Source organism: Verrucomicrobiia bacterium (assembly GCA_019634635.1).
Taxonomy (GTDB): domain Bacteria; phylum Verrucomicrobiota; class Verrucomicrobiia; order Limisphaerales; family UBA9464; genus UBA9464.
The window spans coordinates 1-115343 of record JAHCBB010000011.1; the positions used below are offsets into that span (position 1 = coordinate 1).

Consider the following 115343-nt stretch of genomic DNA (forward strand, 5'->3'; position numbering starts at 1 on the left):
TCCCCCCAACCTCCTCAAACCCCTCCCCACCCACATTCCGATACGCCACGTTCGCCGTCGCCAGCGCGGGAAACAGGGTGAGGGACTCCAGCCGATCAAGGGCATCACGGGCCGGCGGACGCCGGTCCAGCGCCGCCAGGGAGTCGGAGTTCGCCAGATCCCTGGAATGCCCGTTTGCGATCAGCAAATCCTCATAGCCATCGAGATCCACATCGAGAAACAGACACCCCCAGCTCCATTCCGAGGCACTCACGCCCGCCAGAAACGCAGCCTCCGCGTAGGTTCCATCCCCCCGCCCCAGGGCGAGCGTGTTCCGCATCACCTGAACCCGCACTTCGGGCATCCCCGGGGTCCATCCCCAGCCCCATGACGGGAGCGGATCAATCTCCAGCAGGCTGTGCTGCACCTGACGCCTCAACGGAATGCGGCTTCGCATTTCGGCGACAAAAATATCGTCCACGCCATCCCGGTTGACGTCCGCGACATCCACCGCCATGGAGGCCCAGCTCGTCTTGCGTAACGACCGCAGGGGCAGCGCCCGAAATACGCCGCCGCCCTGGTTGATCCAGATGCGATCCGGCGTGAAGTAGTCGTTGCAGACGTACAGGTCCGGCAGACCGTCGCCGTTCAGGTCCCGAAATTGTGCCGACAATCCCCAGTCCTTTGGGATCTCGACGAGCGGATGACCTTCTTCATCCAAAAACAGCCCGTCCGTCCAGGAAACTGCGGTGAAACGCCCACGCCCGTCGTTGAGGTAGAGCACATCCGCCTCCCCCATCTCCAAAAGTGCCATGCCGCCGGAGGCGCTTCGCTCCACCCGAAACTGTTCCCGATGCTCCGGCGGCACCTCCCAGCCACTCGTGCCCTGACGAATCCGCACCCGGACCGGCGAGTCCTTGGCGGTGTCGGCCCGATAGTTTGTGACGTACAGGTCCAGGTCTCCATCGCCGTCCACGTCGGCCAGCGCCAGTGAATGGCTGCCACCGCGTGTCTGAAGTCCTGAATTCCGCGACTCGGTGAACCGCCCCCGCCCGTCGTTCATCCACAGCCGGGTGCCGCCCCCCAGGGAATTCACCAGCAGATCAAGGTCGCCATCACCGTCCACATCCACCAACACAGCTCCCGTCGAAAACTGGCCCGGGCAACCCACACCGGCAGCCGCCGTGATGTCCTCGAACCGCCAGCCGCCGCGATTGCGGTACAGGACGTTGTCCGAACCGAGCCCGCACAGATACACGTCGCACCATCCGTCGCCGTCCACGTCGCCCAGGGCCACCCCGGCGCCGTCCTCCAGCAACCGGTTGGTCGCGATCTGCATCGGGGTCAGCCGGTTCACAAAGCGGATTCCGGTGGCTTCAGGTGGCAGGACCGCGAATCCGGCACCGTGCTTCGTGGCGGGATGCGCTGCCGCCGATCCCATATCCGCGGCCAAGAGTTTCGTCGCAAGCCAGGCCGCCCCTGTGCACAGCAGCCACAGCCTGATCGTCATTTCCGCATTCCCGAACCAACGACTCCTCCGAATCGGAGGCCGGTCTGCCTGGCAGGAAATGATGGACACCAGATGAAGTGGACAAGCGTGGTAGATGATGGACCCAGGGATCGCTCCCGGCGCCGGCAGGATTCATAGCAAGCGCCGCATGGAGATTCAATGAACGGGGGCTGCCGATACGGGTCGATGCCTCTGCGTTCACGGAGGATTCCAACCAGCCAGAAAGAAGGACTGGTGGGTTGAGAGGATGCACTTGGACATGGTGACCGAGGCGACAAAGGGACATGTCCTTGGTGTCTTCTCGTAACCCACCAGGCCCATTTCCGGTGGGGCGAAGGTCCTCCCTATACGTCAGCGCGTGGAGTCCCAACCGGCCCGACTGGAAGATTCCGGCACGGTTTATGGGGAGCCTCAATCCCCGGGTCCCCACTGTGGGTTCCCATCCGCCCGACGGGAAACCGGGGGTGCCAATAAAAAGAGGGCCGGGCGCTGCCGCCCGGCCCTGTGAGAATCCTCAGGCGCTCAGTTCGAGGCGCGATAGAAGATCTGCGATGTGCCAGGAGGCACCGTGTACGGGCTGGAAGCACCCGGTACCGCCGTGAAGGCGCCTCCAAGCGTCTCGGCCGCCTCCAGAGTGCCCGTGTACAGGATCTGAACCCCGGTCTCGGAGGTGATGAGCGTGATCGTCGGGACGACGGCATCCGACCGCGGCGCCACGTTGGTGCCGATGCGGATCCGCTGGACGGAGTAGTTGGACGCGTTCTGGTTGCCCTCGAGGTCCGTGCCCTCCATCCCGTTGCCGGCGTAGGCATTGCCCGGAGGCGCCGCGGAGCCGGTGTCATTCATGGACGAGAATCCGAACAGCAACTGGTTGCCCAGCGGCAGATCTGCCGGCTCAGGATCCAACGCTTCCCACACCGTGCCGTCGTAGGATACGTAGAACATGAAGCCCGCGCTGCTTCGGGTCACCCGCAGCCAGCGAGACGACATGGGGGAGCTTTCCGGATCCGGTGTGCCGGCAGCATCCACCGCCCGCTGTTCCAGATAGTATCCCTTGATGCCATTGATCGGCGTGGTCCAGCCGAACCCGGCATTGCCGTTGCCGTAACCGCCACCTTCCTCCTCACGCCAGAGGGGGATGCCCGCGCGGTTGGGAGCGGCGTTCTCGATGTAGGTCGTGTTGGCGACCATTGGGACCAGGGTGCCGCCGGGAGTGAACTCCTGCCCGGGCAGATACACCGACTCACGGAGCATCAGGCCCGAGTTGGCCCAGGCCGCGGTGTTTGCAGGGCGATCATTGCGGCTGACCTCGACCATGACGTCAAAGTCACCCACCAGCGGCGTGGCGTTGCTGACGTAGTGAACGTAGTCGCCAGGATTCCAGGCATTCGATCCGCCGCCCACAATTTCGATCTCCGTCTCGGTGTCACCCGACGACACCGCAACTGCCTGCCCGACCCGGTACGGGTCATCCCCCGGGGTCGGACGGTTCTCGGGGTCCTGGATGAGGCCGATATCCGCAGACGCCCAGTTCGACGCCCTGGCCGTCACCTCGGAATTGGCAGCAATCGGATTGCCCGCCGTGTCCGTGACGCCTCCAAGCACCGTCACCGTGAACGAATCGGCCGTCAGGCCATCCACCGTCAGATACACCGAGTCGCCGCCGATGCCCATGCGGACCGCGGTGATCGTGCCCTGGCTGAGCTTGTAGTTGATGGGAAGCACCGCGGAGGCCGCCTTCACCGGCTCGGAGAACTTCACGCCGACGAGCTTCTTGTCGCCGGTGCCCGCGGAAACGAGGCGCGGCGGGGTGACGTCGGTCACCACGGCATCGCCGTAGTTTGAGAATTGAACCGAGGCGAGATTCTCACCACCGGACGGTCCGAAATCAGGATCGTCCACGTAGCTCGCCGAGAACGCATAGGCGCCGACCAGGAGTGTCGCCGGCCATTGCTGGTAACGCTGGCCCACAAGGGCCCAGTTGACGCCGTCGGTGCCGACGTAAGCCGCAAACCAGTCGCCCACGCGACGCAGGCGCAGCCACTGATTCGGGAGCGTCTCGTCAACTCCCGGATAGCTCCGGCCATAAGCCGTGTAGTTTTGCCCCTCGATGGCTCGGCCCCGAACCGTCACCTGATTGCCACCGGCAGGAACCTCACCTGCGGGGTTCGATGCATTGATCAGGAAGGACGGACTCAGCGGGTCGAGGGTGGCCCGGGCCTGCAGACCGCCGCTGGCGAGGGCATCCACAGGGTCGGTGACCGGTCCACTGGTGATGCTCGTGATCTTCACGATCTTGTCGAAGTCGCCGGTGATGGACTCGTAGGCGAACTCCTGGATGTCGCCTGGCTGGACGGGATTGCTTGCCGAAGGGAACGCCACAAGGCCCGGACCCTCAATGGTGAAGGCATCAGCACCGGTGGCGGTAACGGATCCTTCGGGAATGACGATGGGCAGAACTTCCGGCTGGATCTGCACTGCCGTTAGGCGCAGTGCCTGTCCGGTGACGCCGAGCGTCGCTTCCGTGGTTTGACCCGCGCCCGAGATCGGATTCGTCCAACGCAACTGGTACACTCCGGCATCCTTGGCGGTCGCGCCCAGAATCGTCAGGGCGACCTTGCGGGTTGTCCCCTGATACTGGGGAGCGGCTTGGATCGGCTCGCCGTCCTTGTACCACTGGAAGTGGTTCGGGCTGCCGGTGACGTTCGCCGCCAGCGTCACATCGGTTCCGGCCGCCACAGTCTGATTGCCCGGGCTGGAGACCAGCGATGCCGCCACATTCTCGACGGTGAACACGCCGAACCCGGCGGTGCCGAAGGCTACGAGCACCTCGGATTTGTCGAGATTTGCCGGAGCGGTGGCATCCGGATAGACATCCACCCACCCATCGTACAAGTACGACGCGGTGTTCGGTTCTTCATCCACCTCGGTGAAGTCCAGCTTGAAGGAGCTGTTGCCACTGGCGATGGACCCATCATGCCGGTGAATACCGATCCAGCCCGGCTTCTTGATCTCACCGAACTGGTTGTTCCAGCTCGGGCTTGAGAAGGCGACGATATAGTCGAGGGCGGCATCGGCCGCGAGCGCCATGTTCCAGTTGCCGTCATACCGCTCCACCCCGTCCACTTCATGATTGATTGGCCGACCGTCCTTGCCGGCCGCCTCCCAACTGAACGCCGGCAGGCCACCAAACGCCGACTCGTTGCGAAGGTATATCGCGACGTTGGGCTGATTGTTGTAGGCCGGGCTTGGCGACGGGTTCAACGGATTGGACGTGTAGCGGTTCGGACGCGCCTCCCATCCGGTTCCCGGATAGTGACCCGCGTAGACGACGGAAATCCCCTGGCTTGAACTGCCGCCGTAGTTGCTCGGCAGATCAATGGGGAAGGACGTCAAACCGCCCAGGGCGTAGTCATTGCGACGCGCACCGTTATCACGATTATCCACACGGCCCACCGGGGAAAAGTTCAGCCCGTCGGTGGTCTTGAAAACCTGCGGATGCTGTCCCGCCCGCCAGGTGCCGCCACCAGCGAGAATCACCGTGTTCGCGCCGGAGCCTTTGACATGGATTTCGCGGAAGCGAAATGCGTTGGCACCGTCGCCCACAGTCAACTCATCGCCCACGCCGGAAACCTGCTCCTCGTAGGCCACCGTCGGCGTGGTCTCCCAGCCGCCGCCATCCCTGGGTGCATAGCGCAGGATGATGTGCTTGAAAGTGCTGTACAGGGCGCGCTGGCCCTCGGGACCCTCATCAAGCGCGACACGCCAGAATTGGTTGATGGCATTGCTCATCGCACCGTGGTCCGGAGAAGTGACGTCAATACCGATGTCCGCCGCAGCGGTGAGCGATTCCCTCCAGGCAATGCCGAGCGGCTTGCCGCTTTCCGCATCAATCCAGATCAGCGACCGATCGGGATAGGCCTCCGCCAGTGCAGCATCCGCAGGGGAGATGCTGGGATCCGTTTCATTGATCCCGTTCTCACGAATTCCCAGTAGGAGACGGGCGCTGTCATAACGGATGAGGGTTCCGTAGCTGTCCAGCAGGGACGTCCCGTCGGTGGTGTCCGATTCCGGGCCGAGACCGGTCTGCTTCTTCAGGATCGGCAGCAGGTCCGCTTCAGCGACCCCGAAGCTGCCGTTGATGTGTTGGTACCATTTCGGCGTGATCTCCTGTGCGGAGACCATTTGAGCCGCCGCAGCCAGGGCCGCAGCGGAGATTAAGGTTGGTGCGTGGAATTTCATAATGACTGGAATTTGCAGACGAGGACTGTGCCCGTCAGGCACCCGGACGGCCACCACACCCGGAACATGGCTTGTTTGGAATTCCCCTCGACGGGTGCATTCGGAAACAAGTGACCAGGCGCGAAGGCAAGCCAGATGGGGAATTTCACGAAATTTTTCCCGCGCTGTCGAGAGTTCCGTGGCGAAAACGGGCAGAAGATCACCCATTTGGGGTAGTTGCCACATCCGACGGGGACCCGGTCATCGGATCACGCGGATGCCGGAGGTCGAAATCTCCACCTCGCGCGCGCCGCCGGGCACGGCGTGCACCGACTCCTTAGCATCTGGCCAGCGAACCCAGACTTCGCCGGGCTCCGTGCCCCCTCCCAACATCATCACGGCGCTGTTCTGGGACCAATAGCCCGAGCCGGCCTGAACCTCGCGAATGGGACCTGCCGGACGCCCCCGCACCCTCCCGCGGACCTGCACGCCGACCCCGGTCGGATTCCCGACCGGACCGGCAAAACGAATGCGCAGGCCGGGGACCGCGCGCTCGTTGCGGAAGAGCCGTGTGGCGTCCCCGTTCTGCGTCACCACCAGGTCCACCCGGCCATCGCCGTCAAAATCGCTGGCTGCTGCCCCGCGCTGTTCCCCGTGAATTCGCAGACCGGACGCGATTGGCGTCATTGCCACCAGGGTCCCCGTGCCATCGCCACGCAACAGCAACCCGAGGCCCGCATTGTCCCGTTCGTCCTCGAGACCGTCCTCGGCGGCATTCTGCCCGAGAAACACATCCTCATGACCGTCGCCGTCGAAGTCGGCCGCCACCACGGCAAACGCCGGGGCGAACTGGGCCGGCGACGGTAGCGGACACGCCTCGAAGTGATCCCCGCGGTTCAACAGCACAATCGAATCGGAAACGGCAGCCGTAACCAGGTGGGCCCCGGACCCGCTGGCCCCCAGAATTTCAGACATGGATGCCGCCGCAAGGGCCCTGCGGGTCGGGAACTGCTCTCCGATTTCCGGCCACGCCGCCCCGAGTCGGTCCCGTGAAACCCACGCAACCTCGCGGCCATTTGACCCGTCGGGCCGGGCTTCAATCACCTCATGGGTCCCATTGGTGTCGAAGTCCCCGTGATACGCTCGGACTCCAAAAGCTCCCGCCTCCCGATACCGGGTGTTGCGCCCCCGGTTGGCCGCCACCATGTCCAGCCGCCCATCCTCGTCGAGGTCCACGGCAGCAACCCCCTGCCACCACCCGGTCAGATCCCGAAGCCGTTCCGGCGCGCGGAGATCTCCCAGCCACCGAACCCCGACATCCCGCTCCGTGAGGGTTCCCCCCTCGTTCCAGAACACGCGCAACGGCCCCCAGTCACAGGCCACCACCAGGTCCGGATCTCCATCACCGTCCAGGTCGGCGAACATCGCCGACGTGACCAGACCGAGGTGTTCCCATCGGGCAGACGCTTCCTCATCCAGGTCGAAACCACCCTCGCGCCCCAGCAACAGGACGGACGCCGTGGATTGCGGATAGCGCCCGGGCACCACACGTCCGCCCACGAAAAGGTCCAGCCAACCGTCCCCGTTGACATCGGCAAGCGCCATGGGGCCGATGGCCCCCGGCAGCACCGTGCCTCCCAATCGCATGACCCCGGCCTTCAGGTCGAGGATCCGCAATCCGCCGGTGCCCCCCTCGTAGCGGCTGAGCGCGGCCAGCACATCCGCCGCACCGGTCACCCGCGGCTGGATCAGGATGCCCGCGTGGTCCAAGGGCGTCGGGCGGTCCAAAACGGGAAAGGCCGCGGGCGAGAACCCTCCCCTCCCATCGTTCAGGTAGGCCCCCAGCCGGCCACCACGCCCGCTGCCGATCACCAGGTCGTCATGGCCATCCCCGTTCAGGTCCCCCCAGGCCACCGCGGGACCGAGGCGGTCGAGACTGCGTCGAAGCAACGGTTGCCGGGCCTGCCCGTCGAACGGCGCCTCCACATGCCGGTGCTCCAGCCGATCGCTAACATCGGCAAACAGGGGCACTCCCGGGACGGGTTCCCGCTTCGGCACCTGCGCCCCTTTCGGATGCACTTCAATCTCCGAATTCGCCGGTACGTCCTCCCACGTCGTCTCCCGCCCGTCCGGCCACCGCACGCGCACCAGGAGTTGGTGGGTTGCCGGCCCCGCAGCAAATACCCGCACGGCATCGTCCCCGGACAGGTACCGCCCTCCGGCAGTCATCTCCTGCTGCTGCTGCGGCACCGCTCCCCCCAGCACCTCGATGCGCGCACCGATGCCCGCCCGGTTGGCATCCCCTCCCCGCAGACGGACCGCCAGACGCGGCGCCACGGACTCATTGCGCAACAGGCGCGCCCGGCCGTTGAGATCGTTCACCACCACGTCCAGGTCGCCGTCCCCATCGAGATCCGCGAGCGCCATTCCCTGGGAGATTCCCGTGTGCCCGAAGCCCCACGCGGCCCCCGTCTCCTCGAAGGCGAAATGCCCCAGGTTCCGGAAAGCAAGATTCGGCTGGGACAACGGCGGGAACCGCAGACGCAGTTGCAGGGCCGCCGCATCCGAAAGCCGGTCCCGCTGACGGATCTGCTCGATCGCCTGGGCCACATCCGCATCCTGCACATCCCGCTCAAACCCCGTGCCGATCAACACGTCCTCATACCCGTCGAGATCCACATCGAGGAAAACCGGAGACCACGACCAGTCCGAGGCCGCCATCGCGGCCCACCATGCAATCTCGGCAAAGGTCCCGTCACCGCGCCCCGCAAACAGCGTGTTGCGGGCGACCTGCGGGCGTGCCTCCGCCCCGGTAAACAACTCCGGCTCCGCGGACATCGCCGGCACCGTCACCTGCCGGCGAACCCAGTCGCGGCTCAACATGTCCGTCACCAGGAAGTCGTCATGACCGTCCCGGTCCAGATCCCCAAAGTCCACCCCCATGGAAAACCAGCTCGTCTTGCGCAGGGCCAGGCGCGGAATGGCCCGAAACCGGCCGGAGCCGTCATTGATCCAGATGCGGTCCGGGGATCCGAGATCGTTGCAGACATACAGGTCGGGCGCTCCATCGCCATTGAGATCCCGAAACATCGCCGCCAGGCCCCAGTCAAACGGCGGCGCAAGCAGCGGACGCCCCCGCTCATCCAGGAAGGCCCCGCCGGTGAACGGCACCTGGGAAAAGCGCCCGCGGCCGTCATTCAGCATCAGGCGGTCCGCCTCGCCATGTTCGGTCACGCGTCCCGAGTCATCCACGGAGAACCGGCCCATCAGATCCGGTTCAGTGGTCGGCCGCCCGTTGACGGCAACCACCGTGGGCCTGCCCTCCACCACCTGAATTCGAAACTGCTGCTGAAAGGCGTCCCGCACCGTCGAGGTGCGGTAATGCACGATGTACAGGTCCAGGTCCCCGTCTCCATCCACATCCGCAAGGGCGAATGAGGTGGGGCCCGATGGCGCCTCGAGCCCCGACGACGCCGTGTCATCCCGGAAACGGCCCCGTCCGTCGTTCCTCCAAAGGCGCGTTCCCTGCCCCACGGTATTGATCAGCAACTCCGGCCTGCCGTCGCCATCCAGGTCAGCCAGCACGACCCCGCTGACATCGAGCGCCGCCAGGGCATGCCCCGGAGCCGCGGCGGACTCCGGTAATGCGTCCGCGGTGATGTCTTCAAACTGCCACGCCCCTCGATTGCGGTACAGCGCACTCCGGCCGCCGAGTCCTCCGAGGAAGACGTCGCACCAGCCGTCGCCATCCACATCCCCAAGCGCCACGCCGGAGCCGTTCAGCAGGATGTGATTGGTCAGGGACCGGGCCGTTGCGAGATGGTTGGTAAACTGGACGCCCGTGATCCCGGGCTGCATGTCGGTGAATCCCGGACGGCCCGACGGAGGCACGGCGAGCGGTCGCAGACGCCCGCCAGCCCCGGGCTGCCACTCCGCGGCAGCCATCGGGACCGACACCGGCGACAGGCAGGCCAGAAGCGCGGCCGCTCCGGTCGTCATCCACGCGGTTTGCCGACTCAGGTTCACGCTCAATCCAGCTCCCGGTGCATCCGGACACGACAACTTGCGCGCCCGGAGTGCTCCGCGCCACATGGCGCACACACCTTCCCCCCTGGCCAACCGCCGGGGTCAGTCCTCACTGAACAGGTATTCGAGATCGTCGCGGGTGAGGTTGCTCGCGAAGCCCTCCTCGCCGAGGACATCGGATATGGTCTGGGACTTCTTCTGCTGCAACTCCCAGATCTTCTCCTCGACCGTGCCCGGAGTGATGAGCCGGTAGGCGTTCACGGTCCGGGTCTGCCCGATGCGATGCGAGCGGTCAATCGCCTGCGCCTCGACCGCCGGATTCCACCACGGGTCATAGAGCACCACATAGCTGGCCGTCGTGAGGTTGAGCCCGGTCCCCGCCGCGCGCAGCGACAGCAGGAAGACGCAGGAATCGCTTTCGGCCTGGAAGGCGTTGACCACCTCCTGACGGTCCTTGGTCTCCCCGGTGAGCGTGTGGGTGCGGATGCCCCGCTCGCGGCAGGCGGCCTCGAGCAGCTTGAGCATCTCCACAAACTGCGAGAACAGCAGGACCTTGTTGCCCGACTGAAGAATGGGCTCCAGCAGTTCGAACAACGTGTCGGTCTTGCCACTGGCGCTGTCGTTGCCGACCAGCTTCGGATGACAGCAGATCTGGCGCAGCCGGGTGAGCGCCGCGAGCACGTGCATCTTGGACTTGGCGACCCCCTTCTCCTGCAACGCCTTCATCACCTGCTCACGACTGCGGCGCAACTCGGCCAGGTAGAGTTTGCGCTGCTCCTCGCCCAGATCGCAGTCGCGGCGCTCCTCAATGCGGTCCGGCAGATCCTTGGCAACCTGCTTCTTGAGACGACGGAGCATGAGCGGACGCAGCCGCGCACTGAGCCGGCGCCGGGCGGTTCCGGCCTCCCATTCAGGTCCGTCGCCCTTGGGCTCGTAGGTCTCGTGAAAATGGGTCTGGTTGCCCAGATAGCCGGGCTGGATGAAATCCACGATGGACCAAAGATCGAGCAGCCGGTTCTCCAGCGGCGTGCCGGTGAGGGCCAGGCGCTGTCCGGACCCGATCTCCTTCACGGCCAGGGTCACCTGCGCGTTGGGATTCTTGATGAACTGGGCCTCGTCGAGCACGAGGGCGCGGAACTCGAACTTCTGCAGCTCTTCGAGGTCGCGCCGGAGGATCGCATAATTGGTGACCACGATGTCGTGCTCCGGGATCTGACGCCGCAGGACATGCCGGGCCTGGCCGGACTGGAGCACCAGCACCTTGAAATGGGGCGTGAACTTCTCCGCCTCGCGGCGCCAGTTGTGCAGCACGGACGCCGGACAGAGCACCAGCGAAGGCTTGCGGTCCTTGCGGTGCTGTTCGTGCAACCAGGTCAGCCAGACGAGCGTCTGGAGCGTCTTCCCGAGGCCCATGTCGTCGGCCAGGATGCCGCCAAGCTTGAGACGCGACAGGTTGGCGAGGAAGTTGAATCCCTCGAACTGGTAGGGGCGGAGTTCCGCCTGGATGGCCTCGGGCAGTCGCGTGTCGGGGACCCCCTTGAAGTTCGCCAGCTTTTCGCGTAGCTGCGCCACGGCTTTCTCCGTTCCGAGCTCGGCGATCGTAGCCTCATCGAGCTGGGTGGCATGCAGCAGGGAGGCCTTTTGCGCATCGGCACTGAGGCCCTCGAGCCCCAGGGTTGCGGCGGTTTCGTGGGCCTTGCGATTGGCATCCACATCCACCTCGACCCATCCCCCGTCCGGAAGCTTCACAAACCGGGTGGTCGCGGCGGCCAGCCGCTGCAGGTCCGCATGGCTCAATCGCATCCCCTCGGCCTCCCATTCCGCGCTGACGCTCAACCAGTCAATGCCCGAGCCCTTCAGGACCAGCTTCGGCTTCACGAGGCGGCGGTTGAGGAAAAGCCGCTGGAACCCCGGATTGCCGAGGTACTCGGCCTCCCGCGGTTTGTCCGGCCAGGCCGCGGCCAGCGCACTCAGGAACAATTCGTTGGCATCGCCCACCCACAGTCCGGGATCGGGGGTGAACCAGTCGAGCTGCTGCAGCCAGCCGATCGCCGCGGCAATCCGGGGATCGTCAATCACCTCGGGCCGGTCGGCCTGGCCGTTCTTGTGGGGCGTCACCCGGGCCCACTCGTGGCCGTTCCATTGCCAGTCCGAACCGTCCAGATCGCTCACCGCCATCAGCCGGAGCCGCACCACCTCGTCGGCCAGTTCAAAAACAAACCGGGGACGCGCCGGATGCGTGATGCACAACTGGCTCCAGTCCACCTCCACCGCCGGCACCGACATCTCGGGGCCATGCCCGTTGTGCCCGTTGGTCCCGCGGGCGGGACGATGGGTCTGCGATTTCCTCAACTCGGTGAGGAGCCGGTGCGACAGCTTCTTCACCGGCAGCACCGGCCGCTGGGCCCACGGGCCCAACAGCGAGGGCGGCGGCGCATTGCGCAGGATGTGAAATTCGTTCTCCACCAGCACCAGCACCGGCTGCCCCACGAAGAACCGGCACTCCGACAACGGACGCGTCTGCCCGTCCGGAAGCGCCAGCAGGTGGGTGAAGCTCAGCTCGTCGTCAATGGTCTCCAGATGCGGCTTCAATTCCGCAATCTGGCCGTGGAACTGGAGGCTCGTGGCCTGCCCGGTCAGCTCCAGCCGGGATCCGTGCGCCCACGTGGCCAGCCAGGTCAGCAGGTCCGAGCCTTCCAGCACCAGCAGTTCACCGTCCCCCACGCGGTCCGACCAGTTTGCATGCAGCCAGTCAATGACCGCCCAGTCATCCGCCGGAAACAGCTCCGCCTCGTGCGCAGCCCGGGTCCGCAGCTCGCATAAATCGGCGAGAAACCGCTCCTTCTCCCCCGAGCGCGACCGGAACAGCAGGAACGTGACCCCGAGACGCCATTGGTTGAGCCCGTCGGTCACCCGGCGCGGCTCGCAGAGGATCCGCAGCGCCGCCTTGGGTGCGTCGAGATGGGTGTGCGTCGAGGGCAGCAGCCAGTTTTCCAGCTCCTGGACAAACTGGGTCTCCTTCTCCGACTGCTCGACCTCCTGGAACCGCTCGAAATTCGCAAAGGGCATCAGCTCCGTCGGCAGCGACCGGTTCGCGCGCAAAAAGAGCATCGCCACCTCCTCCAGCCGCGCGCGTCCCGTGGCCGACTGGATCCGGTTCCACCAGTCCGTCACCCCGAAGTCCCCCCGGCGCAACGCAAGCTTTTCCAGGTAGTCGTCAAACAGCAGATAGGACCGCTGCGGATCCGCGCACGCGCCCAGCTGCTTCAGCACGCCCTCGCGCTCGGCAACCTTCTCCTTGGAATCGGACAGCTCACGCCGCAGGTCCGCGAAGGATCCATAGGTCGTGTTGAGCACCTTGTGGTGGGCATCGTACTTCGTGTTGGCAGCGACCGGACGGGTACCGGAGCGGGACAGGCGGGAACCTCTTGGCATGACGGGTAATTTCGGACAGTGCGTGACGCAGTGTCGTATTTTCTCGTCTCACCCCCCGTCCAAGGTCAACAAGGAATTGTTCCTCCGGTCACCTTGCCCGCCCTGAAACGGTCCTCGGACGGACCAACAGGAACCACCGCAAGGCGCCTTCAAGGCACCGCCAGCAGCTCCGCCTCGGTCCAGGCATCCTCGCGCTCGGCATGGGCTTCGCGAACCGCCGTCACCGCACCGACCGATACCGGGGATGCCGCATGGCCCCAGGCGCGCCGGATGTAGGTCAGCAGATCCGCGATCTGGGCGTCCTCCAGCGCCCCGACGAAGGCCGGCATGGCCAGGTTCCAAACCGTTCCGTTCACCGTCATCGCATCCCGGACACCGTGCAGGGCAATGCGGATCAATCGCTGCTCGCTGCCGGTGGTCCACTCCGACGAGGCCAGTGGTGGCGCAAGGCCCTCCTGCCCAAGCCCATGCGGCTGGTGACAGGCCCCGCACACCACCGGGTACAGCTCCCGACCCCGCTCAAAGCTTTCCTGCTCGGCCCCTTCCAGCGATGCCACGGCCACCGGCGCCTCGTACCCGGGTTTCTCCGGCCAGACCAGCAGGACGTCCAGACGCGCCAGCCGGTTGTGGACATCCGGGTCGTCCACGGTGCGCAGCCGGGAAAGGCCCGGCGGTTCCGCTTCAAAGACAATCGGCGTGATCAGCGGGGGGGGATGCCCCGGCCGCGGCGGCGCGGGAAGGGTTGCCACCATTCCGTCCAGCAGCGCCCGCTGCTGCCAGTCGCCCGCGCCGCATCCGGACGTCAACGCCAGCAACCGGGCCACCCGCACCGGGTCGGCCTCATGGGTGATGCAGCGTGCGAGCCCGCTCAGCAGGGCCACATGACCGTCCTTGACCGTGCTGCAGTTGGGATCCGCCAGCAGCGCCGCCAGAAACTCCAGTTCGCGGCCCCCAATGCCGCTCAACGCCGCATGCACCCGCAGCGCGTCGGGCGCCGTGTTCATCAGCAGAGCTCTCAGAATGGCGTCGGCCGTCGGCGTGCCCACCGCGCCCAGGGTCAGCATGAGCTGCAGTTGCTCCTCCGCGGGAATGAAGCCGGCCCGGCGGTAAATCAGGTTCAACGCCGTCTCGCGCTCCGGGCCGTCCAGGAATCGCTCCGTCAACCGCAGCGCCGCCGATCGCACCATCCCATCACCATCCCCCAACGCCACCTCGATCGTCGGCAGGTCCAGGGCGCCCAGCCCTTCGAGGGTCCACAGCGCCGCCAAACGGCCCGGCGCGGAGGTGACATTGGTCCGGATCAACTCCCGGAGCAGGGGCGTCGCCGCCGGATCCGCACGTTCCACCAGCCGCTGCTGGACGGCATCCCTCCAGAAGCCGTTGGGATCCGTGATCCGACCCACGAGCTCCGCCGTGGTGGGCGGGTCGGACAAGGGGCGGACCCTTCCGGGAGGCCGGTTCGTGTTCACGATCCGCCAGATGCGCCCGTGGTCCACCGGCGTCATCAGGTCCCTCGACTCCAGTTGCCGGCGCAGATAGCTCGTCAGGTAGATCCGGTGCTGGATCAGTCCCCGGTGGAGGTCAAGCACATACAAGGCCCCATCGGGGCCGTTGTAGAGGTTGACCGGACGAAACCGCTCATCCGACGAAGAGAGAAACTCCGACGCGTCATAGGCATTCGTGGCCGTCAGCAGGCCGTGATGGTTGAAAATCCGGTTGCGGCGGATGAAGTTGCCTGTCGGCTCGCACAGAAAGACATCGCCAGGAAATTCCGGGCCAAACTGGTCGCCCCGGTACACCACCGGCCCGCAGGCTCCCGTGAACGAGGCCAGGTGCCCCTCGGGCGTGAGCTGCCCCGCCTGGTACCCCCGGTTCACGCCCGGATTCACCCGCGAAGTCCACACCCGCTGGTCCTTGGAAAGAGGCACATTGGCCCCGAACGGGGACCGGAGATTCCGATTGCGGGCGAAATAGGCGTCGGGAACCAGCTCCGCCCGGATCTGGTCGGAATTGGAGTTGAAGTACAGGCGTCCGCGATCGTCCTGGGTCAGGCCCCACTGCCCTCGGAACTGGGTCGGGCCGAAGATCCAGTTCGTCGGGCTGCCGTTCCACCGCATGCGCCCGGTGTGGTTGGCCGAGTACACCCAGTTGTCCCGGGCCCAAAGCAGCCCGTTGCTCGCATGTTCGGGATTGGACTTGTCGCCCAAGGCCGGGTCGTTCTGCGTCGCATAATCCGAGGCAATCTCGACCCGCTCGTCGGCCCGGCCGTCGCCGTCGGTGTCCCGCACGAACCACAGCCGTGGTGGCTCGGCGACCACGACGCCATCCCCGGTGAGCATCAGCGCCCGGGGCATCACCAGGCCGTCGAGGAACACGGTCCGCCGGTCCATCCGGCCATCGCCGTCCACATCCTCCAGGATCACCACCGAACCACTGGGCTCCGACTCCGTCGAACCCTCCGCGTCGTTCATGTATCCCGTCATCTCTACAACCCACAGCCGCCCCCGGAGGTCAAACTGCATCGCCACCGGCGAGCGCACGAGGGGCTCCGCGGCGACCAGTTCAACGCCGAAGCCGGGCGGCAGACGGAAGGCCTGTTGCGCCGCCCACGGATCGAGCACCGGCGCGGCAGGGATGCGGTCCGGCGGGACCACGTCGGCCTGCGCTTCTCCGGCACGGTCGCCGCTCTGCCCGAGGACGTTCCAGGCCATCAACAACAGCAGGCATGACTTGAGAAAATTCATCGGCGCTCAGAACCGGTTCCAGAACTCCGAACACCCGCCCACTTCGGAGGCCGGCAAATTCAGGAGCTCCGCGGGTACGTACCGCGCTTTCGCCCCGGCAACAAGGCCCGGCTCATCTGCAGGCTCGCGGTCGGCCCGGCAGGGACCCGGCCGGATGCGTTGAGCGCGTGCGCGATATCCCCCCTCCGCCACGTCCGGCGTCCTTCGCGTCCGGCGTGACGATTCGATCGTCCGAAAATCGCCGCAGCGGGTTCAGCCGACGCACATCACCGGCCAGAAACCCCGGGCGGCGCCGCCAATCGCCGACGGCACGGCTACGCCGCCAACACCCGGCCCCAGAGAACCTTCAGATAGCGTCCCTCGGGAAAGCTGGACATCACCGGGTGGTCAGCCCCGGGGCCGGTGTGGTCCAGGATCTGCAGCGTGCGGTCCAACCGATGCACCCCGCGGACCACCAGTTGCTCAAAGGCTTCCGCGGACAGCTGGCCGGAGCACGAGCACGTCACCAGCAGGCCGCCCGGCTCCGTGATGGAGGCGCCCAGGATGTTCAGATCCTCATAGCGGCGCAGCCCCTCGGCCTCGTCGAGGTCGGCGCCCAGCAGTTTCGGCGGGTCCAGGATGACGACGTCAAACCGGCGGCCGTCCTTGCGCATCTGCCGCGCATAGCTGAACGCATCGCAATGCACCCAGTCCACCCGCACCCCGTTCAAGTTCGCATTGCGGCGTGCCTGCGCCACCGCCCGCTCGTCAAGATCCACACCCGTCACCGCCGCCGCGCCACCCGCCACCCGTGCCGCCAACGCAAAGCCGCCCGTGTAACAGCACAGGTCCAGCACCCGTCGTCCCGCGGTCAGCGCCGCAAGCCGCCGGCGGTTGTCGCGCTGGTCGCAGAAGAACCCGGTCTTGTGCCCCGTCGAAAAGTCCACCTCGTGCCGGACGCCCTGTTCCTGGATCTTCACCGGAGGGACGGCATCGGAGGGCAGCAGTGACGCCGGGATGCGCTCCTGCCGGGCGATCACCGGATCCACCTCATACACCACGCGGCGCGTCCCCAGCCGCGCGTGCAACCGGGGCACCCAGGAGGCGACCCGCTGGGCGATGCCCAGGCTGTGGACCTGGACGCTCAGCACGTCGGCATACCGGTCCACGATCAGACCCCCAAGGCCGTCGCCGTCCGAGTTGACCACCCGGAAGGCGTCCGTTGCCTCCGGCAGCCGGAGCCACTCCAGGCGCAGATCCACAGCGCGGTCCAGCAACCGCTCCAGCAGGCCCTCGGTCGCGCCGTCCGTTCCCCGGGACACCATGCGCAGCGGCACCCGGGCGTGCGGGTTCCATAACCCCACACCGAATACCGCTCCCATCCGGTCATGGACATGCACGAGCGCACCCGGAGTGGCATCTTCCGACGCCTCCCGGATCATTGCCGGATACACCACGGGACGGAATGCCGGGTTCTTGAGCTGAACCCATGGTCGCCGCCAGCCGGAGCGGTCCACCGGAGGGGGCGGCGACGACGGCGCGCGGAAGCGCGGGCGGGTGGAAAGGCGGCCCGACGACTGTTGAAACTCCGGATGCACGCCCCCCGGCTAGCCCCTCCACCCCTGCAGGGCAATGGCGAACTCCTCAGCCCCCCGCGCCGGCAGCGCCCGCGGAGGGCGTCCGCGGACGCACCTTGGCGAACGCCGCCTCCCGCAGATGAACCGGGGCCAGGGCCTCCGCGGGCGTCGGCGCACGCCCGATGGCAAGCCGGGCAAGGATCGCCGCCGATGGGTGTCGCACCCTGCCGCCCGCAAGCGCCGCCGGCAGATCCGGCCCCGCCACCATGCCCCCGCTGCGAATCCGGTCGGCGAGCGCGTCCACGGGCAGCAACCGGAGGCCTCCGATCAGGACCCCATCCCGCGCCTCGACTACGGTGAACTCGCCGCGCTGGGAATTCACCGCCAGCAGCACGTCGCCCTCCGTCGCCACGCCGCTGGCGAGCACCTCCAGGCTGCCCACGCCAACCACCGGAATGCCGGTCGCCAGTTGCCATCCCTGCGCGACGGAAATGGCCAGACGGACCCCGGTGTGGCTGCCCGGGCCCAACCCCACCGCCAGAGCGTCCACGGAACCCCGCCCGACACCCGCCTGTTCGAGCACCCGCGTGATCAACCCAAACACCGGAGTCCCGCGGGTCCCCTCATGCACGACTTCCGACAGCACGCAGCCCTCCGTCGCAACAGCCACACCGCGACGGTCGGACGAAAATTCAAGCGCCAGGATCGTCATGCACGATCTCCCGGGTGGTTTCATCCAGGGCGAGGAAACGGATCCACCGGACGCCGGACCCGACCGCCGCCGAACCGGTGATCCAACGTTCCACCCATTCCACCACGCTGACGCCGTCGGGCTCGGCGAGGAATTCCTCCAGACCGGCACTCAGCACCTCGGCCGGACCCGACAGCCGGTAGAGGTCGAGATGATGCACGGGCAGGCGTCCTCCGGAGTATTCGTTCACGAGGGAAAACGTCGGGGAATGGACCCGGCCGGTGAACCCCAGGCCCCGGGCAAATCCCCGCACCCACGCCGTCTTGCCCGCACCCAGGTCCCCGCAAAGCCCGTACACCTCACCGGCTCGCGCAAGCCGCCCGAGGCGCTCCCCCAGCGCCTCGGTCTCCCGAACCGTCCGTGTCACCGTCACCGGCATCCGCCGGCAGCGTGGCGGGCCGCCCGGATGGAGGGAAGCATCCATCCCGCCGGGAACCGCCGCCGCACACGGGGCCAGGAGGTCATGATCCATTCACCTGGAAATGTTCGTACCCACGCACGGGCATCGGACGCAGTCCTTGCGGGGTGCGCAGCAATTGTCCGGGGCCCGGGGTCACCTTGCCGATGCAGGTCAGGCGCGTCCCCGGAAAAGCGGCCCTCCAGGCATCCTGCACGCCGACGGCATCCGCGGCGGCGGTGGCGAACAACAGTTCAAAATCCTCGCCGTCGGTGAGGGCCGCCAGCACCGGGGGACGCACCCGATCCCCGGCCCGTGCCCGCAGCCGGGCCGCGCGGCGGATGGGCAGGGACGACTGCCGGATCTCCGCGCCGAGTTCGCCGCTCGCCGCGAGCAGTTTGGCGAGGTCACCTGCCAGGCCGTCACTGACATCCATGAGCGCGTGCACCCGTCCACTGGCCGCCAACCAGCGGCCCTCCTCCAGCCGCGGCTCAAAATCCAGGTGATGGCCTTCGATTGAGCCGCCCAGCTCGCCGGTCACGAACAAGGCATCCCCGGGGCGCGCCCCGGAGCGCAGGAGGGCCCGGCCCCGGGACACCGACCCCACCAACGCCACGTTCACCAGCAATCCCCCGGGATTGGTCGTCGTCTCACCCCCGACGATCGCCACGCGATGACGCACCGCGAGCCGTTGCATGCCGCGGTAAAGGCCAAGCACCCGTTCCGGTTCGAATCCGGATGGCAGCCCGAGGGTGACCACGGCCGCGGTCGCCGTTCCACCCATCGCCGCCACATCGCTCAGACACCGCGCCAGCGCCTTGTGGCCCACACGCTCCGGCTCGGTGCCGGACCGGAAATGGACCCCCTCGACCACCGCATCAGTTTTCAGGAGCGTCTGCGCGTCCGGCGCGCCCAGCTCCAGCACCGCGCAGTCGTCCCCGGCGCCCACCACGACGCCATCGTTCGACGGCAGCATCGGGATGAGCCGTCGGATGAGCTCAAACTCGGTCACGGAACCAGCAGACCAGAACCACCCTCCCGATTCGATTCAGGAATGCCGAAGGTCCGACGCCACTGGGAAGCGAATCCGTCCTCAAGTGCGGAAGATGGTCATGGAACCTCGCAAGGCATCGCCATCGCAGCGGTGCGGGATCCCGTCGCGAAGTGGTCGGCACCGCGCGGATGCCCGCCGCCGCCTCACCGCGGTGGGAAATCAAACTCCACCTTTCCGGTGTCGCCGAGCACCAGATGCGCCGGAAACGGCTTGCCGGACTTGCTCACAAACTCGGTGAGGAGGTCCGAGCGCCCGGTGGCCAGCAGCTTGATCGCCTGTTCGCGCGTCACCGGCTGCTGCAGGATGACCCGCCCGATGTGGAACGTGCACTTCCGTGTCGCGGCCTGGCTCCGTTCGCACAGGTAGCTGTCCGGGCCCTCAAACACCGCTCCGCCGCACTTCGGACATTTTCCCAGGGACTCAAGCCCGGTGAAGTCCACGGGTGGTGCCGCCTCCTTGGTCGTCCCTTTCGCCCCGCGGACCGGCCCCTTCCGCTCCCGCGGCGCAAATTCGAACCCGACCTTGCCATCGGCATACTTCAGGTAGGCCTCGAACTTCCTTCCGGTCTTCTTGGACACGAACCCCTTCAGCAGGTCGGTCCGCCCCTCCGAGAGCAGCTTGGCGGCCTGGACGCGGTCCACCGCCTGCTGAAGGATGATGGCGCCCGTCTTGAAGTCGCACGTCCGGGTGGCGTCCACCAGCTTCTCGCACACGTAGTTCATGCCGTGCTCGAACACCCGGGCGCCGCACTTCGGGCACTTGCCGACCGGCTCCTTCCCGGTGAAGTCCACCGGATCGCCCGACTCCGGACGCGAGTCCTCACCAAAATCGAACTTCGCCTCGAATTCCGGGGTGAGCCGGATCAGGGCGGCGAAGGGGAAACCCTGTTTGCTGCGGAAGCCCTGCAGGGGCCCCACCTGGCGGTCGCGAATCAGCGCCTCGATCTCGGCCGGCTCGAACTGGCGTCCCGCGGTGATCTTCCACAGCGCAAAATCGCACTGCTGGCACTGGAACTTCTTGTAGGTCTCGTGCACCTCCCCGCCGCATTTCGGGCACGGGGTTGCCAGAACCCCGAAATCGCCGGGAATCGTGTCGTGCTCGTACTGCTTGGCCTTGGAAACAATGCTCTCGGTGAGGCGGCGGATCTCCGCCATGAAATCCTCCCGGCGCAACTGGTCGCGCTCCATCTGCTTGAGCTGGTACTCCCAGTTGCCGGTGAGTTCCGGCTTGGTGAGCGTCTCGACACCCAGGCCATTGAGCAGGGTGATCAGCGAGAAGGCCTTGGCCGTCGGCACCAGCTCGCGCTGCTGCCGGTGGAGGTACTGCTCCGAAAGCAACCCCTCGATGATCGCCGCCCGCGTCGCCGGAGTGCCCAGGCCCCGCTCGCTCATCGCCTCGCGCAACTCCTCATCATCCACCAGCTTCCCCGCCCCCTCCATCGCCGACAGCAGGGTCGCCTCGGTGTACCGGGCGGGCGGCTTGGTGACGCTCGCCTTCACCTCGATTCCGGTCGTCGCCACCTGCTCCCCCTGGTCCACCGGCGCCAGCGTGGGCGATTCATCGGTGTCGGCCTCTTTCCCGTACACCTCCAGCCAGCCGGGCTTGACCAACACCTTGCCCGTGCTCTTGAACGGCTCGCCCTCCACCCGCGTGATGCGCACCGTCTCCAGAAACTCGGCCGCCGGGAAAAACACCGCAAGGAAACGCCGCGTCACCAGGTCGTACAGCTTTTGCTCGGGCTCGCTCAGGCCCTTGGGAGTCACTCCCGTGGGAATGATGGCAAAGTGGTCGCTGACCTTCGCGTTGTTGAAAATACGACGGTTCGGGCGCACCCAGCCCTCCGACAGGATCTTCGCAGCAAAAGCCCCGTAGGCGGTGCCCTCCAACGACCCCAACGTCTGGCGCACGGTCGCCACGTAGTCCTCCGGCAGGGCCCGCGAGTCGGTGCGCGGATAGGTCAGCACCTTGTGCTTCTCATACAGGGCCTGGGCCAGCGCGAGCGTGTTCTTGGCGCTGAACCCGAAGCGTCCGTTCGCCTCGCGCTGCAGGCTGGTCAGGTCATACAGCAGCGGGGACAGCGAGGTGCTGGGCTTGCTCTCCTCGGTGACCACCCCCGGCCTCCCAAGGCAGCGGTCCCGGATGGCCTCCGCGCGGGCCCGGTCCCAGAGCCGCTCAGGCTTCAGGTCGGGATCCTTGTCGTCCCCCTTGGCGAATTTCTCGTCAACCCACCGGCCCGTGTATTCGCCACGGGCTCCTTCGAAGGTGCCCACCACCTCCCAAAAATCACGCGGGACAAACCGCCGGATCCGCTCCTCCCGCTCCACGACAATCGCCAGGGTGGGCGTCTGGACCCTTCCCACGGTGGTGAGGTGAAACCCGCCGGTCTTCGAGTTGAAGGCGGTCATCGCCCGGGTGCCATTGATGCCCACCAGCCAGTCGGCCTCCGACCGGCAGACCGACGCGTCGGCCAGCGGACGCATCTGCGCATCGGTCCGCAACTGCCGGAACCCCTCCCGGATGGCGGCTGGAGTCATGGACTGCAGCCACAGCCGCTGCACCGGCTGACGCGCCCCGGTGTAGGCCATGATGTTGCGGAAGATGAGCTCGCCCTCGCGGCCGGCATCGCAGGCGTTGACGACCGCGGTGACATCCTTCCGCTTCAGCAGCCGCGCCAGCACCTTCAGCCGGTTCTCGCTCCGCTCAATCGGCTTCAAGGCAAACCGGGGCGGGATGTGCGGCAGCGTGGCAAAGGACCATTTGCCCTTCCGGATCTCAAACTCCTCCGGGACGATCAGCTCCAGCAGATGGCCCACCGCCGACGACACCACATACGCGTCGCCCTCGAAGAACTCGCCGGATTTGTCCTTCGCGAGACCCCCAAGGGCCTTCGCGATGTCCGAAGCCACAGACGGCTTCTCGGCGATGATCAGGGACTTACCCATAGGCAAGATCGAGCGGACGTGTAGCCGCCGCGTTTCCGCCCGGGCAAGACTTACTTTTCAGTAGCCCATCCCCGGGCGCGGCTCGCGGCGTCTCTCAACCAGTTCTCCATGAGAGGGTTGCACCGCTAGACATTGAACTTGAACAACAGGACGTCGCCGTCCTGCACCACGTACTCCTTGCCCTCCATCCGATACAGCCCCTTCTCCCGGGCCGCCGCCACCGAGCCGCACGCGACGAGGTCGGCGTAGGCCACGGTCTCGGCCTTGATGAAGCCGCGCTCGAAGTCGGTGTGGATGACCCCGGCTGCCTTGGGCGCGGTGTCGCCGGAATGGATGGTCCAAGCACGGACCTCCTTCTCGCCGGCCGTGAAGTAGGTCCGCAGGCCGAGCAGATGATAGGTTGCGCGGATCAGGGCCCCGACACCGGATTCGCGGACCCCCAGTTCGGCCAGGAACGCCGCCGCCTCCTCCGGGGAGAGATCCACCAGGTCGCTCTCGATCTGCGCGGAAATCACAACCGCCTCGCACGCCAGATGGCTCCGGGCGTAGTCGCGCACCCGGCGCACATGCGGGTTGTCGTCGGCCGTGGCCAGGTCGCCCTCCCGGACATTGCAGGCAAAGATCGTGGGCTTGTCCGTCATCAGCCAGAACTGCCGCGACACGGCCTTCTCCTCTGCCGCCAGTTCGAGGGTCAGCGCGGGCCGTCCGGCATCGAGGTGCGGCTGCAGTTTCTGCAGCACCCCCTGCTCCGCCTGTGCCGCCTTGTCCCCACGCTTGGCGTCCTTGGCCACACGCTCCAACCGTTTGTTCACGCTCTCCAGGTCGGCCAGCACCAGTTCCGTGGTGATCGTCTCGATGTCGCGCACCGGGTCCACCGATCCCGCCACATGATGGATGTCTGGATCCTCAAAGCAGCGGACCACCTGGACGATTGCGTCCACCTCCCGGATGTGGCTCAGGAACTTGTTCCCCAACCCCTCGCCCGCGCTGGCCCCCTTCACCAGGCCGGCAATGTCCACAAACTCAATGGCCGCCGGGATGACCACGTTCGTGCGCGCAATCTGCTGCAGCACCACCAACCGGTCGTCCGGCACCGTCACCACCCCCACGTTGGGGTCAATGGTGCAGAACGGATAGTTGGCCGCCTGCGCCTTGCGGGTGCGGGTGACGGCGTTGAAAAGGGTGGACTTGCCCACGTTGGGCAGTCCGACGATGCCGGCTTTAAGCATGACGAGCCGCGGAGAATGGCCACCCCCGGGGTCCGCGCAAGCGGGAACCCTCCGGCACCGCGCGCCAAAAGGACGTGTCGGTTTGCTTGGGAATCGCGGCATCCAGTGGGGAATCTCTCGGGAAGCCCCCCCGCGGGGACGGGCGACCGCACCCCCCGGACAGCCAGCACGTCGCAACACCACGGTCCCGGCAGATCGTCTACAGGCACGGAGAATCCCACGGGCGCATTCGATCGGTTTGAGGAACTGCCGGCAGGCCGGCTCCAACTCGGTCCCGGGCGCCAGCAACTTCTGCTGCGCCCGGAAGGCGTCCCACGCGGCAATCTTGCCGAGATCCGGGCACTGCGGCTGCGTGCGGCGCCGTGACCCCGGGATGCACCGACCGGAACCCTTCGAACCGGCGTGCATCGGGATACCATCGGTGCCGATCCATGGTTCGTTTCGTCAGGAACCTCCAAATGGAGCTTGCCCGGGCCACGCCCCCCCGTTTATTTCCCGGGCGTTTTGCGCAGGCGGGGTAGCCAAGTGGTAAGGCAGGGCTCTGCAAAAGCCCCATTCGTCGGTTCGATTCCGACCCTCGCCTCCAGTTCTAACATGCTCAAAATCAGCGCGTTAGAAAAATTCTGAACCTCCAGTGCCAGCAAAAGTGCCAGCAAAATGGCTACTCAGGAACTCCTAGGGAGTAAGCCCTGAACTACCCCGGCACTCCTTGCCAGAGACGCACTAGGCCGTGCGTTGGGTGTACCAGCGACACCCGCACTGATCCACGGACTGACAGGCTCGAACTCGAAAGAAATCGAGCCATGAAAAATCGTTTCCGCCTCTACCGCCGCACCAAAACCGGCGTGTTCTACCTCCACGATGGAGACACCGGGAAACAGGAGAGCTTGGGCACCCGGGACCGCGCTGAAGCCAAGACGCTTCTGGCCACCCGCAACGAAGCCGTCCGCCAGCCCCATCTCAACCTCCAGATCGCCCGCGCCTACTTGGCGGCCTCCGATCCAGCGTCCACCAAGCGCACTTGGCAGGTGCCCCTGGAGGAACTCGCCAAGACCAAATCCGGAACCACCCACGACCGCTGGATCAGCGTGCTCAAGGACCCGGCCTTTGAAGGGATCCGTGAGCTGCCTCTCCTCGAAACTCGGGCCGAGCATCTGCTCAAGGTGATGGAGACGGGCACCGTCTCGACCAACGTCTTCCTCCGTCGCGTCCACAATTTCGCCTTGGACATGGGATGGCTGCCATGGCCCCTCATTCCCAAGAAGCACTGGCCCAAGATCCAGTTTCGCGACAAGCGGGCGATCACGGCCGAGGAGCACCGGGCCATCCTTGATCATCAGCCCAATCCCACCTGGCGCGCGTTCTACCAACTCTGCTGGCTGCTGGGAGCCTCCCAGACCGACGTCGCCTTCCTCGCCGCGGAAAACGTGGATTGGGGGGCTCGCGTCATCAGCTTTGCACGGCAGAAGAACCGATCCATCTCGATGGTCCACTTCGGGCCTGAGGTCGAGGAGGTGCTGCGGACCCTGCCTGCCACGGGTCCGTTCTTCCCAAAACTGCGCACGATGAACTCAGGGCACCGCGCCACCGAGTTCACCCGAATCTGCCGTCGGGTAGGCGTCAAGGGTGTAACCCTTCATTCCTATCGCTACGCGTGGGCCGAACGGGCCAAGCAATGCGGCTACCCGGAGCGCTTCGCCCAGGAGGCACTAGGGCACAACAGCAAAGCCGTCCACCGGTCGTACTCCCGGAAAGCCAAGGTGAAGCTACCGTCCCTGGAGAGCTTCGAGAAGCAGGCGGCCGAATCGAAGGTCATCGCCTTTCCGTCGCCCCAGCCATCGGAAGTAGCGCCTCAGGATCCAAGCGCCCTGCGGCCGTCGTAGCGACCCCAGGGGATCGTTCACGACGACAATTTCCAACGCGTCGGCGACCATTCCTTTGCCGCCAATAGGCGGCAATGGCATCGGTCGCTCGCGCCAGCCATTTTTCGTCGCGTCGGAGGCTTTGGAGGACTTCGGTAGCGAAGAACTTGGGACTGTTCCGGGCAGGATGGCCGAGCGGCTTGAGCAGCCCGGAGCCCGCAAGAATCCTGACTTCGTGAGATTCGAATCCGAGGAACCAAGCGGTTTGTTGGGCGTCAAGGCGCGCCGGTGCGATCTTCCAACTCAGGAACTCGGTCTGTTCAGAGTTCATGCAGTTCTCAAGATGCTGATTTTTCCAACCCGGCGGTGTCTCTGGTACACATTTTCGACCGCAACGCAAACGGGACCGAATCCCAAGGCCAAGCGGGCAAAGTCTCCGCATCATTTTGCGCATCCTTTTGAAAGTGCTCGCGTCAATCCCAAGGAATGAACGCGATTTCTTCCGATACCGCTCGGGTTGAATGGGTCCGAGACGAGGTCCGCCGACACTATGCCCGCGCGGCCGAGGACGGGAACTGCTGCTCAACCGGTGGTTGCGGCGACCGTGCGTCAGCCACCGAGGTGTCCACGCTCGGCTATTCGGCAGACGAAATTGCCGCGTTGCCGCCAGGCGCCGATCTGGGGCTTGGTTGCGGCAACCCCCAGGCCATCGCGGCCTTGAAGCCAGGCGAGATTGTCCTGGACCTGGGCAGCGGCGCTGGCTTCGACTGCTTCCTGGCCGCTCGGGCTGTGGGCTCGACCGGCCGGGTGATCGGAGTGGACATGACACCTGAGATGCTGTCCCGGGCCTGGGCCAATGCCGCCAAATCAGGCATGACCCAGTTGGACTTCCGTTTCGGACACATCGAAGCGCTTCCCGTCGCTGAGAATTCAGTGGATGTCGTCATCTCCAATTGCGTGATCAATCTCTCCCCCGACCAGCCGGCGGTGTTTCGTGAAGCTTTCCGAGTGCTCAAGCCGGGCGGCCGGCTTGCGGTTGCCGACATTGTCCGCACGGCCGATCTCCCGCCGGAGATCGCGGCCGATCTGGCCGCCCTCTGCGGATGCGTCGCCGGCGCGTCCCGGGTAGATGAATTGGAAATGATGCTGGCTGCGGCGGGTTTCGCGGACATTCGTATCCGGCCCAAGGATGCCAGCCGCGAATTCATCCGAAACTGGGTTCCCGGCCGCAACGCCGAGGATTACGTAGTCTCTGCGACGATTGAAGCCGTGAAGCCGGGAGCTCTAGTCGCGTGTTGCGCGTCTTCCTGCTGCAATTGATGTCGTTGACCGTCGAAGAACTCTGGGACGAGTTCGCGCAAGATCTGCGCGCGTTCCTGCACGTCCGGGTGACGGACCATGGGGCGGCGGATGACCTGCTTCAGGAAGTATTTCTAAAACTGCATCGCCATCTGCCGGATCTGCGCGACACGGAGCGTGTTGAGGCTTGGGTGTACCAAATCGCGCGCCATGCCGTCGCCAGCCACTTCCGCCGCGCACGAGCCACTGGCGCGGAGGTGCCGGACCTGCCCGAACCGGTGATCGAAGTGGAACCGGCTCTGCCGGACCTTCGTCCCGCCGTTCGTCGATTCCTTGACCAACTGTCAACCGACCATCGTGACGCCCTGCTCGCCACTGAATGGGAGGGGCTAACCCAGGCGTCGTACGCCGCGCGATCCGGTCTATCGTTGTCGGCCGCGAAGTCACGCGTGTTGCGCGCCCGGACCGAGCTGAAGCGCCTGCTGGAAGACTGCTGTCGCTTCGAACTCGACGGGCGCGGCACCATCATCGAGGCGATTCCTCGGAGCCCCGCTGCCGCCGCGGACTCCGACTGTGCCTGCGCTCTGCCACCGGTGCGCTCGGCGTCGCATCCATGAAACGCTGGTTCGCTGAGTTTCTTGGCACGTTCGCTCTCGTCTTCGCCGGCACCGGGGCCATCGTGGTCAATGGCGCCACGGACGGGACCATTGGCCACGTTGGGATCGCCCTGACCTTTGGCCTAGTGGTCCTGGCCATGATTTACACTTTCGGGGACGTGTCGGGTGCTCACCTGAATCCCGCGGTCACCATGGCGTTTGCCGCCGCGCGCCGCTTCGCGTGGGGCGAGGTACCGGGTTATGTGGTGGCACAGATTCTTGGTGCATTAGCGGCCAGCGGGCTGCTGCGCCTGCTCTTTCCGTCGGATGCTCGCTTGGGCGCCACGCTGCCGGCCGGTTCTTCGGGCCAGAGCTTCCTGCTCGAACTCGTGCTCACGGCCCTGCTGATGCTAGTCATCTTGAATGTTTCCACCGGCGCGAAGGAAAAGGGCATCACCGCGGGCATCGCCGTCGGCGCGGTGATCGGACTGGAGGCGATGTTCGCCGGACCGATTTGCGGCGCTTCAATGAATCCAGCCCGTTCATTGGCCCCGGCGGTGGTCAGCGGACAGGTGCAACATCTTTGGCTCTACCTCGTTGCACCAATCCTGGGAGCCCTGGTGGCTATTCCACTTTGCACCGGTGTGCGTGAACCTGGCTGTTGCCGCGGACGCTGTGCGACGACGCCTTGAAGCCACCGGCGACCCATTTCTCGAATTCGCAGACATACCGATGAACTCCCAGCCACCCCTCGCACTCATTCTCTGCACCGGCAATTCCTGCCGATCTCATCTTGCGGAAGGCATTCTGAGGGCCGCGGCTGGCGATTTAATCCGAGTGGCCAGTGCCGGATCAAAGCCCGCCGGCTACGTGCATCCGCTCGCGGTGAAGGCCGCCGCCGAGATAGGATTGGATATCTCCGCACACAAGTCTAAGCACATGAACGAGTTCCTTGAGGTGCCCGTGGAAACCGTCATTACGGTCTGCGGGAACGCGGATCAGACTTGCCCGGTGTTCCCGGGCCAGGTGAACCGATACCATTGGCCATTCGACGACCCGGCGCATGCCTTGGGGACAGAGGAGGAGAAGCTCGCGGTCTTCCGCCAGGTGCGCGATGAGATCCGCGTCGTCTTTGAGGCATACGCCGCAGGCAGGCGCGATGAAGCAAAGCGGTGCGCATAGCGCAGGAGCGGAGATCAAGAATTGGCCTTTGCCCAAGGCAGCCGGAGTCCGGTAGCAGTGGCTGAAGGCAACCAATTCGTTCTCACTGATAGAACAGTCCCAGTTCTTTCAACGAGGAATAACCACGAATCCGATCCGGGGCGGGCTGGCCCATGATGATGTGATCCATCACTTGGATCCGGATCAATTGACCTGCGCGAATGAGATCGCGGGTGGTCTTGATGTCTGCATCAGACGGGGATGGGTCGCCGGCAGGATGATTGTGTGCGACGATCACTGCATAGGCACCGGCCACAATGGCCACCCGGAAGACTTCCCGGGGGTGAACCAAGACCGAATCCATGATTCCCATACCCACGATGACGTGTCCCTTGATGCGCATCCGGGTGTTCAAAAGGATCACCACGAAGAATTCGACGTCCGGATTGAAGTATGGGTTGGCCTGAACATGCAGCCGCCAATAGTCAGCCGCCTGTGCCGGTGTAGTGCATTCCTGGATTTCTGTGGGAGTCGGGCAATCCCGAAGCGAGACCAGCTTCCACTCCTGCGGATGATTTCGGGTTCGCAGAGTGCGGTAGGCGTGTGCGGTGGCTGCATCAATGGCTTGGCCCATCGGCGAGGGAAGCGAATGCGGTTGGGTCGGTGCGGTGAGGATGTCTTCGGTAGTGCTCATGTGATGTGTTTCGTGCCGAAGGAGCGGGAGTGCTCTCTTCACCGCGCCCCGAGAGAGCACTCCCGATCCGCCGAAACACTCCCGGGAGCGGTTGCGCCGACGGGCAGCGGAGCCTCAGCAGCGCCGTGCCAGGGACGCGGATGAGCGGCCCTGGCGCGGCGGTGCGCGAAGCAACCAGAGGCGCGACCGCGGACGGGCATGAGCACTACCGAATGACCACCGATCCAATGGCAGTGGTCCCGCGTCCTGCCGGTACCGACTGGCTACAATGGGCATCCTCCAGCGGATTTCAGATACGAATGGCCGCCCTGCGGGTCTGCTTGAAAGATTCCGGGGAGGACTCTGAGATCGTCTCTGCCTGTTGAGTCCCCGAAGCAGCGTCGAGCTGAGTGGCCGCCTGGTTCTTGGTGAGGTCGAGTTGATCGGCAATCGCTGATTGACGCTTCCTCAATTCCTGGAAGTGGTCTTCGTACTCGAAGGCGGCCCCGATTCGATCTGCGAGATCGGTCGCGCGTTGGCGAAGGCTGAGGCCGTCTTGCTCCAACTTCTCGCCCCGCTCCCCCAATCCTTGAACCGTCGCCTCCAAGGAACGAATCGTCCCCAACGCAGTATCGGTGACACGGGCGGCGTAGCAGTTGTGACCGTGGACATGGATTTCAGGCTGCCCGTCGAAGCTCGCGTGCAGCGCAATCCTAAAGCCGGCGAAGCGCCCAATTGGAACATCCTCGAAGGCGCGGCCTTTGAGTTTCTCGGCATGCCGAAGGAGCAATTCGCCGGCGATCCCCCGGTTGGTGAGCGTTTGACCGTCAATCTCCATGGAAAATTGTTCGCCCGAAGTCTCGTGTCGCTGGGCCAGGTCCAGCCGCAAATTGGCCAACCGTCGGGCTGTGCTCTCGGCTTCCTCCTCGGCCCGGCGCCGATCCCCGCGAATGCGATACTGTTCTTCGCTGTGGGCAGATCGGAGCCGAGTGAGACGCATCAATTCGGCGTCTACTTGCGCCTTCTCGATCACCAGCGGATTGCCGGAGGCGATGGCCTTAACCTCGGCGTAGGTGAGGGCGGCGGAGTCCAGGTCTTCGAGCCGACGGACCGTGGTGTCTCCGGACATCACCTGGGCGATGAACTTCGCCTTCGTTTCCAGGGTTTGCCACATGTAGGCATCGAATGAACCGCCCGTGACGTAGCGGTAGATCTGGACGACCGCGTTCTTGTTCCCCTGCCGGAGAATCCGACCCTCGCGTTGTTCGACGTCCGCCGGCCGCCAGGGCGCATCCAGGTGATGCAGGGCAATGAGCCTTTCCTGGACATTGGTCCCGGAACCCATCTTCTGGGTGCTGCCGAAAAGGATTCGGACCTTGCCGCTTCGCACGTCACGGAACAGCCCCAGTTTGGCGGCGTCGGACTCAAAGTCCTGGATGAAGGCGATCTCTTCCGCAGGAATGCCAAGGCCGCCCAGCTTTTGGGCCATGTCGCGATAGACCGAAAAGCCCGCGTCCTGCGGGGTGGAGAGGTCGCAAAACACCAATTGTGCGGACCGCTCGGGGTGGGTCGCCTGCCAGATCCGGCAGATACTCTCGACCGCGAGATTCACCTTGCTTTGAGGATCATCGGCGCAGGGCAAGACCAAGCGCAGATCCAACGCCGCTTTCCGCCCTTCCGAAGTGATCTTGAGCATGTTGTCATCGCGCGGGTCCACTCGCTTGGTCTTCAATTCCTCGGCGCGGACCGCGAGATGCGCCACGAACATCTTGATGGCCGGAGTTGCCGGGGCATTACGAATCTCCGGCTTGTCGTTTTCCAGCTTGGGCCGGGGCAGGTTTAGCATCGCTGCAGTTTGTACGTCGGCCACCTGCCGAAACATCTGCATGAGTTCGGGAACGTTGATGAAACGGGCGAAGCGTGTGTTCAGCCGGTAGCCGGCGCCATCCGGTGACAACTCCATGGCCGTCACGGGCTCGCCAAAGGTGGCTGCCCAGGAATCGAAATGGTCGAGGCCATGCCGCTTGAGCGCTTCGGGCTGAAGATACCGCTGCATGGTGAACATCTCGGCCATGCTGTTGGCGATGGGCGTACCAGTGGCAAATACCACTCCTCCTCCCCGGTTGATCGCCTGCACATGCCGGACCTTGAGCAGCATATCGAAGGCCCGCTCGCTGGCGGTTTGAGGCAGGCCGGCCACGCGGGTCATCTTGGACACGTAGAAGAGATTCTTGAAGTAGTGCGCCTCGTCCACGAACAGGCGATCCACGCCGAGTTCCTCAAAGGTCAAAGTGTTGTCCTTCTTTTGCTCCGCAGCCAGCACCTTCAATCGGACGTGGAGACGTTTCTTTGCCTTCTCGATCTCTTTGACCACGCGACTGCCTCGCGAATCGGGGTGCTGCCGCTTGACCATCTCCAGATCGTGCAACTGTTCTTCCAAGAAATGCTGCTGTGCTTCCTTGGAAACCGGGATCCGCTCGAATCCAGAATGGGTCACGATCACGGCATCCCAGTTTCCGGTGGCGATCCGGCTGAACAGCTTCCGCCGATTCGTCCTCTCGAAATCGGCCTTCCCAGCAACCAAGATGTTCGCGCCCGGATACAAGGCGAGGAGTTCGGTCGAAAACTGGCCGAGCATGTGGTTGGGAACGACGAACATCGGTTTGCGTGACAAACCCATGCGCCGCGCCTCCATTCCGGCAGCCACCATGGTGAAGGTCTTTCCGGCTCCGACGACGTGGGCGAGGAGCGTGTTGGGCGATTGGAGGATTCGCCAGACCGCCGCCTTTTGATGCGCTTGCAGAGTGATGCTGGCACTGGCCCCCGGCAACGTGAGGTGGTCGCCATTGAACGTGCGAACCCGGGTGTGATTGAACGAATCGTTGTACAGCCGGCAGAGGCGATCCCGACGGTCGTCGTCCGCCCAAATCCATTCCTTGAATCGCTCCTTGATGCGCTCCTGCTTTTCCCTGGCCGCCTCGGTGGCCTGGGCGTTCACGGTGGCTTTCTGGTCTGCATCGTAGTCATAGACCGTGGGCGTCTTGAGATTGAGGGCATCTTCGATCAGTTGGACGGCCGAACACCGGTCGGTCCCCCAGTCGGTGGTGTTCGAGGTTGCAAGACGCACTCTCCAGTCAGCATTCAGGAACCATGTGCCAAGCGCAGGAACGTGACCGATCTCCAACCCTTCGTTGACCCCCAACAATTCCCGGCCGAACTGTTCCAAATCCGACGCCGGCAACCAGCACGCCCCCAAGCGCACATCGATCTCGGCGGGCTTGAGATCCACCGGCAGCACTGACTTCAGCGCAGCGACATTCCCGGCAAAACGGGGGTCCGCCAGGGAAGCTGCCTCCGCAATCTCCAGCTTCTCCCGAATGTTGCCGGACAGGTACTGGTCGTCGGTCTCCCATTCGTTGGATTGCGGATTTCGGAAAATGAGGCCTCGGAGATCCGAGGACACTTCTTCCACAGGCCGCTGTAGCAGGTCAGCCATGTGTTCCAAATCCACCCGGCCCTTTTCATTGAGCGAGACCAGCAGGGCCTCCTTGGGCGTTTCGGCGCTCAACGCCGTTGAGCGCCGGTGAATGGTGCGTTCTCGAAATACCGACGCTTTGGTCACCCGTCCGCTCGCGCCGTCGTAGTGTTCCAACGATAGGAGGAGAGGCAGATCGGGATCACCGTCGAAGGCACGTTGGTTTGTGCGGGACCCAAGCTGACCGTGCCGGCCGACAAATCGGTCGTAGGCGAGATTCAAGTTCCGCCGCGCCTCAATGACCTGATCCTCGGGGCTTCCGTCAGCCTGAGTGCGCAGGCAAGTCCGCAGCGCGTCGCGGACTTCGATGAGTCCTCGGAGTCGCGAGCGAGCTTCCGGCGGAAGGTTTGGAAGCTCTCGAAGACCGTTCTCTTCGCGAATGCAGATGGTTCCACCATCGCGGATGCAGAAGGCGTTCGGCTTGACGCCGTCCACGTCCGCATCGAGCCGGATGGTCTCGGGCGGCGGGATGCGCTGGTCACGCGCTTGATAGACGCCCTGCGGCAGCCGAGCGATTGCGGACGCCAACGCGTCGCCCAAATCCCTCCCATCCGGCACCAAGACCGGCTCATTATCCCGATAGAGACCACGCTCCAAACGCATCTCTCCGAGCATCATTTCGGGATGCCTGGCGAAGTACCGGTTGATCGCAAGGGTCTCCCCCGACGAATTCGAGTATTCGTCCAGGGCCGTCCAGGTCGAGTCCGCCGGGCGTTCACCAGGGTGAAGTCGGCGCAACATCACGATGTCGGTCGTGACCTGCGTGCCGGCATTCTTCTTGAAAGCATCGTTGGGCAGACGGATGGCTCCGAGCAGATCCGCTTCGCTCGAGAGGTACTCCCGCAACGTCGAGTCCATCTTGTCCAGGGTCCCCTTGGACGTTACGAACAGCAGCAGGCCGCCGGGACGCACTTTTTCTAGCGACGCCGCGAAGAAGTAGTCGTGGATCGGGAAGCGGAACTGATTCCAGCGCGGGTCATGCACGGGGTAGTCACCAAACGGTACGTTGGAGATGGCCACATCGTAGAAGCCAGGCGCCAGCCGGCTCGCCTCGAAGGCTTCCTGGCGAATATCGGTGTCTGGATAGAGCGCCTTGGCAATGCCGGCGGTCAGGGGGTCAATTTCGATCCCGGTGATTGCCGAACGCCGAAGCACGGATTCCGGCATCAACCCAATGAAGTGGCCGGTGCCGCAGGCCGGCTCAAGAATCCGCCCCCCTTCAAATCCAAACCGCTCCACGGCGGCGTACATCGCCGCGACGACGACGGACGACGTGTAGTGCGCGTTGAGGGTGGTGGAACGAACGCGCTCGAAGTCTTGGTCGGAGAGAATCGCGCGAAGCTTCTCCCGCTCGGGCGCCCAGATGTCGTTGGCGGCGTCGAAAGCCTGCGGAAAAGCGCCCCAGCCGGTGTATTTCACCAGGATGGATTTTTCGGATTCGGTCGCAGGCCGCCCTTCCGTTTGCAGTTGGCGAACCAATTCGATGGCGGCGATGTTCTGGAGAAATTTTTGCTGTGGCCCGCCTGCGCCCAATTCATCCGCCGGGCTGATCCGATGGCATTGGAGATTCCTGGGAGGTTCCTCGCGATGGCCGCTTCTGGGTGGGGCAGACTCAGCAGGCGTCGTCAGGATTCCGGCGGCAGGAACACGTATCTCTCCCGAACCATCTCCCAGGCTTGGCGATGGGCTTGTTCGGGAGGCTGCCCCTGCTGGATCAACTGGCTGCGCACCGTCGCCATCTCGTCCTTGGTCTTCTCCTCCGCCTCCAGCAGCCTCTGCTGCAACTGGCCGCTGGCCTCCAACTCCGCCACCATCTTGGGCAGGAACTCGCGCCAGTGTCTCTCGGCCATCCGGCCGTATTGGGTTAATTCGGACATGGTTTGCAGATTGGAACAGGTCCAGTTGATCCTCGGAATCGCCAACCTTTCGGCGTTGCGCCATACGATATCCTCGCGAGAGTCAAGCGGAAGGCCTGAATCCAGTGGTGCTGTTTCGTCTCCGGGTCGCCGCCTGGGTGCAGATCCCGACTGGCACGCTGTTGGATTTCGGCGACTGGGGCGGAAAAAGTTGTCCCACTTCGACCCCGAAGACCTTGGCCAGAAATTCGATCTGCTTGTCGGTGGCGACAGATCGGCGGGTCTCAATGTTCGCCAAGATGTTCCGACTCATGTCACAACCGATCACCTGAAGCCGGGCGACCAACTCGTCCTGAGTCCAATTGCGCTGGTAGCGAAGGCGGGAGACCGCCTGTCCAATGACGTTGCAGTTGCGGTACATGCGTACCTCCAGATTCAAGGGAGGACACGGCCAGAGGCCGGTTCCGCCGTCCCTGGGTTGTTGAACGGCAGACCGGCAAGGACGCTATCGGAACTGGGAATCGTCGAGCGGGTGGGGCTCCGAATCGGGATCCTGCTTCGCCCGGGTGGTTCCGAGGACGACGGCCACTTGCACTTGACCGGTGGCGGACCGCCTCGGCCGAACCAGAATCCAGATAATCACTGCGAGGCCAACGAAGACCGCAACCAGGAATAGCAGGTGACCATGATCCTCAATAACGCGATCCAAGATCTCCGTTACGCGAATTACAAGTTGTGCCGGCGATTCCATGACGATGCTGTCAACGTTGACACCTAGCTCAGCCGAGAAAGCATACTCATCGCTCCGCAAAATTCACGAAGTTCTCATTCGATAGCCGGAAAATTTCTCTGGCTCGATATCCTCTGGGCGCGCCCGAGGTTCCCGCGTAGCAACATTTAAGTAGCACTGCATAGTCCACCCGGGAGACACACCCAGAGGCTGACCCTTAGACTCCGACAGCCACTCCCTCCGAGCGCTGTTGCCCTTGGGTTCTTGCCACCACTCTCTTGGCCTGACGTGCCAGTTGAGCGATCACCCCTTCCCGCTGCTCTTCCGGCAGGTCCTTGACCAGAGTATCGTACGCCTGCTTTAGCTCAGGACTGCGGTTGATGGATTTGAGAACGCCTTCGCGCATGCGCTGTTGCCGCTCAACTTGGCGCACCTCGGCGAGCACCAGCGTTCGCTCCAGACGTTCGCGAGGCATGCCCTGAACGTAGGCCCAGTATTTTGGGTTCTCGCGGATGTGGGCATCAATCTTGGCATCCACCTCCGGATTGGACCGGTAGGTGGGCTGATCGTTGGGGGCGGCAGCACCGCCAGCGCTGCTGGGCGCAGAGGATTTTAGTTTGCTCATAGTGATTTTGTGTTTGTTGTGTTTTCACGGCTTTCGCCGTCCTTGCCGGTGAGGTCCGGGCTGTCGGCTGCCTTTCAACGACAGCCCGTGGCCCACCGGCAAAATTCGTTGTGGAATCAAGGCACCTCTGATTCCTCGATCTGGAAAACTTGAGAGTTGGTCACCGTTGAAGGCGAGGGTGCGAGAAGCTGTTCAAACTCGTTCTCAATCCGGGCGACCCGCTGATCGATCTGCCCGAAGGCAGCGGTCATGGACGAATGGTTTCGCGCCACGGTCGCCATGTCCTTGATCACCTTCTGCAACTCGTCGTAGGAGCGGGCCAGGCGTGTGGCCTCCCACATTACCGTTTCCGTGGCATTCTTCTGCCGCTTCAGTTCGGCAGTGATCAGGTCATGCGAAGGAGGCGGCGAGTAGGCAGCATCTGTGTAAGGGGCATTCTCCGACACGGCGTCAACGCATCCTGAGGTTGGTCGGAGGTTCCACTGCGCACCGACTTCCAACCGATAGATCGGATGATGTTCATGCATAACGGCCGAATGGTTCGGATCCACATAACGACCGACATGATACTCTCGGACAACTTCTGGGCGGCGGAGAGACTCCACGGCCATCGGGGGCGCTTGCTGGACCTCCACGGACGGGGTGATCCGCACGGAGCGCGACGCGCAGGAAGGCAAAAGAAACAGGCAGAATAGAATGGAGAATTTCATGGTTCAATTGGGGGCTTTGGGGTTCGTCTGATACTGGTCATCGTGGGAGCAGCTTCGAGTTCCTCCGGAAAGGGGACGCCGGATCCACCTACGCCGGCATCGGCACGATCAATGGTTTGAAGGACGTACAGGTAGAACTGTTTGCCGCTCGGCACCCGGACGTAGAAGCCGTCGCGCTCAATCGCATCCAGGATTCGCCTGGCGTACACCTCCAAAACGTCCTGGGCTCCCTTCAGCGGAGCGTTGTTGAGCGAACGGCTGTCGAGATTGCCGAAAATGGTCGGTTGTTGCTCGGTCAGGGCGCTGGCGGCCCCACTGAGCAACGTCGCCGCAAAGAGTTTGATCTCCGCCAGGTCGTCCGTCTTGAGGAGCCGGCCCCGGAGACCGGCGCTTCCATCAGTGATACCCCAACCCTCCTGATCACCGGCGAACTCGCGGTCGAGAGCGATTCCCTTGAGTCGAAGCTCTTCTCCGGTTTGCCAGACCAGCGTCCATGCGTTGCCGCTGGCGATGCGTTCGCGCGCCCGGTCGGTCTGGGCGGTACCATGGAGTTCGGTGCCAGCCGGGATTACCAGTCTGCCCAGGTGATACACGTCTTCGGTGATCAGTCCGATGATCGGTGTTTGAATCGAGGCCGAGTCCACCGTGACGACCGTCTCGCAGGGAATCAGTCGTCCGAACGGCGCATAGATGGCCGGCGGAGCTTTGGGCTCGACCACGCCGGCCGAGGAGTCCCCGAACAAGCTGATCGGTGGAATCGAAGGTTCAGGCTCAGCCTTCGCCACCGTGGGTCCGCCAGTTGAGGGTGCGTTGGCCGGTGGCATCGGCCGTGAGGGTTCAGACTTCGGCGGTGGCGGTCGAAAGACTTCCATCGGTCGTTCCACGGTTTGGACGACTTGGGAGCGGTCGAGGCGGTTCGTTGCGGACTCCAGTCGCAGATCGAGATCGTCATCGCTGCGTTTATCGCGAAGCACTGCGAAGACCATCAATCCACCCCCGAAAACCAGCCCGAAGAGGAGCAATTTTCCCGACTTGGACTTGAAGAACTGGATGAGGGTAGTCGGGTTCATGGGCTTTGGAACGAGGGTTGGCTGTTAGTTGACTCCGGAACTGCCGCAGGCAGTGGTGGTGGAGCGGGCGACAACCGGGACACCAGCACGGTGAACTCGTTTTTCAGGGAGAGTTCGTTGCGACCGCCATCGGGCGTTCCGGTCACCGCGAAGTACACGGTGGTCTCGGAGCGAGCCGGCAGGACTCCTGGCGCATCGCTGATGGACTGAGGGTAGAGCCGGTCCCCGACCCGCACCGCGAACGATCCGGGCTGGTAGCGGATTTCCAGGTCCGACTTGTTCCGGAGTCGGACATGGAAGATCAGGGTGTCTTCCACGTTGAATCGGAAGACTTCGACGATTTGGATCTCGTAGTCCGAAAAGTCGGTCACCGCCTCGGCGTCCGGAAATGTCCGGACGTCAACCTGAGCCACCGCATCCGGGTGCTGCTGCTTGAGAAGCGGAAACGCCTTGGCCTTGTCCAGCATTGCCAGCAACCGCGTGGGAGAAACCATCGGTGCCGGCTCCGGCACCATGGGCAAAACTGGGGCTTCGAGATTCAAGGCCAGGATCGGGACATTGGTCTCCACCAACTCCAGGACGTAGGTACGCCGGTTCCACCGGATGTTCACGTTGCCGGCGCCGTGCCGGGTCATCGCCCGAACTGACAGGAACGACGAGCCCTTGGTGTGAGCCAGTTGAAAGGCTCCGGGCACCTTCGGATCGGCAGAAACACCTGCGGCGTCAATGGCGGCAATGGGGCCGGGAAAGCTGATCGTAGTGACGCGGTTGGTGGCTACGGGAACCCGAATGACGGCTTCGTGATCGAGCTCGGCCCGCCGGATGGCCTCGGACGGATCGGCGAGCGCAACGCTGGCAGCGAGAAAGGCGAGGCTACTTGAGGATCTCATATTTGAAGTCACTGACCGCCATGGGAAACCGGCCATTGGCGGCAAGGTTCGGATTTCGGATCAATCGCAGGCTCAGCTTGAAGCCAAACGCCTCGGAGAAGGCTTTCTCTTGGAAGATACCATTGCGCACCACCTGTCCGGTGACCGTGACCAGAACCTCTTCCTCCCGAGTGGCCAGGATCTCGATCTTCGCGATCTCGGGCTTCTGGTGGAGCTGTTTTGCGCGAAACTCTGCGGCCTCTCGAACGCGGAGTTCTCTGGCCTTGTTGAGCGCCGCTTTAAGAAACACCTGCGCCAGCAACTGAGGTTGATCGAAGTCGCGCGGATTGCGGTTGAGGAAGGCGAGTGTCGCCAACTCGGCTTGCTGGGCATGAAGTTCCTTGGCCTCCTGGAATTCCAATAGCGGACTGATGTAGTAGGTCTGCGCCGGATCGATGATCACCACGCGTTCCCGATGCTTGAACTGCCGGACCAAATGGTAGCGGTCGAAGATGGCCAGCACAGTCACCAGGACGGCGACTAGAAACCAGAACCACGGCAGCCGGTCCCGCTGCGTGAAAAGTTGAGTGGGATCGAACTTCCGCTTGTTGGGTTGGGTCGCTGCTCCCGGCCCAGAAGTGCTCGTCTCCCTGCGGATTGGCTCAATGGTGGTCACGATGGTCAGTAGTATTGACTGCGTCCCTTGGCGATCAGCTCCCGGACGGCCTTGTCTCCCGTTATGTCATCGCCGGGCCGGCCGCGGGCGCTGCGGGGCGGAAGGCCACTGCCAGCGATGATGATGGCACCGGCGCTGCCGTGGCCGGCCGCCGTCGAAAGAGTGCTCAAGACCGCCGCCATTCCGGCGGCTCCCATCGTGACGGCGGGAATTCCTGTGGATGATGCCACTGCCGCGGCGCCGGCGGTCGTCGCGGCGGTCTGGAGGAACCCGCTGAAGGCGCCGGCTACCAACTGGCTGCCGGCCAATGCCCCTGCCGAAAAGACCCTCTGGATGACGATGGGGGCCGAGACAGTGCTGAAGAAAATCCAAAACGCCACCAAACCCAGACCGATGGTTGATTGGAGCGCGTAGAGGGTCGAAGTCGGATCAAAGAATTTGAAAGCCGGGTCCGTCATGAAATCCAGAATCCCTTGGGTCACGATAGCCGCCACGGCCCAGCCCAACGGCCAGAGGAGTACCCCAACCAAGTTTAGAAGAAAGCGGGTCCCGACAGACCGAAGCTCCCTGACTGCCATCAGTCCGATCAGCAGCGGAGAGAGAGCGTAACCCAAGTAGAGGATGACTTTCTGGAACACATAGGCCCAATAAATGAGGAAAGACGCGAATTGAGCCAGCAGCCACAGCAGGCCAGTTACCAATACCTCAATGGTGAAACCGTTCAGGTCGCTCAGAATGTCCCACCACGAGCGCTCTGCCCCGGTATCCCTCTTTACGATCAACAAGGCGTTGTACTGCCGATGCACGTCAGCGGGGTCCACGCCCAGGCCCGACAGGACCGAGTCCTGCAGGAGTTGCTGAATGCGATTGCCCCACTCCGGCAGAAGTACCAGCAGCGCCGTCAGGACCACCAGTCGGACCAGATGCAGCAACAGCGTTTTGGATGAAAATCCGTGAATGACGAACGTGATCGTGCCGACCACGAACAGCAGGAACGCCACCACCTGCAGCAGCGCGTGGAGCTCGATGCACTTCTGCAGGAACGTCGGAAAGATCTGTTCGAAGGTCGCCATGGAATCTACTTGGTTGGGAAGAGCGTCGGTTGGTTCATGAGAGGAAAGACCTCACCGTATCGCCCAATGGCCTCCCGGAACTCCGCGTGTTGCTGTTCCTTCAACGCTTCCATCTGCCGCTGCCTGTCCGCCCGATTGGCGATGTCCTGGACCAATGCCGACGCCATCGCCTCGGTCACTTCTTGACCGGCGCCATCCAGCGCGGTGGCCAGTCCCATCAGGACGCCGGTCAGTTTCTGGACCTCAGCGTCCGTGGTCGCCGCCCGAAGAGCCTCCACCGTGAGCCCAATTTCTTTCTTCAGCTCCACCCTCCGGCCAGCCGCATCCTTTGCCACCGCCAGGTAGTTTGCGGCCGTCTGCTGAATCGCGGCCACCGGGCGATAGGGCTCTGGCCGACGCTGGATCACTGCTCCGCCGGGAGTGGAGAACACCTCCCCGACGGCTCGATAGAGACCGGCACCGTCGCTGAGCATCGCGGCCGTAGCATCGGCCGCCGCTTGGAGTGCCCCAAGATTTTGTCCCAGTTCCGTTTTTGACAATTCTGCGGTCAACGCCCCAATCGCTTCCGGCACGACCGCCCCGGGATCACCGAAGAGATCCACATAGTGATGCAGGGTCGCGACCTGTTCCGTGAGCTGATCGAGCTGGCTGACTTGGTTGTTGATGACCTCGACAAACTTGGCGATCTCCTGCGCCGTGCTGAGGATCTGTTGGCTGTGGACCGCCGGGTCATAGACCGTCCACTGGGCGCGAGCTGCCGGTGCGAGCGCTGTCGCGGCTAGCCAAGCGAGGATGTAGGGCAGAACGTGTTTCATGGCGCCCCCTATTCTTCGATCCGCAACAGCTTGGTGGTGGCCTGGAAGGTCACGCCATCCAGCCGTTGCTCCGGAAGGCGCACCGGATACAGGCGGACGCTTCCCGCCCCGTCGCGCTGCCGTTGTTGCGAGACGTACAGCCAGTACTGCTGTTTGACCGCGTCGCTCTTGCCCTTGTCGTAGCCGGCCGAGTACGCCTTCTGCGTCTCCTTTCCAGCCAGATAGTGGAGGCCTTCGCTCAGGAGGACCCCGCCAGCGGCCCCGGCGGCCGTGGCGATGGGATTTCCATCGGACAGTTCGTGTCCCAAGTACGCACCACCGGCACCAAGCACGGCGTCTCCGAAGGGGCGAGTAGCGGCGCAACCGGGCGCCAACGCGGCGATGAGAGCCAGGCCGATGCAACGACAAAGAGTTTTGGAATTGAGCTTCATAGAAGTTGAGAAGGAGAAGACGCCTGAGGCCGGGCGTGGGAGATGATCCCTTCGACCACGCTTGGACTCTGGCGCAGTTCGCGCGCCCGCTTGTCGAAGTGTTCCCCGCTCGAACTGGAGCAGTAGAGCATCTCGGCGGAGGCGATGTTGTGGACCGTCCCGCATATTGCCCGGGTCGAATCGGTGTGCAGGTAGGTAAATGGGGAATACTTTTGCCCGGTTTGATGGTCGGGAAGCGGGTAGTTCATGATCGCGTGCTGGGTGACTTCCGGCAGCGCGATGTCCCGCCCCATATCGTCCAGGTCGCCACGGTCGTTCTGGCGAAGGATGAAGAACTGTCGGGAATTGCCGAAAACCGCGGACCGAATCCGGCTTTGCTTGAAGCGGGCGTACTGCTGAACAATCGAGATGTTCCAGCAATTGAACTTCCGGAGCTGCGCGTAACTCTCCTGCACGATCTCCTGGCCTCCGGGGATGTCGAGGAAGCGGGCCACTTCCTCGTACACGTTCCGCTTCCGGACCGCCCGCGGGAGCGTCATGATGTGTTTGCGCGCATGGTTGGTGATCAGAAAGCCCGCGGCGGACTTCAGCTCTTTGGCCGATTCCGGGATGTACCCCAGCTCGAAGTGCGCGATCCGGCCGGTCAACGACAGGTTGCTCGTTCCATCGAAGAGGCTGCCGTAGTTGCCGTCCCGGCACCACGGCAGCAGCAACGTGGCAATCTCCACGATCTGGTCCCGCTCAGCTCCCATCGGATCGAGCATCATCAGTTCCTGGAGCATCCGGTGAGTCGGGAACTCCTCTGGCGTGAAGTGCGCGAAAGCCAGGTTGCGGACTTCCTTACTGGTCTTGGGGTCTTTGAGAAACTTCAGCGCGGCCGCTTCTTGGATTTGACGCTGATAGCTCTCCGCCTCGTCGGGGTGGCTCGCCTTCCAGTCTCGGAAGTCCGCAAAAGTCTCCAGGCTCGTCGCCCCAGGCGGCATCCGTTCCTCCCGGAACCGCTGCAAGGCGAGGGCGTGACGGGCCAGTTCCAGGAGTTGCTCGTGGCGCCGTTTGCACCAGTCCTGAAACGCATCCTCGTAGAGCAGGTTCAGGTACTTGGCGATCTGCGCCTGCCGGAGCATCTGTTTGTCCTCTTGCGCGCTGACGCCAATCATCCGGGCGACCAGGGCCGTGGCCGCCGACAGATGGTCCGGCGTCAGCGGCAGCCCCTTCGTGTCGAGGTAGTTGATGGTCAGGTCCCCGTCGGGATGGATGATGATCGGCCGGGCACCCTCCTCGACGGTGGCGGTGTAGATGCCATAGCTCAGCCCTTCCTCGATGATGACCGTGTACCCGAAATACCCCTCGGTCTGGGTCAGCAGATCGCAGACCGTCACCGACTTCCCCGCTCCCGACATCCCCAGGAGAACCGCGTGTTGCGGTGCCTTGTTATCGTCAGAACCGGAGAACGTCTCCACACCCACCAGATTGTTCGCCGGCCCATCGTAGATCGCCTCGGCGGTCGCGAGATGTCCGGTGAATGTGCTGGTCACCGGCAGCATATCGGCCAGATACCGGTGTTCGGCGTACAGCTTCCGGTGCTGGTACCGCCCCCAGGTCCAACCCGGCCAGGTCTGGAAAAAGAGATTCTTGGAAGTGCTCGGCAGATTGCTCTCAAAATACTGGGCGGCGTTCATCGAGTTCATCGCATTCTTGATCGCGCCAGCCTTGGCATTCAGGCCGTCCCGCGTCTTGTCCCAGACCCGGATCACAAACAGCGCGTGGAATGGAATCGTCTGCCCCTGCATCAGCGCGTGGATCTTCCGCGCCTTCTTCTCCATCACCGTGAGCAGCGAAATCTTCTTCTCGCTGGCGTAATCCCCTGCCACGCGGTCGTGCTCCTTCTCTTCCCGCGAGATCTCCCGAGTCACCGGCAGCGGGTCCACGTTGACCGTGATGGTGTAGTCGAGGAGCCGCAGATTGGTGAGCCTTTGGACGATTCCGGGATAGGTGGTCCGCGGCCAACGGGTCAGCACGATCAGCGAATGGTAGTGTCCATCGAGGAAGAACCCGAAATCGCTCTGCCCGTTCCCTTCACTATGCCAGCAGTTCTCCTGGATCGAGAGCTCGGGCGCGAATCCCTCCGCCGGGTCGAAATCGAAGCGGTCGTTGAGCGATGGATTCAGGAATCGGGTGAAGTGCCGGTAGTGATCAAGATCGCTCATCGGCAGCACCCGAGTGCCACTGGAGCCGAAAATCTCAAGCAGCAGACGATGCACGTGCTCGAACTCGGTTTGGAGCTGATCCAGCAGCACGCCGTAATACTCGCGGCGTGCGGCGGCGGTCTGGAACGCTTTGGGCACGGCTTCCAGGGCGCGGCTCACATAGATGACCACCCGCTGGCGGCGCAGCTTTCGATCCCCCATGGCCTGCCAGTACCGGGTGAACCGTTCATTGCGGGCGCGGCGGGTCCACACGTTGATGAACCGCTCCGTCTCCGCCTGGTACCGCAGCAACTCCGACTTGTAGTCGCAGTCGCAGAAATACTGCACCTGGAGGCGCTGATTCTCGTGCAGCGACGCCAGTAGCAGGCAGAGTTGATCTTGAAAGTCGTTGAGATCACTGACCGGCGAATTGGTCAGGTCCGGCGCCTCGAAGAAGAACCCCTTGGCGACCTGGCCGCCGCGGCGGAGCTGGTTGAAAACCAGCATATTCCGCACGAAGTATCCGTTGGGAGCCCGCTCAAACATGGTCACTCTCCTGGAGAATGGGTGCTGGCGTTGCGCTGTTGCTGGAGGAGACGGCTCAGGAGGTTGTGCCCCTTGGTGATGTCCTCGGTCAATTGCCCCACGGTTCGCGCCCGGCCCGGCTCGTTCACCGCGATGTAGCCTTCCCGTACGTGGCTGAGGGCTCGCTCCATGTGCTCCCGTGCGGCGGGGTCAAGGCCGTGCTGATGGAGATTCTGGCGCAACGCCCGTTCCGCCTTGTCCAGGTTGGACAACAGCGTCCGACGCTCCCGTTCCCGAAGGCTCAACGCTTCCATAATCCCTCCTCGGAAAGCGGATGCACTGCAGCGGACGCCTGATGGTTCTCCGGACCGAAGCCCGCGCCTCCCAGCCAGAATTCCAGGCAATCGCGGTCGTACCCGGGCGGCTTCCCCTGGCGCAGGCCGAAGATGTAGGCCAAGCAGAGAAGGACCGGGACGACCGCGACGCCGAAGGAGGTCATCAACCCCGCCCGGCACGCGACCAGGAGCAGGAAGAACAAGATGAGTCCGGCCCCGACGCCGCCCACCAGCCACCAGAAGAGATTTCCCTCTAATCCCCAGGTGCGGCCGGAAGAATCCGAGGCCGCGTTGGAATCCGTGAATCGAAGTTCGGTCTTCATGGTGCAAGGCAGAGACTGGTGAGCGACGCGGGAAAAAGGACGCACTGGTGGCCGCTCAGAAGGCGCCAACGCCAATCGAGCTGTTGTCATCAATCCCGAAGATCTTGAAGAAGGCGAAGATCACCGCCGGCGCTGCCGCGATAATCGCGCCGCCGATGATGGACATCTTCCCCTGGTCCACGTCGCCGCGCCGGATGGCGAAGCCGCCCGCGATGACCGCCGCGATGCCGAGGACGAACCCGAACATCATGATCACGGCAAGGCTGTTGCTGATCCCGGTCTTGAGGTCCGTGGAATCGAACGCTTGTGCGGCCGCGCGAAACGCGCTGGCGGCGAGGGCCACAATGACGGCTCCGACCGTACGGAGCCGACGTGCTGAGGTGAGACGGATGGTGGATGTGAGCTTCATGGTGATTTCGATTTGTTTTTCTGTATCAGCGGCGTTTCCCGCCGATCACGGGCAAGGGCTTATCACCGTCAGCACTCCCGTAGATGTATGTGGTACACAAAACGCCATCGGTGTGCCGATAGAGTCCAGGCCATGGCTGAACTTCTGACCGCGACGAAGCTGGAACGTCTCCAAACGCTGAACACGGTGCTGGCACGCGAAATCCGCGGTCAGTCCCAGGTGTTGCCGCGCATCTGCTCAGTGGTCCAACGCGGTGAACTCGGGCTTAGTCACCCTTCACGGCCACGTGGCTCCTTCGCGCTGCTCGGCCCTACCGGTGTCGGGAAGACCGAGGTCGTCCTGGTTACGACCCACCACGTCTTCGGCCCGGGCCGCCTGTTCCGCTTCGACATGTCGGAATACCAGACGCAGGAATCGCTTGGCCTCTTGCTGGGCGCCAAGCTCGGGGAGGTCGGATTCCTGGGCGCAATCCGTGAACAAGCCTCCGAAGGTTCGCTGCTCTTCGACGAAGCTGAGAAGGCCCATCCGCGTGTGCTCGATCTGCTGCTGCAATTGCTCGACGCCGCCCGGCTGACCATGGCCACCGGACAAACGCTGGACTTCAGCGGCTTCTACGTGTGGCTGACTTCAAACATCGGCTCCGCCGAACTCATGAGCCTCCAACATTCCAGTGAGTCCACTCTCGAACGGCATGTCCTGACCCGAGCCCAACAGGCCCTCCGGCCCGAAATCTTTGCGCGGATCACTGAGAAGCTGGTCTTCCACCGTCTCTCTTACGAACACCAACTGGAGATCGCCGAAAAATTTCTGACCAGAGAGGTGTCCTTCCTCGCAGAACGCGGCCATCGGCTTGCTCTGGATCCGACCGTCCTGCCGTTCCTCGTCCGAAAGGGGTTCCATCCTAAGTTGGGTGCCCGGCCGATGCGGGACACCGTAGAAAAGCAGGTGGGTGACGCTGTGGCTGATTGTCTGCTGAACGGCCGGCCTACGGACGGACGCCTCGCTGTGGACGAGGACCGCGACTGCCTCACCGTCTGTTGACTCACTCCAAGACGAGGAAGAGGTGGGATTCTCCCAGGTCCCGCTTCGGAAGAAATGCTCCGAGTGTCTGCTTTTTGAGCAGCCCGCACGCACGCCGGATTCGCTGACGCATTTTCGCCGCACGGGGCAATCGGACCAACAGCCAATCCGCGTACTCCCGGCCTTTGCGATCCCGGTAAATGTCCGGCACGACCACCTCCTGGGCGCCGGCCGTGTAAAGGGATTCGACGAAGTCTAGAGCGGATCTGGCCGTCCGAAACCGCCCGAGAGATGGAAACGCCGATCTCTTGGCCTCCCCAAACCATTGCCGAGCCTCGCTTCGTGGAACTCGCTCCAGCATCGCCGCGACACAGGTTTCGTGAGAGCGGCGTTCGATGACCGCGGAACTACGCAGTCGTTTCCAGGGTGTGCTGTCCTGTATGGCAGGCAAGGATGAGTCGTCCCGTCTTGCCCGCAGGTACTCGGCGCGGGAAACAGTAGTTCCGTGGAGGTAGTAGCGTTCAGAAGCCAGCGAGCCGTCATTCAGCCAGATTCGATTCCTGCCGCAGAACTTCCCCGAGACGGTCGAAACCTCAATCTTGAGCTGCCCGTTGTCGTGCCACTCCCGCTGAAGACCGGTGCCATACACCATGGCGTATTCCCCTAGAAGGCATCCGCTTGGACTCCACTGACGGCAAGTCCCGTGGAGCAAGCCCTTCGCGTACGGCTCTTGGGACGCCATCTGGCCGTTGCGATGCCATGTCCGACTGATTCCGTGACGGACTCCTCCGCGAAGGGAAATCCGCTCGCGAACCTGGCCATTCCGGTGACGGGTAACGTGAATACGCGTTTTCAATGGCCTCCTCAATCCTGCTGCAATTCGGCGGTGACGTCTTGGGAATCCCCAATTTTGGCGTCTGGCGCAAGCCGGCGGAATCGGCAATCTCCGAAAACCAAAGGCGCGGACCCAACGTACCCCCACGAGAGGCACCGCGAAGCGCCCTGGAGAGAAGCACGCCGAGCCGCGCCCGATGGGGCGCGTGCTCCGGCGGTTCTCTTCGTCCACTGGCAAATTCGCGGTTTTCTCGTGGGACCGAACCGAGACAGGCAAAAGTTGTGATGTTTCAGCTACGTCATGAATTGGCGGGCAGTGCTCCCCGTAGATTGGAGGTACTCCATTTCGATTCCACCGGCAATACCGAGCACAAGTCTGCCGGCGCTGTCTGCTGACTGCTGGAGGTCTCCTCCGGTCGCCTCAGCGGCCATTCCCCCGCGTGAAACCCTAGAGGCCGCCTTCACGGTGGGGCCGGCTAGGTCCAGGAGGAACGGAAGCGGCGAGCGTGTGTCGAGCCGACCCGTAGCATCCTGGAGGTGGCCGGCCCCACCCCACACTCCGCCGACGGGTTCACGCGGAGTTTGATTTCAATGGGATTCTCGCAGTTCCATGGCTTGGTTGGGCCGGCATTGCGACACCATCGCCGGCGAGCGACCGATGGAGACCACAAGTCAGGCGGGATTTGACGGTCAAAACGGTTGGCTGGCCCAATCCTTGGGGAATCCCATCGCCGCCGTGTTCACTACAGGGTGCGATTGAATCAGCCTGTACAAGCGCTCGTGCCAGGCGTTGCGCGGGGCGACGATACCGAGCAAGTAGTTCAGGATGAATGCGATGGCGTAGATCCGGTCCTTCACCAACACCTGCGTCGCATGTTTCTTGGCGATGATGGGTTTGATGACCAGTTGCCGGTTCCACAGCCGGCTATGATGCGCGCACAGATTGCGAACGTAGCTGAGGGTATGCAGCCAGCTTCCCAACACCTGCTCATCCACACCGAACGGCTTGGCGATGGCTGTCCGATCCGTGTTGTTCCGGAGATTGGCCAGGACGAGCGAAAGCGTTCCCATCGAAACCACCTCAAACACCATCCAGGCCGGAGGCAGGTAGGGGTCGGTGTATTTCGCGAAATAGTGATTGATGAACACCTCGTTGTGAGGACGCGCCGGAGCCTTGGCACTCGACGGAATTCCGAGTTCCTCGTCGAGAGTATCCAGGAATCGGACATGGTCGAATCGTCGGGGCGAATTCGTACCCGGCACCCGAAAGTGCCCGGCGTCCATGAACCAATGCGCCCCGTGCTTGACGCACATGTGATTCACCATGCTGCTGCGGACGGCCACTTCCACCCGCTCGATGGCGTCCAACACCAGCAAGCGCAATTCGCGGTCAAAGGCATAGACGGACAACACCTGCTCGAAGGTCGTCCCCGGCGTGAACGGTTTGCCGGGAAGGGCGAGCGTTTGGAACGGAAGCGTGTAGGCTGAGAACCGGTAGTAACCGATGAACTGAAGATAGTGCAGCGCCTCAGCGGGATTCGCGACGACCAAGCCGCGCGACTGCCATTTCTGGAGTTGCCGGTTGAGATCTACGGCAGGCTTGGTGAACTTCATTCCGTAGCCCTCCCCAAAAATGGAGCACCCGCCCTGGTGCGCCGATCTGACGAGAGGCGTGGCGGGTTTGTTGCTTTGAACATGGCGTGAAGGCTGCCTTTTGTAAAACAGTTTCGGGAGCGATCTTGCCCATGGAATGCCCGCCAAACCGCCTCACCCGAAGAGACGCCAGGATCGAAACCAGGCCGCCGGTTCGCCCGTCGGTTCCAGGGGAGGCAGGATGACCTTCCGGAATCCTCGCTCGCAGTGGACCAGGACGCACTCGTGGTCGCGGAGATTGCGGAGTTGGTGGGGCTTCAGCTTGTGCTCCTCGGTTTCGGAGTAGTTCACGTTCCGTTTGCCGGCGCTGTAGCCCCAGGATCGCTTGATCACGCGCTTCTTGCCCAGGAAATCGGCCGCTTGCACCGCGTCCGCCTCGTCGGCGGAGCGGAAGATGAGGCGGTTGCGGAGATTCAGGGTCAACACGCGGGACTTGTCGTTGCCCAAGGGTGGGATGAGGGAGGTCGTGGACTGAGCGGCGGCAACAATGGTGGCCCCCGCTTCGCGGATGACGTCCACGCAGTTGTAGTCGCTGGTGCCGTCTTCGCTGGCCGTCATGAAGCGTTGAGCCTCATCGGCCCAGAGGATCAGCAGGTTGTCGCGGGATCGCTCTTCCCGCGGCTTGTCGAAGCGGCGGAGTGCGTGATTGTAAAAGAGCAGCTTCAGGAAAGTGTTCACGTACCGGCGCTCGGTCTGAAAGCGCTGGGGCATGGTCGTCAGGAGGATCTTTCCCTGGTCCACCGCTGAGAAATCGAAGGTGCTGCTGCCGGAGCAAAACACTTCGGCGATCTCGGGCGTCAGGAAGTACTGGAGGTAGTTGCCAATGGTTTCCCGCACTCCTCCCAACTGTTCGTCCGGCTGGTTCAAGAATCGGTTCAGGAAATGGGCGTGAATCGCCGTCCGCCTGGGCGTTTCGAGGAGGTCGGCCAAATCCTCCGTGGCCTCCTGGAGGTCGTCGCGTCGGGACAGCAATTCGTACACGCCCAGAAGAGTGACCGGACGGGACAGTTCGTAGAGGAGTTCCAACCCGTGGGCGATGTGCGTCTGGGCTTGGCTCTTGAAGAAACCCTTGTCGCCCCCTTGTCCGAGGCTGGTTGCGGTATCCACGACGAACTTGGCGTAGGTCGAAAACGGAATGCTTCGGTCCCCGATCAAGTTGTACCGATGATGCGGCTGCCAGTTTCCATCGGTGTCACTAGACCGCACCTGGAGATGGATCAGGTCGGATTCCCGGCCGTAGTGTTGCGCCATGGCGGACAGGGTCTCCCAGTACACACCCTTCTCGTCCACACACAGTCCGCCCCAGCGCGGCTCGTTCTGGAAGACCTGGTGTGCCAGTTGATTGATGCCGGAACTGGTCTTGCCAGAACCGGTATCGCCGGTGATCAGCCAACCCCGGCAGAACTGCGTTCGTTTCCAGACCAAACCGCCCAACCTCGCGACCACCCCAGGCCTCCGACGCGGACGAAACAGGGCGTACAGCGCAATGGTGGCCAACACAGCAGCGCAGGCGAAAAGAACCGGTCTGGAGGCGTCAAGTTCTGGCAAGCGTGTCAAGAACCGACCGATTTCGTCGAAGAGGGGCAAGTTCACAGGCCCGCCTTTCCGATCAGGTAGCCCGCGAGGCTTCCGGCGACGGCAGCCAGCCAAGCCGCCGTCCGGGTAACCCTCGGCGTATCGAGGTGGCCGACGAGCCGTGGAAGCCGGTCATTGAGGCTGGCGCACACGTCCTGAGTCCGCCGGACCACCTCGTCGAATCTCACAAGGTCTCGGCGGAGCTGCTCCCACGATGGAGAATCTCGGCGACGCAGGGCGTCCCAGTGCTGTTGATGGATTCGGAACAACTCCACGAGCAGCAGCACGGCATCGTCTTCGCGCAGGCGATGGCGCTCCCGCCAGGCGGCGACGGCCCGCTCGAATTCTTCGTCGAAGTCGAAGGCTGGTTCGGCTGGCTTCATTTCCCAGACAGCAGGAGCTGGCGAGTGGACTCGAATCCGGCGTAGAGGCGCTTTTGCCAAGTGATCAGCCGCTGCCGATCCAGCAGATGGAATGCAGGATGCTTGAGGGCGTGGGTCACCGTGACACCTTCCCGGTTCAATGCTTCGACCAGCCAATCTTGAAGTCTGGGCATCTCGATCTCCTGCCCGCCCAGCTCAGTCCTCAGGCGGGTCCGGACCTCGGCGGCATCGAAGAGCGCGAAGCTCTCGCTGTGCGCCGCGTTGCGAACGATCACGTAGCGCCCCAGCTTCCCAAGCTGATCCGCGACCCGTTGAACCTGATCCACACTGTCCAGTTCATGGTTCACCGGCATGACCAGCGTCAGGGCGACGCCCAAGGCCGGCAGCAGCGTCGGCAGATCAATCTCGGCAAAGTAGTCCAGGAAGAGATCGGTGGATGCCGCCCGGCAATCCACGACGACCAGGCGCGCCTCCTCGAAGGTTTGGAAGATGGTGTCGAGTTCCCGGCGCTGCCCCAAGTCGAGGAACCGGGCGTCGCCGTGGAAGCGTTTCAGGGTCGAATTCTCGTTGTCGCTGTCCACCGCGACATGGGGGATCTCCTGATCTTTCAGGAATTGGACGAAGTTGACGGCGAAGAAGCTCTTTCCGACGCCTCCCTTGCCATTGAGGACCAAAACCAGACGTTTCATGGCGATTGTGGGGTCAACATCCTGACTTGGGCGATCCGAGGCCCACGAGTTCTGGGTGGCGCGCCTGCGGCACCACCCGGTGAATCAGCGTCCACGGCCATGATCTTATCCGCGGAATCGCTCGGGACTTTCGTAGCCAGTGGAGGGCTCTCCTCGGGACGTCGTCGGGTCGGCCGACGCCGCGGGCGAATGCCCTCACCAAGGACTTCGTGACAGTAGGCGGCGATGGCCGTCTTGCTGGTCGGCAAACAGTGCTGAGTCAGCAGTTCGGCGATGGCTCGATACGACGCCCGCTTCTGTCGCAACTCCAGGATGACATCCTTCGCCGGGGACAGTTCCTGGAAACGTTGTGGACGACGGGGTGTAAACTCCGCGACGGCGGCTCGGACAGCATTGGGATCGAAGGAGGACATGGCGGGACCTATCGGGAAGGCATCGTTGTGGCCTGCTTGGGGATTTCGGTGTGGACGGGCTCATGCCCGAAAGACAGTCGGGCGGACAGACCGCGCCCTGTCCGGGGCCGGACTGCGCTTACGAATGGGCATTGGTTAGGACGTGGACTGACGGGGTTCACGACCTCGGCGGCGGCGCGTCCGTGGATTGGCCAGGAACGCGCCTTCGTCCGTGGACAACCCGCGGCTGCGGACTGTCCATGACCTGTCGAGCGGCCTGGCCGCGGATCGCACGGGGACATGGCCGTGGATCTGCCATGCCCACCATTGGGCCGAGGCGACTGCCTACGCCGCGACAATTCCGCGGGCAACTGGCGACTGCTTCGCGGACACCAAACCCTACCGGCTGGTAGGAGTAGGGCGTCCCCTGTGTTCCAAGGATGAAAGGAAAGGCTCATGACAATCCCTTCGCGCATTGAATCCCGTGTCGCTTGGAACGAGCGAATTCCTGGCGGTGACCTGGCCTACGTTGTGGCAGCCATTGCGCTTTCTCCGCCTGCTCGGGCGTCACTGCAATCGCGTGAGGATCTCCGAAGTCGAGTCGCGCGGCCGTCTCTTCGGCCACAAGTTGGCTGGGGGCCTCGATAACAGTGCATGGCGAACCATCTTCGTCAGCACCGACGCTGTGTCCGGCATGGTAGATTCCCCAGAGTTGCTTCCGGGTTCTCGTGGGCTTCGGCGAATGCGCGCGCATGGAGACACTTGACCATGCCGACGAGAGCGGACGGTGTACGTGATACACAAAATGCATCCAGTTTCCAGCCAATGTCCCTGCCGTGGTCATTGCCAAGACACAGTACAGTCTTCGAAACGCAGAGAGTTACTTTAAGGAACACTTTTGCGTAGCCGACTGCCGAAACGCGCGCTGTCGCAGGCGTCGCAGACTGCCAAATCGGCCTCGTCAGCAGAACTTGTGGGTCAGGATGACGCACTCCACCAACAGGCGGGCCGGTCCTTTACGCAGGCTGGTGTCCGCCTACGGCAGGTTCGGATGCCAAGCACAACGGCCGATTGCTTGTGCGTAACCAAATCTCTCCGAAATAGTTGCGTCGACGCATCAAGGTGCGCTCCCCACGAATTCTGCTGACGAGGTGGAGAATCATTCCCTCGCGCTGCCCCAGTTCGAGCTTCTTGTGAAGCACCGCGATATTTGGTGTAATCCCTCTTGGCGAATGCCAAAATTTTCAGACGTCCCTGGCCGCGCTTTTCCTGATGGATGCGGGGATGAAAGCGAAGATGGGAAAGATGTGAACGCGAACACGCCCGACCGCAGCACCGCCGCCGCTTTTCCCCGGTATCTCACCGGCGAAGTGGTGGCCGACAGCGTGGCGCTCCGGTGGGAGGGGCTATATGCCCGGCGCCTGCAGCATCCGCGCGTAGTGGATCGTTTTCTCGTGCCAGCCACTCCTGAGCCTCACATTTCCTGCAACCTCCGGGGCGTGGCGGAGTTCCGTGAGCGAGACGTGGGAGGGGCGTGGATCTCGCGGCAAATCCACGCGGGTGAGCTGTTCGTGACCCGCTCAGTCACGCCCTACGAGGTGCGCTTCCAATCGCCACCCGGTGAAGAACTGGAGACACTTTCCCTCCACATCGCCGTCGAGCCATTCCTGGCCGCGCTCCAAACCCGCTATCCCGGCAAAGCAGACCGCGTTGAGGTCGTGGACTTCTTTGGTCCCGACGAAATCCTGTGGCCCATCTGCCTGACTTGTGCCGAATTTCTGGCCGCGCGGGTGCCGGGGAAGTCGCCTTGCGTCGCCGCGCTCACTCAGCTCTTCGCCGCGCATCTGGTGGAAAAATACACGGATGTCGCCGCCAAGACGCTGACTAATCGCGGCGGCCTGCCCATTCGCCAGCTCCGCAAGGTCGAGGACTACGTCGCTGCGCATCTCTCGGAGGAAATCTCGATCGAGCGCCTTGCCGAACTGGTGGAATTGAGTTCCTCCCACTTTGCCCATGTCTTCAAGGAGGCCACCGGCATGACTCCGTTGCAGTTCGTGACCCGCCAGCGCATTACGCGCGCCCAGCAGTTGATTCGCGAAACTTCGCGCAGTCTCATTGAGGTCGGGCTCGAAGTGGGTTACACCAGCCCGAGCCATTTTGCGCAAGTCTTCCGACGCGTGGTGGGCGTCACGCCGACGAAGTTTCGGAGTTCGCTTTAGATTCCCGCAGGATTGCGACAGGGGTCGCAGGATCGCGAGAGAACGATCCTCGAAGGTGAGGCATGGTCGCTGCCATGAAAACGAAATCGATTCGCAATCAATCCTTAAAAGCCATTGCTGGCACGGCTCTGGCCGCGGCCATTTCAACGTCCGAAGTGACCCGCGCGGCAGATCAACTCGCCTGGGACAAGACGTTTCCTCAAAGCGACCAGGTGAGCCATCAAAAGGTCTCCTTCAATAATCGGCTGGGGATCAATCTCGTCGCGGACCTCTATGTCCCGAAAAACATCGACCGTTCCAAAATGCATCCCGCGATTGTGGTCGGCGGCCCGTATGGCGCGGTGAAAGAACAAAGCGCCGGGTTGTATGCTCAAGCGATGGCAGAGCGCGGCTTTGTGACCATCGCCCACGATCCCTCCTACAACGGCGAGAGTGGCGGCCAACCGCACTTCACCGCCTCGTTCGAAGCGTTGATCGAAGACTTCAGCGCGGCCGTTGATTTCCTGGGCACGAAGCCCTTTGTGGATCGGGAGCGCATCGGCGTACTTGGCGTCTGCGGCAGCGGGAGTTTTGGTTTGGCTGCGGCGGAAACCGACCCGCGCATCAAGGCGGTGGCAACGGTGAGCATGTATGACATCGGCCAGGCACACCGCCAAGGTCTCGCTGAGAATGTGGATACCGCTGCGCTCAAAAAAAATCTGGTCGAAATTTCGAAGCAACGTTGGGCGGAAGTGGATGGCGCCGTGCGCACGATGTCCATCGGAACGCCGCAAACACTGACCGACAAGTCGTCCGAAATCGACCAAGAGTTTTACGACTATTACCGCACACCGCGCGGCCAGCACCCCCGTTCTTCAACGGCCTTTTGGCGGACCAGCGGCGCCCAAATGATGCTATTCTGGTCATTCGATCATCTGGATTGGATTTCACCGCGACCCGTTCTGTTTATCACCGGAGACCAGGCACATTCACGCATCTTCAGCGAACACGCGTTTAAAAAGGCCTCCGAGCCCAAGGAACTTTTTGTCGTTCCCAATGCCGGACACGTCGATCTCTACGACCGCGTAAACTTAATCCCGTGGGACAAGCTCACATCCTTCTTCACCGGACATCTGAAATAGGCGCGACGAAAAGGTGTTCAAACGACAAATAGACTATGAAACGAGAGCACAAGGAATCGCGAAGACAGTTTATCCAAAAATCAGCCGTCTTTGGGACAGGCATCCTCATCGCTGGACCCGGAGGGCAGCGGCTCCTGGCGCAAGGCAATCAACCCTCGATCCCATAAAAAGAGTCGCATCAAAAGGCTACCCCGCGCGAGACATGTCGGGGAAGCTGAGCCCATAGACGTTCGAGCGCTGGCCGGTCGGTGATGAGGATATTCTCATCGGCATTAAGTTTTCTGGCATCTGCCATTCAGACATCCATCAGCTTCGCGGCGAATGGGGCCTCAGAAATATCCGCAAGTTCCGGGGCACGAGATTGCCGGAGTCGTCGCGGCGGTCGGCAAAAACGTGACCAATCATGTCGGCGTCGGCTGTATGGTGGACAGTTGCGGAACGTGCGAGAGCTGTCAGCATGGAGAGGGACAACATTGCGACAATAGTGCCACGGTTTTCACCTACGGCAATCCGAAGGGATCCTCTCTCCACTAGCACCGACGCTGTGTCCGGCATGATAGATTCCCGAGAGTTGCTTCCGGGGCCTCGTGGGCATTCGGCGAATGCGTGCGCATGGAGACACTTGACCATGCCGACGAGAGCGGACGGTGTACGTGATACACAAAATGCATCCAGATTCCGGGCAATATCCTCGCCGTGGTCATTGCCAAGACACAGTACAGTCTTCGAAACGCAGAGAGTTACTTTAAGGAACACCTATGCGTCGGCGATTACTACGACCAGGGGCAACGAGTCACCGGGGAGTGGGTTGGCGAGGCAGCAAAGCAACTGGGCCTGCGCGGAGAAGTCCTCGCGGCGGACTTTCTACGGCTCTGCGAAAACCAAGATCCGTCTACAGGAGAGACCCTCACCGTCCGGCTGAAGTCCACCCGCATCGAGGACGATCAAGTGAAGGCAAACCGTCGGATCTTCTTCGACTTCACCATCTCGCCTCCCAAGTCGGTGTCCATCGCAGCCCTGATCGGAGGAGACACGCGAATCGAAGCGGCCCACCAGCGCGCGGTGCGCTCGGCCCTGATGGAGTTGGAGCCTTTCGCTGCCACCCGCGTCCGACTGGCTGGGAAAAGCGACCATCGTATCACAGGGAACATGGCTGCGGCCCTGTTCACCCACGACACCTCCCGAGCATTGGATCCGCACCTGCACACCCACTGCATCGTCTTCAACGCCACCTACGACCCGAAAGAGAACCGCTGGAAGGCCTTGGAGAACCGTGAACTCCTGCGGGCACGCCGATACGTCGAATCGGTGTACTACCATGAATTGGCGCGCCAACTACAGGCATGCGGCTACCAGATCCGAAACCAGATTCGCGGGGATTTCGAGATGGTCGGCGTTCCGGAGGAGATGTGCATCCGGTTCTCCAAGCGGCATGCTCAGATTGATCGTGCGTTGGACGCTTTGCTTCAGGAACGGCCCGAGTTGAGTGGGGCCAATCTGAAGGAGTTGAGAGAATGGCTGGCAATCAAAGGACGTCAGCGAAAACAACCGACGCTTTCCCGAAGTGAACTCGGGACCCTGTGGGCCAGCCAAACAACTCCGGCTGAACGCGAACAAATCCGACAATTGTCGGCGAACAGCCCCTCGCCTGCACTAACTGTCAGTGATGACCAGATTCTGCGGGAGGCCGTCCAATGGTCCGAGGATCACCTCTTCGACCGGCACTCCGTTGTCCCTGAATTCCAAATCTGGCAGGAAGCATTGGACAGGCTTCGAGGCCGCCAAGTTCCCGCGCCCGATCTCAAGAGGATCACGGCCGCCCGTGGGTACATTCGCGATGAACATCGTCCCTTCGAAGTGACCCTCCGGCAGGTCCTGGCTCGGGAGTGGGAAATCGTCCAAATCGCCAAGAATGGCCATGGTGAATGCACGCCACTGATTGACGAGCCACGGCCGTTGCCGGTGGAACTGGACGACGAGCAGCGGCAGGCGCTCCACCGCCTGCTCACGTCCACCAACCTCGTCAGCCTCTTTCGCGGGGGCGCTGGCACTGGAAAAAGCTTCGTCCTGCGACATCTGGTCAAAGAGGTCCAGTCCTGCGGACGAGTGGTCGTCATTTTGGCACCGCAACGCCAGCAGGTCGTCGAGATGGAACGAGACGGCTTTCCTGCGCCACAGACCGTCGCGAGCTTTCTCCGCAGCCGCGAACTACCCAGAGGCGCCCTCGTGGTGGTGGATGAGGCCGGCCAGATCGGCGGGCAACAGATGCTGGACCTCCTGAGGACCGTACGGGAGCGCAACGCCCGAGTGCTCTTGTCCGGCGATACCCGCCAGCACGGCCCGGTGGAGGCTTCCGACGCTCTGGTCGCCATCGAGAGATTCTCGGGCGTCCGCCCCGTGGAACTGCACACCATCCGTCGGCAGGACCCGTCCCTCGGCCGCGACGAACTCCAAAGGCGGCAGATTCGGGACTACCGCAAGGCCGTCGAAGCCGCAGCGAACGGAAAACTTTCGGAGTCGTTCGCCAGACTGGATGCAGCAGGGTCCGTGGTCACCTGCGGGCTTGCAGACCAAGTGGAGAAACTCTCCGAGGAATACGTCCGGATCCATGAGCAAAACGCCTCGGCGGTCGTCGTTTCCCAGACCTGGACGGAAGTTCACCGGGTAAATGCCTCGATCCGGGAAGCTCTCAAGGCCAAAGGGCTGTTGGGTCACTCCGAAGCGTTGGTCCACTCACTGGATAGACTCGACCTCACCAACGCTCAGAAGCGAGATCACCGGTTCTACCCGCCCGAAGCCCTGATCCTCTTTAACCAGAAGGTTCGTGACACGGAACCCGGAAAGACGGGCACACTGGCTGGAATCGTCTCTGGCGGTGTTCTGGTGGAGGTCGAGGGCCGGTTCGTCTCCATCCCGAACCGCCTTTTGGATCGGATCTCCGTTTGTCGTCCTCACCAGCTTACCGTGGCCACAGGCGACCGTCTGCACCTGAAGGCTAATCGCCGGTTGACCTCGGGAAGTCGGGTTGCCAACGGCGAATTGGTTGCCGTGAAGGCAGTTCGTTCCGATGGCGCTGTGGAACTCGACGACGGGCGGGTGTTGGACAGTAGCTACCGGGAGTTCTCCCCCGGCTACGCGATCACTTCCTATGGCTCCCAAGGCAAGACCGTGGACTACGTTCTGTTCTCCGACTCGACGATCAAGGCCGCGACCAACGCGCAGCAGTGGTATGTGACCATCTCTCGCGGCCGCCGAGGAATCCGCATTTTCACGCCGGACAAGGAACAGTTGCGCGAGAACCTCACCCGGTCGGGGCACCGGCGTCTGGCCCTGGACCTTGCGCCGGGACTGGTCTCACAGCCGCGCCGCCGGCTTTGGGACAGGCTCCATGGGCATCTGCTGCGATTCGGTCGGCAAGCGGCAGACCGTCTTGTCCGCCTGAAACCGCTTCGTCATCGGCACAAGTCAACCGTTCCACGCCATGAACACCACCAAACCACCTGAATGCTGGGCGAGTGACGCCAATGCGCGCTCCATCCGTGTTGAAATCGGACCCGGAAAAGCCCTGCTGCTGCCCTTCGACCAGTTTGTTTTCGCCGAATGCCAGTCCGAGGAGAAGGAACAGCAGCTTCGCCTGGTCTTTGCCACGCACGAGGTTGTCGTGCGTGGACAGTCGCTTCGGCGAATCGAGACGGCGATGCAGCGCCTGGAGTTGTCCCATTTGGCGTGCCTCCCAGGCAGCTACCGTAACCTCGTCGCCGATGGTCAACCCTTCATTCGCGAAATCGCCGTTCACGAAGTGAAAGACAGCGAGTCCACAGCGATGACGCCGTCGAGTTGATCAAAGGGAGTCTTGCACAATTCCTCAAATATATTGAGGATCTGTGCGTGGCTAAGAAACGCGATTCCTTTGCTGCCCTGATGAGCATTGCCCAGGACCAACAAGGCTTCTTCGCCACGAAGCAGGCCATTGAAGCGGGCTATGCCGACAACACCCATCCTTACCACGTCCGGACTGGGAATTGGGAGCGGATTTGGCGCGGGATTTATCGCCTGCGCCACTATCCCTGGCCGGAGGACGGCGACAAAGTGGCCTGGTACCTATGGTCGAGGGGGCGGGACGAGAAGCCTGTGGGCGTGTATTCGCACGAGACGGCACTGAGTCTCTTCGACCTTGGTGACTTCAATCCGGCCGACATGCACATGACCGTACCGCCGACGTTCCGTCGAAATGGCCCGGTTCCCAAAGGCGTCGTTCTCCATCGCGGGACCGTGCCGGCAAAGGAATTCACCCGTCTGCGGGGATTTGCCGTTTGCCGTCCGCTGCGGGCCTTGGTGGATCTGGCCAAGTTCCATCCCACCTCGGTGGAAGATCTGCGCCGGGTGGCGTCGGAGGCCCGCCGGCGAGGGCTGATCACCGAACAGGAGCTGGAAGCCAAACGCAAGCAATGCGGAACGGATCTCATTGAAAAATAGGCAATGGTAGCACTGCGCTCGGCTCATGGCGACGTGGATTGGAGGTTGTCCGGCACCCGTGGTGACTCGCTGCAACCACACTGCTCCGTTCCGCAGAGGCCACATTCGCCAAGCAGGGGCAGATGGGGACGGACCGAGTATTTCAAGCCGAACGGTTTGATGGCCTTCTCCCGAATGTGCGCTATGGCGTCACTCACGGAGTCAGTTGCGTAAACCAACCCCAGATCTCCGGGACTGATTGCTCCGGCGCGGGCCGTTTTCTGAAGAAACCCAAGCAGTTCGCGCCAATAGTCGGTGCCCATGACAACGATGGGGAAGTTCTCAATCTTGCCGGTTTGGATGAGAGTGAGCGCCTCGAACAGTTCGTCCACCGTGCCTGCCCCTCCGGGGAAAACAACGAAGGCGAAGCTGTATTTCACGAGCAGCGTCTTGCGGACGAAGAAGTAGTGCATCGTCACACAACGGTCGAGGTAGGCATTGGACTGCTGCTCGAACGGGAGTTCGATATTGCACCCGACCGAACGACCGCCCGCGTCCTTTGCTCCGCGATTGGCCGCTTCCATGATGCCAGGCCCGCCGCCCGTCATCACCGTGAAGCCGATCCGAACGAGGGCCGCGCCCATTTGCCTGGCGAGTTCGTAATGCTGGTCGGACTCGCGCGTCCGCGCGGACCCAAACACCGTAACGCACGGCCCAACAAAATGCAGGGCACGAAATCCGCGAAGGAAATCACGCATCACACGCAACAACTGGACAAACTCACTCGTGCGCGAGCGCGGTCCTTCCAGCATCCAGTGATCCGCCCCGGTGCATGCGCAGCCTGGCCGAATTGCGGGAGCCAGTTCCGATTCTCGCAGGGCGGACGGGGTATTGACTAGTTTGTAACCCATAAATAATCCACTTGGCCGACTCCTATTTCTTCTCCATGCCCACCGTAACACCGGCGTCCCGGCAAGTGGCACAGCAGAAGACCGACTCGCTGCCACGGGCGTTGCAGGTGTGCCGCACCCCTTCCTTCAAGCTGAATCCAGTGCTGGTTTTCCTGATGGTGGATTTGCAGCCTGGACAGTAATGCCGGCGTTCAAATGGCGTGACGAACGACTGCAGAGCCTTTAGAGGTTGGCGTTGAGCACCGTCTTGCAATTGGTGCAGACCATCGCAACTGCGTCGCCTTTCTGATGCTCGTCTGGCTCCCCGTGTTGGCGACATTGGGGAGCCGAATGAACACTTGTTCATGTGTGACCTGTGGGCCGGATGAAGCACAGCCACCATCAGCATGAGCGCCAAGCCAAAAACCAGAACTGAGTAAGTGGGATGCTGGTTCTTCGCAATCGGCCCATTCTCTCTTGTCGATTGTTCATGTGATTGGGGCTCCTTGAAATTCCTCGTCGGTCGAAATCCCATCTTTCCTCAGGTTTCGCACGCATTTCACGGCTTCCAGCACCGCCAACGGAATCGCTGAGACTAGGAGCAGCATGAGACAGTCGGAGATGTCCATTGCCGATGTCTTCAGAAAGCGGCCCAACGTCTCGTTGTGATGGCTCCAGACTTGCAGGCCAAATGAAAGGCTCACGATGAGTAGGAGGTTAATGTTGGAAAGAAGTGGAATGCGCCAGACAGGTTTCGTCTCGCTGCGGCAGCCAAAGGAGCGGAGCAGTTCGGCGAACACCAACACCGCAAAGGCGTGGGTGCGGGCGAGTTCTTCGGTCTCAGTCTTCAAGCCGTAGAGGTAAACGGCGAACGATACACCCGCTGTGAGGAATCCGGTGAGGAACATGGTGCCGAGGAAACCGTGGTCGGTGATGCGCTCAGACCGGCGTCGCGGTTGGCGCTTCATCACGTCGGGGTCGATGGGGTCGGTGGCAAGGCATAACGCGGGCAGCCCATCGGTGACGAGGTTGATCCAAAGTAGGTGAATTGGCAGCAGCGGCACGGGCAAGCCGACAACGACACATACAGTCATCAAGAGCAATTCACCACAGTTGCCGGCGAGGAGGTACTGAAGTGTCTTGCGGATGTTGTCGTAAATGCCGCGACCTTCCTCGACGGCGGCGACGATGGAAGCAAAGTTGTCGTCGGTGACAATCATGTCCGACGCCTGCTTCGTGACCTCAGTGCCGCTGCGGCCCATCGCAATGCCGATGTCGGCGCCCTTGATGGCGGGCGCGTCGTTCACGCCGTCGCCAGTCATTGCTACCACTGCGTCGTTCGCCTTCCACGCCCGGACGATGCGGAGTTTGTGTTCCGCGGTGACGCGCGCGTAAACATCAACTTTGGGCGATTGTTGGCGTAATTCGCCGTCCGACATCTTGTCCAACTCGACGCCCGAGATCGCCACGTCGTCGCCCGACGCGATACCGAGTTCTCGCGCTATCGCCGTCGCGGTGTGCGGGTGGTCGCCGGTAATCATCACCACGCGAATTCCCGCGGCGCGGCATTTCGCCACGGCTTCCTTTGCCTCGGCGCGTGGCGGGTCATACATGCCAGCTAGGCCGACGAACACGAGGTCGCGCTCGACCTCTTCGGGAGTGAGACGGGCGGGTGAACTCTCGTCCAAGTCGTGATAAGCGGAGCCGAGCACTCGCAGGGCTTGTTGTGCCATTGCGGTGTTCTGCGACGAAACGCGGTGCCGGTCGGCTTCAGTCAGCGTGCGAACATCCGTGCCGTTGTAGATCTTCGTGCAACGCGATAGCAGCAAGTCGGGGGCGCCGTTGATGAAGGCGCGCAACCGGCCGTCGGGCATCCGGCGAATCACCGTGCGGCGCTTGCGGTCGGAGTCAAACGGGATTTCGTGATGCTTTGGGAATTCCTTTTCGATACGCTCCTTGTTACCTCCAGCTTTGTGGCCGCTGGCGAGCAAGGCACCTTCCGTTGGGTCGCCAATGACGCGCCAGGTGCCCTCTTCGAGGACAAGATGAGCGTTGTTGCAACCGACCAGAACGGTCGCCAGTTCGAGCAGCGGTCCGGCGTGCCGCGCGTCCGACGCCTTTCCTTCAAAGCGCACTTCGCCATTTGGCTCGTAACCTTCGCCGGTGACTTCGTAGGTTTGGCCTGCGACATATAGTGCGCGTACGGTCATCTCGCCTACGGTCAGCGTGCCGGTCTTGTCGGTGCATATCACTGTGGTTGAGCCGAGGGTTTCGACTGCGGGTAGTTTCCGCACGAGCGCGCGACGCCGTGACATGCGCATTACACCGAGCGCGAGGGAGACGGTGACGACGGCGGGCAATCCTTCCGGGACTGCGGCGACCGCGAGGCTCACCGAGGTCATGAACAGCTCGAAAAACTTCATCCCGCGAAGCAGCCCCAGCACAAACAACAAGGCGACAATGCCAAGCGAAGCCCAAACAAGGATGCGTCCAAAGGAATCCAGCTTCTGCTGAAGCGGCGTGCTCGCCTCCACACCCGCCTCTTCAATCAGTCCAGCGATGCGGCCAATCTCGGTGTTCATCGCCGTGGCCACGACGACGGCACTTCCTTGCCCGGTGGCGACGCTGGTTCCCATGAAGACCATGTTCTCGCGGTCACCGAGCGGGATTTCACCCTTGTCCAAAGTTAGCGGCTGCTTCGCCACCGCATCCGACTCACCCGTCAACGTGGACTCGATGCACTTGAGAGAAGAGGCTTCGAGCAGACGGGCGTCAGCGGCCACGAGGTCGCCCGCTTCCAGTTCGATGATGTCGCCTGCGACGATTCCAGATGCGGGAATGGAACTGACTCTGCCATCTCGCCGCACCTTCGCTTGTGGCGCGGTCAACTTCTTCAACGCGGCGATGGACTTTTCCGCGTTGAACTCCTGGTAGAAGCCGATGACGGCGTTGAGGATGACGATGGCGAGAATGGCAATGGCGTCCACCGTTTCGCCCAGCACGCCGGAGATAACGCCGGCTGCGATGAGAATCCAGATGATAAGGCTCTTGAACTGGCTGAGGAAAATCTGCCACGAACTGATGCGCTTGCCTTCTTTCAGCTCGTTCGACCCGTTGGCCGCGAGGCGTTGGGCGGCTTCCTGAGCGGGAAGTCCGGTCGCTGTGGAGCCAAAATACGCCAGGACTTCCTCGGCAGACTGGCTGTGCCAGGCTTTGCCCTTTGGTTCTGAGGCTGTGGCGGGCGCCGTGATCATACGACGACACTTGTCGCAGGGATACGTCGCGCCCGTTTCCATTTCCACTCCTCGACAGCGCAGAACAAACACGGGGCGATGAAAATGGTGATGAACAGGCTGACGACCATGCCGCCGACGGACGGGATGGCCATCGGCTGCATCACATCGGAACCGCGTCCGGTGGCCCAGAAGATGGGCATGAGACCGAAAATGGTGGTCGAGAGCGTCATCAGGCAGGGGCGGATTCGCTTCAAGCCCGCTTGCAGCACCGCGTCGCGGATGTCTTGCACCGAACCAAAAGTCGCCTTGTCGAAAACCTGTTCGAGATACGTCGAGATGACCACACCGTCGTCGTCCACGACGCCGAACAGGACGAGAAACCCGACCCACACGGCGATGGAGAGGTTGGCACCCCAGAGTGCGAGCATGATGAAACCACCAGAGGCAGAAACCAGGATGCCGAAGTAAATGATGGGCGCGATCCACCAACGCTCGAAGCCAAGGTAAAGCATCACAAACATGATGAAGAGGCAGACTGGAATGAGAATGCTCATGCGCTTCGTGGCGCGGACCTGGTTCTCGAACTGGCCACTCCATTCCCAGTAATAGCCGGCAGGCAGCTTGAGCCGGCCATCACGCACGGCGCCCTGGAGTACCTTCTCGGCGTCTTCGACCACGCTCACTTCGTCGCGGTCGCGCGTGTTCATCGTCACGTAGCCGACGAGCAGGCCGCGTTCGCCTTTGATTTCCTGCGGGCCGAGGACGCTCTTGATGGTGAGGACTTGCGCGAGGGGGATTTGCGCGCCGCTACTGCTCGGCACCAGGATCTTCTCCAACTCAGGGATGTCTTCACGGAACTCGCGCAGATAGCGGACACGAATCGGGTAGCGCTCGCGGCCCTCGACTGACTCCATGATGTTCATGCCGCCGATGGCGATTTCGATGACATCCTGCACGTCGCGGATGTTGACGCCGTATCGAGCGATTCGGTCGCGGTCGATTTCAAATTGGAGATACGGCTTGCCCACAATGCGGTCGGCCACAATGTCTGTTGCGCCGGGGACATGTTTGAGCAGTTGTTCAATCTCCAGACCGATGCGCTCGATTTCCTTCAGGTCGCTCCCGTAAATTTTCACGCCCATCATGGCGCGGAAGCCGGTTTGCAGCATGACCAGTCGCGTCTGGATCGGTTGCAGGAATGTCGGCAGCACGCCGGGAATGGCTGTCTTCTCCTGAAGCTCGGTGAGGATTTCGCCCTTCGTGATAGCCCGATGTTCGGGCCAGAGCCAGGTGAGCGGTTTCTTCAGCCAAGCCGGCCACTCGGAGAACACGCGCTTCACTGGAATGTGCCGCCACTCGGACTCCGGCTTCAGTATGATGATGCTTTCCATCATGCCAATGGGAGCTGGGTCGAGCGCGGACTCGGCGCGGCCCAGCTTACCAACAACGGACTCCACTTCGGGCACGCTCGCGATGGCCATGTCCTGCTTCGCGTTGACTTCGACGGCGGGGCCGAGTCCGGCTTGAGGCAGAAGGGAGGGCATGTAGAGGAATGACCCTTCGTCGAGCGGCGGTATGAACTCGCGCCCAATACCCGGCAGGATGCGACGCTCCTTCAACACGGCGAGGCCCGATGCGCTTCCGGCGTCACGAGTCTTGGGGTCCTGGCGTCGCCAGAGGAACCGCCGATGAACCGAACCGTCCGGCCGCTTTACCTTCTGCCAGCGCAACTGGTCTAACTCCACCAGCGGGCGTGTCACCGCATTGGTTTCCTTCAGATACATCGCCTGCTTCAGCTCAGGCGAGGCTTCCTGGCGGGCGAAGAGATTGATGGCCCAACCCACGGGCGCGAGGGTCTTCCCAATACCAAGCCAGATGGTCAAGCCGGTGAAGAGAATCGTCACGGGCGCGATGAGAAAGGTTTTCTTGTGCGCCAGAATCCAGCGCAGCGTCGGCGTGTAAACCCTCGCGACGCCACGGGACACCGGGTTCTCCTCCAGCGGCAGAAACCGCTCACGCGTCATGCGCACGAAGGCCAACGCGACGATCACGCCGACGACCACCGACATCGGCCAGCCGCTGTAATGGCTCCCGGCCATCGCCCACATGAACGTGGCATGAGCGGCGAAGACCGAAACCAGGCCAAGCGTACCGGCGATAATCCACACCGTGCGCTTCGACCATTTCACCGGGCGGAACAGGAAGTAACACAGAAGCGGCACCACTGTAAGAGCGAGGACCACTGAGCCGCCAATGGCGAAGGTCTTCGTGAACGCAAGCGGGCGGAAGAGTTTGCCTTCCTGATCAGTGAGGAAGAATACCGGAATGAAGGAGACCAGCGTGTTCGACACGGCAGTGACGATGGCTCCGCCGACTTCGGAAGCGCCGTCGAAGACTTTCTGGAAATGACTCTTCTCTTTGTCACCCGTGGCGATGTGACGGTAGATGTTCTCCGTCATGATGATTCCCATGTCGCCCACGTCGCCAATGGCGATGGCGAGACCCGCCAGCGACATGATGTTGGAATCAACGCCGAAGACATACATGAGGATGAAGCAAATCCCAACCGAGAGTGGCAGCGTGACGATGACCGAGATCGTGCTGCGGAAATGCAGCAGGAAGATGAGGATGACAGCGCTGGCCATGAGGGCTTCTTCGAGCAACGCCTCCTTCAGCGTGTCGATGGTCTCCTTCACGATGTCCGTGCGGTCGTAGAAGGAAACGATTTTGACTTTCGAGACGCGGCCATTAGCAAGTGTCTTCTGCGGCAGGCCCGGCTCCAGTTGCTTGATTTTCTCCTTCACCCGCTCGACGACATCGAGCGGGTTTTCGCCGTAACGCATCAGCACCACACCACCCACGGCTTCGACGCCAGCTTTGTCCAGCGAGCCGCGACGGAATTCCGGGCCGAGGCTCACGGTCGCGACGTGCTTGACCTGGATGGGCGTGCCCTTCTCCTGCCGGATGACGACCTTTTCCAAATCCTCGACCGACTTGATGAACCCGACTCCGCGAATGAAGAACTCAACGCCATTTCTCTCCAGCACCTTGCCACCCACGTCGATGTTCGACTTCCGCACCGCCTCGTAAACATCCATCAAGGTGACGCGATGGGCGCGGAGTTTGTCGGGGTGAACGTCGATTTGATACTGCTTCACGAAGCCGCCGATGCTTGCGACCTCCGAGACGCCATCGACGGAGTTAAGTTGGTAGCGGAGATACCAGTCTTGAATAGAACGCAGTTCGGCGAGATCGAAGCCCTCCGCTTCGACGGTATACCAAAAGACCTGTCCCAACGCCGTCGCGTCGGGGCCGATGACCGGCACCACGCCCGTGGGCAAACGCTGCTGCGCGACATTCATCCGCTCGATGACGCGGGAGCGCGCCCAATAGTAATCGACGTTATCCTTGAAAATGACGAAGACCATCGCGAAGCCGAAGCCGGACATGCTGCGAATGGTCTTCACGCCCGGCGTGCCGGTGAGGCTCGTCGTCAACGGATAAGTGACCTGATTATCGACATCCTGCGGTGAGCGCCCCGGCCAGTCTGCGTAAACGATGACCTGCTTCTCGCCAATGTCCGGAAGGGCATCGACCGGTGTTTGCGTTAGCGCATAGTAGCCGCCAGCGGCAATCGCCCCCACTCCAAGAATGACGAGAAAGGCGTGCTTGAGGCACCAGTGTATGACGGCGTCAATCATGGCTCACGGCTTGTGTTGGTCGTGGCCTTGTGGCTTGGCGCCGCTCGCGGAGCGAGCCGGCGGGGGAGAGGCCCCGCCGTGTTGATGCCCGGCGACGGCGGCCTGACCCTCCTTGTAGAACAGGCTGGGCAGACCGCGAATTTGGGATTGGCTGTCGAGCAGAAAGCTCCCGCGCACCGCTACCATGTCGCCCTCGCTCAAACCGCTCAGGACAGGATAGGAGTCATCAGTGCGCGGGCCGGTCACAATCTCAACCGGAGAAAACTGGCCCTTGGGTTTCTCGACATACACGAGCTTGCGCACACCGCTGTCGAGCACGGCGGACACGGGCACGGAAAGCAGTTGGTCGCCTTCCAGCCTCGCACTCGCGGGCACGCCGGGAATCTGGACGAGCTGCATCCTGCAAACCGGGCACTCGCCGCCCTGCGGCAGCACCACGAGCGGGTGCATGGGACAACTCCATTGACCTTCAACCCCGGTGGGTGCGGGTTTGCCGTCCGCCACTAGCTCGGCGCGAATCACCGCGCTGACATACATGCCTGGCTTCAGCGTGCGCCCGGTGTTGTTGATGTTGAGCAGCACTTTCACAGTGCGCGTCTCCTCGTTGAGCACCGGGCTGATAAACCAGACGCGGCCGGAAAAGCTCTGGCCTGGGATGGCCTCGGATTTGGTTTCGACCATCTGCCCGTATTGAATCCACGGCAGCTCGGATTCGTAGATGTCGAGATAGACCCAGACGGATTCGAGATTGGCGAGCCGATAGAGCATCTCACCTGGCTTCACCATTGCCTTCTGCACGACCATCTTTTCCGTGACTGTCCCGTGAATCGGCGAGAAGAGCGTGATGCGGTCGCTAACCTTCTTTTTCAGCACGAGGTCGTCCACCTGTTCCTGGGTGAGACCCCAGAGCAACAGTTTGCGCTTGGCCGACTCGACGAGGCTTGCGTTACCCTTGCTGTCCAACGCGACGAGCAATTCCTGTTGGGCCACGAGCAGATCGGGGCTGTAAATCTCCACCAAATGATCGCCGGCCTTCACTTCGATGCCGGTATAATCCACGAACAACCGCTCCACGTAGCCCTCGACCCGAGTGGTGATGTTCGCAAGCGCCGCCTCATTGTATTGCACCTTGCCGACCACACGAATCTCTCGGCTCATCTTGCGGCGCTCAACGGGCGCGGTCTCAACACTCGCCATTGCACGGGCGTGCTCGGACAGCTCCAGCATCGACTCCGAAGCCGCCAGAGTCGCGTTGGTTGTCGCGGGCTGTGCCACCGGATTCGCGGAGATCAACGGCATCGAGCAAATGGGACACTTGCCCGGTTTCGCCACGCGCACCTGCGGGTGCATCGAGCAGGTCCAGATTTGTCCGGTTGCCTCAGCCATGCTGTCGGGGCCTTCGTCAGAAGACTTGTTCAAGAGCAGGACGGCACCACTAGCGACAACAACTGCCGCAAGTGCGATGAGAAGGTTTCTCTTGGTGAAAATGCGTTTCATGGTTTCCGTTCCTTTCCGGGAATTGCGCCGGGCGGTAATACTGGCGCACCGGCCGGTGGCACGCCGAGAATGAGCAGCGACAGTTCGGCCAGCGCCAGTTCGCGTTGGACGCGCGTTTCAACTTCGGACAACTGGAACCCCAAAAGCGTCCGCTCGGCATCGAGCAGGTTGAGAAAATCCACTTTGCCGGAGACGTAGCCCGACTGAGCGACTTCCAGCGACTGCCGGGCCTTCAGCAGGAGCCGTTCAGTGAGTAGTTCAAGATTGCGAGTTGCTTCACGAAACATGAACGACTTCTCGGCAAACTCGACCGCCAGTGCGATCTGTTCAGCGGACAACCGGGCTTCGCTGGCACGTTTTCCAGCTTGCGCCTCGGCAATCTGCGTGGCGATTTTGTCGCGCCAGATGGGAAGGGTGACGCCGAGTTGAGGCGTCACGAAGATTGGGGATGCCTTGACATCCGCCTCGACACCGACACTGAAGTCGGGCACGCGGGCCTTGTAAGCCAGCCGAATCGAGGCGTCGGCGCGACGCACTTCGGCTTCCATTGCTTTCAAACGTGGATTACGGGCGAGAGCTGTTGCGAACAATTGGTCGGAAGTCAGATCTAGCGATGTGGACTCGAACTTCTGCGGCACTGGAGGTGCGGTGTCCGCAGCTTTCAGACCCAGCGCGGCCTTGAACTGCGCTAACAGCGGATTCCGGGAGTCTTCGAGGTTAGTGATCTCGGTCGTGATCCGTTCCAGCTCGATTTGCGCCCGCAAGACATCCTGCAAAGTGACCTTGCCGACTTCATTCTGCGCGCGCGCTAGTCTCTCGATTTGTTCAACGAGCTGGAGCGTGTCCCGATTCACGCTCACTTTTGCGTCGAGGAAGTGGAGCTGGTAGTAGGACTTCTTCAGCTCGAAGGCGGTCTGTAGTATCGCATTCTCAAAAACAAAGTATCTTGCCTCGCTTTCCGCGGTGGCCACGTTCGCCGTCCACTTCAATTTGCCTGGGCCAGGGAAATCCATCATCAACCCAGGCATCAGTGTCATCACCATGTCCGCAATGTCGCTCTGAAAAGTCAGACGAGGGTCAGGCAGCGAACGTTCGACCGTGATGCGCCGCACGGACGAGGCCCAATCGAAGTAAGCGGCCTCGACCTGCGGCTGGTTGAGGATTGCAAAGAGCAGAAAATCATGTAGCGGCGTATTCGTGCCGAGCCTGGGTAGCGGGGATCGTCCATCAGCGGGACGATAGCTTTGTTCGACAGTTGTTTGGGTCTGCTGTGCCCGCTTCTCACCTTCGGTTCGCACCCCTACACAACCCGGCGTTAACACCAAGCCCGCTATGGCGGTGGCAGTCAGCATCACCGAGCCGGTGACGCGATGTAGGGATGATTTCACTGGCAGTCTCACTTGCGCACCGCGTGGCATTCAGCGGGGGCGCTCTTGGCACTTACCTCTCGCAGGACGTTCTGGCCGTATTCTCGCCGATAATACACACGAACGGTTTGTCCCTGTTCAATTCCGCCATGGGCGCACCCGCCTCGGTGCGAAAACCGTGTGCTGTCGTTCCATATAAAGCTTTTCGCAGCGGCTCCGGGCTTCGGCTGGATCGAGATAGAACGGGTGGCGCAATTGATCCCCGTGACCACGCCGATTTCCAGGTGAGCAGTAGGGGGAAACGCACGAGCTTTCGGACTCGCGGTGAGCAGTGCGCCGACTGCCAGGGCGATGAGGTCGAGTCGGGATTTCATACTTCGGTCCTCTTCCGATTGGTGGTGTGAAGACGAACCTCGACCACCGCGTTCGCGGTACCGAATGGATTCGAGATGAGTTCGCTGGCCGCCGGGTCGTCCACCCAATGGCCGTCCACGACAAATCGGTATTCGTAGCGACCAGGAGGCAGCGCGAGTTCTTTGGCCCACTGTCCGTCCTTCAACCGAATCATCGGCGTGACGGTTGGGTGCCAGTCGTTGAATGAGCCGGCGATGCAAACTTCCTGTGCGGTCGGGTGCGTCAGCGCGAAGCAGACACGGCCGGTGCGACCAGCGGCTCCTTTCGCGGCGGCATTGGCTTTGGTTTTCATTGCGATGTTTCTCCTGAAGGTTGCGGGCTGATTACTCGACGGGGGCGACCTCGAACTTTTTCTCCATCCCCTTTGTTGCGATCATTCCGCTCATGCTGGTTCAGCGGCAGGCCAAGCGCTCCGGGCCACAACTGACGAGGGTGTGGACGGCTGTACTGGTCTTGGCTTTGCCGTGGCTGGAAACGACCCACGTGTCCCCGCATCGTTTGCATTCATCCGTGGAAATCCGTTTGGTAGGAACGCCACCGGCGAACAACGTCTGCCCATCCGCACCTTTGGTGGGTAAGTTGTCTTTGACTTCCAACACTTGATCCATGCATCTCGCGTACGACATCGGCTTATAGTCGAACCGCGTGGAGTTTGGCTCGACCAAAGTTCCGCTCGACCAGAGCAGTCGGGTAGCGCCATTCCCCAGCGCATTTGCCATGCCGGCAATGGCAGCAAAGAAAGCCAAGGCGATAGTTGTCCCCCACAAGTGGGCTAGTGTGTTGATGCGATTGGTTCTCATAGTTTGTCCCTTTTGGTTTGTTGTTCACGAACGTCTCGCGTTCATCCCTTGCTATACCTGAACCCGTATCCTTCGCTTGAGCATTTGTTCTCGAAACCTCGCCCGACTTTGTTATTTGCTGGCGGGTGGGAAGAAAACCGAAGCGGCGGTGAAGACTTCACCCACCGCTTCGGTACAAGGCACACCTTACTTTTTCTCCTTGTCCATTCCCTTCGTTGGAAGACTACCAGGCTTGGTCGCGCAGCAAAAGGCCGAGTCGTCGCCGCACGCATTGCAACTGTGCTTCAGGACGGTTTCCTTGGCCTTGCCGTGGCCGGTCACTTCGATGGTCGAGTTGCAGCCTGCGCAAGCATGAGTGCCGATCAGCTCTTTGGGCTGGCCCCTTTCCATGAGGATTTGGGCGCCCTTCACGCCCTGCTTGACGCGCGTGACATACACGGTCTTGCACTTGGCGCAGACCATCGCGAACGTGGCATCCGGCTTGAGGGCGTCGGCTTCCGCCTTGGTTTCGATCTTGTGAAGCATCAGCAGATGTTCCGCTCCCTTCATCGGCTTCATATTTTCTGCCGCATTGAGGTTGTTTCCGGGCAGCCACGCCGCGAGGGCGAACGCCATCGCAATCCCGGTCCCGATGAGGCTGTGTTTAACTGTTTTCATTATTTTTCCTATTGTTTGTTGTTGTGCCTGCCTCGAGCCAACTGGTTCGCTGGCCCGAAATTGAATGGGTTGCTGTTATTCCTGGCCGTGCGTCATGACTCCGGAGTGAACGTGTGAGACTACGAGTGCCGACCTGGCATGTAGTTGATGTAATGAAAGCACTTCAATGACTCCGCGTCCGAGACGGAGTACTCCTTGCTCCTCAAGCTCACGAGTTGCCCGAATGGCTGATTCCGTCGTTGTGCCGGCGAGTTCCGCGAGAGTGGCGCGAGTTTCCGGAATGATCCGGCCAAACTTCTCGTGGAGCCGGCAGAGAATCGTGGCCACGCGCACCGGCAGTTCTTCCAACGCCAGCCCGCGCATGGCCACGGACTGGCACAGCTTGAGGCATGTGTCTTGGAGCAGAGCCGTTTGCAATGTCGGATTGCCGTCGAGTTCATCCAGCAGAATTGAAAGCGGAAATGCCAACAATCGAGTCGCCTTAACCGCGACGGCCGTGGCGGGTTGAACGGGTTGGTCGCGGTAAAACACGACTCCGAAAAGTTCCCCCGGCAACAGAATATCCACCAGCAGCACTTGGCCCTTCGTGGTGTGTCGCACCAGCTTGACTTCCCCTTTGACGATGAGCCATCCGTGCTGGGCAGGCTGACCTTCCCGGCAGATGGCTGCCGCCGGGAGAATTTCCCGCAGGCCGCTATGGGCGACCAGATGCTTCCAGTTGATCTGTCGGAACTGGGACAGCACGGGATGCTGACGCAACCTCTCCTCCAGAGCGTCTGGTATCCGGCTTTTGCGGTTGATGTTCTTTTTCGTCGTCATAGTCGTACGCGTGCAATCACTTCCGGGGACATCGAGGCATGCCTCCATCGCCGCGGCTGAATTTCGCTGGCTCGTGCCCGCAGCGGCGGGCCACTCGGCGTGTGGAATCTCTCTTCATGCCTTGGCATCGGCTGACTACCGCGAACGGACGCAATAGCTTCTACCGGAAGAGGCGTTGTGTGTATGATCCAGATCATATTCCGGTGGAGTTCCGACCGTTCCGCGCTTTGAGCGCAGCATGGAGGGTGGCGACCAGTCTATCCGGCCCCTCCTGCTTGGCGACGAACGCCGCCGCGCCCGCCGCGCGAGCCAGCCGTTCGGTACGTTGCACGTCGAACATCGTGGTGGCGACGACGGGAAGCGCCGGATTTTGCTCATGGATGGCCTTGATGAAGTCCAGCCCGCTGGAAGATTTCAGTTGAATGTCCGTCAGCACGATGTCGGGCCGCGCGGAGACCACTGCTGCCAGTGCAGCCTGCGCGTCCTCCGCATGCCCGCACACCGTGAGGTCCGCTTCACGCTCGATGGCTTCCACGAGGCTACGGCGCATCAGTGGATGATCCTCGATTAAGAAAACTCTACTTTTCATACTCTTGCATCCGGTTCGCCGTACGAGTCAGGTTGCGCCTTTCGTGTCCGCCAACCGGATTGGTTGAGGTTTGTTGGAACAGTGCTCTCGTTCGCACGTGCCCATTATTGCGTTCGCGAAGGCGGAAGGTATCGGCGGGGAAGCCGTTCGCGCATAGGGCTCGGAAGTCGCGCCGGATAAGGAAAATGCTTATGGCTGTGCGAGCCCACCTGCCAATCCCTGGTGTCTCGAATTTTCATTGGAATCACCAACCGTTCGGGTGGTCTGCTGGTGGCTTTTGCTGCCGCGTTGCTATCAGTATTCAATCCGGGTGGATTCCGTATGGTTTGAGAAAGCGTTCGCAGGCCGGCTTGCTCTTTCGTCGGCGCGATGCCGCTGTTTTTATCCGCAAGCCGGTAGTTGTAATTCGCTGATGACGATGGGGACACATCATCGGAGTCCATTCCACTATCCTTGCTCTGTTACTCGTCCTGGTCCTGCAGCTTACCAGCGGCGGCTTTCACCACCATCGAGACGTTCACGAAGAGGGTGACTTTTCATGGGAGGCGACCCAGCGGATCGCGAAGCGGGTGAACTCCGGTGTGGTCTTGAAGCCGAGTTTTTCTTTGATGTGGCCGCGATGCACGTCCACGGTCTTCGGGCTGAGATGGAGGCGGTTGGCGATCTCGTCGGTGCTCCAACCTTCGCCGAACAGTCGCATCACTTCAAATTCCCGGTCGGTCAGCTTGGCCTCCGGATCGGCATCGGACTTGCCCGTTCCACCAACGAGCGAGTCCAGAATCTTCGCCGACATGCGCGGACTGAGCGCCACCTGGCCGCCCAACACGGCGCGGATGGCGGCGGCAAGCCGTTCCGGTCCCTCCTGCTTCATCACGTAGCCGCGCCCGCCCGCTCTCAGTACGCGCGCTGCATAGAGCGATTCGTCCTGCATGGACATGGCGAGCACGGGCAGGCCGGGATGAAGCGCCTGGATGTCCTTGATGAGTTCTAAGCCGTCCTTGTCGGGGAGGCCCATGTCCACGAGCACCAAGGCCGGTTTCAACTTGGCAATCGCCTCCATCGCCTCGCGCGCCGTGCCTACCTCGCCACACACCACGAAATCTGGCTCGCGATTCAGAAGGTCAGCCTGGCCGCGCCGCATGAGCGGATGGTCGTCCACCAGCAGAATTGTCGTCTGCTTCACCGGCTGGGGTTTGTGGTGCTTGCGTGGCATTATCCGGCGTTGACTCGTTGTAGTACGGAGATCGGCACACAGCACAGCACCTCGGCGCCGCCCTCGGGACGTGCGCGGACTCTCAACTGTCCCCCGATCAATCGCGCGCGTTGTTCCATCGTGCGAAGACCGAGTCCACGCGGAGCGGGTTGTGCCGGTAACCCCACACCGTTGTCGCGCACGCTCAGTTCCAGCGCGGTCGGTAAGCGTCGCAAGGCAACGTCAATCCTCGTGCCATCGCTGTGCTTTAGCGCGTTGTGCGTCGCCTCCTGTGCGATGCGGTAAAGGTGGCTGGCCGCCGCCGGGTTCTGCACACGCACGTTCTTTTCGCCAGCGAATCCACATTCGACACGACGATCCGCGTTCACCCGTTCCGCCAGATTTTCCAACGCCTCCACCAAACCCTCGGGCGCCGGCGACACGGCGTAAAGATCGTGGGCGAGCCTCCGCGCTTGGGTGAGCGCCGTGCTGAGTTCGTCGCAAAGCTGGCCGACGGTTTCGGCCTGGGGAACATTCGCTGACTGCAAATCGCGGTGCAGCCCGTTCATCAAGAAAAGCAGCCCGCCGATTTGCTGGCCGAGGCCGTCATGCAATTCGCGCGCGATGCGAGTGCGTTCGTGCTCACTCGCGGTCGCCACGGCCTGCTCTAGTTCACGGCGCTCGGTGATGTCGCGAATGAGGCCCGTGAACAACCGGCTGTCGCCGAGCCGGACTTCGCTCACGGACAGTTCCATCGGAAACACCGTGCCGTCTTTGCGCCGTCCCTCCAGTTCACGTCCACTGCCGATGATGCGCGTCTGGCCAGTGCGGAGATAGTTGGTTAGGTAGTCGTCGTGCTGCTCGCGGTGGGGCGACGGCATGAGCAGGCTGACGTTGCGACCGACGACTTCGTCCGACCCGTAGCCAAACATGCGGCACGCCGCGGGGTTCATGGATTCCACAAGGCCGCACTCATCAATGGTGATGATGCCTTCGACGGCGGTTTCGACGATGGCCCGCATCCGCTGCTCGTTTTCGTGCAACGCCTCCTCTACCCGCTTGCGCTCCGTGATGTCAGCGCGAATGGCGATATATTGCCGGGGCTTCCCGTTGGCGTCGAGAAAGGGAACGATGGTCGTGTCCACCCAATAGAAGCTGCCATCCTTCGCCTTGTTCTTGATCTCACCGCGCCACACCGACCCGCGCTGAATTGTCGTCCACAATTCCCGCATGAATGGCTTTAGGTGATGGCCGGAATTGATAATGCGATGGTCTTGGCCGAGCAGCTCGGCGCGCGGGTATTTGGAAATGGCGCAGAATTTGTCGTTGACGTATGTGATTTGTCCGCGCGCGTCCGTGATGGCGACGATGGCGTGCTCGTCGAGTGCCGCCTTCAACTCGGCGAGTTCCGCTTCGGGAGTGTTGTACGCGGGCTGCTTCATAACTTTATGTTGCGTAGACGCAGCGCGTTGGCGATGACGGACACGGAACTGAGGCTCATGGCCGCGCCGGCGATGATGGGGCTGAGGAGCGCGCCGAAGAATGGATACAGCACGCCCGCCGCGACAGGGATGCCGAGCGCGTTATAGACGAACGCGAAGAACAGGTTCTGCCGGATGTTGCGCATCATCGCGCGCCCCAGCCGAATTGCCCGCACAATGCCGCGCAGGTCACCTTTCACGAGCGTCAGCCCGGCACTTTCCATCGCGATGTCCGTGCCCGTGCCCATCGCGATGCCCACGTCGGAGGCGGCGAGCGCCGGAGCGTCGTTGATGCCGTCACCCGCCATGCCGACGGAGCGCCCCGCTGCTTTGAGTGACTTTACTTTCTCGTGTTTATCGTGGGGCGTGGCTCCGGCTTGGAAGTCGGCGATGCCGAGTTTGCGCGCAACGGCTTCGGCTGTGCGCTGATTATCGCCGGTAAGCATGATGACGTTGATGCCGAGTTCACGCAGTTCCGCGAGTGCCTGGGGCGTGGTGGACTTCACGGGGTCAGCCACGGTCAGGACACCAGCGGCGCGGCCGTCGATGGACACAAAGATGGCGGTCGCGCCTTCGGCTTGGTGCGGAGCGGCGAGCGTTTCGAGTGCTGCGATGTCGGCCACTCCGTCCTCGCGGAGGAAGTCAGGTTTGCCAATCAACACCCTGCGCGCAGCGACAGTGCCCGCCACGCCGCCTGCGGTGGTGGACTGAAAATCCTTAGCGGCTTCCAGCGGAAGCTGCTGCTCTTGGGCAGCCAGGATGACGGCGTGCGCCAGAGGATGTTCGCTGCCTTGTTCCAGTGAAGCCGCGAGGCGAAGCAGATCCTTCTCGTCGAAGCCGCCGACCGGCAACACCCGGGCGAGCTTCGGTTTCCCCTCCGTGAGCGTGCCGGTCTTGTCCACGGCGAGGGCGTCGAGTTTAGCGAGATTCTCGATGGCTTCGGCATTGCGAATGAGCACGCCCATTTGCGCGCCGCGTCCGACGCCAACCATCACGCTCATGGGCGTGGCCAGACCGAGCGCACACGGGCACGCGATGATGAGCACGGCAACGGCGTTGGTGATGGCGAAAGCAAGGCGCGGCTCTGGTCCGAAGAAAAGCCAGCCGACGAAGGTGAGCGCAGCAATCGCCAGCACCGCCGGCACGAAACACGCCGCGACCTTGTCTGCCAGCGCTTGAATCGGCGCGCGGCTACGCTGGGCCTGGGCGACGAGATTTACGATTTGCGCAAGCATCGTCTCACTTCCAACACGCTCGGCCTGCATGACGATGCCGCCGGTGGTGTTCACCGTTCCACCGGAGACTTTTGCACCCGTGAGCTTTTCCACGGGCAGCGACTCGCCGGTGAGCATGGATTCATCCACCGAAGTGCGGCCTTCGACCACTTCGCCGTCCACGGGAATCTTTTCACCGGGTCGGACACGCAGGAGGTCGCCGGGATGCACAGCATTGAGTGGAACGTCCTCGTCTCCGGAGGGCGTCACGCGGCGCGCGGTCTTGGGCGCGAGACCAAGCAATGCTTTGATGGCACCACTGGTGCGCTGACGGGCGCGGAGTTCGAGCACCTGGCCGAGCAACACGAGCACGGTGATAACCGCAGCGGCCTCGAAGTAGATGGCGGGCTTGCCCGTGTGGCCGGCCGCCGGCGGGAACGCCTGTGGAAACACCATTGCCACGGTGCTGAAAGCGAACGCCGCGCCGACGCCCAGCGCGATCAGGGTGAACATGTTCAGGCTGCGATTGACGAGCGAACGCCAGCCCCGCACGAAGAACGGCCAGCCCGCCCATAACACTACCGGCGTGCTCAGAAGGAATTGTCCCCAACGCGACGCGTTGCCGCTCACCCATTCGGCGTGACTCCAGGCGGGAACGAGATGCGCCATCGCCACGATGAACACGGGCAGCGTCAGTGCCGTGCCGATCCAGAAGCGCCGCGTCATGTCGCGCAGTTCGGAATCATCCTCCACGACTTCCGGGGTGATGGTTTTCGCCTCCAACGCCATGCCGCACTTCGGGCAAGTGCCTGGATGGTCCTGCTCGATCTTCGGGTGCATCGGGCAGGTGTAGATCGTCTTGGCCGACGGCTTCCACGCCGGGTTCATTTCCAGCGCCATACCGCACTTGGGACAATTGCCCGGCTTGTCGCTCTCGATGCCCGGGCACATCGGGCAGAAATACTTCGCGGCGACGGAAGGCGTCACCGACTCGCCGTGGTGCTGGTGATGAGAGTGGTCGTAGGAGTGCGTGCTTTGATTCGCCTTTCCATCATAGCAGGATTGTTCCTCCGCGTGAAAATGATCCTCGTTCTGGTCTTTATCACCGGAGCGATCGCCTGCGCCGGCTTGCGCATTTGCCTGGCCTGCGCAGCAAGAGCCACCGCTGCTCTCGTTCGACGGTGATTGGGCCAGAAACTTCCTCCGGCAATGCTCGCTGCAAAAGTAAAACGTCTCGCCATCGCGCCCGACGCTCAGAGCGGTCGCTTCATTCACCGTCATTCCGCAGATCGGGTCGGTCTTCATAAGGATCTTCGCTGCTCACCGCCGCGTTGGCCCTGAGCGACGGCGAGACTGGCCAGGGGCAACGCTCTGGCTCTTGACTTAGGTGCGCGATTGCTTCGCATAAAGGGATTACTGGGAGGTCAACTTCGACAAATACTTCGTCGGATCTCTTTTGAAGTCGGCGAGGCAGTCTTCGCAGCATAGCTTAATCGTCTGCCCTTCGTGGACGAACGTGTAGGGTTTGCCATGATTGAAGCCCTCATCGGTGACGAGACATTTGGTCAGCGGATATGGCCTAGCTGCGGACGCGTCGTGCGGGTGACTGGAATCGTCGTGGCTGCTCCTAGAGCAGCCGATAAAGCCGAGAGTGGCGGTGAGGGCGAGTGATATTGTAAGTGTGTTCATAGTTTCTGCTTTGCCTGTGATGATTCGCCGTCAACACGACGGCAAAAGGAGCCTTTGGTTTCTGTCGGTCATTTTCTTTACCACCAACTTCATGTCGCATTTGGGACAGTTGCCTGTCTTGGCCTACACAGCATCAGAGAGGCGGGCAGGTACATTGGCGCGTTTGGATTCCTGGGTCGGCCTCGCCGCATCCCTCACGCCAAGAACCGTGGCGGCGAGCGTGAGTGCTATCAGGTCCTGCGGCATCCAGTTCGATTTCATTTCAATCCAAAATCGGGTTCAGGGTCTCAAGCAATAGACACGGGAATTCCGCGACGACAGGGCACGGAACGGGAAAGAGGGAGTTGACTCAACCGCGCTAGTGAACGCGAACTGAAATCAACTTAACCGAGGAAGGGAGGAGCGAGGCTGCGGAACGCCGGGCCAAGGCACACTTCGGGCGTGAAAGTCCATTCGCGGGAGTGAGCTTGACGGGCGAAAGCAGCTTGCGCCTGGGTCTCGCCCGCTTCCAGAGCGAGCACGACGGAGGGAAGCAGATAAAGCGTGTGAATCTGAAAAGCGGGAAGCGTGGGTGCGTCGCTTCCAAGCATCATCGTCTTCAACGTCGAACAGGCCGCGGTGGGCGACGGAGCGGACGGCGGTGAACTATCGTCGCCATCGTGCGAAGCCGCGCGTTTTGGCGAGCCGTGGCACGAGGGTTGCGCCTCGTCTCGGTGTCCACCGCCAAAATGACAATGCACAAAGCACATGCTCTGCGCCACGACGAAGGCCATGAGCGCGAGCGCCGCGAGGGAGCGGAGCAACGGACTCAAGGATGTCTGGCGCAAACGCATGATCGGCCTTTACTCGAAATGCCCCGTCGGCCGCCGACTGGCGGTCTGGACAGGTGGAGCTAACTACGCCGCTCCGTACAGAATCCCTCAAGGAATTTTCGGAAACTTTCGTCAAGTGCTCCGAGCAGGTTCCAAAAGCTTGCCCAAGCTGACGCGTAGTTGCTGGCGGGCGCGGTAGATGCGTGTCTCCACCGCCTTCGGCGAGCAGCCGAGGATTACGGCGATCTCCGCATGTGGGCGTTCTTCGTATTCGGAGAGGATGAGCGGCTGACGCAATTCTTCGGGAAGCGCGGCCACGGCGCGGCGGACAGTTTCGGAGCGTTCCTTCGCCTGCACCTCTTCATGCGGAAGCGGGTCATTTCCCGGTAGAGAATCGCGGAAGCTGTCGCCAGTCGCGATACTCTCCGCGTCCAGCGACACCAGTGGATGGCGTGAGCGCCAGCGGTAACGATCTTTCACCAAATTTGCCGCGATGGTGTAGAGCCACGTGGAGAACTTTTGTCCAGAGTCAAACCTCCTACGGTGCAGGTAGAGCTTCGCGAACGTCTCTTGAGCAGCGTCCGCCGCATCGTCTTCGTTTTGCAGGCAGCGGACGAGGTAATTGAACAACTTGCCGGCGTGACGCTCCATCAGGCTTTTGAGCGCGTCGTCGTGGCCTGCCGCGAGGCGGGTCATGTCCTGCACGTCGAGTTCGTCCGTGTTCATGCAGGAACTATGGATGTTGAGCGGGGTTCGTCGTCGCTGCGTGGCTGTCTGTACCGTGGTTCATCGCTTGTTCGCGAAAACAGGTATTGCCCCACGCCCAAGCGAGGTAACGCTTGCCTTGCTCTGGCGGCATGGTGCGGCTCACTTCAAAGAAGTGTTTGAGCATCTCCGACTGGCAGGTAGCCCGTATCTGCGCCCTCTCATTCAAGAGCTTCTCAATTTCCGGTGTCACCTGCGTGGTGCTGATGAGCACTTCAGACAGCTTGTTGTTGAGTTCGTTAATCCGACGACACCGGTCCTTGCACTGCGGCAGATAGCCGGCGTGAAGCTCGGAGATCCGCTTGAACTCGGCATCGCCAAGATTGAACTCTTGCTTCAGCCACGCGAGTTCGGGCTTGGGGCTTTGCATCATCGCCCGAGGCTTGGCCGTGCCCGTCAGATAGACGCAGCAGTAGGCGACGAGCGCACCTACCACGCCGAGCGTAAGAATCAGTAGGCCACGCTTCATGGCTGTAGCGTGGTTTGGTAGGGATCAACCGCCTGCGCGTATCGGGCGCTCAGTTCGCCCGCGACGCGCGCCGTTTCCTGCCGCGCCTGACTCCAGCCCACACTTGCGCCTATGGCGAGCAGCACCGCCACGTAGGCCGTGGCGAGCGCAGGCCGAGGCAGTAGGTTCGTGAGCCAGTTTGCGAATACCGTGGCGAGCGAGACGGACGGCACGGGCGCGGCTTCAGCTCGCTCGATGCGTCGCCAAACCTGCTCCTGAAAGCGTGGAGGCAACGACGCCTCTTGCTTCCACTCTTTCAACAACGCGCGCAGCCCAGGCGTGTTCGTGTTGGAATTGTCAGTCTTCATAAGTTTTCACTTCGTTGGCCGGCTCTTCTCCGCTTTGTACACATTCTTGAATACGCCGCGAACCAGAAAATCCCTCACGAAATGTTGGGCAAAGGGCGGGCACCACCAGTCCGTGTGGACAGCAGAAACGTTAGAGAAAGGAAGCTGGCGAAAGTCACGGTGCCGGGCTGTGCCCGAGCAGGAGACGGCCCGACTTGCGTCAATGGTCACCATGCTAAATTGCGCCAGCAGGCCCGATTCGCCGGGAAAAATTGGCTTGGAATGCAGGCCGGGGGGACCGGTATCGAACTGGTGATTTCTGATGCGGAGGCCGGTCCTGGTCTGCGGAATCGAAAGCTCGGTGAGACCCACCGCGAGTTCGCTCCTGCACCAGTCGGCACGCTCCTTGAAAGTCAGCCTGCTCGCGCGTCGCCGAGTTCTTCTCGGGTCTGCCCCGATAAAGATTCGGCTGGCCTGCACCCTGATAGCCAGCATTCGAGCACATCGCTCGATAGTGGAAGGATTCCAGGTCCTTGGTTGAGGGATGCTTTCTCTGCCCGCCGCCAATGCAATCAGGAACGCCGACTGGGAGAAGCCGATCGGCGCGGACGGACCACCAAATAAATGTAGCCGCCATCCAGCAGGCAATCCACAAGCACCGAAGCCCCTCCTCCCAAGCCAATGATACCCCCATACGGGTTCACTCCGCACGCCTCGATACACCGAAGCCAAACCTCAGGCCGGGCTGATACCAACTGACGTCGTCCGATAAACTTGGTCCCAATGTTCGTGAGGCTTCATGGATCTTGGCGTATTGGCCGCCGTCTGCGATTCAGGTGTGGCATTACGCATTGACGGACGAAGAGCGATTTCGCTCGATCCAGTCGTAGAGCACGGGCAGCAAGACGAGGGTGAGGAAAGTCGAGGTTATGATACCGCCGATGACGACGGTGGCGAGCGGACGCTGAACTTCCGCGCCTGCGCCGGTGGCAACGGCCATTGGGACGAAGCCGAAGCTGGCGACGAGCGCAGTCATGAGTTTCGGGCGGAGGCGCGTGAGCGTGCCTTCGACGACGGCATCGCGCACGCTGCGACCTTGCCGACGCAGTTGATTGATGAAGCTGATGAGCATGATGCCGTTCAGCACCGCGATGCCGGAGAGTGCAATGAAGCCGACGCCCGCGCTGATGGTGAATGGCATGTCGCGCGTCCACAGCGCGAACACGCCGCCGGTAACGGCCAACGGCACGCAGACGAAGATGAGCGCCGCCTGCCGAAAGCTGCCGAAACTCATGAAGATAAGAATGAAAATGAAAACCAGCGCCATCGGCACGATAAGCGCGAGACGCGCACGGGCATTTTGCAGGTTCTCGAACTGCCCGCCGAACTCGTAGTAGTAACCGGGCGGGAAACTCACCTCGGACTTAATGCGGTCGAGTGCCTCCTTGACGTAGCCTTCCACGTCGCGCCCACGCAGGTTCACGAGAATCGCGCCCCGCCGCTGGCCTGCTTCCCGCGTCACCGCACCGACCTGTTCGGTCATCTGAAAGTTCGCAGCCTGACCGAGCGTGAGCAATCCGCCCGCTTCCGCCCGCACTGGCAGGCGCTTCATGGAGTCTAGGCTGCGGCGCGCGTCTTCGGCAAGGCGTACCACGATGGGGAACCGCCGGTTGCCTTCAATAACCGAGCCGACTTCCTCACCCGCGAGGGCCGTGGCGATGGCGTGATTGAGATCGCCGGCCTGCATGTTGTAGCGGCGTAATGCATCACGGTCGGGTTTGATTTCCAGCAAGGGCGAGCGTCCGAACGCGTCGAACTCCACGTCACCGCTGCCGGGGATTTTGCGCAGCAAGTCGCGAATTTCTGTCGAGAGCCGCTCAAGTTCCTTGAAGTCATCGCCATAAACCTTCACCGCGATGTCGGCGCGCACACCTGCCATCATTTCGTTAAACCGCATCTGAATCGGCTGCGTAAACAAGTAGGTCTGACCCGGCGCGTGAACGGCGAGTTCGCGGCGCATTAAGTCAATGAGTTGCTCCTTGGTTGCTGTCCGTCCGTCAACCTTGCGCCACTCGCGGCGCGGTTTGAGTTCGACGTAGGTGTCGCAAAGGTTCGCGCCCATCGGGTCAACGGCAATTTCCGCCGTTCCGATCAAGCCGAACATGCGGTCAATCTCCGGAAATTTCTCCAGCAACAGCTTTTCGGACTTCTGCTGCAAGTCTGTGGAGGCGTCTAGCCCGGCGCTGCTACTGCGGATGAATTGAAGCAGCATCGTGCCTTCGTCGAGTTGCGGAATGAACTCCGCGCCAAGCCGCGTAAACAGGAACAGCGATGAGCCGAATAGGACTACGGCTGCGGCCACTACCACCGGCTTGAACCGCAGCGCCCATTCGAGCAGCGGCGTGTATAGCGCCTTGAAGAGTCGCACCAGCCAGTTGTCGTGCTCGCGGATTTTGCCCCGCAGGAAATACGAGCACAGTACCGGCATGAGCGTGAGCGCCAGCACGAGCGAGCCCGTCAGCGCAAAAATGACAGTGAGCGCCATTGGGCGGAACATTTTCCCCTCGATGCCCGTGAGCGCGAGGATCGGCACATAGACGACCGTGATGATGAGCACGCCGAAGAACATCGGGTTGGCAACTTCCTTCGCCGAGTAGCGCACTTCGTCGAATCGTTCGGCGGCGGTGAGTTCGCGGCCAAGTTCCTTCTGCTTGTGCGCAAGATGCCGGATGATGTTCTCCACCATCACGACCGCGCCATCAATGATGAGGCCAAAGTCAATCGCACCGAGGCTCATCAAATTGCCGGAGACGCGGCTTTCGACCATGCCGGTTAGCGCGAAAAACATCGAAAGCGGAAGCGCCAGCGCCACGATGAACGCCGCGCGCAGATTCCCGAGCAACGCGAACAACACGACCACCACCAGCAACGCGCCCTCGAACAAATTCCTCTCAACCGTATGCAACGTACGATTCACCAGGTCGGAGCGGTTGTAAAGCGGACGCACTTCAACGCCCGGCGGCAGTTTCTCCTGAATGTGCGCCAGCTTCGCGGCCACGTCGCGGGCCACGATACGGCTGTTTCCGCCCGCGAGCATCAACGCGCCGCCGACCACGCTTTCCGTGCCATTCACTGTCGCCGCGCCAGTGCGATATCCTGAACCGATACCGATTTGCGCCACATCCTGCACCAGCAACGGCCGCACTGACCCGGCGAACTTGAGCGGAAGCTGCGCAATTTCCTCCGTCGTGCTCACCCGACTATTGGCGCGGATGACGATTTGTTCACCGCCGATTTCCACCAGACCACCGCCGACGTTCTCGGTGTTCTCGCTGATGGCGTGCGCGAGGTCGTTCAGGCTCAGGCCTACGCTGACGAGTCGCGCGGCGTCCGGCATGATGACGAGTTGCCGTTCGTGACCGCCGCTCGTGTTCACTTCGGCGACGCCCGGCGTGGCGCGAAGTAAAGGGCTGATGACGTATTCCTGAATTTGCTTGAGCGATTGCAACTGCTCGTAGCGTGTGGGCGGTTTGTTCGTCGTATCGGCAGCGAATTCGACCGAGTAGTAGAAGATTTCGCCGAGCGCGGTGCTGATGGGCGCGAGCCGGGGCTGCAAATCTCGCGGCAACTTCTCCGCCGCGCCGAGCAATCGTTCACTCACCAGTTGCCGCGTGCGATACAGGTCCACGTCGTCCTCGAACGTCATGCGGATTTGCGACAGACCGAACTTTGAGAGCGAGCGCAGTTCCATCATGCCAGCCAGACCGGCCATCTGGCTTTCGAGCGGGAGCGTAACGAGCTTTTCGATTTCCTCCGGCGCGAGCGCGGGCACGGCGGTGTTGATGAGCACCTGCGGGTTGGTGATGTCCGGCACGGCGTCAATCGGCAGCCGTATCGCCGACCATACGCCCACCCCGATGAGCACGAGCGTCGCGAGCAGCACCAGCGCCCGCTGCCGGAGCGAGAATTCAAGGGTCTTGAGGACCATGCGGCTACTTCCCTTTCCCCGCGGGCATCACACAGCATGCCTGCCCACCTTTTACCGCCGCGAGTTCCGTCATCCACAGCGACATCACTGGCTGCAACACCACCTGGTCACCCGCGTAAAGGCCGTCCTTGATTTCCACCAGGTCGCCCGCCATCGCGCCCACCTTGACCGGCGTGCGAACCAAGCTCTCGCCGCTCACCGTGTAAACGGAATGTCCGTCGCTGCACTGCAGCAAGGCCGCGCGTGGTATCGAAACAACCGTCGCCTCGGATTCGAACGCAACAGTCGCGGACAGAAACGCTCCGATGCTGGCTGCTCCATTGGTGCGGGCTAGTTCCACCAGCACCTCGGCCATGCCCGTGGCCTTCTGCAACCGGTCGTCCACAGCCGCCACGCTGCCGGTGTAACTAGCGCCGTTCGCGCGGGCCTGAACCGTTTGCCCGCGCTTCAACTGCTTCGCCTCGTCCGGTGTAACCGTGGCGCTGGCGAGGATGGATTCTTGGCCTTCTTGATACACGCGCAACTGCACGTCGAGCGTCGCCGGAACTTTTTGTTCCGTGACCTCGACCGTCTTCAAGCCGAGCGAGCGCCGCGTTTCATCCGGCACATGCAGGCCGCTTTTCGCGCTGTATTTCGGACCGATCTCTACCGACTCCTCGCCCGCCGCCGGTTCGCCGGACTTCGGCTGGCAACCCGCAAGCGCTAGCGCCGCGACCAGCATACTTCCAAAACAAGATTGATTTCGCTTCATAAACACAAATGGACTTCACCGTTGCACACCGACAGGGAAACAACTCGCGATGCGTCGCGCACCGCGCCAGAAGGGCCAGCCCCGTGCGGGACTGGTTACGAAGCGAAGGAAGGAGCGCGCGGGGCGAGCGCCGTGCGGGAGGAGAACTGCCAGTGCCTCGCCAGCTCGGGCGGCGCGGTCGCGGGTAATTCGCGGCCAACTCCGGCGGGCCGGTGAACCTCAATTGGCGGGAAAGCGGCTTCGAACAGCGGCACGCCGAGAGGCGCGATGACGAGCAACTGACTCTGCTGCGGCAGGTAGGAAGCGGAGGCCAGCGCACCGCAGGGCTGATCACAGTTGCCGGGAACGGAAGGGCGATGCGAATGCTCCTTCGAGCAGCACTCCTGTTTGCCGAGCAGTCCCGACGCATCAACCAGGCAACACGAAACCGCTGGCAACCAAACAAGCGCCAGCAGTACCGCCACGATTGCCTTGATCCGATGCACGACAGTGAAAAATACCATCCGAAACGAAATGGAGCAATCCGAGACTTTACGTCTCCAATCGCTCACCGGCTACCTCGCTTCAGCAGCCGCAGCGCGTTCGTGATGACGACAAGTGTTGCGCCGGTGTCGGCCAGAATCGCCAGCCAGAGGCTGGTGTGGCCGGACAAGGCGAGCCCGAGGAACACGGCCTTCACGCCGAGCGCGAAGGCGACGTTCGCCTGAATGATGCCTACGGTACGACGGCCTAGCCGAATGGCCTCGGCCACTTTGCTCAAATCATCCTGCATGAGCGCGATGTCTGCCGTTTCAATTGCTGTGTCCGTGCCCGCGCCGCCCATTGCGATACCAACACTCGCTGCGGCCATCGCGGGTGCGTCGTTCACGCCATCGCCAATCATGCCGACGTGCTTGTGTTGCGCGACCAGCTCACGGATGCGCTCAATCTTATGGTCAGGCAACAAGTCACCTTTCGCCTCGTCAATGCCGATCTGTTTGGAAATGGCATCGACCGTTCGCTGATTATCGCCACTCAACATGACAACTTCTTCGACTCCGGCGGAGCGAATGGCTTTGATGGCCTCGACGGCATTGGAGCGAACTGTGTCGGCGACAGCGAGAATCCCCAGCACTTCGCCAGCGCAGCCTTCGTGCGGTTTATGGCCCACGATGACGACGGACATCGCCTGGGCTTCCAGTTCGCCCAACTTCCTTTCGAGTTCGTCCGAGCAGACAGCGGATTCGTGAGCGAAGCGGTGATTGCCAACGAAATAGAGATGCCCGTCAATCTGCGCCTCCGCGCCCCGCCCGGTTTTGGACTGATAGTTCTCGCTGCGCGGGAATCGAACCTTCTTTTTCTCCGCGTACTTTACGACGGCTTGCGCGAGCGGATGATCGGAGTGCCTGTCAATTGCGGCGGCGATGCTCACAATTTCTTCCTCGGAATTCCCGTTCCACGGAATCACTTGTTGGACATGCGGTTTGCCTTCGGTGATTGTGCCGGTCTTGTCCACCGCAAGAGCTTTCAGTTTCCCGATCTCTTCCAGAAATACGCCACCTTTGATGAGGACGCCGTGCCGCGCCATCGCGGTCAGGCCGGAGACGATTGAAACCGGCGTGGAAATCACCAGCGCGCACGGACAGGCGATGACGAGCAGAACCAAGGCGCGATAAGTCCACTCCAGCCATGCGCCGTTGAAAAGCAACGGGCCGGACAGCAGAACCAGAATGGCGACGACGAAAACCGCCGGAGTGTAAATCTTCGCGAACTGGTCCACGAACCGTTGGGAAGGCGCTTTCTGACTCTGCGCTTCACCGACAAGCTTGATGATTTTCGCCAGCGTGGTGTCGGTCGAAGCCTTGGTCACTTTCACTTCGAGCGAGCCTTCACCATTGATCGTTCCGGCGAACACGGTATCGCCGGATTTCTTTTCCACCGGCATGGATTCGCCAGTGATGGGCGCTTGATTGATGGCGGATTCACCGGAAGTCACAACGCCGTCGAGCGGTACGCGCGCTCCTGACTTGATGATCAGGGTTTCCTCCACCTTGACCTCCTCAACGCGGACTTCCTGAATCTGGTCGTCGCGTTTCACCAACGCGGTATCCGGCGTGAGTTCGAGCAGTGATTGAATGGCTCGGCGGGCGCGACCGACGCTGAAGCCTTCCAAAAGTTCCGACAACGCGAAAAGAAACACGACCGCCGCCGCCTCCGTCCATTCGCCGATGCACGCCGCGCCGATCACAGCGACACTCATCAGCACATTCATGTCGAGCGAGACATGGCGCAGGGCGCGAATCGCTTTCGGAAGAATGAACCAACCTCCGGCAAGGATCGCGACGACTGCGGCAACGGCTTTTCCGTAAGGCGCGAAAAGATTCTGCCACTGAAACAGGAGCGACGCGCCCGTGAAGATACCGGAGACAACCACCAGGATCAGGTGGACGCGTGTTGCATCGCCGCTGTATTCATCCTCCGCTTCGGCGCCATCCATCGTCGAAGCCTTCAAGCCCGCAGTTCCGATGGCTTGAATCAATTGTTGCGGGGTGATGCGTTGGTCGTGGCCAATCGTCACCGTGCCCGCCATGAGGTTGACTTTGATTTCGCCCACCCCGGCGAGCGGTTTCAAAACCTGTTCAATCGCGGCAATTTCATCGGGACAATCCATCCCCGCCACGCGCAGGGTCGTTCCGGGCCTTCCGTCCGACGCGGGCACGGGAACGGACGCGATGGGAGCGCCGGCCTTCGATCCGCATCCGCAACTGCTGCATTCTTCAGTCATGATTCGTCACCTGATTCTGCCGGACAGGCGGGGCTCTAGACGCAGGGGCGTTGGTCAACTTGCTGCGTTGCTGGAGCTGGTGATGCCGCTCGTGCTTCTGCTTCGCTTGATGCCGCAGCCAGAAGTAATCGGCGACCGTCAGCCCCACAGAGACCACGGCAACGCCGACCATCAGCATCAGGCTTCGACGCTTCTCCTTGCGCCGTTGCGCGGCGTCCTTCGTGGCACGTTCGGCACGTCGGGCGGCGTTTTCGGGTGACAACCATCGGCTCACGATTCTGTCTCCGGCGTCAGCTCCCGTTGACCCAAACCACTTTCGTCACAAACGGCTTTCCGAAAAATGACGTACGATGATAGATCACCGCCTGGTGCCGTCCTTGAGTTCCTCCGCCGGAGCGAAGTACCAGTTGTGAATGAACTTCGTCTGGCTCGTCAGGGCGAGTTCCGTCGGAGCTTTGCCGTGCTTGGGGGCGAACTGAACCGTGCGACCTGCCACATCGAGACGGTCCACGATGCCACACGCCGGGCGCGAGCGGTCGGTGTGGGCGATCGCCGCAGTGGCCGAGAACAACACGAGGCACAGCAATGCCGGGCCAAAGCGAATTGTCTTCAAAGATTTCATATTGCGTCCCTTCGCCTGACCCGCCGCGTGGTGAAAGGCGACCACGCGGCGAGCGTTGATATCGGTTGTTCAATGATCGCAGATGCAGGCGTATTCCGCCCGCTTGCACTCGCCGCAAGTGTACATGTCCAGCTTGAAGCGGAGGTTCACCGGCTTTGCGTCGGCGGTTTGCTTGAACTGCACGACGACGTTGTACCCTTCGCCCTCGGGCAGCTTGCTTTTGCTGACGAGCGAGTCACCCTTCTTCTCGAACTGGAGTGTCTCCTTCCCGCTCTTGGCGTCGGCGATGACGGTTACGGCCTGCGTGGTGGCGGCGACGGGCTTCATGTCGTCGTTGTAGAAGTTAATGGTCACGGTGCGGTCCTTCTCGACGACGAACTCGGCGTGCGGCTCGGTCTTGTCGAGCAGTCGTCCGCCCTTGGGGGTTGCCTTGTGTTCATCATGATCGTGCTTCTTTTGGGCATTGGCCGGGAGGGCGAGCGCGGCGCAGAACGCGACGGCGAGGGTGAGGATGCGGAGCTTTGTTTTCATGTTTGTGACTGTCCTTTCGGATGGTGTTTATGTTTTAAGGTGAGGGAACAAAATGATGGTCGCGCCAGCTAGGCAGACGACCGCGCCAAGAATGTCCCAGCGACCGGGCGTCTGCCCATCCACTAACTTGAGCCACGCCAGCGAGGCCGCGATATAAATTCCACCATACGCCGCATAGGTGCGTCCAGCGGCGGTCGGGTGTAGCGTCAGCAGCCACGCGAAGAGCGCCAGGCTCGCTACGCCTGGCACGAGCCAGAGCGACGACTTTTTCTGCGCAAGCCAGAGGTGGAACGTGTAACAGCCGAAGATTTCGGCCAGGGCCGTTACTGCGAACAGTCCGATGGCGTTGAGATAGGAGTTCATTTGGGGTCATGAAGCGGTCGCGGCGTCAGGAGACGGTTCGGCTTCACTCGAAGGCAGTTCCGCTGGCGCGTCGTTCGCAGGTTTCTTCTTTCGCTCAATCCACTCGTAAAGCGTTGGGAGCAATACGAGCGTCAGGAAAGTGGAACTCAGGATGCCGCCGATGACGACGGTCGCGAGCGGGCGTTGCACTTCCGCCCCTGCACCGCCGGCAATCGCCATCGGTACGAATCCCAACGAGGCGACAAGAGCTGTCATGAGCTTGGGGCGCAGCCGCAGCAAGGAACCATCCCAGACGGCAGTACGCACATCGGCTCCTCGTTCCCGCAGTTGATTGAAAAACGTGATGATCATCAGTCCATTGAGAACCGCGATCCCGCTCAACGCAATGAACCCGACTCCGGCTGAAATGCTGAACGGCAAGTCGCGGAGCCAAAGCGCAAAGACACCACCGGTGACGGCGAGAGGAACGGCGAGAAAGACAAGCAAAGACTGCCGGAGACTCTGCAACGCCATGAAAATCAGAACGAAAATAAGCGCCAGCGCCGCTGGTACCACCACCATCAGTCGTCGCCTAGCCTCCTGAAGATTTTTGAACTGGCCTCCGAACTCGATGCTATAGCCGTCAGGAAGGTTGACCTGCTCGGTAATCTTACGCTGCGCCTCCAGCACGAAACTCTCCACGTCCCGACCGCGCAGATTGACCATGATCGCCGCCCGTCGCTGGCTGTACTCGCGGGAAATGGCAGCCACCTGCTCGACCACTTTGAAATCTGCGACCTGACCAAGGGTGAGCAATCCGCCGCCTTCAACGCGGACCGGCAGGCGCTTCAACTCCTCCATCCGTTCCCGCAACTCCTCGCTGAGCCGGACGACGATGTCGAAGCGACGGTTTCCTTCGATGAGCTTGCCCACCTCCTGCCCCGCGAGCGCCGTGGCCACCACCCGATTCAATTCTGCTGCATGGAGATTGTACCGGGACATGGCCTCCCGTTTGGGGATGATCTCCAGAAGAGGCGATTTCCCGAGCGCATCGAATTCCACATCGCCCGCTCCAGGGATGGTTTCCAGGATCTCCCGCACCTCGGATGCGATCTTCTCGATGACCGCAAAATCGTCTCCGAAGACCTTTACAGCGATGTCGGCCCGTGTGCCCTCGAGAATCTCATTGAACCTCATCTCAATGGGCTGGCTGAAAAGATGTCCTTCCCCTGGGACATGCATTCCGAGTTCTTCGGTCATCAGGTTGGCCAATGCCTCCTTGCTGATGAGTTTTCCGTCCACCTTACGCCATTGATCCAATGGCTTGAACATGATGTAGGTGTCGGCGACGTTCACTCCCATTGGATCGCTGGCAATCTCAGCGGTACCCAGACGGCTGAAGGTATAGGCGACCTCGGGGAACTTTTCCAAAAGCAACTTTTCCCCACGCTTCTGCATCTCGATGCTCGCATCAATTCCGATGCTCGTGGTCCGGATCATGTGTGTAGCGAATGAACCTTCGTCCAATTGAGGCACGAACTCCGCGCCCAGACGTCCGAAGACGAAGACAGCCAGCACGAAGAAACCAGCCGCAGCGCCCGTGACCAACCACCGACATTTCAGGGCGAACCGAAGAATTGGGGTGTACAGGTGTTTGGCCCAAGTGACCAGGAAGCTGTCGGACTCCCTGATGTTTCCCCCCAACAAAAAGGAGCACAGCGCGGGCATTAGTGTTAGGGCGAGGACCATGGAGCCCACCAAGGCAAAGATCACGGTGATGGCCATCGGCTTGAACATCTTCCCCTCAATTCCCGTGAGGGCGAGGATCGGAAAATAGACCACGGTGATGATACACACGCCAAAAAACATCGGGCTGGCCACCTCCTTCGCCGAAGCAATCACCTCATTCGCCCGTTCCACAGCAGTAAGGCGTCGCTTGAGTTGGTGCTGCTTCTCCGCCAGGTGCCTGATAATGTTCTCCACCATGACCACGGATCCATCCACTATCAGCCCGAAGTCAATCGCGCCGAGGCTCATCAGATTCCCAGAAACCCGGCTTTGAACCATTCCGGTTATGGCAAACAGGAGGGAGAGAGGAATCGCCAACGCCACAATCAGAGCCGCCCGCCAATTGCCAAGCATGATCAGCAGGACCACCACGACCAGGATGGCTCCTTCAAAGAGGCTGGTCTCGACCGTCCGAATGGTGCGGTCCACCAGCACGGTCCGATCATAGACCGGGATGATGAGGATTCCGGCGGGCAGTTTGGACTGAATCTCCTTCAGCTTTTCGTCCACTCGCTTGGCCACCAGACGACTGTTTTCTCCGGCCAGCATGAGCGCGGCACCCAGCAGCGCTTCTTCGCCATTGTAGGTCGCGGTTCCTGTCCGGACGGCCTTGCCAATTCCGACTTCGGCGACATCGCCTACCCGGAGAGGGCTGGCCCGGGCGCCAAACTGGATCGGGAGATTTTTGATTTCATCCAAAGTTTGGACCCGGCCAGCCGCCCGAACGGTGACCGTCTCGCCTCCAAGCTGAATGATGCTTCCGCCTGCGTTCTCGACATTTTCTCCAATGGCTTCCGCCACCTCGGCGAACGACAGGCCCGCACTCTTGAGTTTCTCGGGATCGGGCTGGATGACGATCTGCTTTTCATATCCCCCACTAGCGTTGACGTCGGCCAAACCGGGTGTTGAGCGCAGCCGGGGCTTGATGAGGTAGTCATGGATGAGTTTCAACTCCATCAACTGCGCTTCGCGAGTTGGTGGCCGATTGGTCGCAGTCGGATCGTACTCGACGACGTAGTAGTAGATCTCGCCCAAGCCCGTGCTGATGGGCGCCAGTTTCGGGGTCAGTCCAGCCGGCAGTTCATCAATGGTCGTCTGAAGCCGTTCACTGACCAACTGTCGGGATCGGAAGATGTCCGTGCCGTCCTCAAAGATCAGATTGATTTGCGAAAGCCCGAACTTCGACAGAGACCGAAGTTCGGTCAGGCCCGGAATACCGGCCATGGCATTCTCAATCGGAAAGGTGACGAGCCTCTCGATCTCCTCGGGCGCCAGCGACGACACCGAGGCATTGATCTGTACCTGGACATTGGTGATGTCAGGCACCGCATCAATCGGGAGGCGTAGCGCGGACCAGACACCGATGCCGACAAGGATCAAGGTGGCGAGGAGCACAAAGACTCGCTGCCGGACAGAAAACTCAAGGAGACGGTTGAGCATGATCAGTGAGAGTGACCGCCGCCCTTGGTGGCGCGCAGTTCGATGAGCCAGAGTGCCTGCACTGGCTGAACGACGACCTGGTCGCCGGCCAGCAGTCCGTCAGTAATTTCGACCCAGCCGCCCGATTCGATGCCCGTCTTTACCGCTGTGCGGAAATAGGCGTCCCCGTTTACGGCATAAACGTAGGTGCCCTCGGCGGTGCGAAGCAGAGCCGAGACGGGAACGCTTGGAACCGGTCCTTGTAGTGGTAGTTTGACGAGAGCGGAAACGAAGTCGCCCGGCTTCAGCGATGCGGCGGCATTCGAAATGCCAATCACGATCTCCGCTTCTCCCAAAGTGAGGCTCTTCGGTACGCCAAGGACCGTTCCTGCAAAGGCCGCGTTGGTTCCTTGGCGCAGTTCGACGGACTGTCCCGCCTTCAGGACAGCCGCAGCATTCGTTGCAACGAATGCTGCCCCTTGAACAAGACAGGTATCGTGTTCCCGGGAGTTGAGATTATGCCGCTCCCCGAATATCTGGATGGTCGTGCGCAGCTCGGCGGGCATCTCCCTCTCGGCGACGTCCACGACTTCAATGCCCAACAACTTCTTTGCCTCGTCTTTGACCAAAACTCCTTGGCCTTCTTTGAATGAGGCTCCGCTGGCGCCTTCACTTTCGCCGTGGCCATGACTGTGGCCGTGCGCATCGGGTTTCCCGGGCGCCGATTCGGTGTGGCCATGCCCGGATTCACCAGCAGTCGCCCCGTCGGGACCACGCCGGCAGCCAGTCAACATGAATATGACCAAGCAGAGATGGAGAAGTCCCTTCATGGATTGGGAGCGGCGGTTTGGGCGGTGACCAAAGGTTCAGGCAATCCGGTGAGATACTCCAACTGTTGGGCCGCTTCGAGAGCTTCCCGCTTGGTGTCCAATAGCCCACGGACCGCCTCCAGGTACTGGCGTTGAAGCTCGACGTATGTCGCGGCAGGCACCGCCCCCAACCGATAGTGACGATCTGCCAGCTCGGCAGCCTCACGAAAATGGGTCACGGCCTCGGGCCGCCAGCGGTCCATTTCTTGGAGTTTGGCGGAATAGGTCGCCGCCGCTTGGGCCACTTGTCGCTCGGTGTCTCTCTGAGCGACAGTGAGGAGCGTCTCCGCCTGCAGTTGCCTTGCCTTTGCCGATTGGATATTGGCCGAGTTTCGATTCCAGAGCGGGAGGGGAAACGAGATCCCGACTCCCACGGAGCGTTGGTCATCGGCGGCGTTTTGCTGCCAGATCGAGGGGCCGATGCTGATGCTGGGCCAGCGCTCGTTCTTGGCCAGATCCACCCGAAATCCTTGCTGCTCCAGTTCCACGGCACGCAGCCGCAGTTCAAAATTGTTGGTACGGGCTAGGGCGGTCAGGCGTGCGCGGTCACCCGCGGGTTTGAATTCCAATTGAGCCGGCAGGATGGAGAACGGCGCGGTGTTGGTCAGTCCTCGCAGCGCATTGAGTTCCAGCAGACCCGACTCCAGGGCCAGCGCCAACTCGGAGGCTTGGCGTTGGGCGGACAGTTCTGTCGCTTCAATCACTCGCGTCTCCAACAGCGGTGTGATCCCAGCCGGATCGCGCTGAACCAGAACTTCCTTCAGGTCCCGCAACCGCCCGGCGACCTCGGCGGCAGCAATGGCCTTCTCCTGGGCGGCAAACAGCCCGTAGGATAGCGTTCGGACCCGGGCGGCGAGTGCTGCCCGAAATCTTGCGAGGCCCAGTTCGGCCAGGGCGATGTCTCGATTGGCAATCGCCTTCCTCAGGCCCATGCGTCCGGGCCAATCAAAGGCCTGCATGACCGAGACCGACCAGGCGACTCCCTCACCCGTCAGGTTGCCGTCGCGGTCCCGGGTACGCATCGGCCCAACCTCACTGGCAACCACCGGATTGGAGAGCAACCCGGCCGATTGTCGTTCGGCCTTCGCCGCGACCACCTGCGCTTCGTAGAAGCGGATTTCCGGATTCTGGACCACCGTGCTGTGGACCAGATCTTCGATGGTCAACGCTGTCGGAGGAGGCGCTGGCTGGTCAGCCTGGACGGCTGCACCAAAAATCGCGACGAGACAAAGCGGCAAGTAATTGTTTTTGAAAGACATAAATGAGCCTGAAACTGCGGTTATGGCGGGATCGCCGCCAGGAGAGGGAGGTCCGGGCAGGGAGGTGCCCGTCACAGATTCACCAGCTCCCGGACGGGAACCGGTCAGCTCACGAAGGAAGGCGCCCGCGGAGGAAGGGCGGCGCGCTCAATGAAACGCCATGACGGTGGTGCGTCTGGCAGCGGGAGTGCGTGGAGGGAGGAGTGTTTCGAAGAAGCAACCGGGACCTCTTGTTCCAGCCCGATCAACACCACAACTGCCAACAGCGGCTTGATGAGATCCAACTGAGGCGCAGGCGTCGTGTAACCACCCGATTCAACTGCCGTACAAATCTCGCAATCGCCAGAGTGGGTGTCCGATGCATCGTGCCCTTCAGAGGCCCCGTTGCAGCATTCGGCGAAAACGAGGCCAACGGCTTCCAAGGAACAATGCATGGTACAAGGCAGCCAGAAGGCCAGCACGAGGATCCACAGACTGTTCCAACTCCGCTTCAACGCTCCAAGAATTAGGGAATTCCGAATCCGAATGCAACCGAGACTTTCGTGATCATGGACATCGGTGGTTTGAGCACCGACTCCCGATGTTGGTGGGCGGCGGCTTGCTCGGACTGATCCATGCCGCCACCCCGTCTCACGCCATCGAATCCTGGCTTCGCGACCGCCTCCCATTCGCCCCCGCAGATCCGCTGGTGTGCATTGAGCCCAGCATCGCCCTCCTCTGCCTGGGTGGTGCGCTGCTTCTGGGCAGCGTGGCCGGGTGTTTTGCCCGCTTAGCGGGCAGCACGTCTGCTACCGCGGGTGGCGATGCGCACGCCGGTCGGCGCCTGCCCCCCCATGCCGCCTGTATCCTCCTTCCGCTCCCTGGCCGCCGTGGTGGCCATTTGGTTTGAAAAAGTGCCCGCGCGGCTGCGAGACAGTGGAGGCTCTCAAGGACGCATCCTTTGAGATTCGGTCCGGTAAATTCATCGCGATCACCAGGCCATCCGGCTCCGGCAAGACCACGCTGCTGAATCTGCTCGGTTGCATGGACGCACACACCGCCGGCACGCTGCATCTGGGCGGACAGGAGGCCTCCGGATTGACGGAGGCCGCAGTGGACCCGTCTGCGTCGCGACCGGCTGGGATTCTGTTTTTCAGCACTTCGGTCTCGTGCCGACGCTGTCCGTGGCCGAGAACATCGCGCTGCCGGCCTGCTTTGCCCGGAGACCCGATGCACGGCGCGTGGAGGAACTGCTGGATACCGTCGGCCTGCTAGCGCGGCGCAACCACCGTCCGCACGAACTCTCCGGCGGCGAGATGCAGCGGGTGGCCATCGCCCGGGCATTGATGAACCGTCGGCTTCTGCTCCTGGCTGACGAGCCCACGGGCAATCTCGATTCCGATACCGGGAACTCCATCCGGCGGCTTTTCCAGGAACTCCATGCCGGCGGACTTACGCTGGTGGTGATAACCCACAATCCGGCCCTGGCGGCGGCCACCGAGCGCCGAATGGCCCTGAGGGACGGGCAAATTCAGCCGCAATGTTGATTCGTGGCTTTCGGCCCAATCGTTGCCGAATCCTCCGACACCGGTGCCAGCAAAAGTGCCAGCAAGGCGTTCTTGGGTGGGTAGTGAAATGCTAGTGACAGGCTTGCCGGATATTGTCGGGCAACTTGACGGACACGGCAGAATCAGGCCATTTTCCAATAGTTCTGTGACCTGCCAGCCCAAGGGGCTGAGGTTCAATGGGAAGTGATGGGCAGTCCGAACGGCAAACCGCCGTCCGATTCCGACCCTCGCCTCCAGGTTTCTGCGTGGTTTCGGCCCGATTCACCGACGCTACTGCCGGATTCCACTGGGATCACCAGTGGATGGCACAGTTCATGTACGGGAACCGGGCGGCGAATCCCGGAAGCACTCGGCGGAAACCAGGAGGCGCCAATCCGTTTCGGTAAGCATCATCCTCAGATCTCGCCCGCCGGCGTTGACATCGGCTTCAAACGGGCGGGTTCCTCCAGAATGTCCAGGATGGCCCGCGCACAGAACACCCGGTCCCGGCGGGCATTTCCCACGGGGGACAGGACCTTGATCTGTTCCAGTTGTCCGATGGCCCGTGCTGCCGTATTGTAGGCGATGTTCAATCGGGACTCGGCTCCTCGTGGGGTCACAAACGGGTTGCTCCCGATCATGTCGAGCATCTGGAGGGCCAGCTTGGTCCCGGCCTTGCCGGACAGTTGGTTCCGCCACGTCGTCATCAAGCCGTTGATCCGCTCAGCCCGGCTTAAGGCATCCTCCGCCTGCCGCGCCACGCCATTCAGAAAATACTGCACCCAGCCTTCCCAGTCACCGCGTTCCGACACCGCGCGCAGACCCGCGTAGTAATCCGCCCGTGTCGCCTCGAAAAAGGCCGACAGGTAGAGCAACGGTGCTGGGAGAATGTTCCGTTCGCATAGTTGCAGCGTGATGAGAAGACGTCCCACCCGACCGTTGCCATCGAGAAATGGATGGATCGCCTCAAACTGATAATGCGAGAGGGCAACGTGCACCAGCGGAGGCAGCATCCGCTCGTGGAGGAATTTCTCCCACGCGGAAAGACTCTCCCCCAACACTTCCGGCGGAGGGGGCACATATCCCGCCTGCGCCAGCGTTTCGCCAGGACCACCGATCCAGTTCTGCGTCCTCCTGAATTCACCCGGGGTGGCATGGGCTCCGCGCACCCCGGTCATGAGGTGCTCGTGCAACTCCCGGACCAGGCGAAGAGACATCGGCAGTGACTGAAGGCGCCCGATCCCGTGCTCCAAGGCGGCCACGTAGTTGCCCACCTCCCGTAGATCGTCCGGGCTGCGATCCACGGACGCTCCCGCCTCAGCCGCCAGCAACTCCCCCAATGTCGCCTGCGTCCCCTCGATGCGGCTCGACAGCACGGCTTCGCGACGCACGAACGGCCGGATGAGCAGGTGCGGATTGGGCAATCGTCGGCCTTCTCCCTCCAACCGGCCCACCAGCAGGGAAGCATCCGCCAGGGCAGACGCGAGGGCCGGAGTCCAGTCCAAGTGGGGAGGCAGAGGGTTTGGATGGAAGGCCCGATAGCCCTCCAGTGTCCGGATCCACCGTCCGGAAGCCCGCGCGGGGATTGGTTCTTCTGCTTTCCTTGGCACGACGACAGATTCCCAGTATTTCACATTGTGATCAATAAATGAAATAACGCGGTTCACTATTTCAACCCTTCGGACGAAGAAATGGACACCAAATTGGACACCAACCGGCCATTACCTGCGGGTGCCAGATTCGCCCGGGATACGCTTGGTTTCCCGGGAAAACCGCGTCATTCTGTCTCCGCAAATGCCGCACAGGCGGGCGATTCCAACCCTCACCTCCAGATTTCTGCGTGGATACGGCCCGGTTCCCAACCGCCACTGCCGGTTTCCGGTGGGATCCGTTATCGGTGGCTCAGTTCCTGATCGCGAATCGGGCGGCAAATCCCGGAAGAACTCGGCGGGTATGAGGACGCGCCAGCCCGTTTCGGCAAGCATCTTCATCAGATCTCGCCCACCGACGTTGACCTCGGCTTCAAGCGGGCGGGTTCCCCCAGAATGTCCAGGATGGCCCGCGCACAGAACACCCGGTCCCGTCGGGCATTTCCCACGGGGGACAGGACCTTGATCTGTTCCAGTTGTCCGATGGCCCGTGCGGCCGTGTACAACGACGATTATTTTTCCCGGCGGGGAAGAATAGTTGTCGTTGATTGAACAAAGCCTCCCCCGTTCCGACCTCGCAGCTTCCCCTCCCCCACCTTTTCGCCACGACCTCCGGCGTCCGGTCCCATGCCGGAAGTCCACTCACCCCGCGAGTTCACACCACCCGGTGGAGCGTCGTGCTGCGCGCCGGAGGAGCGAGCCCGGGGGAGGCACGGGCCGCGCTGTCTTGGGAGAGCGGATCCATCGAAGCGGTTGCAAATCGTCCACGGCGTGGAAGATTTGCATGGATGATCAATCGCGCCATGGTCCCGGCTGTCCGGGCGGCATTGGAGCGCCAGGCCGCGGTTGCCCTGCTGGGACCCAGACAGGTCGGAAAGACGACGCTGGCCCTCGAAATCGCCCGCCAATCCGACGCCATTTACCTGGATCTCCAGAAGGCCTCCGACCGCGCCAAGCTGTCCGATCCCCCCGCGTTTCTGGCGCTCCATGAGAAAAACGGCTGGTCATCCTGGATGAAATTCACCGGACTCCGGACCTGTTTCCGGTTCTCCGGGGAGTCATTGATGCAGGGCGCCGGCGCGGACATCGCACCGGGCGATTCCTGATTCTGGGTTCGGCGTCCATCGGCCTCCTGCGTCAAAGCGGGGAAAGCCTCGCCGGTCGCATCAGTTATCTGGACTTGGGACCCCTTCACCCGGGTGAGGTCGATCCGGGCGACGACGAGACGCTCTGGGTGCGCGGAGGATTCCCCGACAACTTTCTGGCCCGGAGCGACGAGGAGAGCCTGGCGTGGCGCGACGACCTGATCCGAACCTTTTTGGAGCGCGACATTCCCCAGTTCGGTCCCCGAATTCCGGCCGAGACACTCCGCCGGTTCTGGACGATGCTGGCTCATGCCCAAGGTGGACTTCACAACGCGGCGCGACTCGCGGCGGGATTGGAGGTCAGTGGACAAACCGTGGGACGATACACGGATCTGCTCGTGGACCTGCTGTTGGTCCGTCGGCTCACCCCTTACGCGGTGAATGTGGGCAAACGGCTGGTGAAATCGCCCAAGGTGTACCTGCGAGACTGCGGACTGGTCCATGCGCTCCTGGGAATCGGGGATCGGGATGCGCTCCTTGGGCACCCGGTGGTCGGCGGGAGTTGGGAAGGATTCGTGATCGAAAGCCTGTTGGCGGTGGCGCCGGCGCGCACGGTCCCGGGATTCTACCGGACTTCCGGCGGCGCCGAAGTTGACCTCGTGTTGGAACTGCCTGGAGGAAAGCGGTGGGCGGTGGAGATCAAGCGCAGTCCGGACGCTTCCCCCTCCCGGGGATTCCACGAGGGGTGTTCCGATCTGGAGGTGGCGCAAGGCTGGGTGGTGCACTCCGGAACCGGACGACATCCGCTCCGGGACGGCGTGCAGTCGATTGGACTCCGCGACCTCATGGCGGAACTGGCCGGGTAGCACGGGAAACCAGTTGAAAGCGGAACGTTGAGTTGACGCGACGCTTCTCGGAGCCTCCCCCCGTTCCGGCCTCTCAGCTCCCAACTGATTTCCCGTTCCCACACCCCCGTCATTTCGCCACAATTTCCGGCACCAGATCCCATGCCGGAAGCTCCCCCACCTCGCGAGTTCACCACCACCCGGTGGAGCGTGGTGTTGCGGGCGGGCGGGGCGAGTCCCGAGCAGGCGCAGGCGGCCTTGGAACAGCTCTGTCGGGACTACTGGTATCCGCTCTACGCGTTCGTGCGCCGCAAGGGACACGGTCCGGAGGATGCCTCCGACCTGACCCAGGACTTCTTCGCCAAGCTGCTCGCCAACGACTTCGCCCAGGGCCTCTCGCCCGAAGGCGGCCGCTTCCGCTCCTTCCTGCTCACCGCCCTGAACCGGTTTCTCATCAATGGCTGGGAGAAGGGGCGGCGTCTCCGGCGCGGCGGCGGCGTCGTTACCGGTTCGCTGGACCAACTGATCGCCGAGCGGGGCGAGGCGGGTTACGTCGGCGAAGCTTCCAACAGCGACACGCCCGAGAGGCTGTTTCAACGGGCCTGGGCGGAGACGCTCCTGAGCCGCGTGCTGGCCCGGCTGGCGGCCGAATGCGCCGACCGGGCCGACGTCCGGTTCGACGTGTTGAAACGGTTCCTGACCGCGGGCGACGAGCCGCCGACCCTCGCCGACGCGGCGACGCAGTTGGGCCTCGGCGTGCCCGCCTTCAAGTCCCTGCTGCACCGGTTCCGCCAGCGGTACCGCGAACTGCTGCTGGACGAGGTGGGCCAGACCGTCGGCACCCGCAGCGATGTCGCCGAGGAGCTTCGGGGACTGCTGCAGGCGCTGCGGGGGACCTGACGTGACCACCGGGGACATCGGGACCTACAGCGTGGTATCCACGTCGCTCGCCCGCCTGGACCCCGGGGATTGACGCCGCCCAGCGTCGCGCCCAGGGTAAGTCAAGTAAGATACGGCCATGAGCACCGCCATACTTTCCACGAAGGGACAACTCGTTATTCCGAGTCAATTCCGCCATGCCCTGCATCTGCGGCCGGGGGATCGGGTCCACCTGACCCTCGACGGGGAACGCCTCGTGCTGGAACCCGAGCGAACCCAGCAGGCCCGACTGGTTCAACGGCGGGGCCGCAAGGTCCTTGTCGCTCCGGCAGGAGCCCCCAAGATGACGACCGCCTCCATTAAGGCCGCCCTAACCGAGTTCCCATGAAGTGGCTGTTGGATGTGGACCTGCTCTGCGCGCTGGTCTGGGAATCTCACGAACGTCATGGCGAGGCGCGCGCGTGGCTGGAAGGCGGAGCCAGGGTGGTCACCTCGCCCATTGCGGAACTGGGCTTTCTGCGAGTGAGCCTTCGCGCCTACAACGCCACCTTTGAGGATGCCCTTGCAGGGCTCACCGAAGTGACCACACGGGCCGGATTCATCCCCGACGATGTCCGCGCCACCGACCTTCCAGCCTGCACGCCCGCTCATTCCACCGATGCGCACCTCGTGGTCCTCGCCCGACGGCGTAAGCTCCGTATGGGAACACTGGACGAAGGCCTCCTGAAGCAGACTTGGGCCAAGGGCGTCGCCGAAAACCCACTGGAATAGAGGTTCACCCCGTGGGAGGAGGCGTGACCACCTCCGACTCCGAGTGCCCACTCCCCGATCCCAACGTTGCGGCCGGAATTGACTCGACCTCAGACCTCAATTCCAGTCCCGGGTGGAGATGATCCTACGCAGGCTCCGGCGGCGGACCCGGTTCGATTCGGGTATTGCCCAATTCGACTTGAGGTCCGGGGAGCCGGTTTTTCGTCTGTCCCAATGACGAAACTCGAGCAAGAAGCTAAATTTCACCTCCTGCCATGTTGAACCGAGAAATGTAACGACCGGTGGGCCGGAGGCGCCCGACCAGGGTGTGCGCTCCGAGGGCCCTCTACGGGAACCACTCGGAGATTTCTCAAATTCCCGCGAATCCTTCTTCCACCGACCCGGTGTGCAGGAGATGACATGAAGACACTCCCATCAGCCCGCCCGGCCGCCCGGTGCGGCTTTACCCTGATCGAACTCCTCGTGGTCATCGCCATCATCGCCATCCTGGCTGGGATGCTCCTGCCGGCCCTGAGCAAGGCGAAGAGCAAGGCGCTTGGGGTCCGCTGCCTGTCCAACGAACGGCAGCTGGGCCTGAGCATTGCCATGTATCTGTCCGATAACGCCGACCGGCTGCCGTATTCACCGGGCGGCTTCCCCAACATCGCCTTCGTGGACTTCTACACGATGATGGTTCCGTATCTGCCCACCAACGGAACCTTCTACCGCTGCCCCACGGACAAGGGACCGATGAACCTGGTCATGTCCGTAGCCCACAATGTGCCCACCAACCGGCTGCCGGTGCTGGCTTCCTACTGGTATGTTCCGGGGCTGGCCCATCTGTCGAAGCCGGGCAGCTACACGCCCAGGCAATACTCGATGGCTGCCGTCACGTATCCCTCGCAGAAGATCTTCACCACCTGCCTCGCCATGGCCGGCAAGCAGGACATCATCAACAGCAAGTTCCTCAACCCGCGGGGTCACGGACCCAAGGGGTGGAACCTGCTGTTCGGCGATGGTCACAGCGGGCTCGTCCGCGTGCGCAACATACGGCCGGATCCGGAGGCCTACCTGGGCACGCTCGACTGGTCTTCCCCCGGGTGGCGTGATGTGGAATGAATCACACCCGCAGCATGACTGGCGCCTCATCCCACTGCTCCCGCTGCCGCTCCCCGTTGGGGCGCGACGTGGGCGATGGCGTCTGCGCGGCCTGCCTGCTGGAGGAGGCGTTGCCGGCGGCCGAAGGGTATGGCGAGCCGGCCTCGGAGCACACGCTGGCCGCCGATGTGTCGTTGGTGCAGCACTTCGGCCCCTACGAACTGTTGGAGGAGGTCGGCCGAGGCGGCATGGGGGTCATCTACAAGGCCCGCCAGCCCGGTCTCGACCGGGTGGTTGCCCTCAAGATGCTGCTGGCGGGCGAATTCGCCGACGCCAGGGCAAGGGAACGGCTCCTGCGCGAGGCCAAGATCGCCGCGCGGCTGACCCACCCGCACATCGTCACCATCCACGAGGTGGGCGAACACCAGGGCCGGCCCTACTTTGCGATGGAATACGTGCCGGGACGCAACCTGGCCCAGCACTGCCGGGACGGGCTGCTGCCGGTGGCCACGGCGGTGCGCTACGTCGAGCAGCTCGCCCGAGCCGTCCATTACGCGCACCAGCACGGCGTCATCCACCGCGACCTCAAGCCGGCCAACATCCTCATCAGCCCCGACGATGAGCCCAAGCTCACCGACTTCGGCCTGACCAAATCGCTGGTGGACCCGACTCAGACCATCGAGAGCGCCGGCTCGCCCAACTTCATGGCGCCCGAACAGGCCGACTCCACGCTGGGAACCACGGGCACGCCCACCGACATCTACGGATTGGGCGCCATCCTTTACTACCTGCTCACCGGAAGGCCGCCGGCAGTGGGAGAGACCCTGAGCGAAACGCTGCGCGCCGTGGTGACCGGGGAACCGGTGGCCCCGCGGCAACTGCGACCGGCGCTGCCGCGGGATCTGGAGACCATCACGCTGAAGTGCCTGGAGAAAGAGCCGGCACGCCGCTACGGCAGCGCGCTGGAAGTCGCGGACGACCTGACGCGGTGGCAACGCCACGAAACCATCCACGCCCGGCCCAGCACCGGCGCCGAACGCCTGGCCAAATGGGTCCGCCGCCGACCGGCCGTCGCCGCGCTCAGTGCAGCCTGCCTGCTGGCCGTGATTCTGGGTTTCGCCGCCGTCACCTGGCAGTGGCGAAGGGCCGAGGCGCAGGCCGAGGCAACCGCCCGGGCCAATTATGCCGCCACCTTGGGGGTGGTCCGGCAACGGCTCGACGAGGGTGTCTATCGCGCCGCCCGACAGCAGTTGTATGCCTTGCCCGAGCGGTTTCGCGGCTGGGAATGGGGACGACTCCTCAACCTCGCCCATCGCGAAATCCTGGACGCGACCGTGCTGACCCATGGGGGGGGCGGCCCGCCCGATCGGGTTCCCTCACCCATCCATTCCTTCGGGCTCAATGTCAGTCCGGACCATCGCTGGGTGGCGTGCTGGGGCAGTGGTCGCCTGGAGATCCTCGATCTCACCAACGGGGAATCGGTATTCCAGGATGGTTCCGCTGAGAACCGGGTGGCGTTTGCCGGCTTCAGCCCGTCCGGCGACCGACTGGCGGCGGCCGGCCCCGGTCCCGGGTACACACTCTGGAGTTCCGGAGACTGGCGGGTCATCCGCCGTTGGGACACCCAACGGGAACGTCCGCGCAGTATCTGTTTTAGTCCCGACGGCCGGCAGATCGCGACGGCGGACGGCTCGCGGCAGGTGCGGCTGTATGACGGGGCGACCGGAGCCGAATTGAGACAATTCGAGGGTTCCCTGGCGGCCTACGAAGGCGTGAGTTTTACGCCGGATGGATCCAAACTGGTCGGGAACATCCGGCCGCGCGACGGCGGGCAGCGATTCACGATCTGGGACGTGAAGATCGGACGCGTTGAAGCCGAGGTGCCGTGGACTGCGGCCGGACTGCGCTCGGTCGAACTCACCGCCGACGCCTCCCGCTACGCCACAGTGGATACCCAGGGCGTGACGGCAGTCTGGCGGGTCGGCAGAGATCATCCTGAATTTGAAACACCGGCCGAGGGGGACCAGATCGTCTGGGCTGCCGTCGCCCTCGATCAGCCGCGGTTGGTGACCGTCCGCGTGCCGTCGTTGCAGGCCAAGTTTTTGGATCTGGAATCGGGCAAGGCCCTCCCGATCTCCGTTGCGCCCTTCAACTTCATGAGAGTCGGCTCCGACGGACGGACACTGCTCTCCTGCGGCAACGCGCTGGTTCACCGGTGGGACTGGAAGACAGGCCGGCCCGCGGAGGCTCTGGGCATCGGCGATGTGGCCATTCAGTCGCTGGTGGATGTCTCGCCCGACGGGAGATTGGTCGGCGCGTTGATCGACCATTTTCCGACCCCCTCCACGCTGCACGTCTGGCCGGTGCAGCCGACCGATCGGCGGTTGGCGCCGCCCAACACGGCCATGCGGTCGGCGTTGGCCCCCGACGGCGAGACGGTCGCGCTGGGACACCTGGATTCCCGCATCTCTCTTTGGAGCACCCGCACCGGCGAGCGGATCGCCTGGCTGCACGGCCACTACCGCCAGGTGAACGATGTGGTGTGGGCCTCTGATGGGCGCACGCTGTTTTCGGCGTCGGGCGACCATACGGTCCGGCGTTGGAATGTGCCGGAGCGGCGGCTGGAAGCGACCTTCACCAACCTGACCCGTCCCGTTTGGTCACTCTCCCTCACCCCGGACGGACGGCGCGTGGCGGCGGTGGATCTTTCGGGTCGCGTCGCCGTGTGGGACGGGAAGTCCGGGGCACTGATCCGTTCCTGGGATATTCCCCGGGAGAACAACTTGCTCCCCGTTCAGTTGGCGTGTCTGAACCCGCAGGGAAGCGAGGTGGTCCTGACCGGATTCTCCGCCGCCGGGGTCTGGTCGGTGGACACGGGGCAGCTCCTCCGGCGATTCACGCCGCCGGGCGAAGGGGGCGACTTCGATCCCTGTTCAGCCGCGTTTTCGCCCGACGGAAAGCGTCTGGCCACGGTGGACCGGTCCGGCCGGTTGCGGCTGTGGGACACCCGCCAGTGGACCCAACTCGCAGCGGACGAAGCGGGCGAAGGGGCATCGCACCTCACGTTCTCCCAGGATGGCCGGCGGCTTTTCCTGACGACGTGCCAGGCGCTGTCTCCCGGAATGGGCGAAGTCAGCGTGGAGATCCACGACGGCGAAACGGGTGCGCCGCTGCTGTCCCTGGGCCGGCAGAGGGGGTGGGGCACCTCCATCGCCGCCTTCCCGGATGGCCGGCGACTCCTGCACACCGTCATGGACAACGACTCGCCCACGCACGGCACGGATGTGCTGGAGGCCCTGCCCTGGACGGACCGGGGCTTTCCCGGCGGTCTGGGTGAGGCCTTGGGCGAGCGGGTGACCCGGTTGGCCCGGGCCCGGCATTGGGAGCGACTACGGGCAGCGGTCGTGATTCCTGAGAACCCTGGCAAGGTGCCTCCCGAGCCCCGTTCCAATTGGCGGGTCCGCGACCCGGCCACCCCGGCGGAATGCGTGGATCTCACCGCCAGCTACAACGGCCACCTCGAGACCGGCTGGCTGCCCGACGTCTTTCTCGATGGTTACGGCAATGATTTGGCCAGCCTGCCGCGCGGAGTCGTCCCACTCAACGGAGTGACATGGGACATCCGCGGAGTGGTCTCCACCGGCCAACCGGAGCGATCCCCGCTCTTTCCCTGGCCGTTTGGGCGGACGGTCCCGGACCTGCCAGTCCAGGGGTTCGCCCGCCGCCTGCATTTTCTCCACGCCAGTGCGGATTCCCCGGGTGGTGGAGGTCGGATTGGCCGCTACCGCCTTCACTTCGCAGGCGGAACCACGGCCGACCTCACTCTCGACCTGGGTGAGGACATCGGTGAGTGGTGGTCGGGCCATCCCCAGTCCGTGTGCCGCCAGGGACGGGTGGCCTGGGAGGGCGAAAACCCGGCCTCCGCCCGGCGGGGTTCCAAGGTGCGGTTGTTTCACCGGGCCTGGGACAACCCGCATCCGGATCGGGAGATCGTTTCCCTGGAGCTGATCGGTGAAGGCGCGGTCGCCACGATCTTCGTGGTGGCGATCACGGTGGAGCGGTAGGCGAACCGCATTTCGCCGCCGGAAACTTTTTTGCGTGCGGCGCGGACCCTTTGGCTCGGGGTTGCGTGTGCCTTGAATGCATGAACTGCATTTCAAGAACTCCCCCGGCGCCACGCCACCGCTTCACGGGACGTCGGCTCACTTCCGCGGTGGCGATTCTCGCCGGCAGCCTGCTCTGGGCACCGCCCGCCGGTCTGGTGGCGACCGAGTCCCCGCATACGGCGCCATTGCCCCGGCTGTTTCTCCCAGCCGCCGCGTCGCCGCCAACGGCCAGGGTCGCCGGGCCGCCCTCAACGCCACCCCAACGGCGATCGCTGGGTCTCAATCCGGAGTTCATGACCCAAGTCACCCAGGGGTTCCCGCCGCCGCGGGAGTTTCGCCTGGATCTCCTGGAGAATCAGGATGTCACCGTGCACCTCACTGAGGCTCGCGCTGCCGCGGACGGTGCCCTCGAACTCACCGGCACCCTGGTCAATTTGCCTGGTGGAATGGCTCATTTGGTGGTCAGCGGAGAGTCCGTGAGCGGCGTCGCCGAGGTTCCCGGTCTGGGCACCTACCACTGGCAACCCACCGACGCCGGAACGGTCGTCGTGACCCGACAACCTTCCGTGGCCTCCTTCCGCTGCCTGTCTCTCGACACCGCACCGTCCGCGGCCCAGCGACTCGTCCGTCAGGGAGTCGCAGCGGCCGGCGAACCATCGACCGGAATCTGGGATCCGACTACGGAGCCGGTGACCATCGACGTTTTGATTCTCTACACCCGCCAGGTGCTGACCGCCCACGGAGACGAGGCGTCGTTGCGACAGTCGATCCAGCGCATGGTGGACAGCGCCAATGCGAGCTACACCAACAGCCTGATCGGTGTGAGATTGAATCCGGTGTTCGTCGGACAACACGACACCTGGACCGAGTCGGGCAACATGGGCGCTGACTTCTTCACCCTCTTTGGCGATGCCCGCGCCACCGCCCTGCGGAACGACTACCAGGCCGATTTCGTCTATCTGATCATCGAATCCGACTCCAATGGCTATAGCGGTGCCGCGACCCTGCTGGGTAATCCGCTGGGCGATCCCAACAGGAACTGGTGCATCCTGCGCCGCACCGTGCTCATCGGGAATGCCCGCTGGGCGGAGCACGAGAGTCTCACCTTCACCCACGAGACGGGTCATCTCCTCGGAGCCGGACACGATCGCGAGCATGGTCATGGCAGCGGCTTTCAGGGACAACCTCCGGCGTATTCCTTCGGGAACGGCCATCGCTTTACCGCCGGAGGCATCACCTATCGGACCGCGATGAGCTACGATCCCGGGGTTCAACTGTCGCTCTTCTCCAATCCGAACCTGAGCTTCGACGGCGTGCCCATGGGCGTGCCCGCCGGGCAGCCCGGGGAAGCCGACAATGCGCGGACCATGAATCTGGTGGCACCGGTCGCCGCCAACTACCGCGTCGCCCACAGCCGAATTGGCTTCGCCCAACCTCAGTTCACCGTACGAGAAGGGGAACCTTCCGCGACGGTCCGGCTCGAACGGCGGGGCGACCTCAATACCGCCACCCGGGTCACCGTGGACTTCTCCACGTCGAGCACCGCCCGCTCCGGGGTGGATTATCGAATGCCAACGACGGTTGTGATTCCCTTCGCCACCAATCAGGCCGTGGCAGAGATCGTGATCCCGATTCTGCAGGATGACCTGGTGGAGGGCACTGAGGTGATTCAATTGGGATTGTCGAAGCCGGTCGGCGACCACGGCATCGATCAAATCGGAACCGCCCAGGTCCTCCTGCTCGATGACGAACCCAACTATGCGGTCACGCCGTCCAACCTCTCCCTGCGGGAAGGGGAATCGGCGGACGTCACCGTCGAATTCCTAGGCCGTCTGGATGCCGGTGAGGCCCGCGTGCTTGAAATCGCTTTGAATCTGGACGGTAGCGCGGCAACGTTTGTCGCCTCGGCGGATCCCGAATCCGCCGACGGTACACTCGACACCGCCCGCCTGGAGTTCACCGCCGAGACCCGAACCCGAACCCTGCATCTCACCACGCTAACGGACGCCCTCGAGGAAGCGGACGAGATCGGGATTTTCGGCCTCGGCAATGCGCGCCTCACCGTCCGGGTTCTGGATTCCAACCGTCCGGGATCGACCCGTCCGGTGACCCCTCCCAATGCGTCGGTGATTTCCCTGACGGCCCTGCCATCAGGCGGAGCCCTGATGGCCGGTGACTTCACGCGGGTGGGATCCACCCGCCGCACCGGCCTTGCCCGCCTGGCGGCCGACGGCACTTTGGATCCGACCTTCACGCCGCCCGAGTTGGTGGCGTCTCCGATCCAGGGACCCGGGATTCCATCGGCCAAGGTGATCACTCTCACCCCGTTGGGAAATGGGGACTGGCTGGCCGGCGGCTTCATCGGGCTGGCGGACGGACAACCCGGCGGAAATCTCGTCCGATTGAATCCGCAAGGCGGAAGGAACACCCAGTTCCAGCACCCGGGCTTTGACGGCGCCGTGTGGTGTGCCGCCGAACAATCGGACGGTGGCCTCCTGGTGGGCGGCATCTTTGATCATCTCGGAACCAACCGAATCCGGGGCCTGGCCCGACTCCTCTCCGACGGGACCCTGGACCCTTCCTTCGTTCATCAACCCGGAGCCGGTGGAGCCGTTGTGTTTGCGGGCGATGTCGAGGTATTGCCCGATGGTCGCATCCTGGTGGGGGGACTCTTCGAGGAGTATCACGGCGTCAAGACGAGCAATCTCATCCGGCTTGAACCGGATGGAACCGTGGACCCCACCTTTCCGTTGCTGAGCACGGGAGCGTCCGGAGCGGTTTACAGCCTGGAGCTGCTTCCGGACGGCCGGGTGTACGTGGCGGGGTTCTTCGAACAGATCGGCGGCCGACCCTTCCAGCGCCTGGCGCGTCTGCAAGCCGACGGTTCCCTGGATCTCACCTTCAAGGCCCCTCAACCCAACGGCGAAGTGGTGGAGATGAAGCCCCTACCCAACGGACAACTGCTCGTCTGCGGTTCGTTCAGCACCATCTGCGGCGTTGCCCGGGCGGGCATCGCCCTGCTGAACGAGGACGGCACCGTGGACCCGACCTTCGACCTTGGACGCGGCGCCAACAGTCACGTGTGGACGGCGGCGGTCGGCGGCGACGGTGCTCTGTTCCTCGGAGGACCATTCGACCAGTTCAACGAGCAACCCGCACCCTTCCTGGCTCGACTCCGCGCCCCGGCCATTGCCGGTGCCCTGGGATCCGCACGCTGGGGCAGCAACGGTCAACTGGAGGCCCGGATCTACGGATTACCCGGAGCCCGGTTCATGCTCGAATCCAGTACCGATCTGCTCCACTGGCAACCTGCCGGCGAAGCGCGCGTGGACCGCCTCAATCAAGCCGTACCCTTCACGCTCCCCATGGCGGGCCCATCCCAGTTCCTTCGCCTCAAGCCGTGAAACGCGAAGCGGCTTAGCAGAGCGGATCCATTCACAAGGTTGCAAATCGTCCACGGCGTGGAAGATTTGCATGGATGATCAATCGCGCCATGGTTCCGGTTGTCCGGGCGGCATTGGAACGCCAAGCCGCGGTTGCCCTGCTGGGACCGAGACAGGTCGGCAAGACCACTTTGGCCCTCGAAATCGCCCGTCAATCCGACGCCATTTACCTGGATCTCCAGAAGGCTTCCGACCGCGCCAAGCTGTCCGACCCCCCCGCGTTTCTGGCGCTCCATGAAAAACGGCTGGTCATCCTGGATGAAATTCACCGGACTCCGGACCTGTTTCCGGTTCTCCGGGGAGTCATTGATGAAGGGCGCCGGCGCGGTCACCGCACCGGTCGATTCCTGATTCTGGGTTCGGCGTCCATCGACCTCCTGCGCCAAAGCGGGGAAAGCCTCGCCGGTCGCATCAGTTATCTGGACCTGGGACCACTCCACCCGGGTGAGGTCGATCCGGGCGACGACGAGACGCTGTGGGTGCGCGGAGGATTCCCCGACAGCTTTCTGGCCCGGAGCGACGAGGAGAGCCTGGCGTGGCGTGACGACCTGATCCGAACCTATTTGGAGCGCGACATTCCCCAGTTCGGTCCCCGGATTCCGGCCGAAACCCTCCGCCGGTTCTGGACGATGCTGGCCCACGCCCAAGGTGGACTTCACAACGCGGCGCGACTCGCGGCGGGATTGGAGGTCAGTGGCCAAACCGTGGGACGATACACGGATCTGCTCGTGGACCTGCTGTTGGTCCGTCGGCTCACCCCTTACGCGGTGAATGTGGGCAAACGGCTGGTGAAATCGCCCAAGGTGTACCTGCGGGACTGCGGACTGGTCCATGCGCTCCTGGGAATCGGGGATCGGGATGCGCTCCTTGGGCACCCGGTGGTCGGCGGGAGTTGGGAAGGATTCGTGATCGAAAGCCTGTTGGCGGTGGCGCCGGCGCGCACGGTCCCGGGATTCTACCGGACTTCCGGCGGCGCCGAAGTTGACCTCGTGTTGGAACTGCCTGGAGGAAAGCGGTGGGCGGTGGAGATCAAGCGCAGTCCGGACGCATCCCCCTCCCGGGGATTCCACGAGGGGTGTTCCGACCTGGAGGTGGCGCAAGGCTGGGTGGTGCACTCCGGAACCGGACGACATCCGCTCCGGGACGGAGTGCAGTCGATTGGACTCCGCGACCTCATGGCGGAGCTGGCCGGGTAGCACCGGATTGGTGGTCCCCTGGGCGGTGGCCATGGGAGGGTTCGACGTGGACCAACGCTCTCTTCGTTAGCCTTAGCCGCGAGCCCGGCATGGAAGGCTGGAACGCGTACCCCGTCGACCTCCAGCCACTGCTGGGCGCAGCGGAGTCCGAGAAAGTGCGGCCCCTGGCGGCTGCACTGGTGGATCAGCGGATGGTCTACTCCAACCCGGCGTCCGGCTATCCACACGGAAATTCTGGGGCGCCGGCTATCTCGCGGAAGACCTGGGTGAACGTCTCAGGTGGGTCCGCCTGGAGGGTTGGGAAAAGGCCGAGGATCCTTTAGGCCAAAGGCTCGAGATTGAGGGTCGACCAGCGAGACTGAGCCGTCAGATTGGCAACCTCGGTTTCGGTTGGCCTGGAGAAGAGATCGGTCCGCTGATGCTTGCGGCGGTTCCCAATGAGATTTTGTGGACGGCCTCAGACGGCCCTCGTCTCACCACCCTGGTTGGGTATGATGGCTGGATGGGGCCATTCGCCCGGGGCTTCGGTGCGTTGGGAGCCACGTACCAGCTGCGTCGGAGTTCGTCCTTGTCGGCCCCCGACTGGCAGCAGGTGGGCGACGCATTTGAAGTCGAGAGCACCGGTGAGTTCCGCCAGTTCATCCCGATGTTTGAAGAGCAGCACTTCTATCGGGTGGAGGAACTGCCGTAACGAAATCAAATATTCCCACTTTCTGTGAATCCATTTCCCCGGGGCGCGGTGGGCATTGAGTGAGATGAAAATTCTTCTGATTCCTCCTGCCCCGTCGCGTTCCCGCCGCCACCGCCGCGCCCAACTTCCGGGTGCTGGGCTCCTGCTGGGAATGTCCCTCGCCGTCACCGCTGATTCCTCGGATCTGCCGCGTTTGCTGGTGCCCGAGACCGGTCCCGTCCCGGCCGCCCACGCCCGCGGACCCGCCGCCCGACTCGCCCCCACCCGGCAGTGGCGCGTGACCCCGGAGGCCCTCAAACACCCGGAGCAGTGGTTCCAGTCCGACCCCCCATTCCGACTGGATCTGCCCGAGAATCAAGACGTCACCGTGATCGTCGAGAGCCTGGAAACATCCGGAACCGGAGCGCGACAACTCCTGGGACGGGCGGCGTCCGATCCGTCCACCTCCGTCACGTTGATCCTGGAGGACTCCCGGCTCAGCGGCTTCGTCAACGTTCCCGGTTGGGGATCGTATCATCTTCAACCGAGCACTCTCCCCGGAACGGTCGAGGTGTCGGCTGTACGCCATCCGGGTGGGTTTTGCGCCACCGGCTGCCTTGTTCATTCGGCCGCCACGGCCACCGTTGATCAGGCCACGATGGGCAGGAAGGCGGCAACGCTGGCCGCGGCTGACACGCTGACCGAGCCAACCGTCGTGGACGTGCTGTTCCTCTACACGCCACTGGCCCTGACCGGAGAGGGCAGCGAAGCCGGACTGGTGCGCCGCGTGCAGGCCGGTGTGGACGAAACCAACCTCCGCCTCGCCAACAGCGAGGTGAACGTCCGGATCCACACCGTCGGTATCGTCCGGTATGACACGTTCGAGTCCGGAGGCATGCCCAGGGAGCTTTTTCGACTGGAGAATGCCACGGATGGGTTTGAACGGGTCCCCCAGCTCCGCAACGACTACAAGGCGGATATCGTCTGCCTGGTCACGGAGCTGGACGGGGACAATTACCTCGCCGGCGCCACCGGCGTCGCGCCGACCCTGGGCGATCCCCAATTCTCCAACATCATCATCCGGCGCCATGCGTTGGCGCCCGGTTCCCGTGTGCTGGCCCATGAGTTTGGGCATCTGTTCGGACTGGAACACGACCGGGAGAACGCCGCGCTGCCTCCCGAGGGTTTCCGGACCCGCAAGCCTTACATCTTTGCCCATCGGACCCGGATCGAAGGGGTGACCTACATTGATCTGATGTCCTACGAGCCGGGAATCTTTGTGCCCAATTTCTCGAATCCACGCCTTTCCATCGACGGGGTGCCGCTGGGGGTGCCGGCGGACCAGCCCAACCCGTCGGATGGCGCAAGGGCCATCGACGAGATTGCGCCCTACGTGGCCGCCTACCGCACGGCATGGAGCCGGGTAGAATTCAGCCAAAGCCGCTTCGTCGGTCGTCGGGAGGAGTCCAGCGTGCGGGTCCAACTGCAGCGCGTCGGCGACCTCAATACCAGCACCCGGGTGACGGTGATCTTCGATGCCACGAGTCCCGCCCGGGCCGGCATCGACTATCTTCGTCCCACCTCGACGCTGGTGACGTTCGCCACCAACGAGGCCACGGCGGAACTGGTCATTCCCCTGGTCGCCGAATCCGCGTCGGTCGGCGAACGGACGCTCCGGCTGAGCCTTGGGTCCGTGGCGGGGAATCACGGTCTTGGTTCCGTCACCCTTGCCGAAGTGGCCCTCTTCGACCCGGGCACGCCGACGAGCCACGGCAAGGTGGAGTTTGCGGGCGGACCGCTGGTTTTTCCAGAATCCTCCGGTGAAGCCCGCATCCGGGTCCGCCCTACCGGCAACAACCCCGCCGGCACCGTGGTGCTTCCTTATCACACCGTCCCCGGCA

General features: G+C 62.6%; 83 protein-coding genes, 1 tRNA gene and 3 pseudogenes (1 of these 87 running past the window's edge). 25 read left to right on the top strand and 62 right to left on the bottom strand.

What is annotated here, in order from left to right; all coding sequences use genetic code 11:
• The 11 genes from KF791_09535 to ychF form a co-directional block, all read right to left on the bottom strand.
• The coding region (locus KF791_09535) for a VCBS repeat-containing protein (protein MBX3732824.1) at positions 1-1489 on the bottom strand (1489 nt) is incomplete at its 3' end.
• Between the two features lie 522 nt (positions 1490-2011).
• Positions 2012-5731 (bottom strand): immunoglobulin domain-containing protein, encoded by a 3720-nt coding sequence (locus KF791_09540; GenBank protein ID MBX3732825.1) that lies wholly within the window; start codon positions 5729-5731, stop codon positions 2012-2014.
• Between the two features lie 240 nt (positions 5732-5971).
• Positions 5972-9709: a VCBS repeat-containing protein gene (locus KF791_09545; GenBank protein ID MBX3732826.1), complete on the bottom strand. Its 3738-nt coding sequence runs from the start codon at positions 9707-9709 to the stop codon at positions 5972-5974.
• A gap of 129 nt (positions 9710-9838) precedes the next feature.
• Entirely contained in the window at positions 9839-13171 is a 3333-nt protein-coding gene (locus KF791_09550) for a DEAD/DEAH box helicase (GenBank protein MBX3732827.1), read from the bottom strand.
• Positions 13172-13320: 149 nt separating this feature from the next.
• The gene (locus KF791_09555) at positions 13321-15915 is read right to left on the bottom strand and encodes a c-type cytochrome (GenBank protein ID MBX3732828.1); all 2595 of its coding nucleotides are present in this window, start codon (positions 15913-15915) and stop codon (positions 13321-13323) included.
• 314 nt (positions 15916-16229) lie between these two features.
• Positions 16230-17336: a class I SAM-dependent rRNA methyltransferase gene (locus KF791_09560; protein ID MBX3732829.1), complete on the bottom strand. Its 1107-nt coding sequence runs from the start codon at positions 17334-17336 to the stop codon at positions 16230-16232.
• 202 nt (positions 17337-17538) lie between these two features.
• Positions 17539-18183, bottom strand: coding sequence for a tRNA (adenosine(37)-N6)-threonylcarbamoyltransferase complex dimerization subunit type 1 TsaB (gene tsaB, locus KF791_09565; protein ID MBX3732830.1), 645 nt, complete (start codon positions 18181-18183; stop codon positions 17539-17541).
• Positions 18164-18601, bottom strand: coding sequence for a tRNA (adenosine(37)-N6)-threonylcarbamoyltransferase complex ATPase subunit type 1 TsaE (gene tsaE / locus KF791_09570; GenBank protein ID MBX3732831.1), 438 nt, complete (start codon positions 18599-18601; stop codon positions 18164-18166). Before tsaE ends, tsaB begins: the two co-directional genes overlap by 20 nt.
• Positions 18602-18683: 82 nt before the next feature.
• Positions 18684-19631 (bottom strand): thiamine-phosphate kinase, encoded by a 948-nt coding sequence (gene thiL / locus KF791_09575; protein MBX3732832.1) that lies wholly within the window; start codon positions 19629-19631, stop codon positions 18684-18686.
• Between the two features lie 185 nt (positions 19632-19816).
• Complete coding sequence (locus KF791_09580) at positions 19817-22615, bottom strand: DNA topoisomerase III (GenBank protein MBX3732833.1); 2799 nt, start codon at positions 22613-22615, stop codon at positions 19817-19819.
• Between the two features lie 125 nt (positions 22616-22740).
• Positions 22741-23844 (bottom strand): redox-regulated ATPase YchF, encoded by a 1104-nt coding sequence (gene ychF / locus KF791_09585; protein ID MBX3732834.1) that lies wholly within the window; start codon positions 23842-23844, stop codon positions 22741-22743.
• A 511-nt stretch (positions 23845-24355) separates the two neighbouring features.
• Here ychF and KF791_09590 point away from each other — a divergent pair.
• The 6 genes from KF791_09590 (at position 24356) to KF791_09615 (ending at position 28783) form a co-directional block, all read left to right on the top strand.
• A tRNA-Cys gene (locus KF791_09590) sits at positions 24356-24430 on the top strand.
• A 217-nt stretch (positions 24431-24647) separates the two neighbouring features.
• Entirely contained in the window at positions 24648-25727 is a 1080-nt protein-coding gene (locus tag KF791_09595; GenBank protein MBX3732835.1) for a tyrosine-type recombinase/integrase, read from the top strand.
• A gap of 465 nt (positions 25728-26192) precedes the next feature.
• Positions 26193-27026, top strand: coding sequence for an arsenite methyltransferase (locus tag KF791_09600; protein MBX3732836.1), 834 nt, complete (start codon positions 26193-26195; stop codon positions 27024-27026).
• Positions 26999-27622, top strand: coding sequence for a sigma-70 family RNA polymerase sigma factor (locus KF791_09605; protein MBX3732837.1), 624 nt, complete (start codon positions 26999-27001; stop codon positions 27620-27622). Before KF791_09600 ends, KF791_09605 begins: the two co-directional genes overlap by 28 nt.
• On the top strand, positions 27619-28293 hold the full coding sequence (locus tag KF791_09610; protein MBX3732838.1) for an MIP family channel protein: 675 nt from the start codon (positions 27619-27621) through the stop codon (positions 28291-28293). Before KF791_09605 ends, KF791_09610 begins: the two co-directional genes overlap by 4 nt.
• Positions 28294-28333: 40 nt before the next feature.
• Positions 28334-28783 (top strand): arsenate reductase ArsC, encoded by a 450-nt coding sequence (locus KF791_09615; protein MBX3732839.1) that lies wholly within the window; start codon positions 28334-28336, stop codon positions 28781-28783.
• 82 nt (positions 28784-28865) lie between these two features.
• Here the strand turns inward: KF791_09615 and KF791_09620 are convergent, their stop codons facing one another.
• From KF791_09620 to KF791_09690, 15 genes are all read right to left on the bottom strand, one after another.
• Positions 28866-29456, bottom strand: coding sequence for a JAB domain-containing protein (locus KF791_09620; GenBank protein ID MBX3732840.1), 591 nt, complete (start codon positions 29454-29456; stop codon positions 28866-28868).
• Positions 29457-29745: 289 nt separating this feature from the next.
• Complete coding sequence (locus KF791_09625; protein ID MBX3732841.1) at positions 29746-34911, bottom strand: DEAD/DEAH box helicase family protein; 5166 nt, start codon at positions 34909-34911, stop codon at positions 29746-29748.
• 18 nt (positions 34912-34929) lie between these two features.
• The gene (locus KF791_09630) at positions 34930-35265 is read right to left on the bottom strand and encodes a helix-turn-helix transcriptional regulator (protein MBX3732842.1); all 336 of its coding nucleotides are present in this window, start codon (positions 35263-35265) and stop codon (positions 34930-34932) included.
• 508 nt (positions 35266-35773) lie between these two features.
• Positions 35774-36181 carry a hypothetical protein gene (locus KF791_09635; GenBank protein ID MBX3732843.1) on the bottom strand — a complete coding sequence of 136 codons (408 nt, stop codon included), beginning with the start codon at positions 36179-36181 and terminating at the stop codon, positions 35774-35776.
• A 116-nt stretch (positions 36182-36297) separates the two neighbouring features.
• On the bottom strand, positions 36298-36891 hold the full coding sequence (locus KF791_09640; GenBank protein MBX3732844.1) for a hypothetical protein: 594 nt from the start codon (positions 36889-36891) through the stop codon (positions 36298-36300).
• Positions 36888-37961, bottom strand: coding sequence for a TrbI/VirB10 family protein (locus KF791_09645; GenBank protein MBX3732845.1), 1074 nt, complete (start codon positions 37959-37961; stop codon positions 36888-36890). The genes KF791_09640 and KF791_09645 overlap by 4 nt, the downstream gene beginning before the upstream one ends.
• Positions 37958-38851 (bottom strand): hypothetical protein, encoded by an 894-nt coding sequence (locus KF791_09650; GenBank protein MBX3732846.1) that lies wholly within the window; start codon positions 38849-38851, stop codon positions 37958-37960. Before KF791_09650 ends, KF791_09645 begins: the two co-directional genes overlap by 4 nt.
• On the bottom strand, positions 38835-39506 hold the full coding sequence (locus KF791_09655; protein ID MBX3732847.1) for a hypothetical protein: 672 nt from the start codon (positions 39504-39506) through the stop codon (positions 38835-38837). The genes KF791_09650 and KF791_09655 overlap by 17 nt, the downstream gene beginning before the upstream one ends.
• Positions 39507-39511: 5 nt before the next feature.
• Entirely contained in the window at positions 39512-40579 is a 1068-nt protein-coding gene (locus KF791_09660; protein ID MBX3732848.1) for a hypothetical protein, read from the bottom strand.
• Between the two features lie 5 nt (positions 40580-40584).
• Positions 40585-41394, bottom strand: a complete 810-nt coding sequence (locus KF791_09665) for a hypothetical protein (protein ID MBX3732849.1) — start codon at positions 41392-41394, stop codon at positions 40585-40587.
• Positions 41395-41402: 8 nt separating this feature from the next.
• Entirely contained in the window at positions 41403-41726 is a 324-nt protein-coding gene (locus tag KF791_09670) for a hypothetical protein (GenBank protein ID MBX3732850.1), read from the bottom strand.
• Between the two features lie 95 nt (positions 41727-41821).
• Entirely contained in the window at positions 41822-44557 is a 2736-nt protein-coding gene (locus tag KF791_09675; protein MBX3732851.1) for a hypothetical protein, read from the bottom strand.
• A gap of 2 nt (positions 44558-44559) precedes the next feature.
• A complete protein-coding gene (locus KF791_09680) occupies positions 44560-44850 on the bottom strand; it encodes a hypothetical protein (GenBank protein ID MBX3732852.1) in 291 nt (96 codons plus the stop codon).
• Positions 44838-45194, bottom strand: a complete 357-nt coding sequence (locus KF791_09685; protein MBX3732853.1) for a hypothetical protein — start codon at positions 45192-45194, stop codon at positions 44838-44840. Before KF791_09685 ends, KF791_09680 begins: the two co-directional genes overlap by 13 nt.
• 55 nt (positions 45195-45249) lie before the next feature.
• The gene (locus tag KF791_09690) at positions 45250-45603 is read right to left on the bottom strand and encodes a hypothetical protein (GenBank protein ID MBX3732854.1); all 354 of its coding nucleotides are present in this window, start codon (positions 45601-45603) and stop codon (positions 45250-45252) included.
• Positions 45604-45735: 132 nt separating this feature from the next.
• On the opposite strand from KF791_09690, the gene KF791_09695 reads away from it, so the two are divergent.
• The gene (locus KF791_09695) at positions 45736-46644 is read left to right on the top strand and encodes an ATP-dependent Clp protease ATP-binding subunit (GenBank protein ID MBX3732855.1); all 909 of its coding nucleotides are present in this window, start codon (positions 45736-45738) and stop codon (positions 46642-46644) included.
• 1 nt (position 46645) lies between these two features.
• Here KF791_09695 and KF791_09700 read toward each other — a convergent pair whose 3' ends face one another.
• The 5 genes from KF791_09700 to KF791_09720 all read right to left on the bottom strand — a co-directional run bounded on the left by KF791_09700 (position 46646) and on the right by KF791_09720 (position 51757).
• Positions 46646-47479 (bottom strand): hypothetical protein, encoded by an 834-nt coding sequence (locus tag KF791_09700; protein ID MBX3732856.1) that lies wholly within the window; start codon positions 47477-47479, stop codon positions 46646-46648.
• Positions 47480-48147: 668 nt separating this feature from the next.
• A complete protein-coding gene (locus KF791_09705; protein ID MBX3732857.1) occupies positions 48148-49071 on the bottom strand; it encodes an Abi family protein in 924 nt (307 codons plus the stop codon).
• Positions 49072-49224: 153 nt separating this feature from the next.
• Positions 49225-50610 carry a type IV secretion system DNA-binding domain-containing protein gene (locus KF791_09710; GenBank protein MBX3732858.1) on the bottom strand — a complete coding sequence of 462 codons (1386 nt, stop codon included), beginning with the start codon at positions 50608-50610 and terminating at the stop codon, positions 49225-49227.
• 89 nt (positions 50611-50699) lie between these two features.
• Complete coding sequence (locus KF791_09715) at positions 50700-51068, bottom strand: hypothetical protein (GenBank protein MBX3732859.1); 369 nt, start codon at positions 51066-51068, stop codon at positions 50700-50702.
• A complete protein-coding gene (locus tag KF791_09720; GenBank protein ID MBX3732860.1) occupies positions 51065-51757 on the bottom strand; it encodes a hypothetical protein in 693 nt (230 codons plus the stop codon). Before KF791_09720 ends, KF791_09715 begins: the two co-directional genes overlap by 4 nt.
• A gap of 1699 nt (positions 51758-53456) precedes the next feature.
• Here KF791_09720 and KF791_09725 point away from each other — a divergent pair.
• The 6 genes and pseudogenes from KF791_09725 (at position 53457) to KF791_09750 (ending at position 59965) form a co-directional block, all read left to right on the top strand.
• Complete coding sequence (locus KF791_09725; protein MBX3732861.1) at positions 53457-54368, top strand: helix-turn-helix transcriptional regulator; 912 nt, start codon at positions 53457-53459, stop codon at positions 54366-54368.
• 74 nt (positions 54369-54442) lie between these two features.
• On the top strand, positions 54443-55489 hold the full coding sequence (locus KF791_09730) for an alpha/beta hydrolase (GenBank protein ID MBX3732862.1): 1047 nt from the start codon (positions 54443-54445) through the stop codon (positions 55487-55489).
• Between the two features lie 259 nt (positions 55490-55748).
• A pseudogene (locus KF791_09735) lies at positions 55749-56023 on the top strand (alcohol dehydrogenase catalytic domain-containing protein).
• A gap of 162 nt (positions 56024-56185) precedes the next feature.
• Positions 56186-58993, top strand: a complete 2808-nt coding sequence (locus KF791_09740) for a relaxase domain-containing protein (GenBank protein MBX3732863.1) — start codon at positions 56186-56188, stop codon at positions 58991-58993.
• Positions 58971-59330: a hypothetical protein gene (locus tag KF791_09745; protein MBX3732864.1), complete on the top strand. Its 360-nt coding sequence runs from the start codon at positions 58971-58973 to the stop codon at positions 59328-59330. The genes KF791_09740 and KF791_09745 overlap by 23 nt, the downstream gene beginning before the upstream one ends.
• Positions 59327-59965 carry a type IV toxin-antitoxin system AbiEi family antitoxin domain-containing protein gene (locus tag KF791_09750; GenBank protein ID MBX3732865.1) on the top strand — a complete coding sequence of 213 codons (639 nt, stop codon included), beginning with the start codon at positions 59327-59329 and terminating at the stop codon, positions 59963-59965. Before KF791_09745 ends, KF791_09750 begins: the two co-directional genes overlap by 4 nt.
• A gap of 23 nt (positions 59966-59988) precedes the next feature.
• On the opposite strand, the gene KF791_09755 is transcribed toward KF791_09750, so the two are convergent.
• Entirely contained in the window at positions 59989-60756 is a 768-nt protein-coding gene (locus KF791_09755; protein ID MBX3732866.1) for a TIGR00730 family Rossman fold protein, read from the bottom strand.
• 110 nt (positions 60757-60866) lie between these two features.
• Here KF791_09755 and KF791_09760 point away from each other — a divergent pair, with 110 nt between their 5' ends.
• Complete coding sequence (locus KF791_09760) at positions 60867-61037, top strand: hypothetical protein (GenBank protein MBX3732867.1); 171 nt, start codon at positions 60867-60869, stop codon at positions 61035-61037.
• A gap of 285 nt (positions 61038-61322) precedes the next feature.
• On the opposite strand, the gene KF791_09765 is transcribed toward KF791_09760, so the two are convergent.
• The 29 genes from KF791_09765 to KF791_09905 all read right to left on the bottom strand — a co-directional run bounded on the left by KF791_09765 (position 61323) and on the right by KF791_09905 (position 96195).
• A complete protein-coding gene (locus KF791_09765; GenBank protein MBX3732868.1) occupies positions 61323-64088 on the bottom strand; it encodes a cation-translocating P-type ATPase in 2766 nt (921 codons plus the stop codon).
• Positions 64085-67771: an efflux RND transporter permease subunit gene (locus tag KF791_09770; protein MBX3732869.1), complete on the bottom strand. Its 3687-nt coding sequence runs from the start codon at positions 67769-67771 to the stop codon at positions 64085-64087. The genes KF791_09765 and KF791_09770 overlap by 4 nt, the downstream gene beginning before the upstream one ends.
• Positions 67772-67774: 3 nt before the next feature.
• On the bottom strand, positions 67775-69268 hold the full coding sequence (locus KF791_09775; GenBank protein MBX3732870.1) for an efflux RND transporter periplasmic adaptor subunit: 1494 nt from the start codon (positions 69266-69268) through the stop codon (positions 67775-67777).
• Positions 69265-70656, bottom strand: a complete 1392-nt coding sequence (locus KF791_09780; GenBank protein ID MBX3732871.1) for a TolC family protein — start codon at positions 70654-70656, stop codon at positions 69265-69267. Before KF791_09780 ends, KF791_09775 begins: the two co-directional genes overlap by 4 nt.
• 8 nt (positions 70657-70664) lie before the next feature.
• The gene (locus KF791_09785) at positions 70665-71009 is read right to left on the bottom strand and encodes a hypothetical protein (protein ID MBX3732872.1); all 345 of its coding nucleotides are present in this window, start codon (positions 71007-71009) and stop codon (positions 70665-70667) included.
• Positions 71006-71341, bottom strand: coding sequence for an isoamylase early set domain-containing protein (locus KF791_09790; GenBank protein ID MBX3732873.1), 336 nt, complete (start codon positions 71339-71341; stop codon positions 71006-71008). The genes KF791_09785 and KF791_09790 overlap by 4 nt, the downstream gene beginning before the upstream one ends.
• 100 nt (positions 71342-71441) lie before the next feature.
• Positions 71442-71849: a hypothetical protein gene (locus KF791_09795; GenBank protein ID MBX3732874.1), complete on the bottom strand. Its 408-nt coding sequence runs from the start codon at positions 71847-71849 to the stop codon at positions 71442-71444.
• Positions 71850-72035: 186 nt separating this feature from the next.
• Positions 72036-72506 carry a hypothetical protein gene (locus tag KF791_09800; GenBank protein ID MBX3732875.1) on the bottom strand — a complete coding sequence of 157 codons (471 nt, stop codon included), beginning with the start codon at positions 72504-72506 and terminating at the stop codon, positions 72036-72038.
• Positions 72507-72581: 75 nt separating this feature from the next.
• Entirely contained in the window at positions 72582-73325 is a 744-nt protein-coding gene (locus KF791_09805; GenBank protein ID MBX3732876.1) for a Crp/Fnr family transcriptional regulator, read from the bottom strand.
• Between the two features lie 193 nt (positions 73326-73518).
• Complete coding sequence (locus KF791_09810; protein MBX3732877.1) at positions 73519-73875, bottom strand: response regulator transcription factor; 357 nt, start codon at positions 73873-73875, stop codon at positions 73519-73521.
• A gap of 556 nt (positions 73876-74431) precedes the next feature.
• Entirely contained in the window at positions 74432-75127 is a 696-nt protein-coding gene (locus KF791_09815; protein MBX3732878.1) for a response regulator transcription factor, read from the bottom strand.
• Positions 75127-76548, bottom strand: a complete 1422-nt coding sequence (locus tag KF791_09820) for a PAS domain S-box protein (protein MBX3732879.1) — start codon at positions 76546-76548, stop codon at positions 75127-75129. The genes KF791_09815 and KF791_09820 overlap by 1 nt, the downstream gene beginning before the upstream one ends.
• Complete coding sequence (locus KF791_09825; GenBank protein MBX3732880.1) at positions 76545-79106, bottom strand: heavy metal translocating P-type ATPase; 2562 nt, start codon at positions 79104-79106, stop codon at positions 76545-76547. Before KF791_09825 ends, KF791_09820 begins: the two co-directional genes overlap by 4 nt.
• 767 nt (positions 79107-79873) lie before the next feature.
• Positions 79874-80323, bottom strand: coding sequence for a hypothetical protein (locus KF791_09830; GenBank protein MBX3732881.1), 450 nt, complete (start codon positions 80321-80323; stop codon positions 79874-79876).
• 111 nt (positions 80324-80434) lie between these two features.
• Positions 80435-81028, bottom strand: coding sequence for a sigma-70 family RNA polymerase sigma factor (locus tag KF791_09835; protein MBX3732882.1), 594 nt, complete (start codon positions 81026-81028; stop codon positions 80435-80437).
• 7 nt (positions 81029-81035) lie between these two features.
• Entirely contained in the window at positions 81036-81536 is a 501-nt protein-coding gene (locus KF791_09840; GenBank protein MBX3732883.1) for a hypothetical protein, read from the bottom strand.
• Entirely contained in the window at positions 81533-81883 is a 351-nt protein-coding gene (locus KF791_09845) for a hypothetical protein (protein MBX3732884.1), read from the bottom strand. Before KF791_09845 ends, KF791_09840 begins: the two co-directional genes overlap by 4 nt.
• 6 nt (positions 81884-81889) lie before the next feature.
• Positions 81890-82234: a hypothetical protein gene (locus tag KF791_09850; GenBank protein ID MBX3732885.1), complete on the bottom strand. Its 345-nt coding sequence runs from the start codon at positions 82232-82234 to the stop codon at positions 81890-81892.
• Between the two features lie 472 nt (positions 82235-82706).
• Positions 82707-85850, bottom strand: coding sequence for an efflux RND transporter permease subunit (locus KF791_09855; GenBank protein MBX3732886.1), 3144 nt, complete (start codon positions 85848-85850; stop codon positions 82707-82709).
• A 4-nt stretch (positions 85851-85854) separates the two neighbouring features.
• On the bottom strand, positions 85855-86601 hold the full coding sequence (locus KF791_09860) for a hypothetical protein (protein ID MBX3732887.1): 747 nt from the start codon (positions 86599-86601) through the stop codon (positions 85855-85857).
• 95 nt (positions 86602-86696) lie between these two features.
• Positions 86697-87152: a hypothetical protein gene (locus KF791_09865; protein MBX3732888.1), complete on the bottom strand. Its 456-nt coding sequence runs from the start codon at positions 87150-87152 to the stop codon at positions 86697-86699.
• Positions 87149-89365 (bottom strand): cadmium-translocating P-type ATPase, encoded by a 2217-nt coding sequence (gene cadA / locus KF791_09870; protein MBX3732889.1) that lies wholly within the window; start codon positions 89363-89365, stop codon positions 87149-87151. The genes KF791_09865 and cadA overlap by 4 nt, the downstream gene beginning before the upstream one ends.
• On the bottom strand, positions 89358-89639 hold the full coding sequence (locus tag KF791_09875) for a hypothetical protein (protein ID MBX3732890.1): 282 nt from the start codon (positions 89637-89639) through the stop codon (positions 89358-89360). Before KF791_09875 ends, cadA begins: the two co-directional genes overlap by 8 nt.
• Positions 89640-89723: 84 nt before the next feature.
• Positions 89724-89987 (bottom strand): hypothetical protein, encoded by a 264-nt coding sequence (locus KF791_09880; GenBank protein ID MBX3732891.1) that lies wholly within the window; start codon positions 89985-89987, stop codon positions 89724-89726.
• A gap of 69 nt (positions 89988-90056) precedes the next feature.
• Positions 90057-90518 carry a hypothetical protein gene (locus KF791_09885; protein MBX3732892.1) on the bottom strand — a complete coding sequence of 154 codons (462 nt, stop codon included), beginning with the start codon at positions 90516-90518 and terminating at the stop codon, positions 90057-90059.
• 27 nt (positions 90519-90545) lie between these two features.
• Positions 90546-90881 (bottom strand): YnfA family protein, encoded by a 336-nt coding sequence (locus KF791_09890; GenBank protein ID MBX3732893.1) that lies wholly within the window; start codon positions 90879-90881, stop codon positions 90546-90548.
• 6 nt (positions 90882-90887) lie between these two features.
• Positions 90888-94088 (bottom strand): efflux RND transporter permease subunit, encoded by a 3201-nt coding sequence (locus KF791_09895; GenBank protein MBX3732894.1) that lies wholly within the window; start codon positions 94086-94088, stop codon positions 90888-90890.
• A 2-nt stretch (positions 94089-94090) separates the two neighbouring features.
• On the bottom strand, positions 94091-94897 hold the full coding sequence (locus KF791_09900) for an efflux RND transporter periplasmic adaptor subunit (GenBank protein MBX3732895.1): 807 nt from the start codon (positions 94895-94897) through the stop codon (positions 94091-94093).
• Positions 94894-96195, bottom strand: a complete 1302-nt coding sequence (locus KF791_09905) for a TolC family protein (protein MBX3732896.1) — start codon at positions 96193-96195, stop codon at positions 94894-94896. Before KF791_09905 ends, KF791_09900 begins: the two co-directional genes overlap by 4 nt.
• Before the next feature lie 1148 nt (positions 96196-97343).
• Here KF791_09905 and KF791_09910 point away from each other — a divergent pair.
• Complete coding sequence (locus KF791_09910) at positions 97344-97721, top strand: ATP-binding cassette domain-containing protein (GenBank protein MBX3732897.1); 378 nt, start codon at positions 97344-97346, stop codon at positions 97719-97721.
• Positions 97722-98137: 416 nt separating this feature from the next.
• Here the strand turns inward: KF791_09910 and KF791_09915 are convergent, their stop codons facing one another.
• Positions 98138-99307 carry a Fic family protein gene (locus KF791_09915; protein MBX3732898.1) on the bottom strand — a complete coding sequence of 390 codons (1170 nt, stop codon included), beginning with the start codon at positions 99305-99307 and terminating at the stop codon, positions 98138-98140.
• 851 nt (positions 99308-100158) lie between these two features.
• On the opposite strand from KF791_09915, the pseudogene KF791_09920 reads away from it, so the two are divergent.
• The 10 genes and pseudogenes from KF791_09920 to KF791_09965 all read left to right on the top strand — a co-directional run.
• A pseudogene (locus KF791_09920) lies at positions 100159-101321 on the top strand (ATP-binding protein).
• Between the two features lie 141 nt (positions 101322-101462).
• On the top strand, positions 101463-102200 hold the full coding sequence (locus KF791_09925) for a sigma-70 family RNA polymerase sigma factor (protein ID MBX3732899.1): 738 nt from the start codon (positions 101463-101465) through the stop codon (positions 102198-102200).
• 118 nt (positions 102201-102318) lie between these two features.
• Positions 102319-102567, top strand: a complete 249-nt coding sequence (locus KF791_09930) for an AbrB/MazE/SpoVT family DNA-binding domain-containing protein (protein ID MBX3732900.1) — start codon at positions 102319-102321, stop codon at positions 102565-102567.
• Entirely contained in the window at positions 102564-102950 is a 387-nt protein-coding gene (locus KF791_09935; protein MBX3732901.1) for a hypothetical protein, read from the top strand. The genes KF791_09930 and KF791_09935 overlap by 4 nt, the downstream gene beginning before the upstream one ends.
• Before the next feature lie 399 nt (positions 102951-103349).
• A pseudogene (locus KF791_09940) lies at positions 103350-103559 on the top strand (type II secretion system protein).
• Between the two features lie 503 nt (positions 103560-104062).
• Positions 104063-108091, top strand: coding sequence for a protein kinase (locus KF791_09945; protein MBX3732902.1), 4029 nt, complete (start codon positions 104063-104065; stop codon positions 108089-108091).
• 80 nt (positions 108092-108171) lie between these two features.
• The gene (locus tag KF791_09950; protein ID MBX3732903.1) at positions 108172-111537 is read left to right on the top strand and encodes a hypothetical protein; all 3366 of its coding nucleotides are present in this window, start codon (positions 108172-108174) and stop codon (positions 111535-111537) included.
• Positions 111538-111611: 74 nt separating this feature from the next.
• Positions 111612-112772 carry an ATP-binding protein gene (locus tag KF791_09955; GenBank protein MBX3732904.1) on the top strand — a complete coding sequence of 387 codons (1161 nt, stop codon included), beginning with the start codon at positions 111612-111614 and terminating at the stop codon, positions 112770-112772.
• A 418-nt stretch (positions 112773-113190) separates the two neighbouring features.
• Positions 113191-113463 (top strand): hypothetical protein, encoded by a 273-nt coding sequence (locus KF791_09960; GenBank protein ID MBX3732905.1) that lies wholly within the window; start codon positions 113191-113193, stop codon positions 113461-113463.
• A 151-nt stretch (positions 113464-113614) separates the two neighbouring features.
• Positions 113615-115343 carry the 5' portion of a hypothetical protein gene (locus KF791_09965; GenBank protein ID MBX3732906.1) on the top strand. The gene runs 1553 nt beyond the window's last position, so the window shows 1729 of its 3282 coding nt (coding positions 1-1729); it begins with the start codon at positions 113615-113617; its stop codon lies off the right edge, out of view.

What these genes read in the sequence shown, in the direction of transcription:
- KF791_09540 (MBX3732825.1), bottom strand. Translation starts at nt 5,731, where the DNA reads ATGAAATTCCACGCACCAACCTTAATCTCCGCTGCGGCCCTGGCTGCG.
- KF791_09545 (MBX3732826.1), bottom strand. Translation starts at nt 9,709, where the DNA reads ATGACGACCGGAGCGGCCGCGCTTCTGGCCTGCCTGTCGCCGGTGTCG.
- KF791_09550 (MBX3732827.1), bottom strand. Translation starts at nt 13,171, where the DNA reads ATGCCAAGAGGTTCCCGCCTGTCCCGCTCCGGTACCCGTCCGGTCGCT.
- KF791_09555 (MBX3732828.1), bottom strand. Translation starts at nt 15,915, where the DNA reads ATGAATTTTCTCAAGTCATGCCTGCTGTTGTTGATGGCCTGGAACGTC.
- KF791_09560 (MBX3732829.1), bottom strand. Translation starts at nt 17,336, where the DNA reads ATGATCCGGGAGGCGTCGGAAGATGCCACTCCGGGTGCGCTCGTGCAT.
- tsaB (MBX3732830.1), bottom strand. Translation starts at nt 18,183, where the DNA reads ATGACGATCCTGGCGCTTGAATTTTCGTCCGACCGTCGCGGTGTGGCT.
- tsaE (MBX3732831.1), bottom strand. Translation starts at nt 18,601, where the DNA reads ATGCCGGTGACGGTGACACGGACGGTTCGGGAGACCGAGGCGCTGGGG.
- KF791_09580 (MBX3732833.1), bottom strand. Translation starts at nt 22,615, where the DNA reads ATGGGTAAGTCCCTGATCATCGCCGAGAAGCCGTCTGTGGCTTCGGAC.
- ychF (MBX3732834.1), bottom strand. Translation starts at nt 23,844, where the DNA reads ATGCTTAAAGCCGGCATCGTCGGACTGCCCAACGTGGGCAAGTCCACC.
- KF791_09595 (MBX3732835.1), top strand. Translation starts at nt 24,648, where the DNA reads ATGAAAAATCGTTTCCGCCTCTACCGCCGCACCAAAACCGGCGTGTTC.
- KF791_09600 (MBX3732836.1), top strand. Translation starts at nt 26,193, where the DNA reads ATGAACGCGATTTCTTCCGATACCGCTCGGGTTGAATGGGTCCGAGAC.
- KF791_09610 (MBX3732838.1), top strand. Translation starts at nt 27,619, where the DNA reads ATGAAACGCTGGTTCGCTGAGTTTCTTGGCACGTTCGCTCTCGTCTTC.
- KF791_09615 (MBX3732839.1), top strand. Translation starts at nt 28,334, where the DNA reads ATGAACTCCCAGCCACCCCTCGCACTCATTCTCTGCACCGGCAATTCC.
- KF791_09620 (MBX3732840.1), bottom strand. Translation starts at nt 29,456, where the DNA reads ATGAGCACTACCGAAGACATCCTCACCGCACCGACCCAACCGCATTCG.
- KF791_09625 (MBX3732841.1), bottom strand. Translation starts at nt 34,911, where the DNA reads ATGGCGCAACGCCGAAAGGTTGGCGATTCCGAGGATCAACTGGACCTG.
- KF791_09635 (MBX3732843.1), bottom strand. Translation starts at nt 36,181, where the DNA reads ATGAGCAAACTAAAATCCTCTGCGCCCAGCAGCGCTGGCGGTGCTGCC.
- KF791_09640 (MBX3732844.1), bottom strand. Translation starts at nt 36,891, where the DNA reads ATGAAATTCTCCATTCTATTCTGCCTGTTTCTTTTGCCTTCCTGCGCG.
- KF791_09645 (MBX3732845.1), bottom strand. Translation starts at nt 37,961, where the DNA reads ATGAACCCGACTACCCTCATCCAGTTCTTCAAGTCCAAGTCGGGAAAA.
- KF791_09650 (MBX3732846.1), bottom strand. Translation starts at nt 38,851, where the DNA reads ATGAGATCCTCAAGTAGCCTCGCCTTTCTCGCTGCCAGCGTTGCGCTC.
- KF791_09660 (MBX3732848.1), bottom strand. Translation starts at nt 40,579, where the DNA reads ATGGCGACCTTCGAACAGATCTTTCCGACGTTCCTGCAGAAGTGCATC.
- KF791_09665 (MBX3732849.1), bottom strand. Translation starts at nt 41,394, where the DNA reads ATGAAACACGTTCTGCCCTACATCCTCGCTTGGCTAGCCGCGACAGCG.
- KF791_09675 (MBX3732851.1), bottom strand. Translation starts at nt 44,557, where the DNA reads ATGTTTGAGCGGGCTCCCAACGGATACTTCGTGCGGAATATGCTGGTT.
- KF791_09680 (MBX3732852.1), bottom strand. Translation starts at nt 44,850, where the DNA reads ATGGAAGCGTTGAGCCTTCGGGAACGGGAGCGTCGGACGCTGTTGTCC.
- KF791_09685 (MBX3732853.1), bottom strand. Translation starts at nt 45,194, where the DNA reads ATGAAGACCGAACTTCGATTCACGGATTCCAACGCGGCCTCGGATTCT.
- KF791_09690 (MBX3732854.1), bottom strand. Translation starts at nt 45,603, where the DNA reads ATGAAGCTCACATCCACCATCCGTCTCACCTCAGCACGTCGGCTCCGT.
- KF791_09695 (MBX3732855.1), top strand. Translation starts at nt 45,736, where the DNA reads ATGGCTGAACTTCTGACCGCGACGAAGCTGGAACGTCTCCAAACGCTG.
- KF791_09705 (MBX3732857.1), bottom strand. Translation starts at nt 49,071, where the DNA reads ATGAAGTTCACCAAGCCTGCCGTAGATCTCAACCGGCAACTCCAGAAA.
- KF791_09715 (MBX3732859.1), bottom strand. Translation starts at nt 51,068, where the DNA reads ATGAAGCCAGCCGAACCAGCCTTCGACTTCGACGAAGAATTCGAGCGG.
- KF791_09720 (MBX3732860.1), bottom strand. Translation starts at nt 51,757, where the DNA reads ATGAAACGTCTGGTTTTGGTCCTCAATGGCAAGGGAGGCGTCGGAAAG.
- KF791_09730 (MBX3732862.1), top strand. Translation starts at nt 54,443, where the DNA reads ATGAAAACGAAATCGATTCGCAATCAATCCTTAAAAGCCATTGCTGGC.
- KF791_09745 (MBX3732864.1), top strand. Translation starts at nt 58,971, where the DNA reads ATGAACACCACCAAACCACCTGAATGCTGGGCGAGTGACGCCAATGCG.
- KF791_09755 (MBX3732866.1), bottom strand. Translation starts at nt 60,756, where the DNA reads ATGCTGGAAGGACCGCGCTCGCGCACGAGTGAGTTTGTCCAGTTGTTG.
- KF791_09765 (MBX3732868.1), bottom strand. Translation starts at nt 64,088, where the DNA reads ATGATCACGGCGCCCGCCACAGCCTCAGAACCAAAGGGCAAAGCCTGG.
- KF791_09770 (MBX3732869.1), bottom strand. Translation starts at nt 67,771, where the DNA reads ATGATTGACGCCGTCATACACTGGTGCCTCAAGCACGCCTTTCTCGTC.
- KF791_09775 (MBX3732870.1), bottom strand. Translation starts at nt 69,268, where the DNA reads ATGAAACGCATTTTCACCAAGAGAAACCTTCTCATCGCACTTGCGGCA.
- KF791_09785 (MBX3732872.1), bottom strand. Translation starts at nt 71,009, where the DNA reads ATGAAATCCCGACTCGACCTCATCGCCCTGGCAGTCGGCGCACTGCTC.
- KF791_09790 (MBX3732873.1), bottom strand. Translation starts at nt 71,341, where the DNA reads ATGAAAACCAAAGCCAATGCCGCCGCGAAAGGAGCCGCTGGTCGCACC.
- KF791_09795 (MBX3732874.1), bottom strand. Translation starts at nt 71,849, where the DNA reads ATGAGAACCAATCGCATCAACACACTAGCCCACTTGTGGGGGACAACT.
- KF791_09800 (MBX3732875.1), bottom strand. Translation starts at nt 72,506, where the DNA reads ATGAAAACAGTTAAACACAGCCTCATCGGGACCGGGATTGCGATGGCG.
- KF791_09805 (MBX3732876.1), bottom strand. Translation starts at nt 73,325, where the DNA reads ATGACGACGAAAAAGAACATCAACCGCAAAAGCCGGATACCAGACGCT.
- KF791_09810 (MBX3732877.1), bottom strand. Translation starts at nt 73,875, where the DNA reads ATGCGCCGTAGCCTCGTGGAAGCCATCGAGCGTGAAGCGGACCTCACG.
- KF791_09815 (MBX3732878.1), bottom strand. Translation starts at nt 75,127, where the DNA reads ATGCCACGCAAGCACCACAAACCCCAGCCGGTGAAGCAGACGACAATT.
- KF791_09820 (MBX3732879.1), bottom strand. Translation starts at nt 76,548, where the DNA reads ATGAAGCAGCCCGCGTACAACACTCCCGAAGCGGAACTCGCCGAGTTG.
- KF791_09825 (MBX3732880.1), bottom strand. Translation starts at nt 79,106, where the DNA reads ATGAAGACCGACCCGATCTGCGGAATGACGGTGAATGAAGCGACCGCT.
- KF791_09830 (MBX3732881.1), bottom strand. Translation starts at nt 80,323, where the DNA reads ATGCGTTTGCGCCAGACATCCTTGAGTCCGTTGCTCCGCTCCCTCGCG.
- KF791_09835 (MBX3732882.1), bottom strand. Translation starts at nt 81,028, where the DNA reads ATGAACACGGACGAACTCGACGTGCAGGACATGACCCGCCTCGCGGCA.
- KF791_09840 (MBX3732883.1), bottom strand. Translation starts at nt 81,536, where the DNA reads ATGAAGCGTGGCCTACTGATTCTTACGCTCGGCGTGGTAGGTGCGCTC.
- KF791_09845 (MBX3732884.1), bottom strand. Translation starts at nt 81,883, where the DNA reads ATGAAGACTGACAATTCCAACACGAACACGCCTGGGCTGCGCGCGTTG.
- KF791_09855 (MBX3732886.1), bottom strand. Translation starts at nt 85,850, where the DNA reads ATGGTCCTCAAGACCCTTGAATTCTCGCTCCGGCAGCGGGCGCTGGTG.
- KF791_09860 (MBX3732887.1), bottom strand. Translation starts at nt 86,601, where the DNA reads ATGAAGCGAAATCAATCTTGTTTTGGAAGTATGCTGGTCGCGGCGCTA.
- cadA (MBX3732889.1), bottom strand. Translation starts at nt 89,365, where the DNA reads ATGACTGAAGAATGCAGCAGTTGCGGATGCGGATCGAAGGCCGGCGCT.
- KF791_09880 (MBX3732891.1), bottom strand. Translation starts at nt 89,987, where the DNA reads ATGAAATCTTTGAAGACAATTCGCTTTGGCCCGGCATTGCTGTGCCTC.
- KF791_09885 (MBX3732892.1), bottom strand. Translation starts at nt 90,518, where the DNA reads ATGAAAACAAAGCTCCGCATCCTCACCCTCGCCGTCGCGTTCTGCGCC.
- KF791_09890 (MBX3732893.1), bottom strand. Translation starts at nt 90,881, where the DNA reads ATGAACTCCTATCTCAACGCCATCGGACTGTTCGCAGTAACGGCCCTG.
- KF791_09895 (MBX3732894.1), bottom strand. Translation starts at nt 94,088, where the DNA reads ATGCTCAACCGTCTCCTTGAGTTTTCTGTCCGGCAGCGAGTCTTTGTG.
- KF791_09900 (MBX3732895.1), bottom strand. Translation starts at nt 94,897, where the DNA reads ATGAAGGGACTTCTCCATCTCTGCTTGGTCATATTCATGTTGACTGGC.
- KF791_09905 (MBX3732896.1), bottom strand. Translation starts at nt 96,195, where the DNA reads ATGTCTTTCAAAAACAATTACTTGCCGCTTTGTCTCGTCGCGATTTTT.
- KF791_09925 (MBX3732899.1), top strand. Translation starts at nt 101,463, where the DNA reads ATGCCGGAAGCTCCCCCACCTCGCGAGTTCACCACCACCCGGTGGAGC.
- KF791_09930 (MBX3732900.1), top strand. Translation starts at nt 102,319, where the DNA reads ATGAGCACCGCCATACTTTCCACGAAGGGACAACTCGTTATTCCGAGT.
- KF791_09935 (MBX3732901.1), top strand. Translation starts at nt 102,564, where the DNA reads ATGAAGTGGCTGTTGGATGTGGACCTGCTCTGCGCGCTGGTCTGGGAA.
- KF791_09945 (MBX3732902.1), top strand. Translation starts at nt 104,063, where the DNA reads ATGACTGGCGCCTCATCCCACTGCTCCCGCTGCCGCTCCCCGTTGGGG.
- KF791_09950 (MBX3732903.1), top strand. Translation starts at nt 108,172, where the DNA reads ATGAACTGCATTTCAAGAACTCCCCCGGCGCCACGCCACCGCTTCACG.
- KF791_09955 (MBX3732904.1), top strand. Translation starts at nt 111,612, where the DNA reads ATGATCAATCGCGCCATGGTTCCGGTTGTCCGGGCGGCATTGGAACGC.
- KF791_09960 (MBX3732905.1), top strand. Translation starts at nt 113,191, where the DNA reads ATGCTTGCGGCGGTTCCCAATGAGATTTTGTGGACGGCCTCAGACGGC.